Below are 92,196 nucleotides of genomic sequence, written 5' to 3' on the forward strand. Positions count from 1 at the left end.
AAAGCGCCCCCGCGCTACCCAACACCACCAACACGACCGCCGGATGATCGGCTACACCACGACAAGGGACACGACCATTGGTCGAGGTGCGCGAGTTCTCGGTGGGCGGCGGCGACCGTGTTGCGGATGGTTGCTGAATCCAGGGCCGTCCCGGGGCCTTGACCATGGCGAAGGCGCGCTCGGCCTGGATCAGCGCCTCGTCGTGGTGTCCGAGCTCGATATTGATCTTTGCTATGGCGTCCAGCATCATGGCGCGGCCGTTGCGGTATCCGCGCTTTGCGTCGACGGCCACTTTGGGGCTGAGGGCGTTGAGGCCGTCGGTTAGACAGCCGAGCTCCCAGTACACCGAGCCCAGAATCTGCAGTGCCAGGCTGTCGTCCCACCATCCGGTTTCTTCGTTGCTGCTGATGGCCAGTTCGAGATGATCGGCGGCCTCGCGCAGTCGGCCCAGATCCCGGCACGTCATACCCAGGATGACCAGACCGAACGCGTCAGCGTATTCAGCCCTGGCTTCACGGTTGACGCGGAGGCCGGCCGTGACGTGCGCGTACGCACTGTCGAGGCGTGCCATGCTCCATTCCACGCTGCCTTGGCCGCCGAGCGCCGCCACCTCGCCTGCGGCCCAGCCGAGTTCCCGGCTGATGTCCAGGACGCGTGTGTGATGCTCCATGGCCTGCCTGGCATGCCCTCTGTCCCACAGGATGATCCCTAGTTGGTGGTGCATGGCTGCCTGACCGAGCAGGCTACTTTCGGCTACGGCCGCGTCCAGCACCAACTGCGCGGTGGCCTGCCACGTCGCTCGCGACAGATGCAGCCAGAAATAGCCGAACAGCGCGGAGGCCAGATACCAGGCAACGGGACGGGGACCGTAGCGGGCAGCATGGTTGACGGCGGCGAGTAGATTCGCCTGCTCTGCCCCCAGCCACCGGGCGGAGTCGGCTGCGTCCGGTATGCCCTGCTGGTCACCGCGGTCGAGGTCGCCGGGCAGCTTCGGGAAGAGCCCGGTTCCCGAGGCGGCACGAGCGGCGTGCAGGTACCGGATCAACAGCCGTTCCAGCGCGGCGTCACGATCCGCTGCCGCAACCTCGGCCAACGCACGCTCCTGCGCGTACTCACGCAGGAGATCATGGAAACGGTACCGGCCCGTCGCTGCAGGTTCGATCAGGTGGGCAGCGGCAAGCGCACTGAGCAGCCGACGGGCCTGCTGTACTGGTGCGTCCAAGAGGGCTGCCGCGGCCTCGGCAGTGAACTCCGGTCCGGGAAACAGGCCCAGCAGGCGGAACAGCCGGCGTGCCGCAGGAGCAAGCACTCCATATGACGCGGAAAAGGCCGTCCGCAAGGGGGAGTACTCGTCACCGTCCGGCTCCAGCGCATCGAGCCGATTGCCCTCGGACATCTCGGCGACCAGATCGGCCACGCGCAGACCCGGGTCGCCCGCCAGCCTTGCGGCGGCCACGCGCAGCGCCAGCGGAAGGCTGCCGCACAGCCTGATCATTGCGTCGACCGCGAGCGGTTCGGCGGACAGCCGGTCCTCGCCGAGAGTCTCGCTCAGCAACGCGCGGGCCTCGTCCGGAAGGAGGAGGCCCAACGGCAGGGCGTGAGCCCCGTCGCGGGCAACGAGATCGCCGAGCCGATTGCGGCTGGTGACGACGACGCAGCACGACGGGCTGCCCGGGAGCAGCGGACGGATCTGCTCCGCCGAGGCCGCGTTGTCCAGCAGAACGAGGAGGCGTCGGTCGGCCAGCAGAGTTCGGTACACACGGCCTTGGGCCTCGTCGCTGGCGGGGATCTCCGACGCAGTTGAGACACCTGAGCGAGAACACCGAGATGTCCGAGACGGAGCGCACCCAGATGGCTCGGAGGGCATTCGCGCGCTGCTACGAACTGCGCTATCAAGTCGAACTCTTCGCTCCGGCCGAGGTGGTGGATCCGGCACTCACGTATTTCCGATGCGTACGCGGCTTCCGCAACGCGGTGGGCAAGGGGTTGCGACACACGGACCAGGATTTCGAACGCTACACGGAGCAGATGAAGGACACACTGGCCGACGCCCGTGATGCCATGCGCAAGGACCTGGAACTGAGCGAGACGGCGGGGGAGGGAGACTGAGAGCGCCGTCCCTCGAAGGGGCTGGCGACTGCCGCGGCGAAGGACACCCTCGTGCGGTACGGCCGCAATGCCGCCACCGTGACGTACGTCGGTGCCAGGGGCGGCGTCCCGCTCTGGGCGGTGGTGGTCCCCTGGCCCACGCGGGGAACTGTTCTGCAGCCGGGCCGGGTGTGGTCAGGGCGGACTGAGCGCAGACGGGCGCGGACTGAGGCGGGGAGCCATGCGACCAGCTCCCGGGCCTTGGCCTCCGACGTGTTCGACGGCGGCACGCGGCAGCGCTCGTCAGCGGAGAACCGGTGTTCTTCACACGCGCCTCCTCAGCCGGTCGGGCTCAGCCGTCGACTCCCTGATGCAAAAGAGTATGTCCAGTCGCCGGGGCCACGGCCCCTCCGCTGCTCGGGGTCCTGAGCCTGGCAGGCATAGAGCAAAGGAGAAGAGCTTTTCCGACTATATGCGGCACCGTGCGCCTTATCCCCGAAGACTGGCTTTGCTCAGTTTTCCCGGCGAAAGGAAGCATTGTGGCACCCAATTCGGATCGCACGGACACGAACAACCCCCGAGTCTGCGAGAAACAGTCCGGCATCGGTGCGCCGCACGCGTCGACTCCCGCGTCGCAGCAGGCCGAGCTTCAGCTGCGGGCGCATGATGCGTGGGCTTTGCCGGTCGAGGTCCTGGGGGACGCCCTGGGCGTGACGTTCTCCGAGAAGGAGCTGATCGACAACCACCAGGCATGGCTCATCGCCCTCCGTGGCCGGATCGCTGTCATCACGCTCCCCGGACTGTCCAGGGAGGTGAAGGAGCAGCGCATCCGGCGGCTCTTCTGCGAGCGCATCAGCCACGGATGGGCCGCTATCACAGTGGATTCGGAGGACGGGGTGACCTTCTGTGAGACCTTCCTGGAGGAGGTCGATCCGGCAGATGATCCACCCGAAGTGAGCCCGAAGCAGACGAAGGATGTGCGCGACCTCTACGAAGGATCCGCGTACGCACCACTGCATGGATGGCGCGGCGACGAAGAGGTGATCGCAGCACTGCGTACGCTGATCATCGATGCACTCGCCGGCACGGCCGAGGACATGCCGGAGGAGGCCTACCCGCTTCCCGAGGGTGTCGGAGCCATGGTCGCGATCGGCTACGACGAGCAGGGAGCGCTGCATCCTCTGGTCTGGGTCCGCACTGACATCCCCAGCGGGTTGCGGGCGGACCTGTGGGGGTACTGCGCCGCGCTGTCCGCCAGCCTCGACCGTGTGGATGTTGAGCCCGACGAGAACGGGATCTTCTACGTGGGAATGGAACGCTCGCCGGTGACCGGCCCGGGTGTAGCGCTGCTCGCGGCGGCCATCGTGCGGCGGATGGGCCGGAGCCCTGAGGACTGCGCCTTCCCCCTCCTCGCGCCCGGCGCTCAGGCAGAGGAGGCACCGCCGCTGGCTGCGTGACGGGGGACGCCGCCGCCCAATAGACCAGAGAAGACGGTCCGCCTGGCTCCAGGCCGACATCCCCCGTCGTCTGCCCATGCCCCCTGTACCCCGTCCCATGACCGGGTACAGGGGGTGCAGTGTGGCTCGTGGCTCGGCGTTGCGACGGTTCGCCTCAAGCTCGACCTTGAGGAACACACGAGTCACCGAGGCGTGGCGACTCTTGCAGGCGGCCTCCCCCGCATGCGTGATGCAGGTGGCAGGATCTGCCCAGAGGGGATTCGCATACCGGTGCGGTAGGAGTACGACAAAATAGGCTGCGCGCCACGCCACCAGCCGCAACGGCTGACCATCGGTCAGCGACCCGAAATCCAGCACCCGTGGGTGGCGCGCGAGGAGTTCCTGGAACTCCGCCTCGGTCTCGAACGCGGCCGGCTCCAGCGTCTGTAGGTCGCTCCCCAAGACGGATACCGACTGATCAGTCACTTGCTACCCCACCCCTGTGATCCCAAGACTTCTCCCGGCCATGTCCGCTTGCTGCACGCTCTGTTGAGGGTCAGTGGCCGTTCCTGTCGTGGAGGAGTGGCGAACGGTCTGTCATTACCCGATCTCGGGCATCCGGACCGTCCGGAGCTGCTCCGCGAGATCACCGCGAGCGTCACCGACCGCGACCCGCAACTGCTCGAATGCTTGGCGCACCACGAGGGGCGGGAGTGCCAGTCGGAGACAGGCGGGAAATCTCCGTGGATGTTCATCCGCCGAGGCCGCGTGGGCGGCCGAAGGCCCCTGGTTGCCTCTCACCTGCCGGTTACGCACAAGCCGACCCCGGCGGGGAGCGCACAGCACAAGGCCACGAAGGAGCGCGTTGTCGAGACCGCTGCGCGGTACGGGCTGGACTCCGAGGCTGAGGTTCCCGTAGCCGACCGGCAGAGCGTCACGGACGCCGTCGTCACCGGTCCCGGCCGCATGCGGATCGGCTGGGAGATCCAGTACCACCACATCAGCCCCAGCAGCGTGCACCACCGCTCGGTCAATGCCGTGGAGCACGGCATCACGCCCTTGTGGGTGGCGAAGGACCGGACGGCTTCCCTGATCGACCGTGCGCCGTGGGCGCGCGTCGACGACATGCCGTGGAAGGACATCGCGGACGGCAAGGAGATGGTCATCCGCAGCGGGTACCGCCACCTTGAGGTCTGGAAGTGCGTACCGAGCAGCGATCGCCACTGCCTCGCCAGCGAGGGCGCCGGTCACTGTGGCGCGATACACGCCGACTGGTTCGTGCCGGCACTATGCGTGCCCGAGAAGAAGCCGGTCCACATCGAAGACCTGGTCCTGCAGAGCGCCACGGGGGAGAGCGTCCCGGTCTACGTGTCCAGCCGCGGCAACGGCCGGGCTGGTCGGCACATGTGGGTGCCGGCGGACGAGCGCATGCAGTAGGAGAAGATCGTCGGTGAACGGACGCCTCTTCCCCGAGCCTCGGCCTAAGAGGACGACGACGTGATCACCTTCGCCGAGCAGGAGATCGACCGCACCTGCCGGGCAGAAGAAGAAGGCTGGTTCGTCAGCGACACCCGGCCCATACGGGACCTCGCCCAGCCGACTGGTGGCATCACCCTTTCACGCATGCCCCTGCAGGGCTCTCGTCATCCGATGCGGATCACTCCAGTCGAGCGAGCCGCTGCCTCCGCCGCACTGGGCTGCCCGACGTGGGAGCTGGGGCCGTGCGCCGGGTGCGGCCAGCTGATGCGCAGGTACGGGCGGCACGCGGCGATGTACTGCAACGTGTGCCGGGCCGTCCTCAACGGGCGGTAGCCGGGAACTGCAACCAAAACCACGGCACGACGAAGGCTCCGACCGAAATCTGGTCGGCCGGCTGGGCGGTGGAACGGCTGTCTGCCGAAGGCAGCAGGGACACGGCCCCTCCCGGTCGCCGCGCACGGCCAGGGACACCTTTGTTGTGGGGAGCGCCTCAGCAGCGAACGCATGGGCGCTACCTTGCACCGCCTTGGACTCTTGGGCGAGTTCCTCGCCTCGGGCTCGCATCAGGTGCCCGAGGGTGAGTCCGGTGAACTCGACGGACCGCAGAAGGAAGCGGAGTGAGCCCGAGCACAAGGCGACTGTCGCAGTGGCTGGCCGAGCCAGTGCCCCTACGCAAGGTGGCAGATCTCCTCGGGGGTCGACGCATCGAAGGCGTCTGGACTGGTGAGGGCGGACCGCTTTCCCTGCCGTGTCACGAAGGTGAAGGGAAAGTACGTGGCCCTTCCCGCCGATGTGATGGCGGCCATGGGAATCGATGATCCGATCGTGCGGATCGGCGACCTGCTGGCCGGAGCTGAGTTCGCGAGGCGATGGGACTGAGGACCGGTCGCCGGAGACTGAGTGCAACGTCAGAGGGCCGGGCCGCGCAAACGGCCCGGCCCTCTGGGCCGGCGTGCGACATGGAACGGGCTGGTAGGGCGGACATGGATGGCCAGTGCACTACTGATCCGTTGAGCGGCTCTGTCCTGCGGCACAGGTGTGCTGGCGGTGCTCGGTGGCCGTCATATCGCCTCCGTGGCTCCTTTGAGCGGCATTGCGACCGCGGCTCGTCGGAGCGGCGTAGCGGGGGCGTCGAGCGAGAAGAATGGCCTGAATGCCGGAGATAAATGAGACCAAAACTGAGACCAGGGCATGCCGAAGACCCCGGCCGTTGAGCGGTCCGGGGTCTTCGTTTCGCCTGTTCAGGCGGCTGCGGAGGATACGAGATTCGAACTCGTGAGGGGTTGCCCCCAACACGCTTTCCAAGCGTGCGCCCTAGGCCTCTAGGCGAATCCTCCGCCGGAAACATTACATGACCGAGAGGAGTGCTCGCGAACTCGTATCCAGTCGCTGACGTCGGGTACTCTTTGCGGAGCCCCTCACGCGGCGCTATCTGACTGAACTCCCCCAGGGCCGGAAGGCAGCAAGGGTAGGTTGGCTCTGGCGGGTGCGTGGGGGGCGCTTGCGTTCCGGGGTGAGGGCCGGGGTCGGCGGGTGGTCCCGGGGAGGGCTGGGGCGGGGTCCGTTGTCAGTGGGCGCCTATAACCTCGTAGGCGTGTCGTCTCTCGCGCTGTACCGCCGTTATCGCCCGGAGTCGTTCGCCGAGGTCATCGGGCAGGAGCATGTCACTGACCCGTTGCAGCAGGCGCTGCGGAACAACCGGGTCAATCACGCGTACCTGTTCAGCGGTCCGCGCGGATGCGGCAAGACGACCAGCGCGCGGATCCTCGCGCGGTGTCTGAACTGTGAGCAAGGTCCCACGCCGACCCCGTGCGGCGAGTGCCAGTCCTGTCAGGACCTCGCCCGGAACGGACCGGGTTCCATCGACGTCATCGAGATCGACGCCGCCTCGCACGGTGGTGTGGACGACGCCCGTGAGCTGCGCGAGAAGGCCTTCTTCGGGCCCGCCGGCAGCCGGTACAAGATCTACATCATCGACGAGGCCCACATGGTCACGTCGGCCGGCTTCAACGCGCTGCTGAAGGTCGTCGAGGAGCCGCCCGAGCATCTGAAGTTCATCTTCGCCACCACCGAGCCCGAGAAGGTCATCGGGACGATCCGGTCGCGGACCCATCACTACCCCTTCCGGCTCGTGCCGCCCGGCACCCTGCGGGACTACCTCGGCGAGGTGTGCGGGCGCGAGAACATCCCCGTCGAGGACGGCGTACTGCCGCTCGTCGTGCGCGCCGGCGCCGGGTCCGTGCGTGACTCCATGTCCGTCATGGACCAGCTCCTCGCGGGGGCCGGAGCGGAGGGTGTGACGTATGCCATGGCCACCTCCCTCCTCGGCTACACCGACGGGTCGCTGCTCGACTCCGTCGTCGAAGCCTTCGCCACCGGGGACGGGGCCGCCGCCTTCGAGGTCGTAGACCGTGTCATCGAGGGCGGCAACGACCCGCGTCGCTTCGTCGCCGATCTGCTCGAGCGGCTGCGTGATCTCGTCATCCTGGCCGCCGTGCCGGATGCCACCGACAAGGGGCTCATCGACGCCCCCGCCGATGTCCTGGAGCGCATGCAGGCCCAGGCCGGCACCTTCGGCGCCGCCGAGCTCAGCCGCGCCGCCGACCTCGTCAACGAGGGCCTGACCGAGATGCGCGGCGCCACCTCGCCCCGCCTTCAGCTCGAGCTGATCTGCGCACGCGTGCTCCTGCCGGCCGCCTACGGGGACGAGCGCTCGGTCATGGCCCGGCTCGACAGGCTGGAGCGGGGCGTGAGCTTCTCCGGAGGCGGTGGAGGCGGTGGAGGCGGCGGGGGCGTTGGCACGCCCGCGGTGCCTGCGATGCCCGCGATGGGGTACGTGCCCGGGCCCGAGGGGCATGGGTATCCGCCGGGTCCCGACGTCCAGGGGAGAGCGGCCGCCGCGCCGGTTCCGCCGGGCGGTGGGCCTGCCGCTGCGCGGGCCGCCGTACGGGCCTCGGGTGCGCCGACGGGGGGTACGACTGATACGGCCGCCCGTACCGCCGGTACCGCCGGTGCGGCTCCGGCCGCGGGCGGGGCACCGCAGCAGTCCCATGAGCCGCAACAGCAGTCGCAAGCACCCCGGACATCTCAGACATCTCAAGCGCCTCAGACGCCTCAAGCGCCCCGGACACCCTCCACCCCCGCGCCCTCCCCCTCCCCTGCCGCACCGACCCCCCAGTCTCCCGGCGCCTGGCCCACCGCCGCTCCCGCAGGAGGCGGTCGGCGCCCCGGCGGCTGGCCCACCGCGACCCCGGCGGGCGGCGGGGCCCAGCCGACCTCCGCGCCCAGCGGCACCCCCGCTCCCGCACCGCAGCCCGCGGCGCCCACCCCGCCTCCCGCCCCCAACACCGGCGCCGCACCCACCTACGCTCCTCCGAGCGGCGGCCTCGACCCCCGCATGCTCTGGCCGAACATCCTGGAGGCGGTCAAGAACCGCCGTCGCTTCACGTGGATCCTGCTCAGCCAGAACGCCCAGGTGGCCGGCTTCGACGGCACCACCCTCCAGCTCGGGTTCGTCAACGCCGGAGCGCGCGACAACTTCGCGAGCAGCGGCAGCGAGGACGTGCTGCGGCAGGCGCTGGCCGAGCAGTTCAACGTCCAGTGGAAGATCGAGGCGATCATCGACCCGTCGGGCGGCGGCTCGGCTCCCCCGCCGAGCGGCGGCTCCTCCGGCTTCGGAGGCGGCAGCGGCGGCGGTGGCGGTGGTAACAGCGGCTACGGCAGCAGCGGCTACGGCAGCAGTAACCACGGCGGTGGCGGCTACGGCGGTGATGGCGGTACGACCTCCCAGCGCCCGTCCGCTCCCCAGTCCACGCCCGCCACCACACCCACCCCGCCCCCGGCAGCCGCACCGTCGGCCCAGGCAGCGCCCTCCGCTGCCCCCACCCCGGCCCCTCAGCCGTCCACGGCCTCCCCCCCGGAGCCGCCCGCCCCGGTCGCCCCCGAGGACGACATCCCCGAGGACGACGACCCGGACCTCAACGAGTCGGCGCTCTCGGGCCACGACCTGATCGTGCGGGAGCTGGGGGCGACAGTGGTGGAGGAGTTCATGAACGAGTGAGGGCATCGACGAGTGAGGAGTTCATGAGCGCGCGTAGCCCAGGCCTGCGTCAGGTTTGGAGGAACATCCAGGGCCGGCCGACGGCCCCTTCGGATGCCCGCACGAGAACCCCGTTAGGCTGACCCCCGTGAAGGTCCTCGTCATCGGCAGCGGCGCCCGCGAACACGCCCTGTGCCACTCCCTGTCCCTCGACCCCGACGTCACCGCGCTGCACTGCGCCCCCGGCAACGCCGGCATCGCCGAGGTCGCCGAGCTGCACCAGGTCGACGCGCTGGACGGCACGGCCGTGACCGCGCTCGCCGAACGGCTCGGCGTCGGCCTCGTGGTCGTAGGGCCGGAGGCGCCGCTCGTCGCCGGGGTCGCCGACGCCGTGCGCGACGCGGGGATCCCGGTCTTCGGCCCCTCCGGGGAGGCCGCGCAGATCGAGGGATCCAAGGCGTTCGCGAAGGACGTGATGGCGGCGGCCGGCGTCCCGACGGCCCGCTCCTACGTCTGCACCACGCCCGAGGAGGTCGACGAGGCCCTCGACGCCTTCGGTGCCCCGTACGTCGTCAAGGACGACGGTCTCGCCGCCGGCAAGGGCGTCGTCGTCACCGCCGACATCGAGGCGGCCCGGGCGCACGCCAACGCCTGCGAGCGCGTCGTCATCGAGGAGTACCTCGACGGCCCCGAGGTCTCCCTCTTCGCCATCACCGACGGCGAGACGGTGCTCCCGCTCCAGCCCGCCCAGGACTTCAAGCGCGCGCTCGACGGGGACGAGGGCCCCAACACCGGCGGCATGGGCGCGTACTCCCCGCTGCCGTGGGCCGATCCGAAGCTGGTCGGGGAGGTCCTGGAGACGGTCCTCCAGCCGACCGTGGACGAGATGCGCCGCCGCGGCACCCCGTTCTCCGGGCTGCTCTACGCCGGTCTCGCGATCACCTCGCGCGGCGTACGGGTCATCGAGTTCAACGCCCGCTTCGGCGACCCCGAGACCCAGGTCGTCCTGGCGCGGCTGAAGACCCCGCTGGCCGGCATCCTGCTGGCCGCCGCCAAGGGCGACCTCGCCGACCTGGAGCCGCTGCGCTGGAGCGAGGACGCCGCGGTCACCGTGGTCGTCGCCTCGCACAACTACCCCGGCACCCCGCGCACCGGCGACCCCATCACCGGCCTCGACGAGGTGGCCGCCGAGGACGCCCCGCACGCCTACGTCCTGCACGCCGGCACCAAGCGCGACGGCGACGCCGTCGTGAGCGCCGGCGGCCGCGTCCTGTCCGTCACCGCGACCGGCGAGGACCTCACCGAGGCCCGCGACCGCGCGTACCGGGCGGTGGCCCGCATCAAGCTCGAGGGCTCCCAGCACCGTACGGACATCGCCGCGAAGGCGGCGGGCGCGTAGCAGCGGCGTATACCGCCCCGCCTCCGATAAACCCCGCAGGCTCCGGATCCGTCTCAGGATTCGGGGCCTGTTTCTTGTCCGATTTCTTGTCCGATTTCCTGTCCGAGCCCGACTGGCCTTTGGTCAGGATCAGGGGCCTGATCCTCGCTGTCCGTCATCCACCTTTCCCCAAAGCCATTCCATCGAGTGACCGATGCCCCATCCGGCTGACGTGGGTCGACGCCCCAACTAGGGTGCGGCGCAAAGCGTTCCGGCACTTGGCCCACCGGCATTGCGATGTCAGTGGTGGGTGCCACAGTGGGGGAGTGAGCAAAGCCAGGACAGTTCGGGCAGCCAGGCCAGTGGGGAGGGGGTGAGGTCCGGCCATGACCGGTATGGGTGTGGAGGCGGGTGCGCAGGCAGCGCGCGCCCGGGCTCTCGCCGTGCTGCGCATCCGCAGCCGCGCGCTGGCCGTCGCCCTGCTGCCCGCGGCCGTCGCCGTGGTGCTGCTCACCGGCGCCTCCACCGGCCATCTCATGGGCCCGAGCTGGCACGCCGCGCGCTGGGTCGTCACCCCGGTCGCCGTTCTCGTCCTGCTCTGCGCCGCCGTCATCGCCCTGGTCGTCGCCCGCGCCCGCCCCGCTGTCAGTCCGACGGTCCCGATCGCCGAGGAGCAGGCCCCGGACCTGTACCGGATGGTGCGCGACCTCGCCGACCGCCTCGACGTCCCGGCCCCGTCCGCGATAGCGCTCACCCCGGACTGCGACAGCTGGCTGGAGGACCGCACCCACCCGGCCCACGGCCCGCCCTCGGCCGACGAGCGCGACGACCACGCGGGACGCGACGACCACGAGGGGCGCGACGACCGTGGTGGCAACGGCCTGCACGGCGGGAGCCTGCGCGGCGCCCCACGCCGTACGGCCGCCGCCCCCGTCCTCGTCATCGGCTCCCCGTTCCTGTGGTGGATGCGCGTCGGCGAGCTGCGCGCGGTCCTCGCCCCGGTCGTCGCCGGTACGGGACCGTCGGCGCACCCGGACATAGCCCAGGCCCGGCGCTTCGTCCGGGGCCTGGACGCCGCCGTGGCCGTCGGCTCGACGCGCGGCCGTTGCCCGGGCTCGCGGGCGGTGTGCGCGGGCCTCGGCTGGGTCGCGCGGACGCTGCTGCGCAGTTGCCGGGAGCACGCCGCCGAGATGGAGCGGGGTGTGGCCGCAGCGGCCGCCGAGCGTGCACAGGCTGTGGATTACGGTGTGCGGATCGTCGCCCAGGAACAGGTCGGGCTGGCGTACGCGGGCTGGGACCGCCTGCTGACGCGGGTCGCGCTGCCCGCATGGCGGATGGGCCGTTGGCCGTCCCGGCTGGACGCGGGCGTCGTCGCCGCGCTGACCGAGCTGTCCCGCCGGGACCGGCTGGCCGAGGGCTTCGCCTCCCGGCTCGGCGAGCGCCCCGCGTGTGACCTGCTCGAAGAGCCCGGGGTGGTCGACGAGGCCGCGTCCCTCCTCGCCGCCCGCCTCTTCCACGGCGGCCCCGCCGAGTCCGGCCCGGACTGGTCCCCGGTGGACTGGCACGAGTACCCGGAGGAAGTCGTCGACCGCAAATGGCGCACCGACGCGGCCCGCCTCCACCGCGTCCTCGACGCCTTGGGCGTCCGCCGCACCCCCGACGAGACCTCCCCGGAGACCGACGCCCCAACCCTGGCCCGCGTCCTGGACCACCTGTCGACCCCCCGGGACACCACCACCGCCCGGCCTTCCACCGCCCGGGCTTCCGGCGACCTGCCTTCCGGCGACCTGCCTTCCGCCGCCCGGGCTTCCGGCGACCTGCCTTCCGGCGACCTGCCTTCCACCGCCCGGCCTTCCGGCGACCAGCCTTCCGCCGCCCGGGCTTCCGGCGACCTGCCTTCCGGCGATCCCCTCTCCGACGACCACCCATGCGACGACGGCCACTCTTCCGGCGCCCGGCCCTCCAGCAACCAAGCCTCTACCGAGCAAGCCACCACCCCGCCCACCGCCACCCCCCAGCCCTCACTCCCCACCTCGGCGCCCAAGCCCACCAAGTCCCCCAGCGTGCCCGATCCCACTAAGTCCCCCAGCGCGCCCGAGCCCACCCCCAAATCCCCCAACGCGCCCGACCCCTCCAAGCCCACCAAACCGCCCAAGGCCCCCAAAGCCCCCAACCCCCCCTCACCCCCCTACGCCGCCATGGCCGAAGACCACCCCACCGACGACCAGGAGACGGAACGCAGCTCCGCACTGGCCGCCCGCCTCACCGCCGAACTGGCCCGCGAAGAGGCCGCGACCCCGGCGAAGCCGACGGCGTCGCCGGACCCCGGCAGCACGCTTCTCGACACCGGCGCGCTCCCTCTCTTCCCGCTCCAGCCGCCGCGCACCTCCCGTGAGCTGCTCACCGACCACGTGACGGCGATGGTCTGCTGCGCCGCGATGGACACCGCGGGCGCCGCCCCCGGCCTGGACTGGCTCGACGGACCCACCCTCCTCATCGACGGCGTACGGGCCACCGACCTGACCCCCCGGGTCCTCAGCCTCATCGAGGACGGCGACTCGACGCCCCTGCGGGCCTGGCTGGTGGAGTCGGGGATACGCCCGGAGAAGCCGGTGCGCCTGGTCTGACAGGCGGTTACACCGCTCCGACGCGGCCGCGCATGTCGTATCCAGCCGGAGCCCCCGGTTCCACTTTCGGTCAATTCGCAACGAATAGTGACAGGACGCGTGCGTAATGTGATGTGCTGGGACCGATAAGGCATATGGCAAGGGCTTACGACATACGACAGGCGTACTTCAGCCGTACATAAGCCCCGCCCGCCACACAACACAGACGCTCTACACAAACGCTCGACGCACCACCACGGGGGAGCGAGGGAGGGGTATCGGCCATGGGGTCGGAGCAGATCCGCCGCTGGGAGTCGGGGGCACTCGCGCACGCCGTCACGGACCCCTTCGGCCAGGGCCCCGTCCCCTGGCTGCGCGGCAACGTCACGTACTTCGACGACACCGGCCAGGTCGTCCCCTGGTACGTCGACGGCCAGGCCCACCCCCCGACGCCCGGCACCCCCAGGGTCCCCGCGCCCCGCAGCGCCGGCCCGCGCTCCGCCGACGACGTCCACCGCCAGATCAAGGGCTTCATCTCCACCGGCGCGGTCGCCCCCGGCGAGGCGGTCGACTTCCACATCACCGTGGACCCGCCGCAGGAGTTCGCCGTCGACATCTACCGAATCGGCCACTACGGCGGCGACGGAGCCGCCAAGATCACCACCAGCCCCCGCCTCTCCGGCATCGTCCAGCCCCCGCCGCTCACCGCCGACCGCACCGTCTCCTGCCACCACTGGTGGCTGTCCTGGCGCCTGCAGATCCCGAGCTTCTGGAGCATCGGCGCCTACGTCGCCGTCCTCACCACCGCCGACGGCTACCGCTCCCACATCCCCTTCACCGTCCGCGACAACCACCCCGCGGACCTGCTCCTGCTCCTGCCCGACGTCACCTGGCAGGCCTACAACCTCTACCCCGAGGACGGCCACACCGGCGCCAGCCTCTACCACGCCTGGGACGAGGACGGCCGTCTGCTCGGCGAGTCCGACGCCGCCACGACCGTCTCCTTCGACCGCCCGTACGCGGGCGCGGGCCTGCCCCTGCACGTGGGCCACGCCTACGACTTCATCCGCTGGGCCGAGCGCTACGGCTACGACCTCGCCTACGCCGACGCCCGCGACCTGCACGGCGGCCATGTCGACCCCACCCGTTACCGCGGCCTGGTCTTCCCCGGCCACGACGAGTACTGGTCGACGAACATGCGCCGCACCGTGGAGCTGGCCCGCGAGAACGGCACCTCCCTCGTCTTCCTCTCCGCCAACTCCATGTACTGGCAGGTGGAGTTGACCTCCTCACCGTCCGGCGTCCCCGACCGCCTGCTCACCTGCCGCAAGCGCAAGGGCCCCGGCCGCCCGGTCCTGTGGCGCGAGATCGACCGCCCCGAGCAGGAGCTGATCGGCATCCAGTACGCCGGCCAGGTCCCCGAGCCGCACCCCCTGATCGTGCGCAACGCCGACCACTGGCTGTGGGAGGCGACCGGCGCCTATGAGGGCGACGAGCTCGCGGGCCTGGTCGCGGGCGAGGCCGACCGCTACTTCCCGCGTGCCCCGTTGCCCGATCACGAGGAGCGCATCCTGCTCGCGCACTCCCCGTACACCGACAAGGAGGGCGTCCTCCGCCACCAGGAGACGTCCCTGTACCGGGCCCCCTCCGGCGCCCTGGTCTTCGCCTCCGGGACGTTCGCCTGGTCCCCGGCACTGGACCGCCCGGGCCACGTCGACGCCCGTATCCAGCGCGCCACCGCGAACCTCCTGGACCGCATCTGCAAACGTGACTGAGCCCTGCTGAACCACCCCCGTCCAGGACCGATCCCCGGCATACGGGAGAATCGAGCCACTTGGACAGAACCACGGGGAGGAACCGTGTCCGGATTCGTAGAAAAGCCCGAGCCGATCCAGGTTCCGGGCTTGGTGCATCTGCACACCGGCAAGGTGCGCGAGCTGTACCAGAACGAGGCCGGCGACCTCGTGATGGTCGCCAGCGACCGCATGTCCGCCTACGACTGGGTGCTCCCCACCGAGATCCCCGACAAGGGCCGCGTCCTCACCCAGCTCTCGCTGTGGTGGTTCGACCAGCTCGCCGATCTGGTCCCCAACCACATCATCGGCACCGACGTACCGGAAGGCGCCCCGGCCGACTGGGCGGGCCGCACCCTCGTGTGCAAGTCGCTGAACATGATCCCGGTGGAGGCGGTGGCCCGCGGCTACCTCACCGGCTCGGGCCTCGCCGAGTACAACGACTCCCGCACCGTCTGCGGCCTCGCCCTCCCCGAGGGCCTCGTCGACGGCAGCGAACTGCCCGCCCCGATCTTCACCCCGGCCACCAAGGCCGCCGTCGGCGAGCACGACGAGAACGTCTCCTACGAGGAGGTCGCCCGCCAGGTCGGCGCCGACACCGCCGCCCGACTGCGCCAGGCGACGCTCGCCGTGTACTCCCGCGGCCGGGACATCGCCCGCGACCGCGGCATCATCCTCGCCGACACCAAGTTCGAGTTCGGCTTCGACGGGGAGACGCTGGTCATCGCCGACGAGGTCCTCACCCCGGACTCCTCCCGCTTCTGGCCGGCCGACCAGTGGCAGCCGGGCCGCGCGCAGCCGTCGTACGACAAGCAGTACGTCCGCGACTGGCTGACCTCGCCCGCCTCCGGCTGGGACCGAGGGAGCGAGCAGCCTCCGCCGCCGCTGCCGCAGGAGGTCGTGGACGCGACCCGCGCGAAGTACGTGGAGGCGTACGAGCGCCTGACGGGCACGACCTGGGCGTAGCCCGAAAACGCAAAGCCCCCGACACAAAAGCCCCCGGCCGGAACCGGGGGCTTTGAACTGGAGCGGACGACGAGGCTCGAACTCGCGACCTCAACCTTGGCAAGGTTGCGCTCTACCAACTGAGCTACGTCCGCACTGCGCCGTGGCGCGAGAGCAACTATACCCAACCTCGCTCCCGCGCGAGCCGTACTGCCGCGTGACGGTTCTCCGCACCGAGTTTCGAGACGGCCGACGACAGATAGTTCCGCACGGTCCCCTGCGACAGCGCCGCCCGTTCCGCGATCTCCGCGACGGGCGCCCCGTCGGCGGCCAGTTCCAGCACCTCGGCCTCCCGCGCGGTCAGCGGCGAGTCCCCGGCGGCGATGGCGTCGGCGGCCAACTCGGGGTCGACGTAACGGTATCCGGCGTGCACGGTGCGGATGATCTCCGCGAGCCGCTGAGCGCTGACGGTCTTCGGGACGAACCCGCGCACACCCGCCTCAAGGGCCCGCTTGAGATGTCCGGGCCGGCCGTGGCTGGTCACGATCAGCACCTGGCAGCCGGGCAGTTCGGAGCGCAGAGATGTGGCGACCCTCACACCGTCGGCCCCGGGCATCTGAAGATCGAGGACGGCCACATCGGGCTCGTGCGCCCGCGCCATCGCCAGCGCCTCCGGCCCGCTGGCCGCCTCCGCGACGATCACGAGGTCGTCCTCCAGGGAGAGCAGCGTGGCGAGCGCCCCCCGGATCAGATGCTCGTCGTCGGCGAGCAGCAACCGCATCGGCGCGCTCATACGGTGACCTCCCGCACGCCCGCCCCCGCCCCCACCAACGGCACCTTCGCCACCAGCCGGAACGCCCCGTCCCCGACCCGCCCGGCGTCCAGCGTGCCGTCCACCGCGGCCAGCCGCTCCCGCAGCCCGGCGAGGCCGGAGCCGCCACCCCCGTCGGAGGCTCCGGCAGCCCCGTCGTTCTCCACCGTCAACACCACACGCCCCTCGCTCACCCGCACGCCCACCGCGCACCGCTCGGCATCCCCGTGCCGCAGCACATTGGTGGTCGCCTCCCGCACCACCCAGGCCAGCGCCGACTGCACCTCGACGGGCAGCCCGGCCGCCTCCCCGGTCACCTCGCACTCGATCCCGGCCGCCGTCAACACACCCTGCGCACCGGCGAGTTCGACCGTCAGATCGGCCTCCCGATATCCCCGTACGACATCCCGCACCTCGCGCTGCGACTCCTGCGCGATCCGCTGCACCTCGATCATCTGCTCCACAGCCTCGGACCGTCCGCGCCGCGCGAGCTGCACGGCGAGTTCGCTCTTCAAGGCGATGACAGCCAGATTCCGCCCCATCACATCGTGCAGATCCCGCCCGAAGCGCAGCCGCTCCTCGGCGACCGCGAGCCGGGCGCGGGTCTCGCGGGCCTCGTCGAGTTCGTAGACGGCGTTCAGCAGCCAGACCGAGAAGACGCTGCTCGCGGCGACGAACCCGCCGCCGAACAGCACCCCCAGCGCACCGACCAGGGCGACCGGAGCAGGCAGGCCCAGGGCGAACGCCGCAAGTGCCGATCCTGCGGCGAAGCCCCCGACAGTCGCGCAGACGCGGCGCCGGCTGCGCACACCGAGCACGAGGATGCCCGTCCCGTAGATCAGTACGGCGCCGAAGGTCCCGCCAGCCGCGGAGCCGACGTCGTCACCGTCGGGGCCGTACTTGGTGACGGCGAGGGCCGCGACGCCGACCGCCGCGGTGACGGCGCCGAGCGTCCACAGCAGTCCTACGGGCTGTGTACGCCTACCGCGCGCCCAGTCCAGCGTTCGCGAGACGGCGAGGCAGCAGAGCGCCGCGTGCACGCACACAGAGAGGAACACCCAGCCGCCCAGCTCGAACCCGGCCGCGGCGACGATGGCCGGCCCGACCAGCAGGATCTCGACCACCGCGAGGGAGTGGAACGACCACCGGATGTACGCCTCGAACTTCGCCGGCGTGCTCTTGCGCCGCCACCAGCCCCCCGCTCCGCGCATGTCCCAGCTCCCCCTACGTCAACGCCGTGGTTCCCACCGGAACCACCGCCCTACAGCAAACACGCCCACGGCCGTCCAGGCCAGCGCGGTCATGACAGCCCCCACGGCCTCGTACGCCGACAGGTCACCGGTCCAGCCGCCGCGCACCAGGGTGATCACGGGCGACAGCGGGAGCAGTTCGAGGATCGACGCCACCCGGTCGGGCAGCAGCTCCAGCGGGACGGCGATGCCGGAGCCGATCATCGACACCATCACCAGCGGCAACGCGGTGACCTGGGCGTTCTCCACGGTCCGGGTGAAGGCCGAGGTGACGGCGGCCAGGGCCGCGCACATCAGCAGGCCGAGCAGCAGCCCGATGACGGCTAGGTGGGGCGCCTTCGGCGCCGACAGATCGAGCAGGGCGGTGCAGCCGACGGCCAGGACCAGGGACTGCACCAGGCCGACGGTGACGGCCGGCAGCGCGGCCCCGGTGAGGATCTCGACGTCGCGCACCTCGCCGGTGCGCAGCCGCTTCAGGACCAGTTCCTCGCGCCGCCCGACGAAGACGCTGACGAGCGACGAGTACACGGCGAACAGCAGCGAGAACCCGACGGCACCGGGCAGCAGCACCATTCCGACGCTGAGCCCGTTCTCCTCGAGGTCCATGTCCTCGACCACCGACCGCACACTGAACGGCAGCACCAGCGGTATGAACACCGCCGCGACGATCATGGCCTTGCTCCGCACGAACAGCGTCAGCTCGGCCCGCCCGAGCGCCGCGACGCGCCCCATGGGCGTGGTCATCGTCCTGCTCATGCCGCGTACTCCTTCGCCGACTTCTGCACCGCGCCGGAAGCCTCCCGCGCGATCCCCAGGAACGCCTCCTCCAGCGAGGCCGACCGCACATCCAGCCGCCGCAGCTCCACCCCGGCCCCCTCGGCCCACACCAGCAGCCCGGTCGCCGCCCGCTGCAACTGACGGGTCCGCAGCCGTACGGCCCGCCCGTCGACCTCGTGCCCGGACACGCCCAGCTCGCCGAGCGGCGGCAGGTCGCCCAGGAAGTAGCCCTCGGGCAGTTCGAAGGTGATCCGCGACGGCTGGGCCGCGGTCACCTCGGCCGGCGTCCCGGCCGCCGCGATCCGCCCCTCGTGCAGGATCGCGAGCCGGTCGGCGAGTCCCTCGGCCTCCTCCAGGTAGTGCGTGGTCAGCAGCACAGTCGTCCCGGTGTCGCGCAGCTCCCGCACCAACTCCCAGGTGTCCCGGCGCCCTTCGGCGTCCAGCCCGGTGGTCGGCTCGTCCAGGAACAGCACCTCGGGATCCCCGAGCAGCGCGAGCGCCAGGTCCAGGCGCCGCCGCTCACCTCCGGACAACTGCTTGACCCGTACGTCGCCCTTCCCGCCGAGCCCGACCCGCTCCAGCACCTCCAGCGGAGGGCGCGCCCCGCTCACGCACCCCTGCCACATCCGCGCGGTCTCGGCGACGGTCAGCTCGGAGGGAAAGCCGCCCTCCTGCAACATCACCCCGGTCCGCGGCCGTACGACGGCCCGCTCGGCGTAGGGGTCGTGCCCGAGCACCCGCACCCACCCCCCGGCGGGCCGGGCGAGCCCTTCCAGCAACTCGACGGTCGACGTCTTGCCGGCGCCGTTCGTCCCGAGCAGCGCGAAGACCTCTCCGCGGTCCACGGAGAAGGAGACGCCGCACACCGCCTCGAACCCGCCCCCGTACACACGTCGCAGATCGGTGACCTCAATCACGTGTTCGTGTTCGTTGATGTTCATGCCCTCAGCGTCCCCGCGACCGGGGCCCGGCAGCAGTGCGCGCTGTCATCACTGCGCATGACAAATGTCAGGCGGACACTCGATCTCGATGGGGGGCACGTGGGGGTATGTGGGGGGCATGTGGGGACATGAAAAACCCCGGACCAACTGGACCGGGGTTTCTCTCAAGAGCGGACGACGAGGCTCGAACTCGCGACCTCAACCTTGGCAAGGTTGCGCTCTACCAACTGAGCTACGTCCGCATTGCCCCCGACCGGCTCTCACCGATCGGTGCGAGCACCAGCCTACCTGATCCACAACAGTGGTCCGGACGGCGGTGCAGAGCGGGTGACAGGAATTGCACACTGCGCCTTCCCCCTGGAAGGGGGATGTTCTGCTACTGAACTACACCCGCAAGTACTCCGATGGGCCGGGCCTGTCGGCCTTGCCCCTCGGCGTGCTCCAGACTCTAGCTGATCAGGAGGGGTGCAGCGCAAGTCGGTTCTCCCGAGGGGCGGATGACCTGTCGTCGGCCGGGCTCAGCGCGCCGAGGCGAACGCCTCGTAGACCCTCTTGGGGATGCGGCCGCGGGCCGGCACCTCCATCTTGTTGGCCTGCGCCCAGGCCCGGACGGCGGCCGGGTCGGGGGCTACCTCGGTCTGCTTGTACGCCTTGCCTGACTTCGACCGCTTGCGGCCGGCTTCCACGTAGGGCGCGAGTGCCTTACGCAGTTTCTTGGCATTGGTTTCATTCAGGTCGATCTCGTACGACTTGCCGTCGAGTCCGAAGGCGATCGTTTCCGCCGCTTCTGAGCCGTCGATGTCGTCAAAGAGAGTGACCACGACCTTCTGCGCCACGAATATCGGTCCCTTCGTGCGGCACGCTGACAATTCATTTGTACAGTGCCTGGCAATGTATTGTGAAGCTCGACTAAATCCTCCCGCGTGTCCAGAGCGCAATAGGTATCAGGTGTCGATCCGGGATCTTTTCCGGAACTTTTCATCGACAGGCCCTCTCCCGTCGCCTCGTGACAGTCGTCACGTAGTTTCCTACAAGTCGACGCGCGTAGAAATTTTGTGCGGGTAGTCTGAAACCACTGCAGGAACCTGCTCAGCACCACACCACCGGGAGTGCACGTGGCACGCGTCGTAGTCGACGTCATGCTCAAGCCGGAGATCCTCGACCCCCAGGGCCAGGCGGTGCAGCGCGCACTGCCGCGGCTGGGATTCGAGGGGATCTCCGACGTACGTCAGGGAAAGCGTTTCGAACTGGAAGTTGAGGGGCCGGTGGACGACGCCGCGCTCGCCCGCATCCACGATCTTGCGGAATCCTTCCTCGCCAACACCGTGATCGAGGACTTCACCGTCAAGGTGGAGGAAGTCGCGGAGGCGGCGAAGTGACCGCTCGTATTGGCGTCGTCACTTTCCCGGGAAGTCTCGACGACCGGGACACCCAGCGCGCGATCCGCCTCGCGGGCGCCGAACCGGTCGCCCTGTGGCACAAGGACAAGAACCTCCACCAGGTCGACGCGGTCGTGCTGCCCGGCGGATTCTCCTATGGCGACTATCTGCGGGCCGGCGCCATCTCCCGCTTCTCGCCGGTGATGGAGACCGTCATCGAGCAGGCGAAGGCCGGACTGCCGGTCCTCGGCATCTGCAACGGCTTCCAGATCCTCACCGAGGCCCACCTCCTCCCGGGCGGGATGCTCGGCAACGACCACCTGCACTTCATCTGCCGCGACCAGAAGCTGCGGGTGGAGAACGCGCAGACCTCCTGGACCAGCGACTACAGCGCCGGCCAGGAGATCCACATCCCGCTGAAGAACATGGACGGCCGGTACGTGGCCGACCAGTACACCCTCGACAAGCTCGAGGCCGAGGGCCGGGTCGCGTTCCGTTACCTGGACTTCAACCCGAACGGCTCGCTCAACGACATCGCCGGCATCACCAACGAGGCCGGCAACGTCGTAGGCCTGATGCCGCACCCGGAGCACGCCGTCGAGCCCCTCATCGGGTCGGGCCGCACCGACGGCCTCCCCTTCTTCACCTCGATCCTCAAGAAGCTGGTCAACGCATGAGCCGGACGCCTCTGGACACGGTCGAGCACGCGACCGAGACCCCCGACGTCGAGCTGCCCTGGGCCGAACTCGGCCTGAAGAAGGACGAGTACGAGCGGATCGTGGAGATCCTCGGCCGCCGCCCGACCGGCGCCGAGCTGGCCATGTACTCCGTCATGTGGTCCGAGCACTGCTCGTACAAGTCCTCCAAGGTCCACCTGCGCCAGTTCGGCGAGAAGGCCCCGCAGTCGGATGCTCTGCTCGTCGGCATCGGTGAGAACGCGGGCGTGGTGGACGTCGGCCAGGGCTACGCGGTCACCTTCAAGGTGGAGTCGCACAACCACCCGTCGTATGTCGAGCCCTATCAGGGTGCGGCGACCGGCGTCGGCGGCATCGTCCGCGACATCATCGCGATGGGCGCCCGCCCGGTGGCGGTCGTGGACCCCCTGCGCTTCGGCGCGGCGGACCACCCGGACACCAAGCGCGTCCTGCCGGGCGTCGTCGCCGGCATCGGCGGCTACGGCAACTGCCTGGGCCTGCCCAACATCGGCGGCGAGGTCGTCTTCGACTCCTGCTACCAGGGAAACCCGCTGGTCAACGCCGGTGCCATCGGCGTCATGCGGCACGAGGACATCCACCTCGCGAAGGCGTCCGGCGCGGGCAACAAGGTCATCCTCTACGGCGCCCGCACGGGCGGCGACGGCATCGGCGGCGCGTCGATCCTGGCGAGCGAGACCTTCGACGACGCGAAGCCGAGCAAGCGCCCGGCGGTCCAGGTGGGCGACCCCTTCCAGGAGAAGCTCCTCATCGAGTGCACCCTGGAGGCCTTCAAGGAGAAGCTGGTCGTCGGCATCCAGGACCTGGGCGCGGCGGGCTTGTCCTGCGCCACCTCCGAGCTGGCCTCCAACGGCTCCGGCGGCATGCGCGTGACCCTGGACGACGTACCCCTGCGCGACTCGACGCTCTCCCCCGAGGAGATCCTCATGAGCGAGTCGCAGGAACGCATGTGCGCGGTCGTCGAGCCGGAGAAGGTCGACCGCTTCCTGGAGATCTGCGAGAAGTGGGACGTCATCGCCACGGTCATCGGTGAGGTCACCGACGGCGACCGCCTCGAGATCTACTGGCACGGCGGCAAGATCGTCGACGTCGACCCGCGTACCGTGGCGCACGAGGGCCCGGTCTACGAGCGCCCGTACGCCCGCCCATCCTGGCAGGACGAGCTCCAGGCCGACGACGCCAACAAGCTGCCGCGCCCGGCGACCTCGGCCGAGCTGAAGGACCAGGTCCTGAAGCTGGTCGCGTCCCCCAACCAGGCCTCCAAGAAGTGGGTCACGTCCCAGTACGACCACTTCGTGCAGGGCAACACCGTCCTCGCCCAGCCCGAGGACTCCGGCATGATCCGCATCGACGAGGAGAGCGGCCTGGGCGTCGCCATCGCGACGGACGGCAACGGGCGCTACGCCAAGCTGGACCCGTACGCGGGCGCCCAGCTGGCGCTGGCGGAGGCCTACCGGAACGTGGCGACGACGGGCGCCAAGCCCCTCGCGGTCTCCGACTGCCTGAACTTCGGCTCGCCCGAGGACCCGGCGGTGATGTGGCAGTTCGCGGAGGCGGTGCGCGGACTGGCCGACGCCTGCCAGCAGTTGGGCACCCCGGTGACCGGCGGCAATGTCTCCCTCTACAACCAGACGGGCGAGGCGGCGATCCACCCCACCCCGGTCGTGGCCGTCCTCGGCGTCATCGACGACGTGGCCCGCCGCACGCCGGTCGCCTTCCAGGAGGAGGGCCAGCTCCTGTACCTCCTCGGCGACACGCGTGAGGAGTTCAGCGGCTCGGCCTGGTCCCAGGTGATCCACGACCACCTCGGCGGCCTGCCCCCGCAGGTGGACCTGGAGCGCGAGCGCCTCCTCGCGGAGATCCTGATCTCGGCCTCCCGCGACGGCATGATCGACTCCGCGCACGACCTGTCCGACGGCGGCCTGATCCAGGCGGTCGTGGAGTCGGCCCTTCTGGGCGGCAAGGGCGCGCGTCTGATCATCCCCGACGGTCTGGACGCCTTCACCTTCCTCTTCTCCGAGTCGGCGGGGCGTGCCGTCGTCGCCGTCCCGCGCTCCGAGGAGGTCCGCTTCAACGACATGTGCGGCGCCCGTGGCCTGCCGGCCACCCGCATCGGTGTCGTGGACGGTGACGCGGTCGACCTTCAGGGTGAGTTCGTGCTGCCCCTGGAGGAGCTGCGCGACCTGCACGAGGGGACGATCCCGGCGCTGCTGGCCTGACCCACACCACCCGAGGGCTCCCGCTCACCCGAACGAGCGGGAGCCCTCGTACTGTGCGGCCGCCGTTGCGGGTAATTACGTAGTTCCGCACAATCGAGGCCGTGAGCCTCGAACAACGCGTTGCCGACCTGGAGCGACGGCTGGCAGCGCTGGAGAGCGCCCAGCACACCACCCCCCGCCTCGGCGAGGGCGACTTCTGGGCCCTGCAAGGGCTCAAGGACCAGTTGGCCGAACTGGGAGCGACCGACGGAGGCGTCCTGTTCACCGGCACCGTACGGCTGCCGACCGGTGAGCGGTACGACTGGCAGCACGGCAGCCTCACCGAGGGCCTGCTGGGCGACGACTGGACCGACTCCGCCGAATCGTTCGCCGCGCTCGGCCACCCGGTCCGGCTGCGACTGCTCCGCGAGATCCTGGGCGGCCGCCGCACCGCGGCCGAACTGGCCGACCTGGAAGAGATCGGCACGACGGGCCAGATCTACCACCACCTACGCCAACTGACCGGCACAGGCTGGCTCCACACAACCGGCCGGGGCCGCTACGAGGTCCCACCGGGCCGGGTCGTACCCCTGCTGGTGGCACTGTCGACGGCACGGCCGTAGCGCCCGCACCCCAGGCACAACACGTCCCCCTACGCACCCCGCATAGGCTGCCCCCCATGCCCCCGGCCAAGAAGCGCACCCGCACCTACGACCCGGCCAAGATCCGCACCGCGGTGCTCACCCAGTTCAGGCACGTACGCCAGGCCGTACACACCCTCACCGACGAGCAGCTGGCGCTCCCCACGCGCCTGCCGGGCTGGACCGTACGGGATCTCGCCGCGCACCTGACCATGGCCGTGGAAACCGTCAGCCGCAACCTGGAGCGCGACGAGCCGGCCAAGCCCGAACTCGCCCTCCTGGACTGGCCCTTCGCCACCGCCGTCCGGGCGGATGACATCGCGGACGACACCCGCCACCTCGCCGCGGCCCACCCCGACCTCGACACCCTCTACGCCCACACCGAGGCCCGCCTCACGCAGGCGCTGGACGCATCCGGCGACCGCGTCCTCGCCGCACGCACCGGCGCCATCACCCTCGCCGACTACCTGGTCACCCGTACCGTCGAACTCGTCGTCCACACCGACGACCTGAACGCCGCCGTCCCCGGCCTCGACGTCCCCTACGACCGCCAGGCCCTCGCCGCCTGCACCCGCCTCCTCGCCGACGCCCTCGCCACGAAGGCGCCCGGCGGCTCGACCGAGGTGCGGATCCCGCCGTATGCCGTCGTGCAGTGCGTCGAAGGGCCGAGGCACACCCGGGGCACCCCGCCGAACGTCGTCGAGGCCGACCCGCTGACCTGGATCCGGCTGGCGACCGGACGGCTGACGTGGCAGGAGGCCGTTACGGAGGCCAAGGTGAGCGCGAGTGGGGAGCGTGCCGACCTGGGCGGATTGCTGCCGCTCATGGGGTGACTGCCGGGAAACGGAACCGAGCGGAACCGGTCCCGCGCCCCTCCCGTCCCACCGGCATGGACACACTCGGCATGGACACAAAGCGACTGGCCGCCCTCGCCGCCCTCACCCTCCTCCCGCTGGCCGCCGCCTGCGGCACCGAGGACGCGGGCAGCGACACGGTCGGCGCCGCGCCGTCGGCGGCCGTCACCGGCGTCCACTGGGCGATCGACGACGTCACCGTCGACGGAAAGAAGAGCGCCGCCCCGACCGGCACCTACCTGCGGATCGCCGACGGCGGCAAGGTCAAGGGCAACCTCGGCTGCAACAACTTCAGCGCCGAGGCCGCCTTCGCCGACAGCCACGTCACCTTCGACAAGATGCAGTCGACCGAGATGGCCTGTGAGGGCGTGCCTGCCAACTTCGAGCAGACCCTTGCCCGCACCCTCGCCGACGGCGACCTCACCGCCGAGGTCAAGGACGGCAAGCTCACCCTCACCACGGCGGACGGCGACCGAGTGGCCCTCAGCAAGCAGGACGCCGCCCCGCTCAAGGGCACGAAGTGGACCGTCACCAGCCCCGACGCCGACGGCAAGGCCCACCTCACCTTCGACCGGAAGACCGGACAGGTCAGCGGCAGCCTCGGCTGCAACAAGGTGAAGGCGACGGCGACGTTCCGCGACGGCAGTATCACGCTCGGCACCGCGTCCACCACCCGAATGATGTGCGACACCTCACTCATGGATGCGGAGAAGACCCTCCTGGGACTCTTCGACGGGACGGTGAAGTACGCGGTCGATCATCGCAACCTCACTCTGACCAGCGAAAACGGTGAGCGCGTGACCGCGACCGCCGACGAGTGATCCTTTACGGTCGCGTATCCCCAATTCGGACCAGTGGTCGATCTCGCCTACACTCGATGCCGTGCCACGTGGTGACGGTCGACTCAATCACGATCTGCTCCCCGGCGAGAAAGGCCCCCAGGACGCGTGTGGCGTCTTCGGTGTCTGGGCTCCGGGCGAAGAGGTCGCAAAGCTCACGTACTTCGGGCTCTACGCCCTCCAGCATCGGGGCCAGGAATCCGCGGGAATCGCGGTCAGCAACGGCTCCCAGATCCTCGTCTTCAAGGACATGGGCCTCGTCTCCCAGGTCTTCGACGAGACCTCGCTCGGTTCGCTCCAGGGTCACATCGCGGTCGGTCACGCCCGCTACTCGACCACCGGCGCCTCCGTATGGGAGAACGCCCAGCCGACGTTCCGCGCCACCGCGCACGGCTCCATCGCGCTCGGCCACAACGGCAACCTGGTCAACACGGCCCAGCTCGCCGAGATGGTCGCCGACCTGCCCAAGCAGGAGGGCGGCCGCACCCCGCGCGTCGCGGCCACCAACGACACCGACCTGCTCACCGCGCTGCTCGCGGCCCAGGTCGACGAGGACGGCAAGCCGCTGACCATCGAGGAGGCGGCCCATGTCGTCCTCCCGCAGGTCAAGGGCGCCTTCAGCCTCGTCTTCATGGACGAGCACACCCTCTACGCCGCCCGCGACCCGCAGGGCATCCGCCCGCTGGTCCTCGGCCGCCTGGAGCGCGGCTGGGTCGCCGCGTCCGAGACCGCCGCTCTCGACATCGTCGGCGCCAGCTTCGTCCGCGAGATCGAGCCGGGCGAGTTCGTCGCCATCGACGAGAACGGCCTGCGCAGCTCCCGATTCGCGGAAGCGAAGCCCAAGGGCTGTGTCTTCGAGTACGTGTACCTGGCCCGCCCCGACACCGACATCGCCGGCCGGAACGTCTACCTCTCCCGCGTGGAGATGGGCCGCAAGCTCGCGAAGGAAGCCCCGGTCGAGGCCGACCTGGTCATAGCGACCCCGGAGTCCGGCACCCCGGCCGCCATCGGCTACGCGGAGGCCAGCGGCATCCCGTTCGGCGCCGGCCTGGTGAAGAACGCGTACGTCGGCCGTACGTTCATCCAGCCCTCGCAGACCATCCGCCAGCTCGGCATCCGTCTGAAGCTGAACCCGCTGAAGGAAGTCATCAAGGGCAAGCGACTGGTCGTCGTCGACGACTCGATCGTGCGCGGCAACACCCAGCGGGCGCTGGTGCGGATGCTCCGTGAGGCGGGCGCCGCGGAGGTCCACATCCGGATTTCCTCGCCGCCGGTGAAGTGGCCCTGCTTCTTCGGCATCGACTTCGCCACCCGCGCCGAGCTCATCGCCAACGGCATGTCGATCGAGGAGATCGGCACCTCGATGGGCGCCGACTCGCTGGCGTACATCTCCATCGACGGCATGATCGAGGCGACCACCATCGCCAAGCCGAACCTGTGCCGCGCCTGCTTCGACGGCGAGTACCCGATGGAGCTCCCGGACCCCGAACTGCTCGGCAAGCAGCTCCTGGAGACCGAGCTCGCGGCCGGTACGGCCGCCCCGGCCGCCGTCGACGCGATCCGTCGCCCGTAAATCCCGTCAGTCCTGCCGTACGACACGAAAGCTCTCGCAGTCATGTCTGAGACAACTGGTGCCAGCTACGCAGCCGCGGGCGTCGACATCGAAGCGGGCGACCGCGCGGTCGAGCTGATGAAGGAGTGGGTGAAGAAGACCCAGCGGCCCGAGGTCCTCGGCGGCCTCGGCGGTTTCGCCGGCCTCTTCGACGCCTCCGCCCTCAAGCGCTACGAGCGCCCGCTGCTGGCCTCCGCCACCGACGGCGTCGGCACCAAGGTCGACGTCGCGCGTCAGATGGGCGTCTATGACACCATCGGCCACGACCTGGTCGCCATGGTCATGGACGACATCGTGGTGTGCGGCGCCGAGCCGCTGTTCATGACCGACTACATCTGTGTCGGCAAGGTCCACCCCGAGCGGGTCGCCGCCATCGTCAAGGGCATCGCCGAGGGCTGTGTGCTCGCCGGCTGCGCCCTGGTGGGCGGCGAGACGGCAGAGCACCCGGGGCTGCTGGGCGCGGACGACTTCGACGTCGCCGGCGCCGGCACGGGCGTCGTGGAGGCCGACCGGCTGCTGGGCCCGGATCGCATCCGTACGGGTGACGCGGTGATCGCCATGGCGGCGTCCGGCCTTCACTCGAACGGGTACTCGCTGGTCCGCCACGTGCTGCTGAACCAGGCCGGTCTCGCCCTGGACGCGCGGATCGACGAGCTGGGCCGCACTCTCGGCGAGGAGCTGCTGGAGCCCACCAAGATCTACTCGCTGGACTGTCTGGCCCTCACCCGCACCACCGATGTGCACGCCTTCAGCCACATCACCGGTGGCGGTCTGGCCGCCAACCTGGCCCGGGTGATCCCGGACGACCTGCACGCGACCGTCGACCGCTCCACCTGGACCCCGGCCCCGATCTTCGACCTCGTCGGCCGGACGGGTCAGGTCGAGCGCCTGGAGCTGGAGAAGACCCTGAACATGGGCGTCGGCATGATCGCGATCGTGCCGGAGGAGTCCGCGGACGTCGCCCTGGCGACACTGGCCGACCGTGGGGTCGACGCCTGGGTCGCAGGCGAGATCACGGACCGGGGCGAGCACACCACTGGTGCCGCCCTCATCGGTACGTATTCAAATTAAACCCGCCGCGAGCTGAGAACCGCGAAGGCAGCGCAAAACCCGGTCCGGCGGGTAAACCGCTCAGGACCGGGTCAGGCACTGCTGGACAGTCAAGCGCCGCGGCGTTGTTGCGACGTGGGACCGGACTCGTCGTCCTCGTCCTCGTCGTCGTTGTAGAGATCCGCGTACTGGGCGTACGGGTCGTCGTCTTCGTCGTCCTCGAACGGCTCGCCGTTCGGCGGCTGGCTCGAAGTCGAAGCGCCCAGCTCGTTGGCCAGACGCGTCAGGTCAGTCCCGCCGCTGTTGTACTTCAGCTGGCGGGCGACCTTCGTCTGCTTGGCCTTGGCCCGGCCGCGCCCCATGGCTCGACCCCCTCGGTGACGGGGCTCGACGGCCCCAGAGTCTCGACACGCGTTCATGATCTGGAACGGACTCTCCATGGAGAGGCCGGTCCGTAGGGCTTCCACGGTACCTGAGCCCGCGCCCATACGGTACGTCGCCCGCAGCACAGGCGTGTGCTCAGGACCTTCGAGGTGCCCCGTCCTCGCTGGTCAACCGCGATTTTAACCACTTACTGGCGGTCGACCCGCCGGTAGAAGTGAGAGTTCTCTCCAACTGCCCACCGGCGGGTACCGGTCAAACCTGTGCTAGGGCCCCGGTTCGGCGATTCAGTGCGCTGCGCGGGCCTCCGCCATCCGCTGCTCGGCGATCCGGTCGGCCGCGGCGGCCGGCGGAATCCCGTCCGTCTTCGCACGTGCGAATATGGCCAGCGTGGTGTCGTAGATCTTCGCGGCCTTCGCCTTGCACCGGTCGAAGTCGAAGCCGTGCAGCTCGTCGGCGACCTGGATGACACCGCCGGCGTTCACCACGTAGTCGGGCGCGTAGAGGATCCCGCGGTCGGCGAGGTCCTTCTCGACGCCCGGGTGGGCGAGCTGGTTGTTGGCCGCGCCGCACACCACCTGGGCGGTCAGCACCGGCACGGTGTCGTCGTTCAGGGCCCCGCCGAGCGCGCACGGGGCATAGATGTCGAGGCCCTCGACGCGGATCAGGGTCGCGGTGTCGGCGACGGCGGTGACGCCCGTCGGATGGGCCGCGAGGATGCGGCCGACGGCCTCCTCGCGGACATCGGTGATGACGACCTCGGCGCCCTCCGCCCGCAGGTGCTCCACCAGGTGGTGGCCGACCTTGCCGACCCCCGCGATACCGACCTTGCGGCCGCGCAGCGACGGGTCGCCCCACAGGTGCTGGGCGGAGGCCCGCATGCCCTGGTAGGCGCCGAAGGCGGTGAGCACGGAGGAGTCGCCGGCGCCGCCGTTCTCGGGGGAGCGGCCGGTGGTCCAGCGGCACTCGCGGGCCACGACGTCCATGTCGGCGACGTATGTACCGACGTCGCACGCGGTGACGTAGCGGCCGCCCAGCGAGGCCACGAAGCGGCCGTAGGTCAGCAGCAGCTCCTCGCTCTTGATCGTCTGCGGATCGCCGATGATCACGGCTTTGCCGCCGCCGTGGTCGAGTCCGGCCATGGCGTTCTTGTACGACATCCCGCGCGCGAGGTTCAGCGCGTCGGCGACGGCGTCCTCCTCGGTGGCGTACGGGTAGAAGCGCGTACCGCCGAGGGCGGGGCCCAGGGCGGTGGAGTGGATGGCGATGACGGCCTTGAGGCCGCTGGCTCGGTCCTGGCAGAGCACGACTTGCTCATGACCCCCCTGGTCCGAGTGGAACAGGGTGTGCAGGACGCCGTGTGTTACGTCGGTCACTGTGGTGACTCCTGAGTACGGTGCGGCGATTGGAGCGAGCTCCCGTACGGGTGGCGGGTGCTGTTGAGCATGAGATTAGACCCGCGAGCGCCCGTCCAACCCGCAGTGCTCAGGATCACCTACTCCCGGAGTACGCCCGTGCGACGATTTGCATAGTTTTCCCGCACGTTTGTCAGCGGGTTTCGCAGGTTTCCCTGGCAGACGGCGGGGGAGGGAGCAGGCGTGCCCAAGGTGTCCTCGGTGATCGTCCCGTACACGACCTATCTGCGGGTGTACGAGCCGCTGGCGGCCTTCCCGGAGCCGGAGCGCGGCCACTGGGCCCGTTACGCCCGCCGTCCCGACCGTCCCTCGTACCAGGACGAACTGCGCCGCTCCCTGGCGGACTTGCTGCCCACCCCGCCCGTGGCCGTGCCGGTGCACGAGAGCAGCGACGCCTTCGTGCTGGAGATCGACGGGGTGCTGTGCGTGTGCCCGTGGCGCACCCGGCTGCGCGGCTGGCAGGCGCTGGGGGAGCTCCCCGAGGAGCTGCCGAAGCCGGTCCTTGACGCGGTGCTGCCGGAGGTCGTACGGCGCCAGGCGGCCCAGGACTACGAGCGCTGGCTGGCCCGCAACCCGGACGCCCGGCCGTGGATCCGCACCTCGACCTGGCAGGTGCCGCTGCACTGGTTCGTGCTGGTGTCGGACGAGGAGCGGCGCTTCGACAAGGGCTCCGGCGAGGTGCCGCCGATGCTGCGCTACCGGACGCCGATGGTGCAGGCCCGGCGGCGCGTGGCGCGGGCCCTGCGGACGCTGAAGGACACCATCGACGAGGGCCCCCTCATCGACGGTCTGGTGGACGTCGGGCGCTGGCTGGAGGAGTTCCACCCGCGCTCCCTGGTCGAGCTGGACTACGGCGGCCTGGTGCACACCCTGCCGGCCGGCGAGCTGGAGGACGACCACTCGGCGGCCGATGTGGCCGACGGCATCGAGGCGCTGCGCCGGGGCGAAGGGACGGGCGCCGGGGAGGCGTACGCGCGGCTCGTGGAGCGGTGGCGGGCGGTGCGGGACCGGCGTTCGGCCAACTGAGCCGGCCGGTGTGATCCAGGGCACGATGGCGCGCGTGATCCAAGGCACAGCGGCTCGTGTGACCCAAGACACAGCAGCTCGTGTGATCTGACGCACTGTGTGACGTAACGAACTGGCGTTTGACGGGCCGCCCGTTTTGGGGTTTCGTGCTCCTTCTGGGGTTTCTGATGTCTCGTCAACATGGGGCGTAGGCCTCGATCCGGGCGTATGCATCAAGCATGAGTCAACGCGCGCAAGCGTGACGGAATGCACGTACGCGGCTCTTGCGCCCCTAACCCCTCCTCGTGCCAAAATAGGACAAGGAGTCCGGGGAGGGCTCTAGCTCGACATTGCACGCTTTGGGGGGTCTTGAGACTCCTGCACGCCACTGTGACTGATCGTCACAGTGGCGTGACTGTCCGCTATGGCATGGTCCATCGGCTTCCGTCGCTGATGAACACCTGGGAGGGCAATTCCATCGGTTTGGCCGACGCGGCTGGACAGATGGTGTAGTTGTAGTGCCGAGGACAAGCCGTTCGTCCTATAACCGACTCGACTCGCGTCCGCCATTTCGGGCAACGCGGGTCAAGGTGCAGAATTTAGAGGAAAGAACCGAGAAGGTTCGGTTCTCCCGAGGAGGCCGCTCATGACCGCTCGCACCCCTGATGCCGAGCCGCTGCTGACCCCGGCTGAGGTCGCCACCATGTTCCGCGTGGACCCCAAGACGGTCACGCGGTGGGCGAAGGCCGGGAAGCTTACTTCCATCCGTACGCTCGGCGGACACCGCCGTTACCGCGAGGCTGAGGTCCGCGCTCTGCTCGCGGGTATCCCGCAGCAGCGCAGCGAGGCCTGAACAACTCCATAACCGGGCAAAACGGCAGTTCCCCCAACTCGCCGCGGCGCCCGGACCCTAGCTCCAAGCGACGCGGGTCCTGCCCCAACAGGGCCCACGCCCAAGCCGCACAGAGCACTTCAGGCACGCAACAAGGGTGCGTCGTCGATCGCGCTGGACTCCGCCGGGTCCAGCGCGATCTTTTTGTGCGCCCGGCGCCTGCCGGCGGGTGCCTGTGAGCGGCCTTGTCGGACTCTGGGGAGGGGTGTCGGATCTCCTGTGGACTCACGCTGTGTGACCGGCGAGTGGGGGCCGTGTGTGTGCCCGGGGTGTGCGGGGACTGTGTCCGACGAGGCTCGGAACCCGTCGGGAACCGGGTGCAATTGCACATATTAAATTGACCAGTTGTAGGAGGGGTGTAAGTCCTACTCGGTCGGAAACTTATACGGTGACACCCGTCACATGCCAGGGTGCTTGTTGCTTCTGCCCCAGGTGCGCTAATGGGGCTCAGGTGATCCAGTTGCCCGTAGCGAGGCGGGAGTTGGCGCCGTGACGTGACCGCCGTGCGTCACGCGGTGGACGGGGCCTCCTCCTCGGCGACCTCGTCCCGGACCGGCCGGTAGCTGCGCGTACCGGGATCCATCGCCAGCCGCAGCAGGCGGTGGCATATCGGGCAGTGCCGGGTGAGATGCCGGTAGGAGGAGGCGGCCGACAGGTGCGCGCGGAGCAGCGCCCGCGTCTCGTGCCTAGCCGATGCCGCCATACGCCACCTCCAGGGGCCACGCGAGAAAGAGCCCTGATTTCTGGGTACCGAGCGAATGTGACGCCGTCAAGGCGACGGGGGACTCCGTCGGTGGCGCCGTGCTGTGGGTGCCCGGCGCGTTGAGGGCGCCCGCGCCGCCCCTGGCCGCCCCCTGGGGACCTGCGGCCCCCAGACCCCCGCTTCGGCCCTGAACGGGCCTCGTCCTCAAACGCCGGACGAGTGGCGCCGGGACCGGGACATGAGGAAGGGCCCGCATCCGTTGTCGGATACGGGCCCTTCTCACTTCACTGCGGTCCTGACGGGATTTGAACCCGCGGCCTCCACCTTGACAGGGTGGCGAGCACTCCAAACTGCTCCACAGGACCAGGTTTCGCTGCGCCATTCGTGCGTTGCGCTGCGAGAAGAGACTGTACAGGAGGGTGAGCCCCTGGTCGAACTCACCCAGCGTGCATGACCCGTTACGGCGCCAGCGCGTCGATCGCCTTCACAATCCGCTTGTCGGAGATCGGGTACGCCGTGCCCAGCGCGTGCGCGAAATAGCTGACGCGCAGTTCCTCCAGCATCCAGCGGACGTCCAGCACCTGCTGCGGCACCGGCCGCCCCTGCGGCATCTGCTCCAGCAGCCAGGCGTACTCGTCCTGCATCTCGTGGACCTTTTCCATACGCGTGGTGTCCCGCTGGACGTTCGTCGGCATCTGCTGCACGCGACGGTCCACCGCGATCAGGTAGCGCATCAGGTCGGGCAGCCGGCGCAGCCCCGCCTCGGTCACGAAACCCGGCTTCACCAGCGCGTCGAGTTGCTTGCGCACATCCGTGAGGTTTGCCAGCAGGGCAGGGCTGCGCACGCCCTTCAGACGGCGCTCGGCGGCCTGCCAGGCGGCGAGGACCTGCTGCACCTGGCCCACCGCACGCACCGTCGTGTCCACGATCTCGGCACGCACCTTGTCGTACAGCTTCCGATACGACTCCTCGTCCCACGCCGGCCCCCCGAAGTCACCTATCAGCTTGTCCGCCGCCGCCATCGCGCAGTCGTCGAACAGGGCCGGGACCGAGCCGTGCGGGTTGGCGGACAGAGCGAGCTTCTGCGCGTTCGTGAGGCGATCGCTCGCGAACTTCGCCGGATTGACCGGGATGTTGCGCAGGATCAGCCGCCGCGTGCCCCGCCACATCGCCTGCGCCTGCTCCGCCTCCGTGTCGAAGAGGCGGACCGAGACCGTGTCGCCGTCGTCCACGAGCGCCGGGTACGCCTTCACCGGCTGGCCGGCCCGGCGGGTCTCGAAGACGCGGGTGAGCGAGCCGATGGTCCAGTCGGTCAGGCCCTTGCGCTCCACAGACTCGCCGCCCTGGCGGGAGGCCGTCGCCGCCGCGGCCTGCGACAGGGCCTTCCGCGCCTTCGGCTTCAGGCGGAGCCTCAGGGACTCCAGGTCCTTGTCCTCGGCCAGCTTGCGGCGCCGCTCGTCGACGATCCGGAAGGTGACGCGCAGATGGTCCGGGACCTTCGCCCAGTCGAAGTCGTCCGCCTCGAAGGGGACGCCGACCATGCGCTTCAGCTCCCGCGCCATCGTCACCGTCAGCGGTTCCTGCAGGGGCACGGCCGTATCGAGGAACCGCTTCGCGAAGTTCGGCGCCGGCACATAGTTACGCCGGATCGGCTTCGGGAGGGAGCGGATCAGCTCCGTCACCAACTCCTCCCGCAGACCCGGGATCTGCCAGTCGAAGCCCTCGTCCGTGACCTGGTTGAGAACCTGGAGCGGGACATGCACCGTCACACCGTCCGCGTCCGCACCCGGCTCGAACTGGTACGTCACCCGGAACTTCAGCGGCCCCTGCCGCCACGAGTCGGGATAGTCGGCCTTGGTGACCGCCTCCGCCGACTCCCGGATCAGCATCTCCCGCTCGAAGTCCAGGAACTCCGGCTCCTCGTGCCGCTTGCGCTTCCACCAGGAGTCGAAATGGGCACCCGACACCACCTGTTCGGGAACCCGCTGGTCATAGAAGTCGAACAGCGTCTCGTCGTCGACCACGATGTCCCGGCGCCGCGCCCGGTGCTCCAGCTCCTCGACCTCGCTGAGGAGCTTGCGGTTGTCGGCGAAGAACTTGTGATGCGTACGCCAGTCACCCTCGACCAGGGCGTTGCGGATGAACAGCTCCCGGCTGACCTCGGGGTCGACACGGCCGTAGTTGACCTTGCGCTGGGCGACGATCGGAACGCCGTACAGCGTCACCTTCTCGTACGCCATCACCGCCGCCTGGTCCTTCTCCCAGTGCGGTTCGGAATACGTCCGCTTCAGCAGATGCCCCGCCAGCGGCTCGACCCACTCCGGCTCGATCCGGGCGTTGACCCGGGCCCACAGCCGGGACGTCTCCACCAGCTCCGCCGACATCACGAACCGCGGAGGCTTCTTGAAGAGCGCCGAGCCCGGGAAGATCGCGAACTTCGCGTTCCGGGCGCCCAGGTACTCGTTACGGCCGCCCTCCTTGCGCCCGGCCGGCCCCGAGTCCTTGGACTCCTTCACATCCTTCATGCCGATGTGCGAGAGGAGCCCGGCGAGGAGGGAGATGTGGATGCGATCCGCGGGGGCGTCGTCCTCGTTCAGATGGATGCCCATCTGCTTGGCCACGGTCCGCAGCTGCGTGTAGATGTCCTGCCACTCGCGGATGCGCAGGAAGTTCAGATACTCCTGCTTGCACATGCGACGGAAGGAGGACGACCCGCGCTCGCGCTGCTGCTCACGCACATAGCGCCACAGATTGAGGTACGCGAGGAAATCGCTGGTCTCGTCCTTGAAGCGGGCATGCTGCTGATCGGCCTGCGCCTGCTTGTCGGACGGACGCTCCCGCGGATCCTGGATGGACAGCGCGGCCGCTATGACCATGACCTCACGGACACAGCCGTTCCGGTCGGCCTCCAGAACCATGCGCGCCAGCCGCGGGTCGACAGGAAGCTGAGCGAGCTTGCGGCCGGTGTCCGTGAGCCGCTTGCGCACGTCCTTCTGCGTCGGGTCCAGCGCGCCCAGCTCCTGCAGAAGCTGCACACCGTCGCGGATGTTGCGATGGTCCGGCGGGTCGATGAACGGGAACTTCTCGATGTCGCCGAGGCCGGCCGCGGTCATCTGCAGGATGACGGAGGCGAGGTTCGTACGGAGGATCTCCGCGTCCGTGAACTCCGGCCGCGCGAGGAAGTCCTCCTCGCTGTACAGCCGGATACAGATGCCGTCACTGGTGCGGCCGCAGCGGCCCTTGCGCTGGTTGGCGCTGGCCTGGGAAATCGGCTCGATCGGGAGCCGCTGCACCTTCGTGCGATGGCTGTACCGGCTGATACGGGCGAAGCCCGGATCGATGACGTACTTGATGCCCGGAACGGTCAGGGACGTCTCGGCGACATTCGTCGCCAGAACGATCCTGCGCCCGGTGTGCTGCTGGAAGACACGGTGCTGCTCCGCGTGCGAGAGGCGGGCATACAGCGGCAGGATCTCAGTGAACCGGAACTGCTTCTTCGTCAGCGCGTCCGCCGTGTCCCGGATCTCCCGCTCACCTGAGAGAAAGACGAGGATGTCGCCCTTCCCCTCCCCCATCAGCTCCTCGACCGCGTCCGTGATCGCGGTGATCTGATCCCGGTCGGTGTCCTCGGAGTCCTCCTCGAGCAGCGGCCGGTAGCGCACCTCCACCGGATACGTCCGCCCGCTCACCTCGATGATCGGGGCGTCGCCGAAATGCCGCGAGAACCGCTCGGGATCGATGGTCGCCGACGTGATGACGACCTTCAGATCGGGCCGCCTCGGCAGCAGCTGCGCGAGGTACCCCAGCAGGAAGTCGATGTTGAGGGACCGCTCGTGCGCCTCGTCGATGATGATCGTGTCGTAGGCGCGCAGCTCACGGTCGGTCTGGATCTCGGCGAGCAGGATGCCGTCCGTCATCAGCTTGATGAAGGTGCCCTCGGGATTGACCTGATCGGTGAACCGCACCTTCCAGCCCACCGACTCACCGAGCGGCGTGTCCAGCTCCTCCGCGACCCGCTCGGCGACGGTACGAGCCGCGATACGCCGGGGCTGGGTGTGCCCGATCATCCCTCTGACGCCGCGCCCCAGCTCCAGACAGATCTTCGGGATCTGGGTCGTCTTCCCCGAACCGGTCTCACCGGCCACGATCACGACCTGGTGATCCCGGATGGCAGCCGCGATCTCATCCCGCTTCTGGCTGACCGGCAACTGCTCGGGATAGCCCACGGCAGGCACCCGGCCCCGGCGTGCGGCGATCCGCTCCTCGCCCTTGACGATCTCCGCCTCGATCTCACCGAGCACAGCGGCGCGAGCCTCGGGCTTACGAATCTTGCGCGCACCCTCGAGCCGCCGCCCGAGCCGATGCGCATCACGCAGCGAAAGCTCGGACAGACGGGGGGCGAGGGAGCCTAGGGCGGGGGCAGGGTGCGTAGACATACGCGGTCCAGGATCTCACCTCGCCCAAATCACTGGCTAACCATTTGATCCGGGGCAGGGTGGCGAGTGGGGAGGGTGGGGAGGGTTGGGGTGGCGAGAAAAAACCCCCTCGGGAAGATCCCGGAGGGGGTGAGTACCCGGTGAGGGCGGTTGTGGCTGGGGCCGGGGTCGAACCGGCGACCTTCCGCTTTTCAGGCGGACGCTCGTACCAACTGAGCTACCCAGCCGTGAGGGCTTCGAGAACCCTCACAGCGGTCCTGACGGGATTTGAACCCGCGGCCTCCACCTTGACAGGGTGGCGAGCACTCCAAACTGCTCCACAGGACCAAGCGATGCGTACGACAGTGTCGCACACCGTACTGCGTGCCCCCAACGGGATTCGAACCCGTGCTACCGCCTTGAAAGGGCGGCGTCCTAGGCCGCTAGACGATGAGGGCTATCGGCCCGCCTGGGCGCTTCTCAGCGCGTCGGGGACGTGAGAAGCATATGGGATGTCGGGAGGTATCGCCAAAACGGTTTACGGGGTGGGTGCGAGGGAGGGGGACAGGGGCGGGGACGGGGAGTCCGTCGCGCCCGGCTGGTTCTCTTCGACCAGGTGGCGTCGTACCTCCGCGGTGGTCAGGCCGAGGCCGCCGAGTTCGATCTCGTCCCAGGCCTGGAGGCGGCGGGTGGCGCGGTCGAAGTAGAGGACCGAGGTCTGGATGGGGTCGGGGTGCTTGCCTTCCACCGCGCGCAGTCCGCTGCCGCCGGTGGAGCCCTCGATGCGCAGGCGGGTGCCGTAGGGCAGCAGCTCGGTCTCCTGGTGGTGGATGTGGCCGGCCAGGGCCAGCGGGACCTCGCCGTCGGTCTGGCGGGCTGCCACCGGTTCGTGCGCGACGGCGACGTCGACGGGGGTGCCGGCGGCTTTCTGGTCGCGCAGGGCGGTGGCGAGGCGGGCGCCGGCGAGCTCGTTGGCGGCGTCGCCGCCGGGGACCGTCGAGCGGTCGGGGGTGAACTGGGGGTCGCCGATGCCGGCGAAGCGCAGGCCCGCGATGTTCGCCGCCCTGCCGTCGTCGAGGACGTGGACGTTCTTGAGATCTTCCAGGTAGCGCTGGGTGACGCGGGAGTCGTGGTTGCCGCGGACCCAGACGTAGGGGGCGCCGAGGTCCTCGATGGGGTCGAGGAAGCCGTTCTCGGCGGCGGTGCCGTGGTCCATGGTGTCGCCGGAGTCGACGATGACGTCGATCTTGTACTGGTCGACGAGGGAGGCGACGATCTTCCAGCTCGCCGGGTTGAGGTGGATGTCGGAGACGTGCAGGACGCGGATGGTGCTGGGGTCGGGGGCGTAGGCGGGCAGGGTGGAGGTGGCGTCGTAGAGCTTGGTGACGTTGGTGACGAGGCGGGCCAACTCCTTTTGGTAGACGTCGAATTCGGTGACGATGCTGCGCGCGTTGCCGACGAGGGACGGGGCGGAGGAGAGGAGTCCTGAGAACTTCGGTTCCAGGACGGACTCGGGGTTCCAGGTGGCGTAGGCCGTGCCGCCGGATGCGGCCAGGAGGGTGAGGGCGAGGCCGCCGGCGGCCAGGGCGCGGCGGGGGCGGCGGTAGACGGCGAGGCCGAGGGCGGCGGCGCCGGTGACGACGGCGACGCAGCTTCGCAGGGCGAGGTCGCGGGTGCCGTGGCCGACGTCGTGGGTGACTTCGTCCTGGAGGCCGGAGAGGCGTTCGGGGTGGTCGACGAGGGCCTGGGCGCGTTCGGGGTCGAGCTGGTCGACGTTGACGTCGAGGCGGACGGGGGCGATGTGGCTGTCCAGGCGGAGGGCGCCGAGCGGGGAGACGTTGATCTTGGTGCCGCCGGTGACGGAGGGGCGCAGGGTCATCGTCGTGTCCATGGGGCCGACGGGGACGCGCACGTTGCCGACGACGAGCAGGCCGAGCCAGGCGCCGAGGAGGACGACGGCGACGAGGCCGAGGGCGCGGCTCCAGGGGTGGGGCTGGGTGACGAGTTCGAGGGTGGGGAGGGGGCGGCGGGTGGCGTAACGGCGGGCGAGGCTGCGCGGGGCCCTGGGGAGGTGACCGAGGGCCTTCATGACTGCGGCGGAGACGCGGGCCATTGGTCCCGTATGCCCAAGCGCGGGAGCGGATATGCGGGGCCGTTGGCGGCTCCTTCACGGCCGTGTCGTACCCGACAATGGCCCTGTGCTGGAGATGACACGCGAGGAGTTCGAGGAACTGGTCGCCGAGGCGCTGGACCGGATTCCGCCGGAGTTGACGCGGCTGATGGACAACGTCGCGGTGTTCGTCGAGGACGAACCGCCGAAGGACGATCCCGAGCTGCTCGGGTTGTACGAGGGGACTCCGCTGACGGATCGGGGCGAGTGGTACGCCGGGGTGCTGCCGGACCGGATCACGATCTACCGGGGGCCGACGTTGCGGATGTGTGCGTCGCGGGAGGAGGTCGTCGAGGAGACCGAGGTGACGGTGGTGCATGAGATCGCGCATCACTTCGGGATCGACGACGAGCGGCTGCACGCGCTCGGGTACGGGTGAGCGGGCCGGTGTGCGGCGGGCGGTCCGGCTTGTTCGGGGCGCGTGTCCTCTTGTGGGCGGCGGGAGTTGGGCATGTTGACTTCTTCGCCCGCCACTGGAGGTGGCCACCGTGCGCCCCTTGTCTGTACCTGTCCGTCTGGCTGCCACGGTGGTGGCCGTCGCCGCTGCCGCCGGCTGTATGAGCGTGGGCGACGACGGTGGTGGCGGGGATGCGAAGCCGTCGCATTCGGCCGGGCAGCGCGGTGGCGAGGCGCCGGACGGGGGGTCGGCCGTGTCGGGTGGCGGGACCGGGTACGGGGCGCATGCGGACGGTGGCGAGCGGGACAGGGCGAAGGGTGAGCGGAAGGGCGGGAAGGGGGCTGAGGAGTCGGCGTCCGCGTCGGTCTCGCCGTCTGCGGAGGTGAGTGCGTCGGTCCCGGCGGGGGGCGACGGGTCGCAGAAGCCGGGGCGGAGTGAGAAGCCCGGTCCCACGCGTACGGCGGAGCCCACGCCCACGCGGACGGTGCAGCCGGAGCCGACGCCCAGTCAGGAGCCGTCGACCGTCACGCCGACGCCTACGGAGGCCGAGCCGTCGTCGTCGGCGCATGAGGAGACGCCGCAGTTGGGGCAGCGGGAGCCGGCGCCGGCCGCGGGGGCGCCTGCGTGATGTGGGGCGGGTAGGGGGGCGGCGGCGAGTGACGTTGCCTACACCGGCCTCGGTCGGTTTGCCTTGGGGGGCTGGGGGTGCGTATGGTGGTAGATCGTTTGATCCCATTTGCCCGGCGCCACCGCAGAGCGCGCCGTGTGGCGCGTACTCTCCCTTGCCGTGGCGGACCGCATTGAGGCGGTCGTATTGCGAATCACGGAGTTGACGGGCGCGTGCCGACGAGACTCCGGAAGGTTTCGCTTACGCATGTCCATTTCCAGTACTGACCACGTCGTCGTGCCCGAGAACGAGGCCGCCGATCAGACCCCTGAGGTCACCTTCGCGGACCTCGGTCTGCCCGAGGGCGTCGTGCGCAAGCTCGCGCAGAACGGCGTGACGGTCCCCTTCCCGATCCAGGCCGCGACCATTCCGGACGCGCTGGCGGGCAAGGACATCCTGGGGCGCGGCCGCACCGGCTCCGGCAAGACGCTGTCGTTCGGTCTGCCGACGCTGGCCCGCCTGGCCGGCGGCCGTACCGAGAAGCACAAGCCGCGCGCCGTCATCCTCACCCCGACCCGTGAGCTGGCGATGCAGGTCGCGGACGCACTGCAGCCGTACGGCGACCAGCTCGGCCTGAAGATGAAGGTCGTCTGCGGCGGTACGTCGATGGGTAACCAGATCTACGCCCTGGAGCGGGGCGTGGACGTCCTGGTGGCCACCCCGGGCCGGCTCCGCGACATCATCAACCGCGGTGCCTGCTCCCTCGAGGACGTCGAGGTCGCCGTGCTCGACGAGGCCGACCAGATGTCCGACCTGGGCTTCCTGCCCGAGGTGACGGAGCTGCTCGACCAGGTTCCGGCGGGCGGTCAGCGGATGCTGTTCTCCGCGACGATGGAGAACGAGATCCGGACCCTGGTCGACCGGTACCTGAACGACCCGGTCAGCCACGAGGTCGACGCCGCCCAGGGCGCGGTGACGACCATGTCGCACCACATCCTGATCGTTAAGCCCAAGGACAAGGCGCCGGTCACCGCTGCCATCGCCTCCCGCAAGGGGCGGACCATCATCTTCGTGCGGACCCAGCTGGGCGCCGACCGGGTCGCCGAGCAGCTGCGCGACGCCGGTGCGAAGGCCGACGCGCTGCACGGCGGCATGACGCAGGGCGCGCGGACGCGGACGCTGGCCGACTTCAAGGACGGGTACGTCAATGTGCTCGTCGCGACCGATGTCGCCGCGCGCGGTATCCACGTCGACGGCATCGACCTCGTGCTGAACGTCGACCCGGCCGGTGACCACAAGGACTACCTGCACCGGGCCGGCCGTACGGCGCGTGCGGGCCGCACGGGCACGGTCGTGTCACTGTCGCTGCCGCACCAGCGCCGCCAGATCTTCCGGCTGATGGAGGACGCGGGCGTCGACGCCTCGCGCCACATCATCCAGGGCGGTGCCGCCTTCGACCCGGAGGTCGCCGAGATCACCGGCGCCCGTTCGATGACCGAGGTGCAGGCGGAGTCCGCGGGCAACGCCGCGCAGCAGGCCGAGCGTGAGGTGGCGCAGCTCACCAAGCAGCTCGAGCGGGCGCAGCGGCGTGCCGTGGAGCTGCGTGAGGAGGCCGACCGGCTCGTCGCCCGTGTGGCGCGCGAGCGGGGCGAGGACCCCGAGGCGGCGGTGGCCGAGGCGCAGGCGGTGGTGGCCGAGGCCGCGGAGGCCGTCGAGGTGGCGGTGCCTGAGCAGCCGGTGGCGCAGGACGTGGACCGGGGCGACCGTGAGCGGGGCGAGCGGGGCGACCGGGGTGGGTTCGGCCGGGACCGTGGGCGTTCCTTCGAGCGCCGGGACGACCGGGGTGGGTTCAACCGGGATCGTGACCGGGACCGGGATCGTGACCGGGACCGGGACCGTGGCTTCGAGCGCCGGGACCGCGATGGTGACCGGGGTGGCTTCCGTCGGGACGACCGTGGTGGACGTTCCTTCGACCGTGACCGTGGCGGCCGTTCGTTCGAGCGTCGGGACAACGACCGGGGTGGCTTCCGTCGGGACGACCGTGGTGGACGTTCCTTCGACCGTGACCGCGGTGGCCGTTCGTTCGAGCGTCGGGACAACGACCGTGGCGGTTTCCGTCGGGACGACCGCGCCGGGCGTTCCTTCGACCGGCGTGACGAGCGTGGCGGGCACCGTGGCAGCGACCGTCCCTTCAACCGCGACCGCCGTGACGACCGTCCCGGTTTCCGCTCCGGTGGCCACGAGCGGCCGTACGGCCGTCGTGACGACCACCGTGGCGGCGGCTCCTTCGGGCGCCGTGAGGACAAGCCGCGTTGGAAGCGCAACGGCTGATGTCGGCCGGGCGCTGGTGAGCGCCGGCTGAAGAGTGAACATGAAGAGCGCCGTGGCCCGGTCTGGGCCGCGGCGCTCTGCTGTTGACGCCCGCATCTCTGCCGAACCCGCCGCTCTCATGCTGGTGTTCATCGGACGACAGGGAGATCGACCAGCAACGGTCCGGCAGAACGAGGCCTTGTGGCGAGTTCTTTCCGTGGGGTGCCCGATCGCCATGGGAAACCTCTGTGATGCGGATTACGCCGATTGCCCGGGCCGCGCCCGGTCGTTGAGCGCGGCTGCGTAGGCGTGCAGAGCCAGGCCCTGTCCCCAGGGCTGGATCATGTCGTTGCGGATGACCGAATAGCCGAAGGGAATGAGCTGCAGGACGGTGCCGGCGCTGGTGCGGGTGAGGGTGCCGTCGGGCGCCACGTACGCGTGCAGGCCGGCGAGGGCGCGCCAGGCCGCGGCCCGCAGCCGGCCGGGCTCGATGCCGAGTGCGGCGGCGCGGAACATGGCGGCGGCGATGCCGGCCGTGGCCGAGGTCTCGAGGATGCCCCTGTTCTCCGGCTGGCCGTCGACCAGGACGTCCCAGACGCCGTGCGCGGGCTGGTGGGCGGCGAGTGCGAGGAGCTGGCGGCGCAGGATGCCGCGGACCCGCTCGCTCGTCCCGCCGTGACGCCGGTCGGCCTCGAGGTACTCCACGGAGGCCAGGGCCGCCCAGGCGTTGGCCCGGCCCCAGTGGCACCAGATGGTGCTGCCCTGGTGCGAGCCGTGTGCGTACAGCCCGGTCTGCGGGTGCTGCAGGATCCCGGCGTGGGCGAGGATCTGCTCGCCCGCCTCGGCGATCAGCTCGGAGCGGCCGGTGTGCACGCCGCAGTGGATCAGGAACGTGCCGGCCATGAACACCGTGTCCGCCCAGACCCCGCCGGGCCAGTGCTCGATCGCGCCGCCCGGGTCGCGAGTGAGGACGCCGTCACGGCGCAGCCACCGCAGCAGCCGCTCGCAGCCGTCCTTGTAGCGCCGCTCGCCCGTCATCGCGTACAGATCGGCGCAGGCCGCGCCCGGCGCCAGATCGTTGACGTGGCCGAGCTCGATGCCGCCCCGCAGATGGCCGTCGATGAACTCGGCCGCGAAGGGATGGGGCGGGCGGCCGGTGGCCTCGGCGAGGCGCAGCATGCCCTGGAGCACCACGCCCTCGCCCCAGAACCACTGGCGCAGCCCCATTCCCGCCGCCCGCTCGGCGATCCGCTCGGCGGTCGCCGCAAGCAGTCCGGGCGTCAGGTCGCTCTGGTCGGCAGGCATCAACGGCGGCCCGGCCAGGGCCGCCTGGCTCACGTCGAGACCGCGTCCGCCGTTTGTTCCGCCGTTTATAGAGGGCGCCCCTTCCGGAGGTCGATGACATGCGGGCCGATCGCCAGCGAGGTCGCTCCGGACTCCAGCTGCGCGTACGGGTTGGCGAGCTGCGGCGGGGTCGCGACGCTGCCGTCGGCGGCGAGATCGGCGGGCCGCCCGTCGACGGTGAACGGCCCGGCCCAGTCCAGGGACAGCTCGGTGCCTTCGGCCGTACGGAACGCGACGCGGTCCGGTCCGAAGTCGGGGGCGTCGAGCGTACGGACGAAGTCGCCGAACTCCCCGTGCACGGTGCGTCGCCCCACTGTGCACACCCAGGCGGTACCGGCTCCGGCCGGCCGCAGCTCCTGCCACGCGTCCGGGCCCGCGGTCACCGGCTCGGCACCGCCTTCGGTCGCCAGGGCCACATAGCCGTCCCCCTTGCGCCCGGCGATCCACACGCCGTGCCGCAGCCACTCGTCGAACTCGGCCAGCGGGAACCAGGCGTGCGTGTACGCCATGACGTCGTCGGCGGGTATCCGGTACAGCGCCAGGACCGTGCTCTCGTGCTGCCGGGCGCGCGGCAGGATCCGGTTGCCCGCCCAGGAGTTGGGCCGCGCCGACGGGGAGACGGAGGCGTTGGGCGCGTGGGTGACGAAGACCTGCGTCTCGGGGCCCAGGGTGGCGCCCCAGATGTGCTCCTGAAGGCCCGGCAGGCCCGGGCGGTAGTCGTTCACGCAGGAGAGCATCGCGTCGGGGGTCTTGTAGACGGTGAGGTCGGATCCGTACGGACGGGACAGGAGGTCATGGGCGAGGCGGTAGTCGCCGCGGTAGTTCTGCCGGCCCCACCAGCGCTCCGGCAGGTCGTGCGCGGCCTCCCGGATGACCTCCGGCATCCGGTAGCGGCCCGCGGTGGCGACCACCGCGGCCGGCAGCACCGCGTCGTTGAGGGCGCCGGTGCCGAAGCACACCCACATGATCGGGGCGGTCTCCTCGAGCCGGGACGAGCGGAGCGTCGACACGTAACTGCGGCCGTGAGCGCAGCCGTGGATGCCGCGCCAGGAGTTGGCCGCCAGGCTGAACAGCACCCGGTCGGCGACGCCGGCCGCCAGCTCTGCCACCTCGCGGTCCTCGGCGCCCTCGGCGTCCTTGGCGAACTCCACCAGCGATACGAGCGCGAGCAGGTCGATGGCGAGGTAGGCGTTGGAGTCGAACTCGCTGAACCCGCCGGCCAGCTTGCGGCGCATCCACTCGATCGCCAGGCCGCGGGCGTGCGCGGCGTGCGAGGCGCCGGTCCAGCCGGTGTTGGCGAAGGTGTCGCCGGCCAGCTCGGCGCCCCACAGCAGCTCGGCGGTGTGCCAGACGAACTGGTGGTTCTCGGTGAAGTAGCACATGGCGTCGAGGCCGGGCTGGTCGATCCAGAACTTGAAGCCGAGGAGCGCGGTGCGCACCCGGTCGCGCAGGCCGGGTTCCCAGCGGTCGGCGGGTATCCGCCGCCACAGATGGAACAGGCCGACGGCTTCGAAGTCGGCGCAGTCGGCGCGGTTGTCGATCATCCACAGGGCGCGGGTCAGACCGGACTCGCCGACCGTGTGGTGCGGGTCGGTGAGGGCGCGTACGAGCTCGCCCCCGGTGCCGTCGGCCCTCGCGGCGTGCCGCAGGAACTCGGCGCGCCGGTCGGACAGTTCGCCTTCGGGGGCCGCCCGGTACGCGCCGGGCAGTACGGCGACCGGGAACTCCCGGAACACCGGGGCCCGGTCGTCGTCCACCGAGACCCGCAAGCCGGAAGCGCCGGTGGACAGCATCGAGGCGCTGCCCACGTCGTTCCCGGCTCCCGCCTCCTGCGTCTCGTCCGTCTCAGCCGTCTCGTCCCGCTCCTCCGACTCGTCAAGCCGCAGCGTCGCCCGGCCGCCGACGAGCCGGATCCGCCGGGTGCGGCCCGCCCACTGGACCCGCAGCGCGGCGCCGTCGGGTCCGATGAGCGGGATCTCGCCGTCGGTCGTGCCCCAGCGGGTGGTGCCCACCGCGTCGAGTACGCGCTCGGCGACGGCGGAGGTGTATTCGCAGGCGCCCTCGCTGGGCACCACCACCCGGACGGGCAGTCCGTCGACGCGCAGCCGTACGATCTGCCGGACCTCGCGGAACGCCACCTGCCAGGAGGCGACCACGACGGTTGTGGTGCCGGACGGCAGCCAGAGACGGATCTCGTGCTCGGCGGGTTCCATGTAGGTGACCGTGCCGGACTCGCCGCGCAGTTCACCGCCCACGAACAGCAGGAACGGGCCGGTAGTGGCCAGCCGCAGGGTTCGCCACTCCGCCTGGTCGACCTCCAGCACGCAGGCCGCGAGGGCGACCCGGTACTCCGGGGTGAAGCAGAACTCGCTCCAGTCGACCAGACCGTCGGCCGCGGTGTGCACCCGCTGCCACCGCCCGGAGTGCGGAGTGCCGCCGGGGCCGGTGTACCGGATGTCGCCACCCTCGGCGACGGGGCCCGGGACCGGATCGCGGCGCAGCGGCCGGTGCCGGTAGAGCTCCTCCTTGAGCGGGGTGACATCGGGCCCGTTGGTCAGCCGCCACCGGCCCCGCTCACCCCAGGGATCGCCTTCCGCGGTGAGATGCTTGCCCAGATCGTCGGCGGGCTCGCTCCAGGCCGGGCTGATCAGCCAGTCCCGTACGGTCCCACGCTCGTCCAGGGCATGCACTGTGCGGCCCTTGCCGCTCTCCGCACCGCTCTCCATACCGCTCTGCACTGTGCTCCTCACTTCAGTCCGGTGTTGGCGACGCCGCGGACGATATGGCGCTGCAGCACCAGGAAGATCACCACGACCGGGATCATGCTGACCACGGACATGGCCAGGATGTAGTTGAACGGGGCCACCAGCTGGCTGTTGAACTGCGCCAGCGCCACCGGCAGCGTGTACTTCGACTGGTCCTGGCTGATGATCAGCGGCCACAGGAAGTCGTTCCACCGCCACATCACCGAGAAGATCGTCACCACGGCGATGGCGGCGCCGCACAGCGGCACCACGATCCGGGCGAAGATCCGGAACTCACCCGCCCCGTCGATCCGGGCCGCGTTGATCAGGTCGTCGGGAATGGTCAGCATGTACTGCCGCAGCAGGAACACCCCGGTCGGCGTCGCGGCGGGCGGGATGATCAGCCCCCACAAGGAGTTCACCAGGCCGAGCTGGGCCGCCATCTGGTAGACCGGAATGAAGATCAGCTGCAGCGGGATCATGATGGTCCCGAGCACGATCAGGAACAGCGCGTTGCGGCCGCGGAAGTTGTACTTGGCCAGGCCGTAGGCGCACATCGTGTTGATGACCACGGTGAGGAGCGTCGCCCCGACCGTCACGATGGCGCTGTTCTTCAGATAGGTGCCGAAGTCGAACGACCCCAGCGCCTCGCTGTAGTTCTCCGTGCGCAGCGCCCCGGGCAGGGGCGAGGGCGGGATCTGTGCCAGCTCGGTCTGCGACTTGAACGAGCTGAGCACCGCCCACACCACGGGCGCGAGGACCACGATGGACAGGCCGATCAGCACCGCGTAGGTGAGGATCCGCCCCACGGTCGGAGTGGCGCCCCCGCTGATCGAGGTCCACTGCCGCGGCCCCTTGGAGTCGCGAACGGCCGTCAGGCTCATGCCGACTCCTTCCGCTGGTTGTACAGGTAGTTGAGCAGGGTCAGCGCGAAGACCGAGCAGAAGAGCACCACGGCGGCCGCCGAGGCCAGGCCGTACTGGATCGGGGACTGGAAGGCGTTCTCGTAGATGTACTGGATCATCAGGGTGGTGCCGCCGACGGGGCCGCCGCCGGTGAGCGTCCAGATGTAGTCGAACGCCTGGAACCCGGCGATCATGCTGAGGATGACCACGACCATGGTGGTCGGCCGCAGCAGCGGCAGGGTGATGTGCCGCAGCTGCTGCCAGGCCGAGGCGCCGTCCATCCGCGCGGCCTCGTAGTAGTTGGGATCGATGCCCTGCAGCCCGGCCAGGATGATCAGGATGTAGAAGCCGACATGCATCCACAGCCCGACGAAGATCACCACGCCCATGGCCAGGGTGTCGTCCACCAGCCAGCCCGGTTTGCCCAGGCCGGCCCCGTCGAGCAGCGTGTTGAGCAGCCCGTTGTTCCGCTCGAAGATCCAGCCCCAGATCAGCCCGACCACCACGGGGGAGAGCACCACGGGCAGGAAGAACACCGTGCGGAAGAAGGCCCGGCCCTTGATCTTCTGGTTGAGCAGCAGCGCCAGACCGATCGAGACGACCGTGGTGAGCGCCACGAAGCAGACGGCGAACACCACGGTGTGCCGCGCCGCCGCCCAGAACTCGTCCGAGCCGAACAGCTCCTGGTAGTTCTCGCCGCCCGCATACGTGAAGTCGCGGCCGTTGCGGCTGTCGTACAGGCTGATGTTGAAGTTGTTGATCGCCGGATAGATGACGAACACGCCGAAGATCAGCATGTTGGGCAGGATGAACAGATACGGCGCGATCCGCTGGTTCCACGGCTTGACCGAGCGGCGACGACCGGGCCGCTGGGGGGCCCGGCCGGCCGTCCGCCGGGTCGGCGCGCCGGTCACAGCGGTCACGCGACGTCCCCGAGCGCCTTTTCCGCCGCCGCCTTGATGGCCGCGACGGCCTGCTCCGGCGTGGCCTTGCCCGCCAGCACCTTGGCCAGTTCCTCGACGGTGGCGGTGGCGGTGGCCGAGAACGCGGGGCTGTAGGTGGTGCCGTAGGCCGCCTCCGGCGTGCGCTTCACGTCGGCGAGAAACACCTGCATGTCGGCGTCACGCTGCGGATACGTCAGTCCGGAGGAGATCAGGTCCTGCCGGGTGGGCAGGAAGTTGGCCTCCTCGGCCATTTGCTGCTGGGACTCCTCGGAGTTCATGAAGGCGATGAAGTCGGCGGCCTGCTTCTGCCGCTTGCTCTCCTTGAACGACGCCATGAACTTGCCGCCCGGGAAGCCGCCGCACTCCTCCTGGCACGGATTGGGCGCCGCGGCCCAGGTGAACTTCGCCTCCTTGGCGAATGCGCTCACCTGCCAGTTTCCGCTGATGTACACCGGAGTCTGCTGGGCGAGGAAGATCTCGTTGGCGCCCTTGTACTTGGTGCCCGCCTGCAGCCACAGGTCCTTCGGCATGACGCCGGAGTCGTTCAGCTCGGCGAACCGCTTCACGGCGGCGGTGGCCTTCGCCTCGTCGAAGGCGAGCTTCTTGCCGCTCGCGTCGAAGAAGGTGGTGCCGTACTGGCTGAGCATGGTGGAGAACCGGTGCCCCGAGACGTCCATTGCGATCGCGTTCTGGGTCTTGTTGGCGGCCTGCACCTTCTTGGCGGCCGTGACCATCTCGTCCCAGGTCCAGGGGTCCTTCGGATCGGGCAGCGGCACCTTGGCCTTCTTGAACTGGTCCACGTTGATCAGCGGTCCGTTCATGGTCAGATCGCTGGGCACGGCGAGCAGCTCGCCGCCTTCGCCCGTGACATAGCCATCGGCGCCCTTGAGGAACTTCCCGTCCAGGGCGGCCTTCTGAAACTGGTTGAGATCCAGCAGATCGGTGCGGAACGGCTCGATGTTGGTCAGCCGGGCCACGTCCGGCGCGTTGCCGCCGGAGAGCCGGGCCTGCAGGCGCTGCTCCAGATTGTCGAAGGGAACGATCTGCAGGTCGACCGTGACGCCGGTCTTCTTCTTGTACTCGGCCAGCAGGTCGCGGGTCGCCTGTTCGTCAGGGCCGTCGGTGAAGTACAGATACGTCAGCTTCTTGTCGTCGGTCTGCTGGGCCCCCTCGTCGTCCGACCCACTGCCGGGCGCGCAGGACGCGACCAGCGCTATCGCCGCGGCGGCCACAAGGAACTCACGGACAGCTCTCATTACGTACTACCTTTCGAATTTCACATCACTGACGGGCCCCAGGAAGCCGAGCCTGCGGGAGATCGCAAGCGCCACCTCGGAGATACGCCGGGCTGCCGCGTCCTTCTTGCCGAGCATCCGCTCGCGCGGCCCCGCGAGGCTGATGGCGCAGAGCGGCATCCCGCGCTCGTCCCGGATCGGCGCGCCGAAGCACAGCACGTCGGGCTCGTTCTCGCTGTCGTCGATCGAGTAGCCGCGCGCGCGGGTCTCGTCCAGTTCCGCGCGCAGCCGGGCCGGGTCGGTGATGGTGGTGGGGGTGAACGACCGCAGCTCGAGACGGTCGACGAGGGCGTCCGACTCGTCGACCGGCAGGGCCGCCAGATAGGCCTTGCCCAGGGACGTGCTGTGCAGCGGGCGGTGTAAGCCGAGCAGCCGGCGGACCGCGATCGAGTGCTCCGTGACGTCCTCGTGTGCGATGTAGACCATCTGGTCGCCGTCGCGCACCGCCATCAGCGCGGCCTCGGACAGTTCCCGGGACAGATCCCGCAGATGCGCCTGTGCCGCGAGGAACGGGTCGTAGCCGCTCAGCGCGGCCATCCCGAGCGTGACCGTGCGCTGCCCCAGCACGATGTCGTCCGCGTTGCCGTTCCAGTCCACATAGCCTCGCTGCCGGAGCGTGCCGAGGATGCGGTACGTGGCGCTGCGCGAGAGGTCCAGCCGGTCGGCGACCTGAACAGCACTCAACCGCCGCTCAGTGGCGAGCAGTTCCAGGATCGCGAGCCCGCGTTCGAGTGTCCCGGCGCGGCGATCAAGCACATCGGTTCCCAGCTGGTGGTACTTCTCGCTCATTTCCATCCCCTGTCATACCGATGAACGGGACATGCAACCGGTGAGCGGTGAGTAGTAAGCGCTTGCGGACGCTAATAGCGCAGGTGGGTGAGAGTCAATGACTTGAGCAGAATCGGCTCCCGGTCTCTCCTGCGCTGGGGCCGTGCGGCCGAGGTCGGTGCCGACCAGGTCTGAGGGTTATTGACCGCGCGGCCCCGGGCAGGGCAGCTTGCCCGGACGGAGTCGAGGTGAGGGGAAGTCGCGGACGGGTGTGCTGCTGCCCCGCGAAGGCCGACCGTGGGGCCGGGACGCCGAGGCGGACAGGAGGGCATGGCCGGTGCGTCGACGAAGACGGAGTGCACGGACGCCGATCGCCTGACCCTCGTCGACGAGGGTCACCAACGACCTGGGCCACGTCACCACCACGTCCTACGACCGGCTGCGTGGCCAGTCCACCGGCCAGACCGACCCCAACGGCAAGCGCACCGACCTGGCCTTCGACGCGCTCGGCCGGCTCACCTCGGTGTGGCTGCCGGACCGGCGCAGCACCCGGACACCGAGCATCAGGTACGGAGAGGTTCACCCGCACAGGTGTTTGACACAGGCCCACTGGTCACACGCCAGTGACCCGACCAGCGTGCGTGAGCGATGCCTGAGCGGACGGAATCACACAGGTCATCACGGAGAAGACCAGATGCCCTCCTGCATGGTCCTGACCAGGTGCTACCGGACCCCGTACCCCAGGCACCGCCCGGAACCACCCACCACACCCCCACCAGGACTTTTGATCCATTGGGTGGATCGGGTGGCCGTACCGTCGAGCTGTCGCCGAGTTGCACAGAAACCCTCTCTGACCTGCCGCTTAGCAGGAACTTCCAGTCGCTGTCCGATCACTGCTCCAAGCGCCCGAACGCCAAGGGAGCGCATTCGGACAGGGACCGTGCAGAAGGGGCGCGCGGCCAGATCGACCGAGTGCCATCACCTCCGGCAGCCGCTCGAGTCGTCCGTCCACGTCTCCGTTGTGGAGCCCCGACAACAGCCGATCCGGGCGGGGAGCGGGACTCCGCTCGCGGCATCGTGGATATCGCTGTGAGAGGGGCCCGACCGTACAGCTATGCTGGGGGCCGCGCGGGCCGCTAGCTCAATTGGTCAGAGCAGCAGACTTTTAATCTGTTGGTTGTGGGTTCGAGTCCCACGCGGCCTACCTCGTAAGCCCCCTGTACCCGGTGAGGACCGGATCCAGGGGGCTTTGGTGTCTGGCGGGAGAGACGGCTGCCTGGACTCAGGCGACTGGCTCTCCGGCTGTCCGGTGGCGTGCGTCGGTCATGCCCAGTGGGAAGTCGCGGTACTGGCCGACCAACTCGGCAATACGCGGCCAGTCCTCCAGGGCGACCGGCTCCACGGAGAAGGAGCCGGCCTGGATGTCCTCGATGAGGGCCAGTTCGGTGGCGGCCGCGGCCTTGGCGCCGAGGGCTCGCTTGACGCGGGTGTTGATGAAGTAGGAGACCTCGGCCAGCACCAGCTGGGGAATGATCAGCTCGCCGTCGAAGGTCTCCAGCAGGGCCGTACACGTCGCGTGGTCGGGGTCGTCCGCTGACAGGCGAAGACCGGCCCGGCGTCGACCAGGAGCTTCACTCGCTCTCCGTATCGCCGTGCAGGTGGGCGGTCAGGTCGCGGGCGCGGAGCCCAGCGGTGTCTGCCCCCTGCAGTGCGCCCTTGCCGCGGAGGGTGCGCACGGGTCGAGGAGGAAAGAGCCTCTCCAGATCCCTGGACACCAGTTCGTCCACGGTGACGCCCTGCTTCGAGGCGCGCTGCCGCAGACGGGCCTCAAGCTCTTCCGGCACATGGATCGACATACCAGCACGATAACCCGGTCGTGGGCAGGAGCGTCGCCCCTTCCCGATGGACCGGCTGTCCAGGAGACGGTCTCGGTCGGCTGGGCTGTGGCGTGGTCCTGTCAGGCATCCGGATGTGAGTCCGGTGTGAGTCCGCGCGCGTCCGGATCGTTGGTCACCTGGCTGGATTCACTGGAAGGCGCCCCATCTTTCATTTCCCTATCGTCGGTGGCGCTTTCGAATCAAACGTTTCAAGCCGCAATTGCCTTTTGGGTGAAGGTGGCTATCCCTGTCTTGTGGCGCCTATGGGCTTTTAATCCATTGGTTGTGGTTCGAGTCCCACAGGGCCTACCGGATCATCAGCCCCTCACCTGCGGTGGAAGCCGTGGAGGAGGGGCTGATTCGCGTGGGAAAAGCGGTGCCGGGGGACTACGGCTTCATCGAGGGTCGGCGGCAGATGCCCGCCACGTTCATGTTTCACTGGCCGGCTGTGGCGGTGGTTCCCCGGATGACGAGGTGGGGTGCGACGACGTCCTCTCCGGCCGGGGTGCTGTTCGGCTCCAGGCGTTCGGTGACGTGGGTGACGGCGAGTTCGGCCATGCGGGAGATGTCCTGGGCGATGGTGGTGAGGTCGACGTGCGGCAGGCCGGCCAGGCGGCTGTCGTCGAAGCCGACCACGGAGATCTCGTCGGGGACCGACACCCCGGCGCGGAAGAAGGTGTTGAGGACGCCGGTGGCGCAGGCGTCGTTGAAGGCCAGGACGGCGCTGGGCCGGGGCGTGGTGGTCAGGAGGGTGTCGGCCGCTGTGGCTCCGTCCTCCGCGGTGAGTCCTCCGGGCAGGATGCGGATGCTGTCGGTCAGGCCGTGGCGGTTCATGGCGGTGCGGTAGCCGCGGCGCCGGTCGGCGGCGCCCGGTGCCTTGCCGCCGTCGACGTGGGCGATGTCGCGGTGGCCGAGGGCCACCAAGTGGTCGACGGCCTGGCGGGCGCCTTCGTCGTCTGCCGTGCGGATGACCTGGACACCCGGGATCGCCGGGCGCAGTCGTCGGGCCACGGAGACGAGCGGCAGCATCGCGGCGAGCTCGGCGAGACGGGCGGCGGGGGCCTGAGGGCCGAGCAGGATCAGCGCTTCGCAGCGGTCGCCGAGCAGTGATTCGACGGCCTGGCGCTCGCTGCGGCTTGCCGCGACGGCGCTGAGGGCGATCTGGTAACCGGCGGATTCGGCGACGGCGTAGAGGTGTTCCACCAGATCGGTGTGGAACGGCTCCCGGATCTCGAACTGCACGCCGATCAGGTGGGTGCGGTTGCTGCGGAGCAGCCTGGCCCGGGAGTCGGGGCGGTAGCCGATCTCGTGGGCGGCCTTGAGGACACGCTCGCGTGTGGCCGGGCTCGCGCCCTTGGCGCCGCGCATCACGATGGAGACCAGCGCCGTGGACACGCCCGCGCGTGCGGCGACGTCGGCGAGAGTCGGCCGGCGGCCGTCGGGAACCGCGGGGGTCGGTGGCACGGAGGCCCTCCCTGGTCGTGTCGGCTGTCCGCTGACGATCGTAGACGAGGGTGAATTATCAGGTCAGGGCTACTGCAACGTTCTAGAGCAGATGTCTTGACATAAGCCGCTGAGGACTGACCTACTGGCGGCATACTGAGCTAGAACGTTCTAGTCTTTGAGAGGGGCGAACGACGATGTTCACACTGGCGGTCTGCGCCGAGATGGTCTTCCGGGACCTGCCCATCGACGAGCGGGCCCGGCGCCTTCATGACGAGGGCTTCCAGGTCGAGATCTGGGACTGGACCCGGCACGACATCGACGCACTGGCCCGCACCCCGGCCGAGTTCTCCTCCATGACCGGCTACGTCCGGGGAAACCTCACGGACCCGGACGGCGTCGCCGAACTGCTGCGCACCGCCGGGGTGTCGATCGACGCGGCCGACCGGCTCGGCTGCCCCCGCCTCAACCTGCACGGCACCGGCCTGGACGCCGACGGGCTGCCGGTGGTGCCGGTGAAGGGCGAGCCCACGCGGGAGATGTGGAGTGCCGCCCGCGACACGCTCGGCCGCATAGCGGAGCTGGGCGAGCGCGCCGACGTCGTCTTCACCCTGGAGAACCTCAACACGGCCGTCGACCACCCCGGGGTGCCGTTCGCGAAGGCCGCCGACACCCTGGCCCTGGTCGCCGCCGTGGGCCGGCCGGGGCTGCGGATGAACCTGGACCTCTACCACGCGCAGATCGGCGAGGGGAACCTGATCGAGCTGGTCCGCCGGGCCCACGGCCAGGGGCTGATCGGCGAGATCCAGGTCGCCGACGTGCCGGGCCGACGCGAGCCGGGCACCGGCGAGATCAACTACCCGGCCGTCGCACGCGCTCTCGCCGACCTGGGCTACGACGGCACGGTCGCCATGGAGGCGTGGGCCTCCGAGGACAGCGACAGTGCGCTGCGGCGCTTCCGCGACGCGTTCGCCGTCTGACCGTCCCCGGGCCTCACCCCTGACCTCCCCCCCGGCCTCACCCCGCAATCGTCCCGACCATCGGTACGGAGAACCCGCATGACCACCTCGCACCCCCTCGCCATCGGCCTGATCGGCACCGGCCGAATGGGCTCCTTCCACGCCGAGACCCTCGCCCGCCGACTGCCCGGCGTCCGCCTCGGTGCCCTCGCCGACCCCGCCCCGGGCGCCCCCCAGCGCCTCGGCGACCGGCTCGGCTGCCCCACCACCCACACCGACGCCGCCGACCTGCTCGCGGACCCGCAGCTCGACGCGGTCGTGATCGCCACCCCGGCCCGCACCCACGCCGACCTCGTCGAGGCCGCGGCGCAGGCGGGCAAGGCGGTCTACTGCGAGAAGCCCATGGCGATCGACCTCGCCGACGCCGACCGGGCCATCACCGCCGCCGAGAAGGCCGGCGTCCCGCTCCAGGTGGGCTTCAACCGCCGCTACGACACGGCCTTCCGTGCCGCCCACGACAAGATCGCCGCCGGCTGCATCGGCACCCCGCAACTGCTGCGCTCGCTCACCCGCGATCCGGGGCTGGCCGACCCCTCCCGCATCCCGCCGTGGACGATCTTCCTGGAGACCCTCATCCACGACTTCGACGCCCTGCGCCACCTCAACCCCGGCGCCGAACCCGTCGAGGTCTTCGCCATGGCCGACGCCCTGGTCCGCCCCGACTTCAAGGACCAGGGGCTGCTCGACACCGCGGTGGTCACCATCCGCTTCGACAATGGCGCCCTGGCCACCGCCGAGGCCAACTTCCAGGCCGTGTACGGATATGACGTCCGCGGCGAGGTCTTCGGCTCGGGCGGCATGCTCACCATGGGAGACATCCGCCGCACCCACCTCACCGCCTACGGCCCCGACGGCATCACCGCCGAGGCCACCACCTACGACCAGGACCTCTTCCAGGACGCCTACATCGCCGAACTGGCCGACTTCGCCGACACCGTCCGCACCGGCCGGACCCCGTACGCCACCGGCCAGGACGCCCGCGCCGCCCTCACCATCGCCCTCGCGGCCATCCGGTCGGTCACCACCGGCGCACCCGTTCGCATCGACGAAGTGCGGTGAGCGCGTCGCTGCGGCAGCGGGGAGCCGAAATGCCCGGTCTGTTGAATTACGCGAGATTGCATGAGATTCGCCGGATTCTATGGAGACGGCCTGAATAAGGAATCGCCGCCGATGCCTCCTCGGCAAGCAAAGTTCACCATTGCGTACGGATGTCCTCGCTGGTAGCCTCCCTTTTGCAATGATCAAGCAATCGCCTGACCAGCGATTGTCGAATGCAGGGGGAATGAACTTCGTGAGCATGCGAAGCAAGGGAATTTCTGCCGCGATTGCCATCGCCATGACCGGCACAATGTGCGGTATTGGCGCGAGTGCCGCTCATGCGGCCGCGCCGGAGAAAGCCGAAAAGGCCGCGACAGCAGGGCAGGCCCGCGTCGGAGCCAATGAGATCTGCACCGTTCTGGGGATTGGCAGTGGCGCTGCAGGGCTCACCAAGGCGCTGGCCAAGGGAGCGTCCTGGGTGGGAATCGGCGCCAGCGTCGGGTGCTACCTGTACTCGAAGGCGCAGGAGGCCACACCTGCGGAGAAGCGGGCGGCCATGATCAGGTCGTACAAGAAGTACCAGGCGATGAGCGATATCAAGAAGCTCGACGCGCTCGGTTATTACTGCCGGAAGAAGGACAGCGGCGGCGGTGGCGGCACTGATGTCGCTCCCCTTGACGCGAGGGCGGGCTGGACGGATATCAAAATGAAGGGCGTGACGTACAAGTGCACAGCAACCGGGGACTGACCGGTCGCCGCGGCCTGGGCTATGGAGAGCGGCTCGCGTTCTCCATAGCGCTCGTCGTAGTGAGCCTTCTGTGGGTCACGCAAGACCTGGTTCTCTGGGCCACCGCACTGTGTGTGGTCGGTGCGGCCGGGGGAGCGCTGGGTGTCTGCTACTTCGGGTGGCGTTTTATTCGCTCGCGCAGAGATTCGCAGTGAGATTTCCGCTTTGAAATCTTCGTGAGGCGGGGGCGAGCGTTGCCGAGGGAGGGCCGGTGGGGCGGTACGGCTGGTCTCTCCCCTGGCCCTCCCTCCCCTGGCCCCCTCCCCTCCCTCCTCCCTCGCGGGAATGTCCAGAATCACACCGGTAAGTCCCCTGTGGCACATGGCGAGTTCCCGCCACTCCGCGATCTCCCCTCCGCGAACTATCAACAGAATTCGGTCCCTTGAGGAAAGCTGGACGATCATCCGGGATCTCATTCCGGACCGCGGCGGTCGAAGGTGCTCGATCCGGCCGCCGACGTCTATGTTCCTTCAGCACCAGGGATCACCATGCCCCCCACCCCCCACCCGGCCGCGATATCGGGCGCGAGAAGAGTCGCCCGGATCGCCGTGGCCGCAGGGCTCGTCGCCGCGCTCGCCGCGGCCGGCCCCATACCCATCGCCCTCGCCGCGGACGGCGCCCCCGCCCCCGCGGCCGACCCCGGCGTCAAGTCCGCCCACGACAAGCTCGGTTCGGACGACGCCGATCTCCTTGCCCAGGCCAAGGCGCAGCGCGTCAAGACCGTCACGATGATGATCGCCACGGCGCCGGGTCAGACCGAGAAGGTCGCCGAGCAGCTCGACGCGATCAAGGGCGGCTCGGTCGGCCGTACGTACGACAAGCTCGGCTACGTACGGGCCACCGTGCCGACCGGCAAGGCCGACTCGGCCATCGCCGGCGCCGCGAGGCTCTCCTCCGTGCAGGCCATCGACCTGCGGGAGGAGATACCCCTCGAACAGCCCAGCCTCGGCGGCGGCAAGTCGAAGGCCGCCGCGGCCACTTACCCCGGCCCGGACGAGAACACCCCCGCGAAGAATCCGTACAACCCGTCCTTCGAGACGGGCGCCGTCGACTTCGTGAAGAAGAACCCGAAGGCGGACGGGCGCGGCGTCACCATCGGCATCCTCGACACCGGCGTCGACCTCGCGAACCCCGCGCTGCAGAAGACCACCACCGGTGAGCGCAAGATCACCGACTGGGTGACCGCCACCGACCCGATCGTGGACGACGACGGCACCTGGCGGCCCATGACCACCTCGGTCTCCGGGCCGTCCTTCACCTACGGCGGCAAGAGCTGGAAGGCGCCCGAGGGCGCGTACCAGGTCAGCACCTTCGAGGAGTCCGTCACCGCGCAGGGCGTTGTCGAGGACGGCGACGCCGACGGTGACGTCAACCGCGACGGCGACACGACCGACGACTGGGGCGTGCTGTACGACGCCCAGGCCGGCACGGTCACCGTCGACGTCAACGACAACGGCGACTTCACCGACGACACCCCGATGAAGCCGTACAAGGACGGCCACCAGATCGGCCACTTCGGCACCGACGACCCGGCCACCGGCATCGCCGAGAGCCAGGACTTCGTCGTGCAGATCCGCAAGGACGTGCCGATGGACCCGCTGGGCGGCGACTGGGTCGGCAAGAAGGCCGACTTCGTCAACATCGGTCTCACCGCCGGCTCGCACGGCAGCCACGTGGCCGGCATCACCGCCGCCAACGGCATGCTCGGCGGCAAGCACATGAACGGCGCCGCCCCCGGCGCGAAGATCGTGTCGTCCCGGGCCTGCATCTTCGGCTCCGGCTGCACCAACGTCGCGATGACCGAGGGCATGATCGACCTCGTCGTCAACCGCGGCGTCGACATCGTCAACATGTCCATCGGCGGTCTGCCGCCCCTCAACGACGGCAACAACGCGGACGCCGAGCTGTACACGCGCCTGATCGACACCTACGGCGTCCAGCTCGTCCTGTCCGCCGGCAACTCCGGCCCCGGCGCCAACACCATCGAAGAACCCGGCCTCGCCGACAAGGTCATCTCGGTCGGCGCGGGCGTCTCCAAGGAGACCTTCGCCGCCAACTACGGCACCGGCGTGGCGAACAAGTACCAGCTGTTCAACTTCTCCTCGCGCGGCCCGCGTGAGGACGGCGGCTTCACGCCGACCGTCGTGGCCCCCGGCTCCGCGGTCAGCACGATCCCGGCCTGGATGCCCGGCTCGTCGCTCGCCGAGGCCGGCTGGAAGCTGCCCGCCGGCTACGCGATGTACCAGGGCACGTCGATGGCCTCCCCGCAGACGGCGGGCGCCGGCGCGCTGCTGCTGTCGGCGGCCAAGCAGAAGAAGATCGACCTCACCCCCGAGAAGCTGCGCACCGCGCTGACCTCGACCGCCCACCACATCAAGGGGCTCCAGGCGTACGAGGAGGGGGCCGGCCGAATCGACGTCGTCGCCGCCTGGAAGGCCGTCCAGGCTGGCGCCACCGCACACGACTACGCGGTGAAGGCCCCGGTCGACACCGCGCTCGACCAGTCGCTGAAGACGCCGGGCTTCGGCACCGGCCTCTACGACCGCGAGGGCGGCCTCAAGGCCGGGCAGAAGAAGTCGTACGACGTCACGATCACTCGTACGTCCGGCCCGGCCGGGTCGCTCCCGCACGTGCTGCGGCTGGCGAACAACAAGGCCCGCACCTTCTCGATCGCCGGCCCGCGGGTGGTGAACCTGCCGCTGAACAAGCCGGTGACCGTCAAGGTCCAGGCCGCGCCGAAGCACGCGGGGATCAAGAGCGCGATCCTGGTGGCCGACGACCCGCGCACGCCGGGCGTGGACAAGCAGATCCTGACGACCGTAGTGGTCTCCACGCCGGCCAAGTACACCTTCACCGCCTCCGGTTCGGTGCAGCGCAACAACTACAGGTCGTACTTCGTGACCGTCCCGGAGGGCACGAAGTCGCTGGAGGTCACGCTCGGCGGGCTGAAGGAGGGCAGCCGGACGTGGTTCAGCGCCATCACCCCGTGGGGCCTGCCCGCCTCCGACGACGACCCGGACACCACGGACATCGCCCGGTACGCCGACCCGGTGCCCGGCGTCTGGGAGATCGAGGTCGACGCGAGCCGTACGTCGGCGCCGCTCGACAACCCGTACAAGCTGAATGCGGCCGTCCTCGGCGCAGTCTTCGACCCGGAGCCGGTGACCGTGCCGGAGGCCAAGGTCGGCACGTCGGTCGGCGCCTCCTGGACGGTGACGAACAAGCTGGAGGCCGTGGACGGCACCCTGAAGGGCGGCGCGCTCGGCTCGTCGAAGACCGGGCGCCCGACCATCGCGGACGGTGCCACGCAGACCAGCACGATCGAGGTGCCGGAGGGCACCACGTCGCTGGACGTCGCCATCGGCAACGTCTCCGACGCGACCGCCGACCTCGACCTGACGGTCTACGACGCCCAGGGCGAGGTCGTCGGCCAGTCCGCGGACGGTGACTCGGAGGAGTCCGTCTCCCTCGCCGACCCGGCGGCCGGCAAGTACACCGTCGAGGTGCTCGGCTACGACGTCCCGTCGGGCTCGACCGAGTACGACTACCGGGACGTGTTCTTCTCCTCCGCGCTCGGCAAGGTCACCGTGGAGGAGCCGACGTCGCTGAAGCTCGGCACGGGCGACTCGGCGAAGGCGTCGGCGAGCATCGAGGTGGTGAGGACCGCGGCCGAGGGCCGTGAACTCGTCGGTGAGGTACGGCTGGTGAACGCGCGCGGCACGAGCGTGGGCGTCGGCAACGTGACGATCGAGAAGGTCACGTCGTAGGTCTCATCACGCAGTTGGGGCGGGTGTCCGATGCCGGACGCCCGCCCCTTCCGCTTGCCGTTTCCGCTCTCGGTCAGCCCGCGTTGAGCTCCGCGAGGTCGCCCAGCGGCAGCGTGTGCTGGGTCTGCAGGACCTTGGCGCGCAGGTAGCGGACGTTGTCGGGTGTGGCGAAGACGCCGGTGGGCACCCGGTCGCGGACCTCGATGCCGAGGGCGGTCAGCATCTGGGCGGCGGCGGTGTAGTCGCGGGCGTCCTCGGGCAGGCCGAGGGCGGCGTTCGCGGCGTAGGTGTCCAGGCCCTGGTCCTGGAGGGCGTACGCGTCGAGCTTGTTGTAGAGCCCGATGCCGCGGCCCTCCTGGCGCAGGTACAGCAGCACGCCGCCGCGTTCGGCGATGCGCTCGACGGCCTCGCGCAGCTGGGGGCCGCAGTCGCAGCGGGCCGAGCCGAAGACATCGCCGGTGAGGCATTCGGAGTGCAGGCGGACCAGCGGGGTGGTGCCGGGGGCCGGGTCGCCGAGGACGACGGCGATGTGCTCCAGGCCGTCGGCCAGACCGTGGAAGGTGACGAGTTCGGCGTCGGCGCGGTAGCCGTCCTGGAAGCGCAGCGGGACCCGGACACGGGCGCGCTGGGTGGCGGCAGCGGTGAAGTCGGGCATGCGGGTTCTCCGGGTTCCGTACGTGGGCTCGCTGCTTCAGATTTGAAGCAGATCCTCGTGCAGGACCCTACCCCATGCTTTAAATTTGAAGCAACAGGCTTGTCGCCCGCGTCACAGGCCGGACTCGTGCCTCACGAACAGGACTTGCCGGAGCGTCGTCGCCAGGGCGCGTCCTCGGCGGTGGCGTGCGCGTCGCCCCCCTGGAAACCCTCGTAGACGGCCGTGAAGATCTCCTCCAACTGCCCGACCTGCTCCGGGGTCAGCCGGTCGAAGAGCAGCGCCCGTACGGTCTCGACGTGACCCGGGGCCGTGCGTTCCAGGACGCGCATCCCTTCCTCGGTGAGCGCCGCGATGCTGCCGCGCTTGTCCCAGCGGCAGTCCTCGCGCCGGACCAGCCCGTCCTTCTCCAGGCGCGTCACGGCGTACGTCAGGCGGCTGCGGGTGATCTTCAGCCTTTCCGCGAGGTCGGTCATGCGCAACCGGCGCTCCGGGGTGTCGGACAGGTTGGCGAGGATGGAGTAATACAGGTGGGGCATGCCGGCTTCCTGCTGGAGCTGCCGATCCAGTGCGTCCTCCATGAGGGCGACGGAGGCGATGTAGGCGCGCCAGGCGCGCTGCTCCTCGGGGGTGAGCCAGCGAGTCGTCATGCGACCAGTGTAGGTTTGTTTCAAACTTTAACCAAGCCCGAGTCTGCCGAGCCGGAGAGCACGCCGATGCCGTCGTACCCCTACGTCCTGCTGTCCGCCGCCGTCTCCCTGGACGGCTACCTCGACGACACCACCCCCGAGCGCCTGCTGCTGTCCAGCCCGGCCGACTTCGACCGGGTCGACGAGGTGCGGGCGTCCGTGGACGCGATCCTGATCGGCGCCGGCACGATCCGGGCGGACAATCCGCGGCTGCTGGTGAACTCGGCTGAGCGGCGGGCGGCGCGGGTGGCTTCCGGCCGGCCGGAGTATCCGCTGAAGGTCACGGTCAGCGCGTCGGGCGAGCTGGATCCCGCGGCGAACTTCTGGCACACGGGCGGCGAGAAGATCGTCTATACGACGGAGAAGGGAGCGGAGCGGCTGCGGCGGGCGCCGGTCGCGGCGGATGTCGTGGCGCTGGGGCCGGAGCTGGACTGGCGCGGGCTGCTGACACATCTGCGCGAGGTGCGCGGGGTCGAGCGGCTGATGGTGGAGGGCGGCGGCACGATCCACACACAGCTTCTCCAGCAGGGGCTGGCGGACGAGGTGCAGCTCGTGCTGGCGCCGCTGTTCGTGGGGGATCCGCGGGCGCCGCGGCTGTTCGGGCCCGGGGGATATCAGGGCGGGCGGCTGCGGCTGCTGGAGACGCGGCGGATCGAGGACGTGGTGCTGATGCGCTACCGGCCGACCGCACCCGGCACCGGCGGTCTGCCCGCCGCCGCGGACCGGCACTGGCTGGCGCTGGCGTGCGAGCTGGCGGCACAGTGTCCGCCCTCGAAGACGGCGTTCAGCGTCGGGGCGGTGGTGGTGGCGGCCGACGGGACCGAGCTGGCGCGCGGGTACTCCAGGGAGGGCGGCGACCCGGTGGTGCACGCGGAGGAGGCGGCGCTGGCGAAGATCGCGCCGGGGGACCCGAGGCTGCGGTCCGCGACGGTGTACACCAGCCTGGAGCCGTGCACGCGGCGGGCGTCGCGGCCGGTGCCGTGTGCGGGGCTGATCCTCGCGGCGGGGGTGCGCCGGGTGGTGACGGCCTGGCGGGAGCCGGACACGTTCGTGGTGGGGGCCGACGGGAGCGGGGCGCTGGCGGGGGAGGGCGTGGAGGTGCTGGTGCTGCCGGAGTACGAGGGGCGGGCCAAGGAGCCGAACGCGCACCTGCTGCGCTGAGCAGGGGCCGTCGGACGGGCCGAGTTCGCAGGTCGGGGAAAGGCGTGTGCTTCGGGGGTCGCGGATGGCGTACTATGGAGTCACCGACGCGGGGTGGAGCAGCTCGGTAGCTCGCTGGGCTCATAACCCAGAGGTCGCAGGTTCAAATCCTGTCCCCGCTACTGAAGGCTCAGGGCCGGAACTGATCAGTTCAGTTCCGGCCCTGAGCGTTTCCGCTCCTCCGGTCGGCTGCCAGCACTCGCTCCCCGTCCCCGCTTCGGCAACCCTGGTGAGGTGGAGGAAGGGCGGATTTCACACGTACGCCGATTCGTCCGGCTGCTCCCCGCCCTGCTGATCGCGGCCGGAGCCGGGTACGAGCACGCCACGCCCACCCACTTCACCGGCGCCCCCTTCTTCACGGCCGCGCCCCTGGTCGCCGCCCCGCTCTACTCACTGCGCGGCACGGTGGTCACGGGTGCCGTGGCCGTCTCGCTGCTGTTGGTGCTGCGCATCGTGCACGGCGGCCTCGCGGGGGCCGGGGTGATCACCGAGCTGGTCACCGTGGCCGTCGTCTCCGTCCTCGCCGTCCTCATCAACCTTCTCGTCCGCCGCAGCGACGAACGCCTCGCCTCCGCCCGCGGGATCGCCGAGGCCGTCCAGCGCGCCGTACTGCCGGAACCCGCCGAGCGGATCGGTGGCTTCCAGATCGCGGCGCGGTACGAGGCGGCGCAGGAGGGCGCCTCCATCGGCGGTGATCTGTATGCCGTGCAGGACAGTCCGCACGGGGTGCGGCTGGTCGTGGGGGACGTGCGGGGCAAAGGGATCGGCGCGGTGGGGGCCGTCGCCGTCGTCATCGGCGCCTTTCGGGAGGCCGCCGAGCAGGAGGCCACCCTGGAGGCGGTCGCGCAGCGGCTGGAGCGGGCGCTGGCGCGGGAGCGGACCAGGCGGGACGGCGTCGACTCCTACGAGGGCTTCACCACCGTCGTGCTCGCCGAACTGCCGCACGGCGACGGCACCGTGCGGATCGTCAACCGCGGGCACCCGCCGCCCCTGCTGCTGTACGCGGACGGCACCGTATGCCCGCTGCCCGCCGCCGAACCGGCGCTGCCGCTCGGCATGAGCGAGCTCGGCGCCTGGCCCGACCGGGCCGACGAGGCCGGCTTCCCGGGCGGGGCGACGCTGCTGCTGTACACCGACGGGCTGTCCGAGGCGCGCGACGACAGCGGGCGGTTCTACGACCCCGAGGCCGGGCTCTCCGGTCGCGCCAACGCCCGGCGCGAGCCGGCCGCGCTGCTCGGGGTGCTCGCGGCACAGGTGCGCCGGCACTCCGGGGGCGGCATGGCGGACGACATGGCCCTCATGGCCGTACGACACCCCTGATCGTTGTGACCCGGGGTGACCGGGCGACCGCCCTCCGCATAACAACTGACATACCGTCAATACCTGTGTGACTCCTGAGCCCGAGCCAACTCGCCCGAATTAGACCGTTGGTGACCCGTAAGTCCAGGCGAAAATAGTTAATGATCAAGCGGAACAGCTTGGAATCCGCACCCCGCGTCTATTAACGTTCGATAACGCAGCGCGGTCGTCCCAGCCGTCACAAGAGGCGGCTCCGTGCGCACGCGCCGAGTCCCGCAAGGGAGCCGGGGAACCACCACCCTGGGGTGAATCGCGCGGATGCCGTCGTGAACCCACGACCGGTATACGCGCGTAGGAGACCTTCCTGCTCCGAACCCGTCAGCTAACCCGGTAGGCGAGAAGGAAGGAAAGGAGTACGCCCACGTGGCGTCCAACAGGCCTGCTACGCAAGCCCCGTTCGTGCCGAGTCAGCGCAGCACCGACACCTTCGGCTACGACCGCTACCGCACCGACGAGGGCCCGTTCGAGGAGTGGAACCCCACCGCGGAGTCCATTCGTCCCGCGCGTGGCAGGCACCGCGTCGGCAAGCAGCGCGGCGGGGGACTCGCCCGCAGCTCCACGGTTCTCGGCGTCGGCGTCATAGCCGCCGTCGGCGCGGGCGGTATGGCCAGCGCCCAGAGCGGCAAGCCGCCAGTCGCCATCACCATCCCCGACCTGCCCCTGATCTCCGACGACGACGAGGCTCCCGCCGAGGACGCCGGTACCGCGCTCAGCACCATGGGCGAGGCCACCGAGGAGACCACGCAGGGCACCTCCGACGCCGGCGAGGCGCTGCGCAGCCGGATCATCGCGCAGGCCGAGGTCCAGCAGGGCCAGATCGACAGCAAGGCCGTCGCGGACGCCGTCGCCGCCGCCGAGAAGGAGGCCGCCGAAGCGGCCGCCAAGGCGGAGAAGGAGGCCGAGGCCAAGGCCGCCGCCGCGAAGGCCGCCGCCGAGGAGGAGGCCCGCAAGAAGGCCGAGGCCGAGCGCCTGGCCGAACTGGCCAAGCAGTACACGCTGCCGACCTCCTCGTACACCATCACCTCGACCTTCGGGCAGGCCGGCGCCTACTGGTCCTCCGGCTACCACACGGGCCTGGACTTCGCCGCCCCCACGGGCACGCTGATCAAGGCGATCCACTCCGGCACGATCACCTTCGCCGGCTGGGACGGCTCGTACGGCTACAAGACCGTGCTCACCCTGGACGACGGCACCGAGCTGTGGTTCGCGCACCAGTCCTCGATCAGCGTCAGCGTGGGCCAGAAGGTCAACACCGGCGACGTCATCGGCCGCGTGGGCGCGACGGGCAACGTGACCGGCGCCCATCTGCACCTCGAGGTGCACCCCGGCGGCAGCTCCAACGGCATCGACCCGCTGGCGTGGCTGCGGGGCAAGGGCCTCACCCCCTGACGCACCCCCTCGACGGGCATCGACTTCCGATCCCCGGCGGTCCTGGCGGCGACCCCCCGACGTCGGGGCTGCCGGTTTTCGGTATGTGGAATACCGGCTTCTGACACGGAGGTTGGTGAAGAGCATGACTTCTCTGCGCAAGCTCGGCTCCTCCGACCTCGAGGTCCACCCGCTCTGCCTCGGCGGCAACGTCTTCGGCTGGACCGCCGATGAGGACCGGTCCTTCGCCGTACTCGACGCCTACGCGGCGGCGGGCGGCAACTTCATCGACACGGCGGACCAGTACTCCGCCTGGGTCGAGGGCAACGCCGGCGGCGAGTCCGAGACCATCATCGGCAAGTGGATGAAGGCGCGCGGCAACCGCTCCGACGTCGTGATCGCCACGAAGGTCAGCCGGCACCCCGACTTCCAGGGCCTGAGCGCGGCCAACATCAAGGCCGCCGCGGACGCCTCCCTGCGCCGCCTCGGCACCGATCACATCGACCTCTACTACACCCACTTCGACAAGCCGGAAGTACCGGTCGAGGAGATCATCGGCGCGCTGGACGAGCTGGTGAAGGCGGGCAAGGTGCGGCACATCGCCGCGTCCAACATCTCCGCCGAGCGCCTGGCGGCCTCCCTCGCCTTCTCCGACCGCGAGGGCCTCGCCCGGTACGTCGCCCTCCAGCCCCACTACAACCTGGTCTCCCGCGACACCTACGAGGGCGCCCTGCAGAACCTCGCCGAGCGCGAGGGCCTGGCGGCCGTCCCGTACTACGCCCTGGCGTCCGGCTTCCTCACGGGCAAGTACCGCACCGGTACGACGGTGGACAGCCCGCGCGCCCAGGGTGCCGCCAAGCACGCGGAGACCGAGCGGGGCCGGCGGGTGCTGGCCGCGCTGGAGGAGGTGGCCCGGTCCCACCGGGTCCCGGTGGCCACGGTGGCCCTGGCCTGGCTCGCGTCCCGGCCGACGGTCGCGGCCCCCATCGCGTCGGCGCGCACACCGGAACAACTGCCGGCGCTGCTGGGAGTGGCCGAGCTGACCCTGACGGACGAGGACCTGGACCGGCTGACGACGGCGTCGGCCTGACCTCGACGGCGCGGTCCGGCGGCGCCGAACCGTCAGGGGCCCGTGATCCCTACAGCCCGTGCTCCCTACGACCGGTACGGGTTGTACACGGGGTACGGCGCCGTCGGCTGAGAGCCGTGCCCGTAGGGCTGCCAGTGGGCGGGCGGCGCGTACCCGTACGCCGCCCAGGCCCGCGCGGCCACCGCGTGCTGCAGGGCCGGCCGCGCGAACTCCCGGCGCCCCCACAGCTCGTGCAGCAACTCCCGTTCCCGTACGACGAAGTCCGCGCCGGCCCGCCCACGGCGCCCCCGGCGCCGCAGGAACGCCAGCGACGTGGCGTACGCCTCGTACTGCGCCACGGACCGCGCAGCATCGCGCCCGCCACGGTGCCGCGCGTACTGCCGGGCCACCCGGCGGTCCCGCATCGAGCCCAGCGCGAACGGCTCGCCCGGCGCCAGCCACCCGGCGGCGACATAGGCGGGCAGCTCCTCGCGCACGGTCCGCAGCTCGCGCTGCCGGGTCCAGATCACCAGCCAGGTCAGCAGCCCGAACGCGGGCACCATGAAGGCCGCGTACACGGCGAAGAACCCGTACTCGCCGAAGGCGGCGGAGCCGTTCCACATGGCGTGCATGCCCATGGCGAGCAGCAGTCCGAGGAGGGGCAGCAGCACGCGCCGCACGTGCTGCCGGTCGCCGGACAGGGCGGCGATGCCGAAGCCGATGCCGGTCAGGACGGTGAAGAGCGGGTGTGCGAAGGGCGACATGATCACGCGGACGAAGAAGGTCGCCGCCGTGACGGAGGCGATGCCGCTGTCGCCGGAGAGCTGGTCGGTACCGAAGGCGGTGCCGAGGTAGAGGATGTTCTCGGTGAAGGCGAAACCGGTGGCGGTGACGCCCGCTATCACCACACCGTCGACGATCCCGGTGAAGTCCCGCCGTCGGAAGAGGAACACGAGCAGGACGGCCGCGGCCTTCGCCATCTCCTCCACGACGGGCGCTATGACGGTCGCGCCGAGGGTGTCCGCATGCGACGGATCGGCCGTCGCGGTCGCTATCCATCTGGTCGCGAAGCTGTTGGCGACGATCGCTATCAGCGCCGCCGCGCAGGCGCCCCAGGCGAAGGAGAACAGCAGATTGCGCCAGGGGCCCGGCTCGACCCGGTCCAGCCAGCGGAACGCGGCGACGAGCAGCGGTACGGGCAGCACGGCGAGCCCGAGCCCGACCAGGAACCCTTCGGTGCCGGTCTGCTCACGCACCAGGGCGAGGATGACCAGCCCGGAGAGCGCGAGCAGGGTGCTGAGCGCGCCGTACCGCACCCAGCGCTTCTGCCACCAGTGCGCGTGCCGCAGTGCGCCGCCGGCGGGACCGGTGGGGTGCGTCGGGTACGGGGGACAGGTGGCCACGGCATTGACCCTAACGCCGGTGGGGGGTTGCTGTCGGTGCTGTTCTTCTCGCTGCTCCTACCGCTGTACGCGGCGGAAGAGCAGGTCGTTCACCACATGACCCTTGTCCAGTCCCTGGCCCTCGAAACGAGTCAGCGGCCGGAACGGCGGACGGGGCGCGAAACCGCCGTCGGCCCGGGTGTTCTCGAAGTCGGGGTGCGCGGTCAGCACTTCGAGCATCTGTTCGGCGTACGGCTCCCAGTCGGTGGCGCAGTGCACCAGGGCGCCGGGCTTCAGCCGGGTCGCGGCCAGGCTGAGGAACTCGGGCTGGATGAGCCGCCGCTTGTGGTGGCGCTTCTTGGGCCAGGGGTCGGGGAAGTAGACGCGCAGCCCGTCGAGGGAGTCGGGGCCGAGCATCTCGCGCAGCAGGATGATGGCGTCGCCGTTGGCCACGCGGACGTTGGTGAGCCCGTCCTGGTCGGCGAGATTGAGCAGGTTTCCCTGGCCCGGGGTGTGCACGTCGACGGCGAGGATGTTGGTGTCGGGATCGGCGGCGGCCATCTGCGCGGTCGCCTCTCCCATTCCGAACCCGATCTCCAGCACGACCGGATTCCCGTTCCCGAACAGCTCGCCGAGATCGACGACGCTCCGCCCGTCGATGTCCAGCCCCCACTTGGGCCACAGCCGCTGCAGCGCGTCCGCCTGCCCCGCGGTCACCCTGCTCCGCCGGGGCTGAAAACTCCGAATCCGCCGCTCGAAGTGCGACCCGGCCGGATCGGCCTTGGGCCCGTCCGGAAACCGCGGCTCGCCCTTGGCCCGGGTATGCCGAAGGGAGACACCGCGAACATGGCCCACGGACTCACTCCGGGTCTCGGGCTGACCGGGGGTGGCGGCGGGCTGCGGGGCTTCGGGGGCGTTGAGGGAGTCAGACACAGTGAGGTCGATTTTACGGGGAGGACGAGGGGAGGGGGCCGGGGCCACTTCTCGGGAAGGCCGCTTCTTTGGGGGCCGCTTCTCGGGAGGGCTGCTTCTCGGGGCCGAGGGGCGGCCGAGGACGGGCTCTCACCATCCCCACCCCCCACCCACCCACAGGAACGGCCCCCTCAGCGCCGTCGGCCCCCCTCGGCGCCGGTCGGCGCGTTCCAGCCCGTCCGGCGTTTGAGGACAAGGCCACTTAAGGGCCGGAGCGGGGTCTGGGGCGGCAGCCCCAGCGGGGTCGAAGGGGCGGAGCCCCTGGAGGATGGGACGGGTAGGGGCGGCGGGGGCGAGAAAAACCCGGCGTCTGCCGCAGCGCAGCGCCCCGCTCACACCCCCTCCAACACCGCCAACGCCCGCCGAGCCACCTCCCGCCCGATCGGCAGCGAAGCCGTCGCCGCAGGACTAGGCGCGTTCAGCACATGCACCGCCCGCGCCCCCTCCCGTATCAGGAAGTCATCCACCAGCCCTCCGTCCCGCAGCACCGCCTGCGCCCGCACCCCCGCAGCCGCCGGCACCAGATCATCGGACGTCACCGCGGGCAGCAACCTGCGCACCGCCACCGTGAACGCCGCCCTGGACACCGACCGCCGCAGCTCCCCGGCCCCGTACCGCCAGTGCTGCCGCGCCATGCGCCACACCCCGGGCCACGCCACCGTCGTCCCGATCTCCTGCGGCCGTACGACACCCCACCCGTACCCCTCCCGGGCCAGCGCCGGCACCGCGTTCGGCCCGATGTGCACGCCGCCGTCGATCCCGCGCGTGAGGTGCACGCCGAGGAACGGGAACGCCGGATCCGGCACCGGATACACCAGCCCCCGCACCAGCTCGGGCCGCGCCAGCGAGTAGTACTCCCCCCGGAACGGCACGATCCGCACCTCCGGCTCGTCCCCCGTCATCCGGGCCACCTCGTCGCAGTACAGCCCGGCGCAGTTCACCAGCACCCGTCCCCGCACGACGTCCCCGCGCGCGGTCCGTACGGCCACCCCCAGCCCGGCCCGCCGGTCGACGCGCTCGACCTGTGCGCCGTACCGGATCTCCGCCCCCGACGCCTCGGCGAGCTGCCGGGCGACCCCGACGAAGTCGCACACGCCCGTCGTCCCGACGTGTATCGCGGCGAGCCCGCGCACCTCGGGCTCGTACTCCGCGATCTGCGTGGCGCCCAGCTCCCGTACCGGAATGCCGTTCTCCCGCCCGCGCTGCACCAGCGCGTGCAGCCTCGGCAGCTCCTCCCGCTCCGTCGCGACGATCAGCTTGCCGGTGACGGCGTGCGCGATGCCGTACTCCGCGCAGAACTTGACCATCTCGGCGGCGCCCCGCACCGCGTACCGCGCCTTCAGCGACCCCGGCCGGTAGTAGATCCCGCTGTGGATGACCCCGCTGTTGCGCCCCGTCTGGTGCCGGGCCGGGCCCGGCTCCTTCTCCAGCACGGTCACCCGTGTCCCCGGCGCGGCACGTGTGATCGCATACGCCGTGGACAGCCCGACGATCCCACCGCCGATGACGAGCACGTCACAGTCGTAAGCGAGCGTCCGCACCTGCCCCACCTCCCGGATTCGATAATGCACTGCACCACTGACAGTCACTTCAAACGCCGGGAACTTCGGCGCCCCGACCGGGGCGCGGGGCTGTGTCGATATGCGGACGCGTAAGGACCCGGCCCTCCGAGCGGAGCGCCTACGCCGGGGCCACCAGCAGCGGCCGTGCACGTTCCCGGAGCTCGACCACCCTCGGCTCGTCGCCGTACGGCTCCAGCCGGTGCAGCAGGTCCTTCACGTACTCCGTGGTGCGCGCGGACGATATCCGCCCCGCGACCTCCACCGCCCGCACGCCCTGCTCGCATGCCGCGTCGAGATTGCCCGACTCGAGCTCGGCGACGGCCGAGACGACGAGCCGCAGCCCGTGCGAGCGCACGAACTCCTCCGTCGGCTTCGACAGCGCCTGCTCGGTGAAGCGCCGTACCTGGCGCGGTGCCTTCAGGTCCCGGTAGCACTCGGCGGCGTCCGCGGCGAAGCGGTCGTAGGAGTAGAAGCCGAGCCAGGACGGGTCGCTGTCGCCCTCCCGGGAGCGCTCCAGCCAGCCCTCCGCCGCCTTCAGCGCCCCGCCGGCCGCCTGTGCGTCACCCGCGCGTGCGTGCGCGCGTGCCTCGACCAGGCGGAAGAAGCTCATGGTGCGGGCCGTGGCCAGGCCCCGGTTGCGTTCCAGTGCGGCCTGGGCGAGGTCGACGCCCTCGTCGCCGAAGCCCCGGTAGGTCGCCTGGAGCGACATCGACGCCAGCACGTACCCGCCGAGGGGGACGTCGGCCGCCGCGCGCGCGAGCCGCAGCGCCTGGATGTAGTACCGCTGGGCCGCCTCCTGTTGCCCGGTGTCGAAGGCCATCCACCCGGCGAGCCGGGTGAGTTCGGCGCTGGCCCCGAACAGGGCGCGCCCCACCTCGTCGGAGTACGAGCCGAGCAGCAGCGGCGCCGCCTCCACCCGCAGGCACTCGGGCACCATGGACGAACGCCAGTCGCCGCCTCCGTACTTGGAGTCCCAGCGCCTGGCGTCCTCGGCGGCCTCACGCAGCTTCTGTACGTCGCTGTGGCCGACTTTGAGCGGTGCGCCGGAGCCCTCGGACGGGCTCACCTCGCGCGCGACCGAGCTGTCGGCCGGGGTTATCAGCCATCGCGAGGCAGGCGTTGCGTATGCGCTCACTGCGAACGAACCGGCCAGCGACTGCCATATGCCGCCGGAGCCGGCGCGGCGTCCGGCGAGGTCGAGACGGTACAGCTCGGTCGCCGACTTCACCGCCTGTCCGACGTCCCGGGGGAAGGCGAGGCCCACTTCGGGTGCGGGGTCCGCGTCCGCCAGGCCGATCTCGTGGAGCGGCACCGGGCGGCCCAGCTTCTGGCCGATCGCGGCGGCGATGAGGTGCGGCGCGGCACCTTGCGGCACCATGCCTTTCGACACCCAGCGCGCCACCGACGTCTTGTCGTAGCGAAGAGTCAGGCCCCGCTGAGCGCCAAGGTCGTTGACGCGTCGGGCGAGTCCTGCGTTGCTGATTCCCGCGAGGGCGAGAACGGTGCCGAGCTTTTCGTTCGGCCCGCGTTGCTCCCTGGACATGCGCCACCCCTCGACACAGACGGCTGCCGCGCTGGCATAACCACGCGGCATTCGTAAACCCAGCGTAGTTCGCCGCATCCCAAGCGTTAAGGGGCATTGTTCCGGATGGCGGGATTGTGGTCCGTACTCAAATACGCGGCATGTACGCACAGTTGTGGCGTGCTCCCGTTGTGTGGCTGTGCGCCCGTCCGTGCGCTCTTCTCCAGCCATCGGGGGAGCGGTTCCATGACTCGTGCGTGGGTCGGCCCGCTGTACTGGATCCAGCGGGCTGGGGGATTCCGCCGCCTCCATCCCCGCGGGCGGCGGAACGGTCCGGGGGGCGCACTCCGTTCCCCGGACTGCGCGCGCAACGAGCACGGCGAGTAGTGCGGAGGGCTTGCACGGAGTGTGCGCGAGCCTGTCTCCACAACGCCGATTTGGCCGAAAATCGACCCTGCCTCTGCGGGGTAATTGCGGCTCTCACCACGGAACTTGAGGGCGCGCGGGGAGTTTTTAGGGAGCGTTCAGGGGGCGCATTCGCGCCGCAGCCGCAGCTCAACCGCCTTGTCTCCCTCGCACGGATCTCTCCGTCGCACCCCCTCGGATCCCCTTGCCCTACAGGGCTGTTGTCCGGGACTCAGGGTCGCGTGCCGCCTGGCGCGCGGGCGCCCGCGCGGGCGCGATTGCCCGATCCCGAGCCGCTCCGCCGCCGCTCCGGTGCGCGTCCTTCATGGCAGCATGGTGAACCGGTTCGTACGGTGCACTGGTTGTCCACAGCCTGTGGAGGCGTCCATGCGGTGGTTGGTGGGATGGAGCAGCACCGCCGCGGTGGCCGCCGGAATCGGCTCCGCGGGGGCCACCGGAAGCGACGGCGAGACCGTGCACCCGGTGGGGTCCCAACTCCTGTGGGGCGACCCCGATCCGCTGTGGGCGGTCGGCGACTGGCGCCCCGACGAGGTGCGCGTGGTGAAGGCCGACGCGCAGAACAGGATCGCGGTCCTCGGCACCTGCGGGGCGAGCGACGAACAACTGCGCCTCGGCCTGTTCGCCGCGCGCGGAGGGGCACTTCGCCATCTGACGGCCTGGTCCGGCAGCTACACGGCCGTCGTCCAGGTCGGCCGCCGGATCACGGTCTGCGGCGACCTGGCGGGCGCGCGGCCGGTGTTCTACACCCCCTGGGCGGACGGTACGGCCTACGCGACCGCCGCGCTCCCCCTCGCCGACCTCATCGAGGCCAACCTCGACTTCGGGCACCTGGCCGCCCTGCTCGCGGCCCCCGACGTACCGGCCGCCCTGCAGGACTCCACCCCGTACGACGGCGTACGGCGCATCCCGCCGGGGCATGCGCTGATCCTGCGCGCCGGGGCACGCGAGGTCGCCGGGTACGAGCCGGTCGCCTCGCTGGCGGTCGCGGCGCCGCCGGCCGATCCGGACAGCGCGGTGGACGCCGTACGCGACGCCCTGGTGGAGGCGGTGCGCGCGCGTCTGTCCGCGCCCCGCCACGTTCCCGACATCGACCCCGGTCCGGTGCCGGGGATGGGGCCGGCCGAGCGGCGGGCCGCGCGCGGGATGCCGGTTCCGGGCATCGGCGCGGACCTGTCCGGGGGCCCGGCCTCAGGCACATTGGCGTTGCTGGCCGCCGGCCTCCCGGGCATGCCGGGCACGGTGCTGGGGCACGGCACGGGCGCGGGAGAGCGGTTGCTGGCGGTGACCTTCAACGACCTGGCGGTCGGCGGCCGCGAGTCGGAGCTGGAACGCGCCGGCGCCCTGGCGGCCAACCCCCGCCTGCACCACGTCGTGGTGGCGGGCGGCGAGCAGACACTGCCGTACGCCGACCTGGACGGCCCCCTGACGGACGAGCCCGGCCCGAGCCTGGTGACGGCGGCACGTCACCGCGCCCGCCTGGCGTCGGGCAGCGCGGACCACTTCACCGGCTACGGCGCCCGCCAGGTCCTGGACGCCCACCCCGCGCGCCTGGCCGACCTCCTGATGGACCGCAAGCGCCGCCACCTGGTCCGCCCGGTCGCGGCCCTGGCAAAGGCGGACGGCTCGGTGCTGGTCCCCGCGCGCGTGTACGGCGCGGCGCGCAAGCTGGCCCGCACGCCGTACCGGACGGGCGTGGAGACGCTGGCCGACCGGTTGCTGCACCGTCGCTTCGAAGAGCCCGGAGGCGCGGTGGGGGCATCGCTCGCCGCGCTCACCTGGGCCAGACCGGGCCCGGCGGCACGCTGGCTGACCGGCGAGGCGCTGGCAGAAGTATCGGTTCGCCTTCAGACGGCGACGAGCCGCAACGGCGTAGGCCCCGGCCAGCGCCCGGGCGATCACCGCGCGCGTGCGGCCCTGGCCCGGCAAGCCGCGGACATCCGCATCCTGGAACAGGCCGCCGAGATCCGCTCCCAGCGCCTGCACACCCCCTTCCTCGACAACCAGGTCGTCCGCGCCTGCCGCGCCCTCCCGGAGGCCCTGCGCGTCCAGCCCGGCGCCCGTGCCGCGATCCTCCGTACGGTCCTGGAGGGCGCCGGAGTGGCCGACCTCCCGCCCGGCTGGGGCGCCCCCTCCCACGCACCGGCGGCGGTGGCGGCCCGCACCGGCCTCAGAGCGGCCACGGACTCCCTGATGTCCCTCTTCGGCACACCGCTGCTGGCGCAGGCCGGCCTGGTGGAGGCCCGAGTCGTCCGCAAGGCCCTCCGCGCGGCGGCCGAGGGCGAGCCCCTCCCCCTGGACGGCCTGGCCGACCTCGTCTCCCTGGAACTCTGGCTACACCGCCTACTGGCCCGCCGAGGCACCTGCTGGACCGGCACCCCCGCCCGCCAGCGCGCGGTACCGGCGGGGATCACGCCGCAGAGGGGGGTGCTGGGGGCCGGGGCGGTGGTTCGGCGGGGGTAGTGCGGTGATTTCGGCGGGGTAGTAGGGGGCGGGGGTGGCGTGCGCGGGCGGCGCCGACGGGTGGCTTTTGTCAGTGCTGGTGCGCGCTTCTCGGCTGGTGCGGTGTGTGAGGGCGAGGTGCCATGCCATCCCGAACCCCCACCCACCCGCTGGCGGCTATACGCCACCAACGGTGCTCCTCGATGCCGGCCCGCACCCTTCAGCCCGTCCGGCGCTTGAGGACGAGGCCCGTTCAGGGCCGAAGCGGGGTCTGGGGGCGCAGCCCCCAGGGGCCCGGGGTCGAAGGGGCGGAGCCCCTTCAGGATGGGACGGGTAGGGGCGGCGGGGGCGAGAACCATCCCGTCCCGCACCCGGCCGACCACAGCGACCATGCACGCACCTCACCCGCATGCACCTCACCCGCACGCACCCCTCCTGCCCGTACGCCGCCCGCCCGCCCCCACACCCCGCCACCCCGACCCGCCCCGACAAACCGCATGCCCCCGAATCCACCCCCCCCCGCGACAATGACCAGGTGCGGTACAGAATCCTGGGCGTCACCCAGGCAGAGGACGACCAGGGCACCGTCATACCCATTGGCGGCCCCCGCCTGCGCGCCCTGCTCACAGCCCTCGCCCTACGCCCCGGCCACGTCACTACCCTCCACACCTTGATCGACGAGGTCTGGGCCGGCGACCCGCCCCAGGACGCCCCCGCCGCCCTTCAGGCCCTCATCGCCCGCCTGCGCCGCGCGCTCGGCAAGGACACCGTCACCTCCGCCCCCGGCGGCTACCGCCTCACCGCGACGAAGGACGACGTGGACCTCTTCGCCTTCGAACGCCTCGTACACGAGGGCACCGCCGCCCTGGACCGCGACGACCCGTCCACCGCCGCCCACACCCTCACCTCCGCCCTCGCCCTGTGGCGCGGCCCGGCCCTGGCCGACCTCCCCGACCGCACCACCACCGCCACCCGCCCGGAGGCCCTCCGCCTGGAGGCGACCCGAGCCCGCATCGAGGCGAACCTACGACTGGGCCGCGCCCAAGCCGCCGTACCCGAGCTGAAGGAACTGACCGCGGCACACCCGTACGACGAGCCGCTCCACGCCCTCCTCATCCGCGCCCTGCGCGACACGGCCCGCCCGGCCGACGCCCTGGCCGCCTACGAAACCGCCCGCCGCACCCTGGCAGACGGCCTCGGCACGGACCCCGGCCCGGAACTCCGCGCCCTGCACACCGAGCTGCTGGCACGACCACCGCACCGGACGACCACCAACGCGACTCCCGATACGACCACCGACGCGAGCAGAGTCCCGCAACCTGATCCCCATCTCCATCTCCATCCCCATCCCCGCCCCCGCCCCCAACCCCCCGAACGCAACGGCAACCTCCGTCCCCGCCTTACCTCTTTCGTGGGCCGGGAACTCGAACTCGACGCCATCCGTTCCGAATTGCACAGGGCCCGACTGGTCACGCTCACCGGACCGGGCGGCTCTGGAAAGACCCGCCTCGCCGAGGAGGCCGCCGCCGGCCTGCCCCAGGCATGGCTCGTCGAGCTCGCCCCGCTCGACCGGCCGGAGGCGGTGCCAGGCGCGGTGGTCAGCGCGCTCGGTCTGCGCGAGACCGTGCTCATGACCAACGAGCTGACGGCCCCGCAGGACGACCCGCTCGCCCTGCTGATCGAGTACTGCGCCCCGCGCAGCCAACTCCTGATCCTTGACAACTGCGAACATGTCATCGGCGCCGCCGCCACCCTCGCCGAGACCCTCCTCACCCGCTGCCCAGGGCTCACGATCCTCGCCACCAGCCGTGAACCCCTCGGCGTCCCCGGCGAGTTGGTGCGCCCGGTCGAGCCCCTGCTCCCCGACCAGGCGCACCGCCTCTTCACGGAGCGCGCGGCCTCCGTCCGCCCCGACGCCGACGCCGTGCTGCGCGACCGGCGCGACCAGGAGGCCGTCGCGGAGATCTGCCGTCGCCTCGACGGACTTCCGCTCGCCATCGAGCTGGCGGCGGCCCGGCTACGGCTGCTCACGCCCCGCCAGATCGCCGACCGCCTCGACGACCGCTTCCGCCTCCTGACCTCCGGAAGCCGTACGGTCCTGCCCCGCCAGCAGACCCTGCGCGCCGTCGTCGACTGGTCCTGGGAGCTGCTCGACGAGCAGGAGCGGACGGTGCTGCGCGAGGTGTCCGTCTTCGCGGGCGGCTGGGACCTCACGGCGGCGGAGTCCGTGTGCACCGGGCCGACGACCGCGGACATCGTCGGCGCGCTCGTCGACAAGTCCCTGATCGTGGCCACCCCCTGCGAGCGGGACGGCTCCGACGGCATGCGCTACCGCATGCTGGAGACCATCCACGAGTACGCCGTGGAGCGCGCCGCCGAGGCCCCCGAGCTGCGCCTCGCGGCCGTGCACCGGCACCGCGCGTGGGTGCGCGCGATGGTCGAGGAGGCCGACCCGCGTCTGCGTTCCGCCGGTCAGCTCCCGTGGATCTCCCGCCTGGAGACCGAGCTGGACAACATCCGCGCCGCCCTCGACCGCGCCCTGACGGCGGGCGACGAGCCGGACGCCACGGCCATGGTCCTGGCCATGGGCTGGTTCTGGTGGCTGCGCAACTACCGCCACGAGGGGGCGACCTGGATCGACCGGACCCTGCGACTCGGCGCCGCCCTGGACGCGCTCGGGGCACCCCCGGACACCCCTGTCGACCCGGTCGACGCCTTCCTCGCCACCCCGGAGGAGGAGCCCTGCAACCCCCACGACACCCCGCGGATGAACCTCCGCATCCTGCATATCCTGCTCAAGTCCGAAACGGAGCCGATCGACGCGCACCTGGACGAGCGGACGCGGCGCTACCTGACCCGGGTGCAGGCCTTCTTCCGGCGCGGAGGCCCGCCGGCGGCGCGCCTGCCGGGCCTCGTGTGGCCGCTGCTCGCCTTCTTCCTGAGCAGTTCGCGGGACATCAGGGCCGACATGGACGTCGCCGTCGCCAACTGCCGTGCCCACGGCGGTGACTGGGAGGTCGGCACCCTGTTGATGTTCCGTACGCACATGGTCGTCGACTCACCCGGCGACCTGACAGGTGTCGACGACGACCTCGCCGAGATGCGGGTCCTCAGCCGCCGCGTCGGCGACCGCTGGATGCGGGCCCAGGTGTGCAGCGCGGCCGGTGAGGCGGCCATGTCGCGCAGCAGCCTCGAGGAGGCCAAGGGCGAGTACGAGGAAGCGCTGCGCCTGGCCTACGAGGTGGGCGGGTACGCCGAGATTCCGTTCCTGATCGCCCGGCTCGCCGAGATCGCCTACCGCTCGGACGAGCGTACGGCCGCGCTGGCCGCGCTGGACGAGGCGAGCGCCGCGGCCGACCGCTACGGCGTGACGGACTCACGGGCGTTCGTCCTGCTGTTGCGGGCCTCCATGGCGCTGGACGACGAGGACCCGGCACGCGCGCGTGAGATGTGCGAGGCGGCTCGCGTGGAGACCGCCCGCGGTACTCCACCGCCGCAGTTCATCGCGTTGCTGAACACCGTCGATGCCCTGGTCGTGACGGCCGAGTCGGGCCCGGAGCGTGGACTGCCCCGGCTGGCCGACGCGCTGCGCCTGGCCGTGGAGAACGGATGTGCCGATGTGATCACGGCATCCATCACCGACAGCGCGGCCGATGTGCTCGGCCGCCTCGGTGACCATCCGCGCGCGGTCCGTCTGCTCGCCGCCTCGGAGCACTGGCGCCGCGGCCATCCACGCCCGCTGCCGGAGCGCACGAGCGCCGAGCGGACCGAGGCCACCGCCCGCGCCGCCCTGGGCGTCGACCGGTTCGCCGCCGAGCACACCCGGGGAGCCGCCCTCACCCAGGACGACGTCCTGCGCGACGTGGCCGAGGCCGTGCGCGCCCTGCACGACCCCGCGAAACAGGCGCCGTGAACGGCCCCACGCCGCCCTACACGCAACTGAACTTCGACTCCGCCCAGTCCGCCAGCAGCAGGTTGTCGACGGTGCCGTGCGGCTCCACCACCAGCCGTACCGTCTCGCGCCCGGCGAGGTTCACATGGACCGGCACCGCCGCGTCCCCGGCCTTGACGACCGCGGAGCGCCACAGCCGGACGCCGTCGGCGTGGACCGCGAAGGAGAACCGGCCCAGCCCCAGGTTCGTGTCGTCGACGCCGACCAGTGCCTCGTAGGCGTTGCACTCCCGGTTGAGGTCGATGGTGACGGAGGACCGGCCGTGCACGGTGACGCCGTGCGCGTACCGCGTGCCGGCGATCGACACGCCGTACCGCTGCCACACCCAACTGCTCTCGTGCAGCCGCATCTCGGGCTCGGTGCCGTCGCCGGTGAGGTCGTACGACAGCTCGCTCCACTGGTAGTCGTCCGGGGCCGGCGGCGGTGCCGGGGGCGGCGTGGGGGTGGGCGTCGGTGTCGGGGTGGGGGGCGGCGTCGGCGAAGGCGTGGGCGTCGGGCTGGGGGTGGTGCGGGGTGTGGGCGAGGGGGTCGGTGTCGGGGTCCGCTCGGGCTCCACTGCCGGCACGATCGCCGGCGGCTGCGGGGTGGGCTCCTTCTTCGGCGGCTCGGGGGTCGGCGTCTCCTCGACGATGGGGGAGGGGGCGGGGGGCTGCTTGGCGTCCGTCTGCGGGGGCGGGTTGTCGTTGCCGGCCAGCGCGAGCACGATCGCCGCCGCGACGCCCACGGCGACCACCCCGGCCGCGATACCGGCCTTCACCGGCGCGCCCAGCCCCTCGGAGGCCGCCGCACCGCCCCCGGAACTCGCCCCGCCGGAGGCACCGCCCCCCGCGGCACCGGCCCCGCCCGCAGCCCCGCCCGAGGCACCGGCTCCGCCCGCAGCTCCGCCGCTCGCCGCCGCGGCCGCCCCCGCGGCACCGGCCGCGCCCGCCCCGGCACCGCCGGCGATGAGCCCGGCCGCCTTGGCGTACCCGGCGGCGCCGAACCAGCCGATGACCGCGACCGGCACGACGGCGGGGATACCGCTGGCGACTTCCTTGATCTGGCCCGCGGCGAGGCGGCACTTGGCGCACTCCTCCAGGTGCTTGCGCAGGCCCCGTTCGGCACGGGTGCGCAGGCTGCCGCGGGCGTAGGCACCGAGCCGGTCGGCGTGGCGGGCGCACTCCTCGTCGCCGGCGAGGCTGGCGCTGACATGGGCCTGGAGGTAGGCCTGCTTGAGTCCCTCGCGGGCGCGGCTGGCGAGCACGCGCGTGCCGTTGGCGTCGAGCCCGAAGAGGGTGGCGACCTCGCTGGGCGACTCGTCCTCGACCTCGGTGTGCCACAGCACGGCCTGCCAGCGCTCCGGCAGCGAGCGAAAGGCCTGCATGGCCATGGACTGCTCGGCCTCGTGCATCGCCCGCACGTCGGCGCCCAGGTCCAATGTGTCGTCGTCGGAGACCTCGGCCACCCGAGTGGACTGCGCGGCGAACACCGCGAAGTCGTCGACGAGCTGCTCGCGCCGCATCGACTTCGTCCAGTCCGCGGCGGCCCGCCGGATCGAGGTGAGCAGATAGGCGCGTACGGCGTGCTCGGGGCCGGAACCGCCGCGCACCGCCTGGAGCATGCGGGCGAAGACCTCGGCGGTGAGGTCGTCCGCGGTGTGGGGGTCGCGGCAGCAGGTGCGCGCGTACCGGCGCACCGCCTCCGCGTGGCGCCGGTACAGCTCCTCGTAGGCGCTGTCGTCGCCGGAGCGCATCCGGCCGATCAGATCGGCGTCCGACGGGGGCAGCTCGCGCGGCGGTGGCAGCACGCCGTCCTCGCGCCGGTCGCGCTGTGCCGGGACGCTGCCCTCGGCACCGCCGCGCGGCCGGCGGCCCGGGGGACGTTTCTCCACCGGATCGCCGCCCGGTGGCAGATCCGCGCGCCCGCCCTGACTCGGCACCTGAGGAGTCGCCGAGTCACCGTCGCCGCGCGACTCGTCCCACCCGTCAACGCTCATCGCGGAAAGCCCCCGCCGCCAGCTCTACCAGTCCCGGACACCGGGTCAGGGTGCCACATCGGCTTTTGGTCAGGACCCACCCGTAAGGACATCCACCCGTCCGTGGGGACTTCCCGCCGTGCCAGTACTAGGCCTCGCCCGTACGGGGAAGGCTCAAACGACCCTTGCCGGGCGGGCATTGGGCAACGCGGGCGAAATGCCCGGCTTGTTCCGCGAGGGTGCTCGAGGCGAGGGCGGCGCGGCACCCCGCCTCTCGGTCACCCCTTCGACGTCAAGATCGCAGAGCCGGTCGGCTCACGCCTGAGGGCGCGACCGCAAGCCTTCCAGCAGGATGTCCAGCAGCCGCGCCGAGGCCGCCGCCTGCTGCGCCGCGTCCGGCAGCGAGGGCGCCGCCGTGGCGATCACCAGCAGGACGTCCGACACCGAGACGTCGGCCCGCAGCTCACCCGCCGCGCGCGCCCGCTCCACGAGCTGGCCCACCACGTCGAGCAGCGCCGCCGCCCCCGCGTCGTCCACCGAGCCGGCCGCGACCGCCGCCGACTGCTCGGGCACAAGGCGCAGCTCACCGGTGCCGGGCTGGATCCGCTGCTGCGGCACCCGGGCCTCGTCGAGCACGGCACCGTCCTCCGTGACCCCGACCCGCAGCACCTGCGGCGGCAGCAGCCGGCCCGCGCCCGAGGCCACCGACGTGCGCAGGAAGCGCGACAGCGCCGACCACGGCTCGTCCTCCTGGCCGAGCGCCGCACGCGCCTGGTCGGTCAGCCGGGAGGTCTCCTCCTCGGCTATCCGCCGCACCAGGACGTCCTTGCTCGGGAAGCGCCGGTACACCGTCCCGACGCCGACCCGCGCGCGCCGCGCCACGTCCTCCATCGGCGCGCCGTACCCCAGCTCGCCGAAGACCTCGCGCGCCGCACGCAGCACGTGCTCCAGATTGCGCTGTGCGTCCACGCGCAGCGGCGTCGTACGCGGGCCGTTCCCGCGTCCGTTGCCCGCAGCCGCGCTCATCGTGCCGCCCACCGTCCCGCCGCCCGGTGCGATGGCGGACGCGGAAGACCATCGAGAATCCTGAACATGCATAAGCGATCCCCCGGTAATGACGTCTCCCCCCGGAGACTCTCCCCGTCATTGCAAAGCCGGAGCGTCGCGGAACAAGCCCGGACTACGAGCCCGTTCTGTGTGACTCGCGGACCCGAAGAGCGCATCCCCCTACACCCCGTCGACACACGAACATAGTTGAGCGAGGGTCAATTCAGAAGGGGCAGGTTCCGCACGGAGCGCCCCTCGATCGGAGTACGGGTCGTTTACGTCCTGATTGCGCCACCTGCGATCCCCCGGCGCACACCCATTGACCTGCGAGGTTTCCGCACACTCCGGCAATCCGGCCAAATCGCGGCGCCGTCGATCTCCGGTCACACAAATGGTCGAGCCTGTGGACAAACGCAAGCGCCGGGTGCGTCATGGGATGGTGAAGGAACGTGCGCGCATTCTCGTTGTCGGCGGCGGCTACGTCGGGATGTACACGGCCCTGCGTCTCCAGCGGAGGCTGAAACCGGAACTCGGCCGGGGCGAGGCCGAGATCACCGTGGTCACTCCCGACCCTTACATGACGTATCAGCCGTTCCTCCCCGAAGCGGCCGCCGGTTCCATCTCGCCACGCCATGTGGTCGTACCGCTGCGCCGCGTCCTGCCCGGGTGCCGGGTCATCATCGGCGAGGCCACCGCCATCGACCACGCCAAGCGCACGGCCACCCTCACCACCCTCGCCACGGCGGAGGAGGGCACCGGCACCGAACAGCTCTCGTACGACGAACTCGTCCTCGCCCCCGGCTCCGTCTCGCGCACCCTGCCCATCCCCGGCCTCGCCGAGCACGGCATCGGCTTCAAGACCGTCGAAGAGGCCATCGGCCTGCGCAACCACGTCATCGAGCAGATGGACATCGCCTCCTCCACCCGCGACCCCGCGATCCGCGACGCGGCCCTCACCTTCGTCTTCGTGGGCGGCGGCTACGCGGGCGTGGAGGCGCTCGGCGAGCTCGAGGACATGGCCCGCTACGCCACGCGCTACTACCACAACGTCCGCCCCGAGGACATGAAGTGGATCCTGGTCGAGGCCTCCGACCGCATCCTGCCCGAGGTCGGCGAGGACATGGGCCGCTACACCGTCACCGAGCTGCGCCGCCGCAACATCGACGTACGCCTGCACACCCGCCTGGAGTCCTGCGCCGACCGGGTGGCCGTCCTCAGCGACGGAGCCCGCTTCCCCACCCGTACGGTCGTCTGGACGGCCGGCGTCAAACCCCACCCGGTCCTCGCCGCGAGCGACCTGCCACTTAATGCGCGCGGCAGGCTCAAGTGCACCGCCGAGCTGACGGTCGACGGCACCACGCACGCGTGGGCGGCGGGAGACGCCGCAGCCGTCCCCGACGTCACCGCGCCCGAGCCCGGCACCGAGTGCGCCCCCAACGCCCAGCACGCCCTGCGCCAGGCGAAGGTCCTCGGCGACAACATCGCCCACACCCTGCGCGGCGAGCCCTTGGAGACGTACGCCCACAAGTACGCGGGCTCGGTCGCCTCCCTCGGCTTCCACAAGGGCGTCGCACAGGTCTACGGACGCAAGCTGAAGGGCTACCCTGCCTGGTTCATGCATCGCGTCTACCACCTCAGCAGGGTGCCGACCTTCAACCGAAAGGCCCGTGTCCTGGCCGAATGGACACTGTCGGGGCTCTTCAAGAGGGAGATCGTCTCCCTCGGATCGCTCGAACATCCCCGAGCGGAGTTCGAACTCGCGGCCGGTGGAAAGCCTCCCCTCAACCAGGGAGACGACACGAAGGGGTCGTCCTGACCGGACCCAGGAACTCCACCGACAGGGCAGGCGTCTGACGGGTGTCGGCCAGGTCGGCCGCACTGCAAGACTGATCCCCGAACCGATCCCGACCCCACGAGGCTCTTCCCACAGTGCTGCAATCCCGGGGTGCCACCCCGCAGACCCCCGGCCGGGTCCGGAGCTGGCCGAAGACGACGACACGAGGCAAGGATTCGTGAACTTCACGCGCTGGAGCGCCCGGCTCCCCGGAACGCAGCGCCGCGCCGCAGCGCGGACCGAGACCACGGCGGCCGCCACCCAGGACCGCCGAGGGGAGAGTGCGAACTCCGTCCCCGCGGCCCGCGTAGAACAACTCACCGACGAGGCGGGACCGATCCCCGCCGTGGACGAACTGCCGGTCCGCGAGGTCCTCGACCGGGTCCCGGCGCTGGTCGCCCTCGTCCACGGCACCGACCACCGCCTCGCCTACGTCAACGACGCCTACGCGACGGCGTTCGGCGTACGCCCCCCGGGCGAACCCGCGCGCGAGGCCCTCCCCGAACTGGCCGAACTGGGCCTGCTCCCGCTCCTCGACCAGGTCCTGCGCAGCGGCAAGCCCCGCACCCTGAAGTCCCGCAAGGCGCTCGACGGCCGCTCCTACACGTTCACCTGCACCCCCGTGACCGACGGCGACGGCGGCGTCCTCATCTTCGCCACCGACGTCACCGACCACGCCGAGGCCGCCGAGCGCCTGCGCGCCAGCGAACGCCGCCAGCGCGAAACGGCCGTCACCCTTCAGCGCTCCCTCCTGCCCCAGGAGCTCGAGGAACCCGACGACCTGCGCATCGCCGCCACCTATCACCCCGGCGGCACCGAGGCCGCGGTCGGCGGCGACTGGTACGACGTGATCACCCTGGGCGGCGGCCGCACCGCCCTGGTGATCGGCGACGTCATGGGCAGAGGAGTGCGGGCGGCGGCCGTGATGGGCCAACTGCGCACGGCGGTCAGGGCCTACGCCCGCCTGGACCTCCCCCCGCACGAGGTGTTGCAGCTCCTGGACGGCCTGGCCACGGAGATCGACGCCAACCAGATCGCCACCTGCGTCTACGCCGTCCACGACCCGAACGAGGGCAGCCTGGTGTACGCCTCCGCCGGCCACCTCCCGATCCTGGTCCGCGACGAGCACGGCGAGGTCCACCGCGCCGACGAACCCACCGGCCCGCCCCTGGGCACCGGCGGCTGGATGCACGCCTCCGGCTCCATCGCCCTCGCCCCCGGCTCCACGGCGGTCCTCTACACCGACGGCCTGGTCGAACGCCGCGACGAGGACCTGGACGAGGGAATCGCCGCCCTCGAACGCGCCCTCGCCGGCGCCACCGGCACCCCCCAGGTCATCTGCGACCGCCTGGTCCGCACCGCAGGCGTCACCGCCGACCACGACGACGACGTGGCGGTCCTGGTCCTCCAGCACCCCGCCCGCACCGGCCCCGACAGCGACCTCTTCCGCAACGCGGCCCTGGAACTCCTGGGCGGCGTGGAAGCGGCGCCACGCGCGCGAGCCTTCGCCTCCGGAGTCCTCACCAGCTGGCGCTTCCCCACAGACCTCCACGACCTGGGCGTACTGGCCGCCAGCGAACTGGTCGCCAACTCCCTCCAGCACGGCACCCCACCCATGCGGCTGCGCCTGCGCCGCACCGACCGCCGCCTGATCGTCGAGGTCACCGACGGAGACGACCACCTCCCCCGCCGCCGCCGAGCAGAACCGGCCGACGAGTCGGGCAGAGGCATCGCCATCGTCGCCACCATCGCCTCGTCATGGGGCTCCCGCAGAACCCCGGGCGGCGGCAAGGCGGTGTGGTGCGAGTTCGCGTTGCCGCGGGCGACGACCTGACGAGCCCGAAGCCCCGCGCCCCAGGCCGCCACATCGACTCGGGCACTTGCGTTCCTGGCCGACGAGCAGCGCTGATCCCCGCAGCGGTTCTTCACCTTTCAAGTACCGTAGGAGGCCTCACACTTGGCAATGCGCCGGAGCCGCCGGTGCACCGCTCGTCCGGACGAGCGGAGTGAACAAGGCCTACCGCTCCGCGGCCGAGACCGTCTGGGCCGCGCGGGAGGTGGACTTCACCGCCCGGGCGGGGGAGTTCGTGTGCGTCTACGGCGCCAGCGGCTCCGGCAAGTCGACACTGCTGAACATGCTCGCCGGCCTGGATCTCGCCGACTCCGGTGAGATCCGGGTCGGCGGCGTCGACGTGAGCACGGCCGGCGAGGCGCAGCGCGCGGAACTGCGGCTGCGCACCGTCGGAGTCGTGTTCCAGGACCACAACCTCATCGAGGAGTTCACCGCCGCGGAGAACGTCGCGCTGCCCCTGGAGGCATGCGGCGTCCCCGTCGCCGAGGCCCGGGAACAGGCGCTGGCACAACTCGCCCGCGTCGGCCTGGCCGGGCTTGAGGACCGGCTGCCGTGGCAGTTGTCCGGCGGCCAGCGGCAGCGGGTGGGCGTCGCCCGGGCGCTGACCGGACAGCGGTCGGTGCTGCTGGCGGACGAGCCGACCGGCGCGCTGGACTCGGCGGCCACACGAGAACTGTTCGAGCTGTTCCGGAAGCTGTGCGACGACGGCGTACTGGCCGTGATCTGCTCGCACGACCCGCGCTGCCGCGACTTCGCCGACACGGTCTACGAGGTCGTCGACGGCCGCCTGGAACCCCGCTCGTGAACGACGCGGAGACGACACGGGGGCACCGGGCCGCATGACGCACGACCGGGCGACACACGACGGCACCTCATCCGACGGCACGACGCACGGCCGTATGACGTTCACCGGCCAGGTCCGCCTGGCCCTCCGGCTCGCCCGGCGGCTGGCCCGCTCGCGGCCACTGGCCCGGTCGGTGGCGATCGTGTTCGTCGCCGCGCTGCTGGTGATGGCCATGTTCGTGACCCTGCGCACGCTGTCCCTGTCCGGCGAACAGGTCGCCGACAACGAAATGGGCCGCTTCGGAGCCAAGGTCGGCTACGGCAGCGGAGTGTCCCTGGCGCCGGGCGACGACACGTTCCTCACCGACCTCGGGGCCCGGGTGCGCCAGGCCGGTGTCCCCGACGCCGAGGTCGTGCTCAGCGCGACCGACGTCCAGCTCAACATCGCGCCGGCCCGCAACGTGACGGCACTGGAGAGCGACTGGACCACCCGGCCGTACCCCGAGCGGTACGACCTGCTCTCGGGCCGCTGGCCGAGCCGCCCCGGCGAGGTGGCCATCACCGAACCGGACGACGTGCGCACGCCGGTGGGCCGGACCCTCACGGTCCTCGGCGACGTACGGCTCAAGGTCGTCGGCACCGTCGACGACCGCGCCGCGGACACCACCAACCTGCTGCTCGCACCGGGCACCTGGGCCGGGCTCGACCCCGCCCTGAGCGCCGGATTCCCGGTGCTGACCGCGCAGATGGACGTGATGTGGCCGGGGCAGCGGCAGCAGGCGGTCGTCGACGCCTTCACCGCGGCCGCACGCACCTGGGCGCAGGACAAGCAGGACAGCGCGGATGCCGCCGCCCTCAGACAGGAGGCGCAGAACGCCGTGGCCGCCACCCTGGTCACCAGGGACCAACTGATCGCACGCCCCCAGAAGACCTGGATCGAGAGGACTCCCGCCGGCTACACCGTCCCCTCACTCCTGGTGCCGACGGCCGCCGTCGCCCTGGTGTTCGGACTCAACGGCCGCCGCTTCAGGCGCACCGCGGCCTCCCTGACCTCCGTGGGCTTCTCCCGTACGACCGCCGCGGCCGGCCCCGCCCTGGCCGCGCTGGCCTGGTCACTGGCCGCGGCGGCCCGCGGAGCCGTGGCCGGCGTCGCCGTCGGCATCGTCGCCCGTCTGCTGATCTCCCGCCTGCGCGACCGCCCCGCGGGTCCCGTCGACGACCTCGCCACGCCCGCGCTGCGCCTGCTCGCCGTAGTCCTCGTGACCGGCTTGGTCGCCGCGGCGGTGCTCGCCCGCACCCAGCGCGACGGATCCACCCGCCCGCAACCGGAGGACGACAGCGCGCCACGCACCGAGCGCCCCTCCGCTCGCCGCGCCCGCGACGCACGGCACCTGCTGGCCGTCGCCGCCTGGTGCGTCACGGCCGTGTACGCCACCCGGCTCGACTCGCCCCCTCAGGCCATGGTCCTGACCGGCATCCTGATCACCGCCGTCCTGCTGATCGTCCCCGAGGTGTTCTCCGCCGTGCTCAGGCTGCTGCCCGAGGGCGGACCCCGCCGCCGACTCGTACGCCGCCGGCTCGCTGCCGACCGGGCCAGGGCCTGTACCGCCCTGGCCGTACTCACCGTGCTCTTCGGAGCCTCGCTGGGCTATGTCACCCTCCTGGACACCCTGATCCGCACAGCCGAGAAGCAGTCGTACCCCGCGGTGCTCCCCGGACAGGTCCTGCTGGCCGGCCACCAGAGCGACACCTTCCCGCCCGGCGAGGCACCGCTTCGCGCGGTCGACAGCTCCGGCACCCTCGACGGCCTGCCCCGCACCGAGGCGCGCTACCTGAGGGCCGGCGACTCCGACAACCCCCGCATGGCCGTCCGGGAGGGCAACGACGGCAGCCTGCTCGCCGCGGACAGCCCCCGTGATGTCGAACGCCTGATCGGCCGGCGGCTCGACCCCGAACAGACCTCGGTACTGCGCGAGGGCGGCCTGCTGGTCTGGTCGCACGCCCATGACGCGCCCACCGGGAAAGACGCACGCCTGCGCCTCGTCGTCCGCGAGAGCGACAAGCCCCTCGGCCGTACCTCCCAGCTTCCCGCCACCGCCGTGGACGTGGCCCCGGCCCAGTGGCGCACCGGCTCCGACGGCATCACGCTGCGCGCGACCGCGAGCGCCCTCGACCTGCCGATCCAGCCGCACGGCCCGGTCATGGTCACCGGTGTCCCCGACGCCAAGGCCCGCGCCGTGCAGCAGACCGTCGTCGACGCCGGCATGGACGCCGGAGCCCTCCTGATCCACGTCGAGCCGGACGACCCGGTGCCCCCGGCGGCGCTCCTGGCCACCGCGGCCGGCCTGGTGTTCCTGGCCCTCGCCGCCGTACTGGCCCACCCGCAGCCAGACCCGCATCCTGCGCCGCTATCTCGCCCGGCTGATCGCCGTCGGCATCCCCCCGCGGTGGGCCCGCCAGGTCCTGCTCAGCCAGCACGCCGTCCTCATCGCGGTGAGCAGCCTGCTCGGCCTGATCATCGCCGTCATCCCCAGCGTGGTGCTCGCCGCCCGGATCTCCGGTTTCGTCCTGAGCGTCCCGTGGTGGCAGCTCGCGGTACTCGCCGCGGCGATCTACCTGGCCGCAGCCCTGGCCGCCGCCCACTCGGCCCACCGGCTCCGGGTCACGGAGGCGCGGGGCGCGTGACCGGGGCTCACGCGGTGGACGAGGCCCCGGGAACACGGGCCGGAGAGCCGGAGCCGCCCTGTGCCACCACCCGACTCTTCGCCAGCCACGGCTGATCCTGCACGGCACTGAGCCGACGCCCCAACCGCAGCGCGAGCCACGTGATCCCCAACGAGAACACCAAGAACGTCACGACATACGGCCCATGCAGCGACGCCCCCATGGGCCCACCCACCGCCGGTCCCACCGCCAACGCAAGCTGCTTCACCAGGGCGAACGCGGAGTTGTACTGGCCGGCCATCCCCTCCGGCGCCAAATCCGCCACCAGCGGAGCAACCGTCGGCGACAACATCGCCTCCCCCAGCCCGAACAGCGCATACGTGGAGATGAAGGCCGCCGTGGCCATCTCCTGACTCCCGTGCCCGAGCCCGGCGTACCCCGCCGCAACCCAGGCCACGGCCCAGATCAACCCCACAGCCGCGATCACTCGCGACCGCCTCCGCCGCTCGACGAACTTCAGCACGGCGAACTGCGCCACCACGATCACCGCGGTGTTGGCAGCCAACGCGGTCCCCAGCGCCGACGTCGACACCCCGGCCGCCTCGACCCCGTACGCACTCAACCCCGACTCGAACTGCCCGTAGCAGGCGAAGAACAGCACGAAGCCCAGCACACACAGCCGCACCATCGCCCGGTTCCCGAGCAACTGCCGCCAGCTCCCCTGCGCGGACACACTCCCCGGCGCCCCGTCCACCCGCGGTGCCCGCGGCATCCGCACCGTCGACATCACCACGACGAGCAGTAGGAACATCGCCGCCTCGATCGCGAACAGCACAGTGAACGACGAGACACTCGAGGTGTCGACGAGATGCCCACCGATCAGCCCGCCGACCCCCAGCCCCAGGTTCTGCAGAAAGAACTGCATCGCGAACGCCCGAGACCGCGTCCGGGCAGTCGAGCAGTCCACGATCATCGTCGCGAGCGCCGGCTGCATCACGGCCTGCCCCGCCCCGAGCGCGGCCGCCGACAGCAGTACGGCCGCCGCACTCCCCGCGAGCCCCAGGCTCAGCGCCCCCAGCGCGGCGGTGACCAAGGCGGCGAGCAGCACCGGCAGCGGGCCACGCCGGACGATCGCCCGCCCGGCGAACGGCAGCACGACCAGCGCGGCCACGGCGAAGACGGCAAGGACGAGCCCCGCCGTCATGGCACCCAGCCCCCGCACCTGCGCCACATAGACGTACAGATAGGGGACGGTGAAACCGAGCCCGAACGCGCTGAGTGCATTGCCCACGTGGATCCGGCGCATCGCTGCGCCCATCGCCCTGGTCACGTTCACCTCTCTCGATGTAACTCTGAAGACTTCAAACCTAAACTTCGAAGGTAAACAGTACACCTCGAAGGACTTCGACACCAAGCAGGCCCGTGCCATACTCGGCCCATGGGCGACACCCCCGACGTCGGCGAACCGACCCTCGAAGAACAGATCGCCGCCTACCAGCGCGAGTTCCAGGACCTCGACCCCCAGGTCGAGCAGATCGTCTCGGCGCTGTCCCGCCTGAACCGCCGTATGAACGTCGCCTACGGCCGCCAGACCTCCGCCCTGGGCATCAGCAACGCCGAGTGGGAGGTCCTCAAGGCCCTCGTCCTGTCCGGCGCCCCCTACCGCATGGGCCCCAGCGACCTCGCCAAGCGCCTCGGCCTCACCCCGGCCGCGATGACCCACCGCATCGACCGCATGGTCGCCGAAGGTCTGGTCACCCGGGAGCGCGACGAGTCCAACCGCGTCCGCGTCATCGTGGAGCTGACCCGCGAGGGCCGCGAGAAGTGGCTGGAGGCGATGCGGCTCGCGTCGGTCTTCGAGGAGGACCTCCTCCAGGACCTCTCGGCGCAGGAGCGCACCAACCTCGGCGACGTCCTCACCCGCCTGCTCCGCAGGGTCGAGCACGCCCAGCCGGACGCCGGCGGCCGCCTCAGCGACCTGGACTGACCTGGACTGACGTGGGGCGCGGCGCCCGCCGCAAAAGATCTTGACAGGAGATCCTTGACAGCCCCCTGCCCGATCCGTAAAGTTCTTCGGGTTGCCGCGGAGCCGTAACGGTTCTGCGACAGCACCTCCCGCCGCGAGAGCGGCACCCAAACCACCAGCACGATCTCCCATCCGGGTCGATTTCGGCGTGCCCGAATTCAATTCGAATTGGGACTCGGCGGCTCGATTGGGAATCGCCGAGAGAATCCGCTAAGGTTTGAGACGTCGGAACGGCCCAACGGCCGCGAAGGCAAACCCCGCTGACTGGGGATCGGATCGGAAAAGGATCTGATAGAGTCGGAAACGCAAGATCGAAGGGAAGCCCGGAGGAAAGCCCGAGAGGGTGAGTACAAAGGAAGCGTCCGTTCCTTGAGAACTCAACAGCGTGC

General features: G+C 70.7%; 64 protein-coding genes, 10 tRNA genes, 1 other RNA gene, 1 pseudogene and 1 riboswitch. Of the genes and pseudogenes, 39 read left to right on the forward strand and 37 right to left on the reverse strand.

Annotated features, from left to right (window positions below; translation table 11 throughout):
• Window positions 1-1,759 (reverse strand): annotated as a pseudogene (locus ACP4J3_RS42185) (AfsR/SARP family transcriptional regulator); the annotation flags it as partial.
• Window positions 1,760-1,827: 68 nt separating this feature from the next.
• Here ACP4J3_RS42185 and ACP4J3_RS42190 point away from each other — a divergent pair.
• The 4 genes from ACP4J3_RS42190 (at window position 1,828) to ACP4J3_RS42205 (ending at window position 5,336) form a co-directional block, all read left to right on the forward strand.
• Window positions 1,828-2,109, forward strand: a complete 282-nt coding sequence (locus ACP4J3_RS42190) for a hypothetical protein (protein WP_426542071.1) — start codon at window positions 1,828-1,830, stop codon at window positions 2,107-2,109.
• Window positions 2,110-2,627: 518 nt separating this feature from the next.
• Window positions 2,628-3,545, forward strand: coding sequence for a hypothetical protein (locus tag ACP4J3_RS42195; protein ID WP_426542073.1), 918 nt, complete (start codon window positions 2,628-2,630; stop codon window positions 3,543-3,545).
• A gap of 561 nt (window positions 3,546-4,106) precedes the next feature.
• On the forward strand, window positions 4,107-4,961 hold the full coding sequence (locus tag ACP4J3_RS42200) for a hypothetical protein (protein ID WP_426542075.1): 855 nt from the start codon (window positions 4,107-4,109) through the stop codon (window positions 4,959-4,961).
• Between the two features lie 60 nt (window positions 4,962-5,021).
• Window positions 5,022-5,336 carry a hypothetical protein gene (locus tag ACP4J3_RS42205; RefSeq protein WP_426542077.1) on the forward strand — a complete coding sequence of 105 codons (315 nt, stop codon included), beginning with the start codon at window positions 5,022-5,024 and terminating at the stop codon, window positions 5,334-5,336.
• 919 nt (window positions 5,337-6,255) lie between these two features.
• On the opposite strand, the gene ACP4J3_RS42210 is transcribed toward ACP4J3_RS42205, so the two are convergent.
• Window positions 6,256-6,340: transfer RNA gene (locus ACP4J3_RS42210), tRNA-Ser, on the reverse strand.
• Between the two features lie 72 nt (window positions 6,341-6,412).
• On the opposite strand from ACP4J3_RS42210, the gene ffs reads away from it, so the two are divergent.
• The 6 genes from ffs (at window position 6,413) to ACP4J3_RS42240 (ending at window position 15,785) form a co-directional block, all read left to right on the forward strand.
• Window positions 6,413-6,511, forward strand: an RNA gene (gene ffs / locus ACP4J3_RS42215) — signal recognition particle sRNA small type.
• Window positions 6,512-6,597: 86 nt separating this feature from the next.
• Window positions 6,598-9,063 (forward strand): DNA polymerase III subunit gamma and tau, encoded by a 2,466-nt coding sequence (locus ACP4J3_RS42220; RefSeq protein WP_426542079.1) that lies wholly within the window; start codon window positions 6,598-6,600, stop codon window positions 9,061-9,063.
• A gap of 127 nt (window positions 9,064-9,190) precedes the next feature.
• Complete coding sequence (gene purD / locus ACP4J3_RS42225) at window positions 9,191-10,441, forward strand: phosphoribosylamine--glycine ligase (RefSeq protein WP_426542081.1); 1,251 nt, start codon at window positions 9,191-9,193, stop codon at window positions 10,439-10,441.
• Window positions 10,442-10,806: 365 nt separating this feature from the next.
• Window positions 10,807-13,047: a hypothetical protein gene (locus ACP4J3_RS42230; RefSeq protein WP_426542083.1), complete on the forward strand. Its 2,241-nt coding sequence runs from the start codon at window positions 10,807-10,809 to the stop codon at window positions 13,045-13,047.
• A gap of 263 nt (window positions 13,048-13,310) precedes the next feature.
• Window positions 13,311-14,801, forward strand: coding sequence for a N,N-dimethylformamidase beta subunit family domain-containing protein (locus ACP4J3_RS42235; protein ID WP_426542085.1), 1,491 nt, complete (start codon window positions 13,311-13,313; stop codon window positions 14,799-14,801).
• Window positions 14,802-14,885: 84 nt separating this feature from the next.
• Window positions 14,886-15,785, forward strand: a complete 900-nt coding sequence (locus ACP4J3_RS42240) for a phosphoribosylaminoimidazolesuccinocarboxamide synthase (RefSeq protein WP_426542087.1) — start codon at window positions 14,886-14,888, stop codon at window positions 15,783-15,785.
• Between the two features lie 58 nt (window positions 15,786-15,843).
• On the opposite strand, the gene ACP4J3_RS42245 is transcribed toward ACP4J3_RS42240, so the two are convergent.
• The 8 genes from ACP4J3_RS42245 to ACP4J3_RS42280 form a co-directional block, all read right to left on the reverse strand.
• Window positions 15,844-15,919 (reverse strand) — tRNA-Gly (locus ACP4J3_RS42245).
• Between the two features lie 23 nt (window positions 15,920-15,942).
• Window positions 15,943-16,557 carry a response regulator gene (locus ACP4J3_RS42250; RefSeq protein ID WP_426542089.1) on the reverse strand — a complete coding sequence of 205 codons (615 nt, stop codon included), beginning with the start codon at window positions 16,555-16,557 and terminating at the stop codon, window positions 15,943-15,945.
• Window positions 16,554-17,786 carry a sensor histidine kinase gene (locus ACP4J3_RS42255; RefSeq protein WP_426542091.1) on the reverse strand — a complete coding sequence of 411 codons (1,233 nt, stop codon included), beginning with the start codon at window positions 17,784-17,786 and terminating at the stop codon, window positions 16,554-16,556. Before ACP4J3_RS42255 ends, ACP4J3_RS42250 begins: the two co-directional genes overlap by 4 nt.
• Before the next feature lie 18 nt (window positions 17,787-17,804).
• The gene (locus ACP4J3_RS42260; RefSeq protein WP_426542093.1) at window positions 17,805-18,581 is read right to left on the reverse strand and encodes an ABC transporter permease; all 777 of its coding nucleotides are present in this window, start codon (window positions 18,579-18,581) and stop codon (window positions 17,805-17,807) included.
• Window positions 18,578-19,543 carry an ABC transporter ATP-binding protein gene (locus ACP4J3_RS42265; protein WP_426542095.1) on the reverse strand — a complete coding sequence of 322 codons (966 nt, stop codon included), beginning with the start codon at window positions 19,541-19,543 and terminating at the stop codon, window positions 18,578-18,580. The genes ACP4J3_RS42260 and ACP4J3_RS42265 overlap by 4 nt, the downstream gene beginning before the upstream one ends.
• Window positions 19,544-19,712: 169 nt before the next feature.
• Window positions 19,713-19,785: transfer RNA gene (locus tag ACP4J3_RS42270), tRNA-Gly, on the reverse strand.
• 80 nt (window positions 19,786-19,865) lie between these two features.
• Window positions 19,866-19,937 (reverse strand) — tRNA-Gly (locus tag ACP4J3_RS42275).
• A gap of 124 nt (window positions 19,938-20,061) precedes the next feature.
• On the reverse strand, window positions 20,062-20,379 hold the full coding sequence (locus ACP4J3_RS42280; protein ID WP_426542097.1) for a histone-like nucleoid-structuring protein Lsr2: 318 nt from the start codon (window positions 20,377-20,379) through the stop codon (window positions 20,062-20,064).
• Window positions 20,380-20,658: 279 nt separating this feature from the next.
• Here ACP4J3_RS42280 and purS point away from each other — a divergent pair, with 279 nt between their 5' ends.
• The 8 genes from purS (at window position 20,659) to purM (ending at window position 28,850) form a co-directional block, all read left to right on the forward strand.
• Window positions 20,659-20,922 carry a phosphoribosylformylglycinamidine synthase subunit PurS gene (gene purS / locus ACP4J3_RS42285; protein ID WP_361665493.1) on the forward strand — a complete coding sequence of 88 codons (264 nt, stop codon included), beginning with the start codon at window positions 20,659-20,661 and terminating at the stop codon, window positions 20,920-20,922.
• Window positions 20,919-21,599, forward strand: coding sequence for a phosphoribosylformylglycinamidine synthase subunit PurQ (purQ, locus tag ACP4J3_RS42290; RefSeq protein WP_194044197.1), 681 nt, complete (start codon window positions 20,919-20,921; stop codon window positions 21,597-21,599). Before purS ends, purQ begins: the two co-directional genes overlap by 4 nt.
• Window positions 21,596-23,854, forward strand: a complete 2,259-nt coding sequence (purL, locus tag ACP4J3_RS42295) for a phosphoribosylformylglycinamidine synthase subunit PurL (RefSeq protein WP_426542100.1) — start codon at window positions 21,596-21,598, stop codon at window positions 23,852-23,854. The genes purQ and purL overlap by 4 nt, the downstream gene beginning before the upstream one ends.
• 101 nt (window positions 23,855-23,955) lie before the next feature.
• Window positions 23,956-24,456: an ArsR/SmtB family transcription factor gene (locus tag ACP4J3_RS42300; protein ID WP_426542102.1), complete on the forward strand. Its 501-nt coding sequence runs from the start codon at window positions 23,956-23,958 to the stop codon at window positions 24,454-24,456.
• Between the two features lie 56 nt (window positions 24,457-24,512).
• Window positions 24,513-25,307, forward strand: coding sequence for a sterol carrier family protein (locus ACP4J3_RS42305; RefSeq protein WP_426542104.1), 795 nt, complete (start codon window positions 24,513-24,515; stop codon window positions 25,305-25,307).
• 71 nt (window positions 25,308-25,378) lie between these two features.
• Complete coding sequence (locus tag ACP4J3_RS42310) at window positions 25,379-26,149, forward strand: META domain-containing protein (protein WP_426542106.1); 771 nt, start codon at window positions 25,379-25,381, stop codon at window positions 26,147-26,149.
• A gap of 61 nt (window positions 26,150-26,210) precedes the next feature.
• Window positions 26,211-27,740, forward strand: a complete 1,530-nt coding sequence (purF, locus tag ACP4J3_RS42315) for an amidophosphoribosyltransferase (protein WP_426542108.1) — start codon at window positions 26,211-26,213, stop codon at window positions 27,738-27,740.
• Between the two features lie 42 nt (window positions 27,741-27,782).
• Window positions 27,783-28,850, forward strand: coding sequence for a phosphoribosylformylglycinamidine cyclo-ligase (purM, locus tag ACP4J3_RS42320; RefSeq protein WP_426542110.1), 1,068 nt, complete (start codon window positions 27,783-27,785; stop codon window positions 28,848-28,850).
• Window positions 28,851-28,939: 89 nt separating this feature from the next.
• On the opposite strand, the gene ACP4J3_RS42325 is transcribed toward purM, so the two are convergent.
• Both ACP4J3_RS42325 and ACP4J3_RS42330 read right to left on the reverse strand, forming a co-directional pair.
• Window positions 28,940-29,191, reverse strand: coding sequence for a DUF3073 domain-containing protein (locus ACP4J3_RS42325; RefSeq protein ID WP_426542112.1), 252 nt, complete (start codon window positions 29,189-29,191; stop codon window positions 28,940-28,942).
• Window positions 29,192-29,497: 306 nt separating this feature from the next.
• A complete protein-coding gene (locus ACP4J3_RS42330; protein ID WP_426542114.1) occupies window positions 29,498-30,586 on the reverse strand; it encodes a Leu/Phe/Val dehydrogenase in 1,089 nt (362 codons plus the stop codon).
• A gap of 222 nt (window positions 30,587-30,808) precedes the next feature.
• Between ACP4J3_RS42330 and ACP4J3_RS42335 the strand changes: the two genes are divergently transcribed.
• Window positions 30,809-31,651 (forward strand): hypothetical protein, encoded by an 843-nt coding sequence (locus ACP4J3_RS42335; RefSeq protein WP_426542116.1) that lies wholly within the window; start codon window positions 30,809-30,811, stop codon window positions 31,649-31,651.
• Window positions 31,652-32,276: 625 nt separating this feature from the next.
• The gene (bldC, locus tag ACP4J3_RS42340; protein WP_003949541.1) at window positions 32,277-32,483 is read left to right on the forward strand and encodes a developmental transcriptional regulator BldC; all 207 of its coding nucleotides are present in this window, start codon (window positions 32,277-32,279) and stop codon (window positions 32,481-32,483) included.
• Between the two features lie 547 nt (window positions 32,484-33,030).
• Here the strand turns inward: bldC and ACP4J3_RS42345 are convergent.
• From ACP4J3_RS42345 to ACP4J3_RS42375, 7 genes are all read right to left on the reverse strand, one after another.
• Window positions 33,031-33,225: a DUF6274 family protein gene (locus tag ACP4J3_RS42345; protein ID WP_194044217.1), complete on the reverse strand. Its 195-nt coding sequence runs from the start codon at window positions 33,223-33,225 to the stop codon at window positions 33,031-33,033.
• Between the two features lie 290 nt (window positions 33,226-33,515).
• Window positions 33,516-33,590, reverse strand: a tRNA-Asp gene (locus tag ACP4J3_RS42350).
• A 93-nt stretch (window positions 33,591-33,683) separates the two neighbouring features.
• Window positions 33,684-37,661, reverse strand: a complete 3,978-nt coding sequence (gene hrpA / locus ACP4J3_RS42355; protein ID WP_426542118.1) for an ATP-dependent RNA helicase HrpA — start codon at window positions 37,659-37,661, stop codon at window positions 33,684-33,686.
• Between the two features lie 153 nt (window positions 37,662-37,814).
• Window positions 37,815-37,888: transfer RNA gene (locus ACP4J3_RS42360), tRNA-Phe, on the reverse strand.
• 25 nt (window positions 37,889-37,913) lie between these two features.
• Window positions 37,914-37,988 (reverse strand) — tRNA-Asp (locus ACP4J3_RS42365).
• Window positions 37,989-38,025: 37 nt separating this feature from the next.
• Window positions 38,026-38,098, reverse strand: a tRNA-Glu gene (locus ACP4J3_RS42370).
• A gap of 80 nt (window positions 38,099-38,178) precedes the next feature.
• On the reverse strand, window positions 38,179-39,753 hold the full coding sequence (locus ACP4J3_RS42375; protein ID WP_426542120.1) for a metallophosphoesterase family protein: 1,575 nt from the start codon (window positions 39,751-39,753) through the stop codon (window positions 38,179-38,181).
• Between the two features lie 85 nt (window positions 39,754-39,838).
• On the opposite strand from ACP4J3_RS42375, the gene ACP4J3_RS42380 reads away from it, so the two are divergent.
• Both ACP4J3_RS42380 and ACP4J3_RS42385 read left to right on the forward strand, forming a co-directional pair.
• A complete protein-coding gene (locus tag ACP4J3_RS42380) occupies window positions 39,839-40,189 on the forward strand; it encodes a metallopeptidase family protein (protein ID WP_426542122.1) in 351 nt (116 codons plus the stop codon).
• An 892-nt stretch (window positions 40,190-41,081) separates the two neighbouring features.
• On the forward strand, window positions 41,082-43,145 hold the full coding sequence (locus tag ACP4J3_RS42385; RefSeq protein ID WP_426542124.1) for a DEAD/DEAH box helicase: 2,064 nt from the start codon (window positions 41,082-41,084) through the stop codon (window positions 43,143-43,145).
• 237 nt (window positions 43,146-43,382) lie between these two features.
• Here the strand turns inward: ACP4J3_RS42385 and ACP4J3_RS42390 are convergent, their stop codons facing one another.
• Genes ACP4J3_RS42390 through ACP4J3_RS42415 form a run of 6 tightly spaced genes read right to left on the reverse strand, consistent with a single transcriptional unit; the run spans window position 43,383 to window position 51,145 of the window.
• The gene (locus tag ACP4J3_RS42390) at window positions 43,383-44,462 is read right to left on the reverse strand and encodes a glycoside hydrolase family 88 protein (RefSeq protein WP_426542126.1); all 1,080 of its coding nucleotides are present in this window, start codon (window positions 44,460-44,462) and stop codon (window positions 43,383-43,385) included.
• A gap of 32 nt (window positions 44,463-44,494) precedes the next feature.
• A complete protein-coding gene (locus tag ACP4J3_RS42395; protein ID WP_426542128.1) occupies window positions 44,495-47,218 on the reverse strand; it encodes a hypothetical protein in 2,724 nt (907 codons plus the stop codon).
• Window positions 47,215-48,096: a carbohydrate ABC transporter permease gene (locus tag ACP4J3_RS42400; protein WP_426542130.1), complete on the reverse strand. Its 882-nt coding sequence runs from the start codon at window positions 48,094-48,096 to the stop codon at window positions 47,215-47,217. The genes ACP4J3_RS42395 and ACP4J3_RS42400 overlap by 4 nt, the downstream gene beginning before the upstream one ends.
• Window positions 48,093-49,040, reverse strand: coding sequence for a carbohydrate ABC transporter permease (locus ACP4J3_RS42405; protein WP_426542132.1), 948 nt, complete (start codon window positions 49,038-49,040; stop codon window positions 48,093-48,095). The genes ACP4J3_RS42400 and ACP4J3_RS42405 overlap by 4 nt, the downstream gene beginning before the upstream one ends.
• Window positions 49,037-50,317, reverse strand: a complete 1,281-nt coding sequence (locus ACP4J3_RS42410) for an ABC transporter substrate-binding protein (protein ID WP_426542134.1) — start codon at window positions 50,315-50,317, stop codon at window positions 49,037-49,039. The genes ACP4J3_RS42405 and ACP4J3_RS42410 overlap by 4 nt, the downstream gene beginning before the upstream one ends.
• A gap of 6 nt (window positions 50,318-50,323) precedes the next feature.
• The gene (locus ACP4J3_RS42415; RefSeq protein WP_426542136.1) at window positions 50,324-51,145 is read right to left on the reverse strand and encodes an IclR family transcriptional regulator; all 822 of its coding nucleotides are present in this window, start codon (window positions 51,143-51,145) and stop codon (window positions 50,324-50,326) included.
• 1,109 nt (window positions 51,146-52,254) lie between these two features.
• On the opposite strand from ACP4J3_RS42415, the gene ACP4J3_RS42420 reads away from it, so the two are divergent.
• A tRNA-Lys gene (locus ACP4J3_RS42420) sits at window positions 52,255-52,328 on the forward strand.
• A 78-nt stretch (window positions 52,329-52,406) separates the two neighbouring features.
• Here ACP4J3_RS42420 and ACP4J3_RS42425 read toward each other — a convergent pair.
• The 3 genes from ACP4J3_RS42425 to ACP4J3_RS42435 form a co-directional block, all read right to left on the reverse strand.
• Window positions 52,407-52,772, reverse strand: a complete 366-nt coding sequence (locus ACP4J3_RS42425) for a PIN domain-containing protein (protein ID WP_426542188.1) — start codon at window positions 52,770-52,772, stop codon at window positions 52,407-52,409.
• A complete protein-coding gene (locus ACP4J3_RS42430; RefSeq protein WP_426542138.1) occupies window positions 52,756-52,980 on the reverse strand; it encodes a hypothetical protein in 225 nt (74 codons plus the stop codon). The genes ACP4J3_RS42425 and ACP4J3_RS42430 overlap by 17 nt, the downstream gene beginning before the upstream one ends.
• A gap of 456 nt (window positions 52,981-53,436) precedes the next feature.
• Window positions 53,437-54,465, reverse strand: a complete 1,029-nt coding sequence (locus ACP4J3_RS42435) for a LacI family DNA-binding transcriptional regulator (RefSeq protein ID WP_426542140.1) — start codon at window positions 54,463-54,465, stop codon at window positions 53,437-53,439.
• 176 nt (window positions 54,466-54,641) lie between these two features.
• On the opposite strand from ACP4J3_RS42435, the gene ACP4J3_RS42440 reads away from it, so the two are divergent.
• From ACP4J3_RS42440 to ACP4J3_RS42455, 4 genes are all read left to right on the forward strand, one after another.
• Window positions 54,642-55,424 (forward strand): TIM barrel protein, encoded by a 783-nt coding sequence (locus tag ACP4J3_RS42440; protein WP_426542142.1) that lies wholly within the window; start codon window positions 54,642-54,644, stop codon window positions 55,422-55,424.
• A 78-nt stretch (window positions 55,425-55,502) separates the two neighbouring features.
• On the forward strand, window positions 55,503-56,522 hold the full coding sequence (locus ACP4J3_RS42445) for a Gfo/Idh/MocA family oxidoreductase (RefSeq protein ID WP_426542144.1): 1,020 nt from the start codon (window positions 55,503-55,505) through the stop codon (window positions 56,520-56,522).
• A 178-nt stretch (window positions 56,523-56,700) separates the two neighbouring features.
• Window positions 56,701-57,249 (forward strand): hypothetical protein, encoded by a 549-nt coding sequence (locus tag ACP4J3_RS42450; RefSeq protein ID WP_426542146.1) that lies wholly within the window; start codon window positions 56,701-56,703, stop codon window positions 57,247-57,249.
• Between the two features lie 527 nt (window positions 57,250-57,776).
• Window positions 57,777-61,055 carry a S8 family serine peptidase gene (locus tag ACP4J3_RS42455; RefSeq protein WP_426542148.1) on the forward strand — a complete coding sequence of 1,093 codons (3,279 nt, stop codon included), beginning with the start codon at window positions 57,777-57,779 and terminating at the stop codon, window positions 61,053-61,055.
• A gap of 73 nt (window positions 61,056-61,128) precedes the next feature.
• Here ACP4J3_RS42455 and ACP4J3_RS42460 read toward each other — a convergent pair whose 3' ends face one another.
• Window positions 61,129-61,710 carry a GTP cyclohydrolase II gene (locus ACP4J3_RS42460; protein WP_426542150.1) on the reverse strand — a complete coding sequence of 194 codons (582 nt, stop codon included), beginning with the start codon at window positions 61,708-61,710 and terminating at the stop codon, window positions 61,129-61,131.
• A 131-nt stretch (window positions 61,711-61,841) separates the two neighbouring features.
• Window positions 61,842-62,357, reverse strand: a complete 516-nt coding sequence (locus ACP4J3_RS42465; protein ID WP_426542152.1) for a MarR family winged helix-turn-helix transcriptional regulator — start codon at window positions 62,355-62,357, stop codon at window positions 61,842-61,844.
• 66 nt (window positions 62,358-62,423) lie between these two features.
• Between ACP4J3_RS42465 and ACP4J3_RS42470 the strand changes: the two genes are divergently transcribed.
• The 5 genes from ACP4J3_RS42470 to ACP4J3_RS42490 all read left to right on the forward strand — a co-directional run bounded on the left by ACP4J3_RS42470 (window position 62,424) and on the right by ACP4J3_RS42490 (window position 67,413).
• Window positions 62,424-63,557 carry a dihydrofolate reductase family protein gene (locus ACP4J3_RS42470; protein WP_426542154.1) on the forward strand — a complete coding sequence of 378 codons (1,134 nt, stop codon included), beginning with the start codon at window positions 62,424-62,426 and terminating at the stop codon, window positions 63,555-63,557.
• A gap of 87 nt (window positions 63,558-63,644) precedes the next feature.
• Window positions 63,645-63,718 (forward strand) — tRNA-Met (locus tag ACP4J3_RS42475).
• Between the two features lie 112 nt (window positions 63,719-63,830).
• Window positions 63,831-64,916, forward strand: a complete 1,086-nt coding sequence (locus ACP4J3_RS42480; RefSeq protein ID WP_426542156.1) for a PP2C family protein-serine/threonine phosphatase — start codon at window positions 63,831-63,833, stop codon at window positions 64,914-64,916.
• Window positions 64,917-65,149: 233 nt separating this feature from the next.
• Window positions 65,150-65,306: riboswitch (cyclic di-AMP (ydaO/yuaA leader) on the forward strand.
• Between the two features lie 12 nt (window positions 65,307-65,318).
• On the forward strand, window positions 65,319-66,344 hold the full coding sequence (locus tag ACP4J3_RS42485) for a M23 family metallopeptidase (RefSeq protein WP_426542158.1): 1,026 nt from the start codon (window positions 65,319-65,321) through the stop codon (window positions 66,342-66,344).
• A gap of 124 nt (window positions 66,345-66,468) precedes the next feature.
• The gene (locus tag ACP4J3_RS42490) at window positions 66,469-67,413 is read left to right on the forward strand and encodes an aldo/keto reductase (protein WP_426542160.1); all 945 of its coding nucleotides are present in this window, start codon (window positions 66,469-66,471) and stop codon (window positions 67,411-67,413) included.
• A 65-nt stretch (window positions 67,414-67,478) separates the two neighbouring features.
• On the opposite strand, the gene ACP4J3_RS42495 is transcribed toward ACP4J3_RS42490, so the two are convergent.
• The 4 genes from ACP4J3_RS42495 to ACP4J3_RS42510 all read right to left on the reverse strand — a co-directional run bounded on the left by ACP4J3_RS42495 (window position 67,479) and on the right by ACP4J3_RS42510 (window position 72,851).
• Complete coding sequence (locus tag ACP4J3_RS42495) at window positions 67,479-68,795, reverse strand: PrsW family intramembrane metalloprotease (RefSeq protein ID WP_426542162.1); 1,317 nt, start codon at window positions 68,793-68,795, stop codon at window positions 67,479-67,481.
• Between the two features lie 57 nt (window positions 68,796-68,852).
• On the reverse strand, window positions 68,853-69,707 hold the full coding sequence (gene trmB / locus ACP4J3_RS42500; RefSeq protein WP_426542164.1) for a tRNA (guanosine(46)-N7)-methyltransferase TrmB: 855 nt from the start codon (window positions 69,705-69,707) through the stop codon (window positions 68,853-68,855).
• A 371-nt stretch (window positions 69,708-70,078) separates the two neighbouring features.
• On the reverse strand, window positions 70,079-71,287 hold the full coding sequence (gene lhgO / locus ACP4J3_RS42505; RefSeq protein WP_426542166.1) for an L-2-hydroxyglutarate oxidase: 1,209 nt from the start codon (window positions 71,285-71,287) through the stop codon (window positions 70,079-70,081).
• Between the two features lie 139 nt (window positions 71,288-71,426).
• Window positions 71,427-72,851: an MFS transporter gene (locus tag ACP4J3_RS42510; protein WP_426542168.1), complete on the reverse strand. Its 1,425-nt coding sequence runs from the start codon at window positions 72,849-72,851 to the stop codon at window positions 71,427-71,429.
• A gap of 771 nt (window positions 72,852-73,622) precedes the next feature.
• Here ACP4J3_RS42510 and ACP4J3_RS42515 point away from each other — a divergent pair.
• Complete coding sequence (locus tag ACP4J3_RS42515; RefSeq protein ID WP_426542170.1) at window positions 73,623-75,716, forward strand: asparagine synthase-related protein; 2,094 nt, start codon at window positions 73,623-73,625, stop codon at window positions 75,714-75,716.
• Window positions 75,717-76,230: 514 nt separating this feature from the next.
• A complete protein-coding gene (locus ACP4J3_RS42520) occupies window positions 76,231-79,608 on the forward strand; it encodes an AfsR/SARP family transcriptional regulator (RefSeq protein WP_426542172.1) in 3,378 nt (1,125 codons plus the stop codon).
• Window positions 79,609-79,624: 16 nt separating this feature from the next.
• Here the strand turns inward: ACP4J3_RS42520 and ACP4J3_RS42525 are convergent, their stop codons facing one another.
• On the reverse strand, window positions 79,625-81,622 hold the full coding sequence (locus tag ACP4J3_RS42525; RefSeq protein WP_426542174.1) for a sigma-70 family RNA polymerase sigma factor: 1,998 nt from the start codon (window positions 81,620-81,622) through the stop codon (window positions 79,625-79,627).
• Window positions 81,623-81,916: 294 nt separating this feature from the next.
• The gene (locus ACP4J3_RS42530) at window positions 81,917-82,699 is read right to left on the reverse strand and encodes a TetR/AcrR family transcriptional regulator (protein ID WP_426542176.1); all 783 of its coding nucleotides are present in this window, start codon (window positions 82,697-82,699) and stop codon (window positions 81,917-81,919) included.
• 385 nt (window positions 82,700-83,084) lie between these two features.
• Here ACP4J3_RS42530 and ACP4J3_RS42535 point away from each other — a divergent pair, with 385 nt between their 5' ends.
• The 4 genes from ACP4J3_RS42535 (at window position 83,085) to ACP4J3_RS42550 (ending at window position 89,897) form a co-directional block, all read left to right on the forward strand.
• Window positions 83,085-84,464: an NAD(P)/FAD-dependent oxidoreductase gene (locus tag ACP4J3_RS42535; RefSeq protein WP_426542178.1), complete on the forward strand. Its 1,380-nt coding sequence runs from the start codon at window positions 83,085-83,087 to the stop codon at window positions 84,462-84,464.
• Between the two features lie 196 nt (window positions 84,465-84,660).
• A complete protein-coding gene (locus ACP4J3_RS42540) occupies window positions 84,661-86,316 on the forward strand; it encodes an ATP-binding SpoIIE family protein phosphatase (protein WP_426542180.1) in 1,656 nt (551 codons plus the stop codon).
• Window positions 86,317-86,488: 172 nt separating this feature from the next.
• Window positions 86,489-87,139: an ABC transporter ATP-binding protein gene (locus ACP4J3_RS42545; protein WP_426542182.1), complete on the forward strand. Its 651-nt coding sequence runs from the start codon at window positions 86,489-86,491 to the stop codon at window positions 87,137-87,139.
• A 34-nt stretch (window positions 87,140-87,173) separates the two neighbouring features.
• Window positions 87,174-89,897, forward strand: coding sequence for a hypothetical protein (locus ACP4J3_RS42550; RefSeq protein ID WP_426542184.1), 2,724 nt, complete (start codon window positions 87,174-87,176; stop codon window positions 89,895-89,897).
• Here ACP4J3_RS42550 and ACP4J3_RS42555 read toward each other — a convergent pair.
• Complete coding sequence (locus ACP4J3_RS42555) at window positions 89,810-91,087, reverse strand: MFS transporter (RefSeq protein WP_426542190.1); 1,278 nt, start codon at window positions 91,085-91,087, stop codon at window positions 89,810-89,812. The genes ACP4J3_RS42550 and ACP4J3_RS42555 overlap by 88 nt on opposite strands.
• Window positions 91,088-91,219: 132 nt before the next feature.
• Between ACP4J3_RS42555 and ACP4J3_RS42560 the strand changes: the two genes are divergently transcribed.
• Window positions 91,220-91,768 carry a MarR family winged helix-turn-helix transcriptional regulator gene (locus tag ACP4J3_RS42560; protein ID WP_426542186.1) on the forward strand — a complete coding sequence of 183 codons (549 nt, stop codon included), beginning with the start codon at window positions 91,220-91,222 and terminating at the stop codon, window positions 91,766-91,768.
• The last annotated feature ends 428 nt before the right edge of the window (window positions 91,769-92,196 follow it).

Source organism: Streptomyces sp. UG1 (assembly GCF_049974585.1).
Classification (GTDB): domain Bacteria; phylum Actinomycetota; class Actinomycetes; order Streptomycetales; family Streptomycetaceae; genus Streptomyces.

Excerpts from the sequence above, each read along its gene's own strand:
- ACP4J3_RS42190 (WP_426542071.1), top strand. The coding sequence starts at position 1,828 with ATGTCCGAGACGGAGCGCACCCAGATGGCTCGGAGGGCATTCGCGCGC.
- ACP4J3_RS42230 (WP_426542083.1), top strand. The coding sequence starts at position 10,807 with ATGACCGGTATGGGTGTGGAGGCGGGTGCGCAGGCAGCGCGCGCCCGG.
- ACP4J3_RS42235 (WP_426542085.1), top strand. The coding sequence starts at position 13,311 with ATGGGGTCGGAGCAGATCCGCCGCTGGGAGTCGGGGGCACTCGCGCAC.
- ACP4J3_RS42250 (WP_426542089.1), bottom strand. The coding sequence starts at position 16,557 with ATGAGCGCGCCGATGCGGTTGCTGCTCGCCGACGACGAGCATCTGATC.
- ACP4J3_RS42255 (WP_426542091.1), bottom strand. The coding sequence starts at position 17,786 with ATGCGCGGAGCGGGGGGCTGGTGGCGGCGCAAGAGCACGCCGGCGAAG.
- ACP4J3_RS42260 (WP_426542093.1), bottom strand. The coding sequence starts at position 18,581 with ATGAGCAGGACGATGACCACGCCCATGGGGCGCGTCGCGGCGCTCGGG.
- ACP4J3_RS42265 (WP_426542095.1), bottom strand. The coding sequence starts at position 19,543 with ATGAACATCAACGAACACGAACACGTGATTGAGGTCACCGATCTGCGA.
- purL (WP_426542100.1), top strand. The coding sequence starts at position 21,596 with ATGAGCCGGACGCCTCTGGACACGGTCGAGCACGCGACCGAGACCCCC.
- ACP4J3_RS42305 (WP_426542104.1), top strand. The coding sequence starts at position 24,513 with ATGCCCCCGGCCAAGAAGCGCACCCGCACCTACGACCCGGCCAAGATC.
- ACP4J3_RS42310 (WP_426542106.1), top strand. The coding sequence starts at position 25,379 with ATGGACACAAAGCGACTGGCCGCCCTCGCCGCCCTCACCCTCCTCCCG.
- purM (WP_426542110.1), top strand. The coding sequence starts at position 27,783 with ATGTCTGAGACAACTGGTGCCAGCTACGCAGCCGCGGGCGTCGACATC.
- ACP4J3_RS42325 (WP_426542112.1), bottom strand. The coding sequence starts at position 29,191 with ATGGGGCGCGGCCGGGCCAAGGCCAAGCAGACGAAGGTCGCCCGCCAG.
- bldC (WP_003949541.1), top strand. The coding sequence starts at position 32,277 with ATGACCGCTCGCACCCCTGATGCCGAGCCGCTGCTGACCCCGGCTGAG.
- ACP4J3_RS42345 (WP_194044217.1), bottom strand. The coding sequence starts at position 33,225 with ATGGCGGCATCGGCTAGGCACGAGACGCGGGCGCTGCTCCGCGCGCAC.
- hrpA (WP_426542118.1), bottom strand. The coding sequence starts at position 37,661 with ATGTCTACGCACCCTGCCCCCGCCCTAGGCTCCCTCGCCCCCCGTCTG.
- ACP4J3_RS42375 (WP_426542120.1), bottom strand. The coding sequence starts at position 39,753 with ATGGCCCGCGTCTCCGCCGCAGTCATGAAGGCCCTCGGTCACCTCCCC.
- ACP4J3_RS42385 (WP_426542124.1), top strand. The coding sequence starts at position 41,082 with ATGTCCATTTCCAGTACTGACCACGTCGTCGTGCCCGAGAACGAGGCC.
- ACP4J3_RS42400 (WP_426542130.1), bottom strand. The coding sequence starts at position 48,096 with ATGAGCCTGACGGCCGTTCGCGACTCCAAGGGGCCGCGGCAGTGGACC.
- ACP4J3_RS42410 (WP_426542134.1), bottom strand. The coding sequence starts at position 50,317 with ATGAGAGCTGTCCGTGAGTTCCTTGTGGCCGCCGCGGCGATAGCGCTG.
- ACP4J3_RS42415 (WP_426542136.1), bottom strand. The coding sequence starts at position 51,145 with ATGAGCGAGAAGTACCACCAGCTGGGAACCGATGTGCTTGATCGCCGC.
- ACP4J3_RS42430 (WP_426542138.1), bottom strand. The coding sequence starts at position 52,980 with ATGTCGATCCATGTGCCGGAAGAGCTTGAGGCCCGTCTGCGGCAGCGC.
- ACP4J3_RS42440 (WP_426542142.1), top strand. The coding sequence starts at position 54,642 with ATGTTCACACTGGCGGTCTGCGCCGAGATGGTCTTCCGGGACCTGCCC.
- ACP4J3_RS42445 (WP_426542144.1), top strand. The coding sequence starts at position 55,503 with ATGACCACCTCGCACCCCCTCGCCATCGGCCTGATCGGCACCGGCCGA.
- ACP4J3_RS42450 (WP_426542146.1), top strand. The coding sequence starts at position 56,701 with ATGATCAAGCAATCGCCTGACCAGCGATTGTCGAATGCAGGGGGAATG.
- ACP4J3_RS42455 (WP_426542148.1), top strand. The coding sequence starts at position 57,777 with ATGCCCCCCACCCCCCACCCGGCCGCGATATCGGGCGCGAGAAGAGTC.
- ACP4J3_RS42460 (WP_426542150.1), bottom strand. The coding sequence starts at position 61,710 with ATGCCCGACTTCACCGCTGCCGCCACCCAGCGCGCCCGTGTCCGGGTC.
- ACP4J3_RS42465 (WP_426542152.1), bottom strand. The coding sequence starts at position 62,357 with ATGACGACTCGCTGGCTCACCCCCGAGGAGCAGCGCGCCTGGCGCGCC.
- ACP4J3_RS42470 (WP_426542154.1), top strand. The coding sequence starts at position 62,424 with ATGCCGTCGTACCCCTACGTCCTGCTGTCCGCCGCCGTCTCCCTGGAC.
- ACP4J3_RS42490 (WP_426542160.1), top strand. The coding sequence starts at position 66,469 with ATGACTTCTCTGCGCAAGCTCGGCTCCTCCGACCTCGAGGTCCACCCG.
- ACP4J3_RS42510 (WP_426542168.1), bottom strand. The coding sequence starts at position 72,851 with ATGTCCAGGGAGCAACGCGGGCCGAACGAAAAGCTCGGCACCGTTCTC.
- ACP4J3_RS42515 (WP_426542170.1), top strand. The coding sequence starts at position 73,623 with ATGCGGTGGTTGGTGGGATGGAGCAGCACCGCCGCGGTGGCCGCCGGA.
- ACP4J3_RS42525 (WP_426542174.1), bottom strand. The coding sequence starts at position 81,622 with ATGAGCGTTGACGGGTGGGACGAGTCGCGCGGCGACGGTGACTCGGCG.
- ACP4J3_RS42530 (WP_426542176.1), bottom strand. The coding sequence starts at position 82,699 with ATGCATGTTCAGGATTCTCGATGGTCTTCCGCGTCCGCCATCGCACCG.
- ACP4J3_RS42535 (WP_426542178.1), top strand. The coding sequence starts at position 83,085 with ATGGTGAAGGAACGTGCGCGCATTCTCGTTGTCGGCGGCGGCTACGTC.
- ACP4J3_RS42550 (WP_426542184.1), top strand. The coding sequence starts at position 87,174 with ATGACGCACGACCGGGCGACACACGACGGCACCTCATCCGACGGCACG.
- ACP4J3_RS42555 (WP_426542190.1), bottom strand. The coding sequence starts at position 91,087 with ATGCGCCGGATCCACGTGGGCAATGCACTCAGCGCGTTCGGGCTCGGT.
- ACP4J3_RS42560 (WP_426542186.1), top strand. The coding sequence starts at position 91,220 with ATGGGCGACACCCCCGACGTCGGCGAACCGACCCTCGAAGAACAGATC.